The sequence below is a fragment of the Mesorhizobium sp. M0408 genome (assembly GCF_040321495.1).
Taxonomy (GTDB): domain Bacteria; phylum Pseudomonadota; class Alphaproteobacteria; order Rhizobiales; family Rhizobiaceae; genus Mesorhizobium.
Genome location: NZ_JAMYRO010000004.1, coordinates 112,218 through 225,185, shown reverse-complemented (window position 1 = coordinate 225,185; position 112,968 = coordinate 112,218). Strand labels below are relative to the sequence as shown.

The 112,968-nt window shown below is 62.9% G+C and carries 103 protein-coding genes, 1 tRNA gene, 3 pseudogenes and 1 riboswitch (2 of these 108 running past the window's edge); of the genes and pseudogenes, 67 read left to right on the top strand and 40 right to left on the bottom strand.

Annotated elements, in window-relative coordinates; genetic code table 11:
* The 22 genes from NKI67_RS06650 to NKI67_RS06545 form a co-directional block, all read left to right on the top strand.
* A protein-coding gene (locus NKI67_RS06650) for a NuoB/complex I 20 kDa subunit family protein (RefSeq protein ID WP_023670824.1) crosses the window boundary here: on the top strand, positions 1 to 213 show its final stretch. The gene continues 369 nt to the left of window position 1, outside the view; the window shows 213 of its 582 coding nt (coding positions 370-582); its start codon lies beyond the left edge, outside the window; its stop codon occupies positions 211 to 213.
* Between the two features lie 6 nt (positions 214 to 219).
* Positions 220 to 759: a hypothetical protein gene (locus NKI67_RS06645; RefSeq protein WP_352589693.1), complete on the top strand. Its 540-nt coding sequence runs from the start codon at positions 220 to 222 to the stop codon at positions 757 to 759.
* Positions 756 to 1,361, top strand: a complete 606-nt coding sequence (locus NKI67_RS06640) for an NADH-quinone oxidoreductase subunit C (RefSeq protein ID WP_352570385.1) — start codon at positions 756 to 758, stop codon at positions 1,359 to 1,361. Before NKI67_RS06645 ends, NKI67_RS06640 begins: the two co-directional genes overlap by 4 nt.
* A gap of 9 nt (positions 1,362 to 1,370) precedes the next feature.
* On the top strand, positions 1,371 to 2,561 hold the full coding sequence (locus NKI67_RS06635; protein ID WP_352570384.1) for an NADH-quinone oxidoreductase subunit D: 1,191 nt from the start codon (positions 1,371 to 1,373) through the stop codon (positions 2,559 to 2,561).
* Positions 2,562 to 3,629, top strand: coding sequence for an NADH-quinone oxidoreductase subunit NuoE (gene nuoE / locus NKI67_RS06630; RefSeq protein WP_352570383.1), 1,068 nt, complete (start codon positions 2,562 to 2,564; stop codon positions 3,627 to 3,629).
* Between the two features lie 10 nt (positions 3,630 to 3,639).
* Positions 3,640 to 4,944 carry an NADH-quinone oxidoreductase subunit NuoF gene (gene nuoF / locus NKI67_RS06625; protein ID WP_023676626.1) on the top strand — a complete coding sequence of 435 codons (1,305 nt, stop codon included), beginning with the start codon at positions 3,640 to 3,642 and terminating at the stop codon, positions 4,942 to 4,944.
* 77 nt (positions 4,945 to 5,021) lie between these two features.
* Complete coding sequence (locus NKI67_RS06620) at positions 5,022 to 5,717, top strand: helix-hairpin-helix domain-containing protein (protein ID WP_352458243.1); 696 nt, start codon at positions 5,022 to 5,024, stop codon at positions 5,715 to 5,717.
* A 74-nt stretch (positions 5,718 to 5,791) separates the two neighbouring features.
* Positions 5,792 to 7,873: an NADH-quinone oxidoreductase subunit NuoG gene (gene nuoG, locus NKI67_RS06615; RefSeq protein ID WP_352644823.1), complete on the top strand. Its 2,082-nt coding sequence runs from the start codon at positions 5,792 to 5,794 to the stop codon at positions 7,871 to 7,873.
* 2 nt (positions 7,874 to 7,875) lie between these two features.
* The gene (gene nuoH / locus NKI67_RS06610) at positions 7,876 to 8,919 is read left to right on the top strand and encodes an NADH-quinone oxidoreductase subunit NuoH (protein WP_352450011.1); all 1,044 of its coding nucleotides are present in this window, start codon (positions 7,876 to 7,878) and stop codon (positions 8,917 to 8,919) included.
* On the top strand, positions 8,919 to 9,410 hold the full coding sequence (gene nuoI, locus NKI67_RS06605) for an NADH-quinone oxidoreductase subunit NuoI (RefSeq protein ID WP_023676622.1): 492 nt from the start codon (positions 8,919 to 8,921) through the stop codon (positions 9,408 to 9,410). The genes nuoH and nuoI overlap by 1 nt, the downstream gene beginning before the upstream one ends.
* A gap of 118 nt (positions 9,411 to 9,528) precedes the next feature.
* Positions 9,529 to 10,149, top strand: a complete 621-nt coding sequence (locus NKI67_RS06600; protein WP_023676621.1) for an NADH-quinone oxidoreductase subunit J — start codon at positions 9,529 to 9,531, stop codon at positions 10,147 to 10,149.
* A 1-nt stretch (position 10,150) separates the two neighbouring features.
* On the top strand, positions 10,151 to 10,459 hold the full coding sequence (gene nuoK, locus NKI67_RS06595; protein ID WP_023676620.1) for an NADH-quinone oxidoreductase subunit NuoK: 309 nt from the start codon (positions 10,151 to 10,153) through the stop codon (positions 10,457 to 10,459).
* Between the two features lie 10 nt (positions 10,460 to 10,469).
* A complete protein-coding gene (gene nuoL / locus NKI67_RS06590; protein WP_023676619.1) occupies positions 10,470 to 12,443 on the top strand; it encodes an NADH-quinone oxidoreductase subunit L in 1,974 nt (657 codons plus the stop codon).
* Entirely contained in the window at positions 12,443 to 13,948 is a 1,506-nt protein-coding gene (locus NKI67_RS06585) for an NADH-quinone oxidoreductase subunit M (RefSeq protein WP_352450009.1), read from the top strand. The genes nuoL and NKI67_RS06585 overlap by 1 nt, the downstream gene beginning before the upstream one ends.
* Positions 13,949 to 13,966: 18 nt before the next feature.
* Positions 13,967 to 15,403 carry an NADH-quinone oxidoreductase subunit NuoN gene (gene nuoN, locus NKI67_RS06580; protein WP_352589712.1) on the top strand — a complete coding sequence of 479 codons (1,437 nt, stop codon included), beginning with the start codon at positions 13,967 to 13,969 and terminating at the stop codon, positions 15,401 to 15,403.
* A 4-nt stretch (positions 15,404 to 15,407) separates the two neighbouring features.
* A complete protein-coding gene (locus tag NKI67_RS06575; protein WP_352589715.1) occupies positions 15,408 to 16,229 on the top strand; it encodes a biotin--[acetyl-CoA-carboxylase] ligase in 822 nt (273 codons plus the stop codon).
* Positions 16,230 to 16,348: 119 nt separating this feature from the next.
* The gene (locus tag NKI67_RS06570) at positions 16,349 to 18,019 is read left to right on the top strand and encodes a ribonuclease J (RefSeq protein WP_352589718.1); all 1,671 of its coding nucleotides are present in this window, start codon (positions 16,349 to 16,351) and stop codon (positions 18,017 to 18,019) included.
* A gap of 140 nt (positions 18,020 to 18,159) precedes the next feature.
* Complete coding sequence (gene mce / locus NKI67_RS06565; protein WP_023676614.1) at positions 18,160 to 18,564, top strand: methylmalonyl-CoA epimerase; 405 nt, start codon at positions 18,160 to 18,162, stop codon at positions 18,562 to 18,564.
* The gene (locus tag NKI67_RS06560) at positions 18,561 to 18,845 is read left to right on the top strand and encodes a DUF1467 family protein (RefSeq protein ID WP_023676613.1); all 285 of its coding nucleotides are present in this window, start codon (positions 18,561 to 18,563) and stop codon (positions 18,843 to 18,845) included. Before mce ends, NKI67_RS06560 begins: the two co-directional genes overlap by 4 nt.
* A gap of 560 nt (positions 18,846 to 19,405) precedes the next feature.
* Positions 19,406 to 20,734, top strand: a complete 1,329-nt coding sequence (proS, locus tag NKI67_RS06555) for a proline--tRNA ligase (RefSeq protein WP_352570374.1) — start codon at positions 19,406 to 19,408, stop codon at positions 20,732 to 20,734.
* Positions 20,731 to 22,017 (top strand): lipoprotein-releasing ABC transporter permease subunit, encoded by a 1,287-nt coding sequence (locus NKI67_RS06550; protein ID WP_352458234.1) that lies wholly within the window; start codon positions 20,731 to 20,733, stop codon positions 22,015 to 22,017. Before proS ends, NKI67_RS06550 begins: the two co-directional genes overlap by 4 nt.
* Positions 22,014 to 22,697, top strand: coding sequence for an ABC transporter ATP-binding protein (locus tag NKI67_RS06545; RefSeq protein ID WP_023676610.1), 684 nt, complete (start codon positions 22,014 to 22,016; stop codon positions 22,695 to 22,697). Before NKI67_RS06550 ends, NKI67_RS06545 begins: the two co-directional genes overlap by 4 nt.
* A 387-nt stretch (positions 22,698 to 23,084) precedes the next feature.
* On the opposite strand, the gene lipB is transcribed toward NKI67_RS06545, so the two are convergent.
* A complete protein-coding gene (gene lipB / locus NKI67_RS06540) occupies positions 23,085 to 23,828 on the bottom strand; it encodes a lipoyl(octanoyl) transferase LipB (RefSeq protein ID WP_023676608.1) in 744 nt (247 codons plus the stop codon).
* A 175-nt stretch (positions 23,829 to 24,003) separates the two neighbouring features.
* Between lipB and NKI67_RS06535 the strand changes: the two genes are divergently transcribed.
* A tRNA-Leu gene (locus tag NKI67_RS06535) sits at positions 24,004 to 24,088 on the top strand.
* Positions 24,089 to 24,562: 474 nt separating this feature from the next.
* Positions 24,563 to 25,618 (top strand): cyclic nucleotide-gated potassium channel, encoded by a 1,056-nt coding sequence (locus tag NKI67_RS06525; protein ID WP_352644822.1) that lies wholly within the window; start codon positions 24,563 to 24,565, stop codon positions 25,616 to 25,618.
* A gap of 356 nt (positions 25,619 to 25,974) precedes the next feature.
* On the opposite strand, the gene NKI67_RS06520 is transcribed toward NKI67_RS06525, so the two are convergent.
* Complete coding sequence (locus NKI67_RS06520; RefSeq protein ID WP_352644891.1) at positions 25,975 to 26,886, bottom strand: phosphatase PAP2 family protein; 912 nt, start codon at positions 26,884 to 26,886, stop codon at positions 25,975 to 25,977.
* 340 nt (positions 26,887 to 27,226) lie between these two features.
* Between NKI67_RS06520 and NKI67_RS06515 the strand changes: the two genes are divergently transcribed.
* From NKI67_RS06515 to NKI67_RS06500, 4 genes are all read left to right on the top strand, one after another.
* Positions 27,227 to 27,544 (top strand): ArsR/SmtB family transcription factor, encoded by a 318-nt coding sequence (locus NKI67_RS06515; protein ID WP_023720727.1) that lies wholly within the window; start codon positions 27,227 to 27,229, stop codon positions 27,542 to 27,544.
* Entirely contained in the window at positions 27,541 to 28,023 is a 483-nt protein-coding gene (locus NKI67_RS06510) for an SRPBCC family protein (RefSeq protein WP_254818127.1), read from the top strand. Before NKI67_RS06515 ends, NKI67_RS06510 begins: the two co-directional genes overlap by 4 nt.
* A gap of 346 nt (positions 28,024 to 28,369) precedes the next feature.
* Positions 28,370 to 29,767, top strand: coding sequence for a magnesium transporter (gene mgtE / locus NKI67_RS06505; protein ID WP_502903556.1), 1,398 nt, complete (start codon positions 28,370 to 28,372; stop codon positions 29,765 to 29,767).
* Positions 29,768 to 29,906: 139 nt separating this feature from the next.
* Positions 29,907 to 30,293, top strand: a complete 387-nt coding sequence (locus NKI67_RS06500; RefSeq protein ID WP_023676566.1) for a MerR family transcriptional regulator — start codon at positions 29,907 to 29,909, stop codon at positions 30,291 to 30,293.
* 19 nt (positions 30,294 to 30,312) lie between these two features.
* Here NKI67_RS06500 and NKI67_RS06495 read toward each other — a convergent pair whose 3' ends face one another.
* The 3 genes from NKI67_RS06495 to NKI67_RS06485 all read right to left on the bottom strand — a co-directional run bounded on the left by NKI67_RS06495 (position 30,313) and on the right by NKI67_RS06485 (position 33,271).
* On the bottom strand, positions 30,313 to 30,819 hold the full coding sequence (locus NKI67_RS06495) for a methyltransferase family protein (RefSeq protein ID WP_352644820.1): 507 nt from the start codon (positions 30,817 to 30,819) through the stop codon (positions 30,313 to 30,315).
* 16 nt (positions 30,820 to 30,835) lie between these two features.
* Positions 30,836 to 31,834 carry a heparan-alpha-glucosaminide N-acetyltransferase gene (locus tag NKI67_RS06490; protein WP_352644818.1) on the bottom strand — a complete coding sequence of 333 codons (999 nt, stop codon included), beginning with the start codon at positions 31,832 to 31,834 and terminating at the stop codon, positions 30,836 to 30,838.
* A 270-nt stretch (positions 31,835 to 32,104) separates the two neighbouring features.
* The gene (locus NKI67_RS06485; protein WP_502909325.1) at positions 32,105 to 33,271 is read right to left on the bottom strand and encodes an aromatic ring-hydroxylating oxygenase subunit alpha; all 1,167 of its coding nucleotides are present in this window, start codon (positions 33,269 to 33,271) and stop codon (positions 32,105 to 32,107) included.
* Between the two features lie 117 nt (positions 33,272 to 33,388).
* Positions 33,389 to 33,585, top strand: a riboswitch (cobalamin riboswitch).
* A 36-nt stretch (positions 33,586 to 33,621) separates the two neighbouring features.
* On the opposite strand from NKI67_RS06485, the gene NKI67_RS06480 reads away from it, so the two are divergent.
* From NKI67_RS06480 to cobO, 4 genes are read left to right on the top strand one after another with little or no spacing between them, the layout of a single operon-like run.
* Entirely contained in the window at positions 33,622 to 33,801 is a 180-nt protein-coding gene (locus NKI67_RS06480) for a CbtB domain-containing protein (protein WP_023676561.1), read from the top strand.
* A gap of 15 nt (positions 33,802 to 33,816) precedes the next feature.
* On the top strand, positions 33,817 to 34,599 hold the full coding sequence (locus NKI67_RS06475; RefSeq protein ID WP_352644814.1) for a CbtA family protein: 783 nt from the start codon (positions 33,817 to 33,819) through the stop codon (positions 34,597 to 34,599).
* Positions 34,592 to 35,113 carry a bifunctional adenosylcobinamide kinase/adenosylcobinamide-phosphate guanylyltransferase gene (gene cobU, locus NKI67_RS06470; protein ID WP_352644812.1) on the top strand — a complete coding sequence of 174 codons (522 nt, stop codon included), beginning with the start codon at positions 34,592 to 34,594 and terminating at the stop codon, positions 35,111 to 35,113. Before NKI67_RS06475 ends, cobU begins: the two co-directional genes overlap by 8 nt.
* Position 35,114: 1 nt before the next feature.
* Positions 35,115 to 35,732, top strand: a complete 618-nt coding sequence (gene cobO / locus NKI67_RS06465) for a cob(I)yrinic acid a,c-diamide adenosyltransferase (RefSeq protein WP_352568974.1) — start codon at positions 35,115 to 35,117, stop codon at positions 35,730 to 35,732.
* A gap of 366 nt (positions 35,733 to 36,098) precedes the next feature.
* On the opposite strand, the gene cbiB is transcribed toward cobO, so the two are convergent.
* A complete protein-coding gene (gene cbiB, locus NKI67_RS06460) occupies positions 36,099 to 37,070 on the bottom strand; it encodes an adenosylcobinamide-phosphate synthase CbiB (protein WP_352644810.1) in 972 nt (323 codons plus the stop codon).
* Between cbiB and cobD the strand changes: the two genes are divergently transcribed.
* The 3 genes and pseudogenes from cobD (at position 37,069) to NKI67_RS06445 (ending at position 39,899) form a co-directional block, all read left to right on the top strand.
* Positions 37,069 to 38,127 (top strand): threonine-phosphate decarboxylase CobD, encoded by a 1,059-nt coding sequence (cobD, locus tag NKI67_RS06455; protein WP_352644808.1) that lies wholly within the window; start codon positions 37,069 to 37,071, stop codon positions 38,125 to 38,127. The genes cbiB and cobD overlap by 2 nt on opposite strands.
* A complete protein-coding gene (locus NKI67_RS06450; protein ID WP_352644806.1) occupies positions 38,124 to 38,627 on the top strand; it encodes a tyrosine phosphatase family protein in 504 nt (167 codons plus the stop codon). Before cobD ends, NKI67_RS06450 begins: the two co-directional genes overlap by 4 nt.
* A gap of 58 nt (positions 38,628 to 38,685) precedes the next feature.
* Positions 38,686 to 39,899: pseudogene (locus NKI67_RS06445) on the top strand (serine hydrolase domain-containing protein).
* Between the two features lie 63 nt (positions 39,900 to 39,962).
* Here the strand turns inward: NKI67_RS06445 and NKI67_RS06440 are convergent.
* Positions 39,963 to 40,766, bottom strand: coding sequence for a creatininase family protein (locus NKI67_RS06440; protein ID WP_352644804.1), 804 nt, complete (start codon positions 40,764 to 40,766; stop codon positions 39,963 to 39,965).
* Positions 40,767 to 40,822: 56 nt separating this feature from the next.
* Positions 40,823 to 41,206, bottom strand: a complete 384-nt coding sequence (locus tag NKI67_RS06435; protein WP_352644802.1) for a RidA family protein — start codon at positions 41,204 to 41,206, stop codon at positions 40,823 to 40,825.
* Between the two features lie 278 nt (positions 41,207 to 41,484).
* On the opposite strand from NKI67_RS06435, the gene NKI67_RS06430 reads away from it, so the two are divergent.
* The 6 genes from NKI67_RS06430 (at position 41,485) to NKI67_RS06405 (ending at position 47,854) form a co-directional block, all read left to right on the top strand.
* On the top strand, positions 41,485 to 42,489 hold the full coding sequence (locus NKI67_RS06430) for an ABC transporter substrate-binding protein (RefSeq protein WP_352617544.1): 1,005 nt from the start codon (positions 41,485 to 41,487) through the stop codon (positions 42,487 to 42,489).
* 3 nt (positions 42,490 to 42,492) lie between these two features.
* Positions 42,493 to 43,335: an ABC transporter ATP-binding protein gene (locus NKI67_RS06425; RefSeq protein WP_352617546.1), complete on the top strand. Its 843-nt coding sequence runs from the start codon at positions 42,493 to 42,495 to the stop codon at positions 43,333 to 43,335.
* A complete protein-coding gene (locus tag NKI67_RS06420) occupies positions 43,322 to 44,173 on the top strand; it encodes an ABC transporter permease (RefSeq protein WP_352644799.1) in 852 nt (283 codons plus the stop codon). The genes NKI67_RS06425 and NKI67_RS06420 overlap by 14 nt, the downstream gene beginning before the upstream one ends.
* 193 nt (positions 44,174 to 44,366) lie before the next feature.
* On the top strand, positions 44,367 to 45,668 hold the full coding sequence (locus tag NKI67_RS06415; RefSeq protein ID WP_352644797.1) for a cytosine deaminase: 1,302 nt from the start codon (positions 44,367 to 44,369) through the stop codon (positions 45,666 to 45,668).
* The gene (locus tag NKI67_RS06410) at positions 45,668 to 47,065 is read left to right on the top strand and encodes an FAD-binding oxidoreductase (RefSeq protein WP_352617684.1); all 1,398 of its coding nucleotides are present in this window, start codon (positions 45,668 to 45,670) and stop codon (positions 47,063 to 47,065) included. The genes NKI67_RS06415 and NKI67_RS06410 overlap by 1 nt, the downstream gene beginning before the upstream one ends.
* A 207-nt stretch (positions 47,066 to 47,272) precedes the next feature.
* On the top strand, positions 47,273 to 47,854 hold the full coding sequence (locus tag NKI67_RS06405) for an NAD(P)H-dependent oxidoreductase (RefSeq protein WP_023676544.1): 582 nt from the start codon (positions 47,273 to 47,275) through the stop codon (positions 47,852 to 47,854).
* Positions 47,855 to 48,068: 214 nt separating this feature from the next.
* Here NKI67_RS06405 and NKI67_RS06400 read toward each other — a convergent pair whose 3' ends face one another.
* The 5 genes from NKI67_RS06400 to NKI67_RS06380 form a co-directional block, all read right to left on the bottom strand.
* Positions 48,069 to 50,543 (bottom strand): GcvT family protein, encoded by a 2,475-nt coding sequence (locus tag NKI67_RS06400; protein WP_352644795.1) that lies wholly within the window; start codon positions 50,541 to 50,543, stop codon positions 48,069 to 48,071.
* Positions 50,540 to 51,721 (bottom strand): pyridoxal phosphate-dependent aminotransferase, encoded by a 1,182-nt coding sequence (locus NKI67_RS06395; protein ID WP_352644793.1) that lies wholly within the window; start codon positions 51,719 to 51,721, stop codon positions 50,540 to 50,542. Before NKI67_RS06395 ends, NKI67_RS06400 begins: the two co-directional genes overlap by 4 nt.
* A complete protein-coding gene (locus tag NKI67_RS06390) occupies positions 51,721 to 52,620 on the bottom strand; it encodes a homocysteine S-methyltransferase family protein (protein ID WP_352644791.1) in 900 nt (299 codons plus the stop codon). Before NKI67_RS06390 ends, NKI67_RS06395 begins: the two co-directional genes overlap by 1 nt.
* Positions 52,617 to 55,070, bottom strand: a complete 2,454-nt coding sequence (locus NKI67_RS06385; protein ID WP_352568960.1) for a GcvT family protein — start codon at positions 55,068 to 55,070, stop codon at positions 52,617 to 52,619. Before NKI67_RS06385 ends, NKI67_RS06390 begins: the two co-directional genes overlap by 4 nt.
* A gap of 77 nt (positions 55,071 to 55,147) precedes the next feature.
* Positions 55,148 to 55,741: a helix-turn-helix domain-containing protein gene (locus NKI67_RS06380; protein ID WP_031211731.1), complete on the bottom strand. Its 594-nt coding sequence runs from the start codon at positions 55,739 to 55,741 to the stop codon at positions 55,148 to 55,150.
* A gap of 269 nt (positions 55,742 to 56,010) precedes the next feature.
* Here NKI67_RS06380 and NKI67_RS06375 point away from each other — a divergent pair, with 269 nt between their 5' ends.
* Positions 56,011 to 56,709 carry a nitroreductase gene (locus NKI67_RS06375; RefSeq protein WP_352623286.1) on the top strand — a complete coding sequence of 233 codons (699 nt, stop codon included), beginning with the start codon at positions 56,011 to 56,013 and terminating at the stop codon, positions 56,707 to 56,709.
* A 19-nt stretch (positions 56,710 to 56,728) separates the two neighbouring features.
* Here NKI67_RS06375 and NKI67_RS06370 read toward each other — a convergent pair whose 3' ends face one another.
* Genes NKI67_RS06370 through NKI67_RS06355 form a run of 4 tightly spaced genes read right to left on the bottom strand, consistent with a single transcriptional unit; the run spans position 56,729 to position 61,869 of the window.
* A complete protein-coding gene (locus tag NKI67_RS06370; protein WP_023676538.1) occupies positions 56,729 to 57,316 on the bottom strand; it encodes a sarcosine oxidase subunit gamma in 588 nt (195 codons plus the stop codon).
* On the bottom strand, positions 57,309 to 60,305 hold the full coding sequence (locus NKI67_RS06365; RefSeq protein WP_352568958.1) for a sarcosine oxidase subunit alpha: 2,997 nt from the start codon (positions 60,303 to 60,305) through the stop codon (positions 57,309 to 57,311). The genes NKI67_RS06370 and NKI67_RS06365 overlap by 8 nt, the downstream gene beginning before the upstream one ends.
* Positions 60,302 to 60,598, bottom strand: a complete 297-nt coding sequence (locus tag NKI67_RS06360; RefSeq protein WP_023676536.1) for a sarcosine oxidase subunit delta — start codon at positions 60,596 to 60,598, stop codon at positions 60,302 to 60,304. The genes NKI67_RS06365 and NKI67_RS06360 overlap by 4 nt, the downstream gene beginning before the upstream one ends.
* Before the next feature lie 11 nt (positions 60,599 to 60,609).
* Positions 60,610 to 61,869: a sarcosine oxidase subunit beta gene (locus NKI67_RS06355; RefSeq protein WP_352568999.1), complete on the bottom strand. Its 1,260-nt coding sequence runs from the start codon at positions 61,867 to 61,869 to the stop codon at positions 60,610 to 60,612.
* A gap of 250 nt (positions 61,870 to 62,119) precedes the next feature.
* On the opposite strand from NKI67_RS06355, the gene NKI67_RS06350 reads away from it, so the two are divergent.
* The 9 genes from NKI67_RS06350 (at position 62,120) to NKI67_RS06310 (ending at position 72,463) form a co-directional block, all read left to right on the top strand.
* Positions 62,120 to 64,609 (top strand): mechanosensitive ion channel family protein, encoded by a 2,490-nt coding sequence (locus NKI67_RS06350; protein ID WP_352568957.1) that lies wholly within the window; start codon positions 62,120 to 62,122, stop codon positions 64,607 to 64,609.
* Between the two features lie 156 nt (positions 64,610 to 64,765).
* Complete coding sequence (locus tag NKI67_RS06345; RefSeq protein ID WP_023676533.1) at positions 64,766 to 65,029, top strand: hypothetical protein; 264 nt, start codon at positions 64,766 to 64,768, stop codon at positions 65,027 to 65,029.
* A 268-nt stretch (positions 65,030 to 65,297) separates the two neighbouring features.
* Positions 65,298 to 67,859, top strand: a complete 2,562-nt coding sequence (locus tag NKI67_RS06340) for a GcvT family protein (protein ID WP_352568956.1) — start codon at positions 65,298 to 65,300, stop codon at positions 67,857 to 67,859.
* 7 nt (positions 67,860 to 67,866) lie between these two features.
* Complete coding sequence (locus NKI67_RS06335) at positions 67,867 to 68,319, top strand: zinc metalloprotease (protein ID WP_352644788.1); 453 nt, start codon at positions 67,867 to 67,869, stop codon at positions 68,317 to 68,319.
* A 173-nt stretch (positions 68,320 to 68,492) separates the two neighbouring features.
* A complete protein-coding gene (locus tag NKI67_RS06330) occupies positions 68,493 to 68,828 on the top strand; it encodes a zinc metalloprotease (RefSeq protein ID WP_352644786.1) in 336 nt (111 codons plus the stop codon).
* A gap of 100 nt (positions 68,829 to 68,928) precedes the next feature.
* Positions 68,929 to 69,771: a DUF1194 domain-containing protein gene (locus NKI67_RS06325; RefSeq protein WP_352644784.1), complete on the top strand. Its 843-nt coding sequence runs from the start codon at positions 68,929 to 68,931 to the stop codon at positions 69,769 to 69,771.
* 114 nt (positions 69,772 to 69,885) lie between these two features.
* The gene (locus NKI67_RS06320) at positions 69,886 to 70,836 is read left to right on the top strand and encodes an ABC transporter substrate-binding protein (RefSeq protein ID WP_352452114.1); all 951 of its coding nucleotides are present in this window, start codon (positions 69,886 to 69,888) and stop codon (positions 70,834 to 70,836) included.
* A gap of 71 nt (positions 70,837 to 70,907) precedes the next feature.
* Positions 70,908 to 71,684, top strand: a complete 777-nt coding sequence (locus NKI67_RS06315) for an ABC transporter permease (protein WP_352644782.1) — start codon at positions 70,908 to 70,910, stop codon at positions 71,682 to 71,684.
* On the top strand, positions 71,681 to 72,463 hold the full coding sequence (locus NKI67_RS06310; RefSeq protein WP_352454622.1) for an ABC transporter ATP-binding protein: 783 nt from the start codon (positions 71,681 to 71,683) through the stop codon (positions 72,461 to 72,463). The genes NKI67_RS06315 and NKI67_RS06310 overlap by 4 nt, the downstream gene beginning before the upstream one ends.
* 26 nt (positions 72,464 to 72,489) lie before the next feature.
* On the opposite strand, the gene NKI67_RS06305 is transcribed toward NKI67_RS06310, so the two are convergent.
* The 5 genes from NKI67_RS06305 to NKI67_RS06285 form a co-directional block, all read right to left on the bottom strand.
* Positions 72,490 to 72,981, bottom strand: a complete 492-nt coding sequence (locus NKI67_RS06305) for a GNAT family N-acetyltransferase (protein ID WP_352454621.1) — start codon at positions 72,979 to 72,981, stop codon at positions 72,490 to 72,492.
* Positions 72,978 to 73,268: a type II toxin-antitoxin system TacA family antitoxin gene (locus NKI67_RS06300; RefSeq protein WP_352454620.1), complete on the bottom strand. Its 291-nt coding sequence runs from the start codon at positions 73,266 to 73,268 to the stop codon at positions 72,978 to 72,980. Before NKI67_RS06300 ends, NKI67_RS06305 begins: the two co-directional genes overlap by 4 nt.
* An 81-nt stretch (positions 73,269 to 73,349) precedes the next feature.
* Entirely contained in the window at positions 73,350 to 74,288 is a 939-nt protein-coding gene (locus NKI67_RS06295) for a GlxA family transcriptional regulator (RefSeq protein ID WP_348625928.1), read from the bottom strand.
* A gap of 350 nt (positions 74,289 to 74,638) precedes the next feature.
* Positions 74,639 to 74,773, bottom strand: coding sequence for a hypothetical protein (locus NKI67_RS06290; protein ID WP_013894968.1), 135 nt, complete (start codon positions 74,771 to 74,773; stop codon positions 74,639 to 74,641).
* A gap of 335 nt (positions 74,774 to 75,108) precedes the next feature.
* Positions 75,109 to 75,294, bottom strand: a complete 186-nt coding sequence (locus NKI67_RS06285) for a hypothetical protein (protein ID WP_352452109.1) — start codon at positions 75,292 to 75,294, stop codon at positions 75,109 to 75,111.
* A gap of 229 nt (positions 75,295 to 75,523) precedes the next feature.
* Here NKI67_RS06285 and NKI67_RS06280 point away from each other — a divergent pair, with 229 nt between their 5' ends.
* Positions 75,524 to 76,423: a LysR substrate-binding domain-containing protein gene (locus NKI67_RS06280; protein ID WP_023676521.1), complete on the top strand. Its 900-nt coding sequence runs from the start codon at positions 75,524 to 75,526 to the stop codon at positions 76,421 to 76,423.
* A gap of 6 nt (positions 76,424 to 76,429) precedes the next feature.
* On the opposite strand, the gene NKI67_RS06275 is transcribed toward NKI67_RS06280, so the two are convergent.
* The 10 genes from NKI67_RS06275 to NKI67_RS06230 form a co-directional block, all read right to left on the bottom strand.
* Positions 76,430 to 77,413 (bottom strand): alpha/beta hydrolase, encoded by a 984-nt coding sequence (locus NKI67_RS06275; protein ID WP_352454619.1) that lies wholly within the window; start codon positions 77,411 to 77,413, stop codon positions 76,430 to 76,432.
* A gap of 268 nt (positions 77,414 to 77,681) precedes the next feature.
* Positions 77,682 to 77,864: a hypothetical protein gene (locus NKI67_RS06270; RefSeq protein WP_352454618.1), complete on the bottom strand. Its 183-nt coding sequence runs from the start codon at positions 77,862 to 77,864 to the stop codon at positions 77,682 to 77,684.
* A 186-nt stretch (positions 77,865 to 78,050) separates the two neighbouring features.
* Positions 78,051 to 80,120 carry an ASKHA domain-containing protein gene (locus tag NKI67_RS06265; protein WP_352452107.1) on the bottom strand — a complete coding sequence of 690 codons (2,070 nt, stop codon included), beginning with the start codon at positions 80,118 to 80,120 and terminating at the stop codon, positions 78,051 to 78,053.
* A 113-nt stretch (positions 80,121 to 80,233) separates the two neighbouring features.
* Positions 80,234 to 81,208, bottom strand: coding sequence for a methyltetrahydrofolate cobalamin methyltransferase (locus tag NKI67_RS06260; protein WP_352568951.1), 975 nt, complete (start codon positions 81,206 to 81,208; stop codon positions 80,234 to 80,236).
* Positions 81,209 to 81,288: 80 nt separating this feature from the next.
* Positions 81,289 to 82,380, bottom strand: a complete 1,092-nt coding sequence (locus NKI67_RS06255; RefSeq protein ID WP_023676515.1) for a methylenetetrahydrofolate reductase — start codon at positions 82,378 to 82,380, stop codon at positions 81,289 to 81,291.
* Entirely contained in the window at positions 82,377 to 83,000 is a 624-nt protein-coding gene (locus tag NKI67_RS06250; RefSeq protein ID WP_352568950.1) for a methylenetetrahydrofolate reductase C-terminal domain-containing protein, read from the bottom strand. Before NKI67_RS06250 ends, NKI67_RS06255 begins: the two co-directional genes overlap by 4 nt.
* A complete protein-coding gene (locus tag NKI67_RS06245; protein WP_352452105.1) occupies positions 82,993 to 83,295 on the bottom strand; it encodes a virulence factor in 303 nt (100 codons plus the stop codon). The genes NKI67_RS06250 and NKI67_RS06245 overlap by 8 nt, the downstream gene beginning before the upstream one ends.
* 235 nt (positions 83,296 to 83,530) lie before the next feature.
* Entirely contained in the window at positions 83,531 to 84,442 is a 912-nt protein-coding gene (locus tag NKI67_RS06240) for a fatty acid desaturase (RefSeq protein WP_352587653.1), read from the bottom strand.
* Between the two features lie 43 nt (positions 84,443 to 84,485).
* Positions 84,486 to 85,268, bottom strand: coding sequence for a formyl transferase (locus NKI67_RS06235; RefSeq protein WP_352587656.1), 783 nt, complete (start codon positions 85,266 to 85,268; stop codon positions 84,486 to 84,488).
* 80 nt (positions 85,269 to 85,348) lie between these two features.
* Positions 85,349 to 85,924 (bottom strand): DUF4893 domain-containing protein, encoded by a 576-nt coding sequence (locus tag NKI67_RS06230; RefSeq protein ID WP_023676510.1) that lies wholly within the window; start codon positions 85,922 to 85,924, stop codon positions 85,349 to 85,351.
* Positions 85,925 to 86,046: 122 nt separating this feature from the next.
* Here NKI67_RS06230 and NKI67_RS06225 point away from each other — a divergent pair, with 122 nt between their 5' ends.
* Positions 86,047 to 86,970 (top strand): NAD-dependent epimerase/dehydratase family protein, encoded by a 924-nt coding sequence (locus NKI67_RS06225; protein ID WP_352644778.1) that lies wholly within the window; start codon positions 86,047 to 86,049, stop codon positions 86,968 to 86,970.
* 8 nt (positions 86,971 to 86,978) lie between these two features.
* On the opposite strand, the gene NKI67_RS06220 is transcribed toward NKI67_RS06225, so the two are convergent.
* The gene (locus tag NKI67_RS06220; RefSeq protein WP_352644777.1) at positions 86,979 to 87,608 is read right to left on the bottom strand and encodes a DUF1638 domain-containing protein; all 630 of its coding nucleotides are present in this window, start codon (positions 87,606 to 87,608) and stop codon (positions 86,979 to 86,981) included.
* 63 nt (positions 87,609 to 87,671) lie between these two features.
* Here NKI67_RS06220 and NKI67_RS06215 point away from each other — a divergent pair, with 63 nt between their 5' ends.
* Positions 87,672 to 87,812, top strand: a complete 141-nt coding sequence (locus tag NKI67_RS06215; RefSeq protein ID WP_023676507.1) for an entericidin A/B family lipoprotein — start codon at positions 87,672 to 87,674, stop codon at positions 87,810 to 87,812.
* A gap of 81 nt (positions 87,813 to 87,893) precedes the next feature.
* On the opposite strand, the gene NKI67_RS06210 is transcribed toward NKI67_RS06215, so the two are convergent.
* Positions 87,894 to 88,592 (bottom strand): cobalamin B12-binding domain-containing protein, encoded by a 699-nt coding sequence (locus tag NKI67_RS06210; protein ID WP_023676506.1) that lies wholly within the window; start codon positions 88,590 to 88,592, stop codon positions 87,894 to 87,896.
* Between the two features lie 308 nt (positions 88,593 to 88,900).
* Here NKI67_RS06210 and NKI67_RS06205 point away from each other — a divergent pair, with 308 nt between their 5' ends.
* From NKI67_RS06205 to NKI67_RS06185, 5 genes are all read left to right on the top strand, one after another.
* Positions 88,901 to 90,475 carry a trimethylamine methyltransferase family protein gene (locus NKI67_RS06205; protein WP_352587662.1) on the top strand — a complete coding sequence of 525 codons (1,575 nt, stop codon included), beginning with the start codon at positions 88,901 to 88,903 and terminating at the stop codon, positions 90,473 to 90,475.
* A 106-nt stretch (positions 90,476 to 90,581) separates the two neighbouring features.
* Entirely contained in the window at positions 90,582 to 91,253 is a 672-nt protein-coding gene (locus NKI67_RS06200; RefSeq protein WP_023676504.1) for a ferredoxin, read from the top strand.
* A 104-nt stretch (positions 91,254 to 91,357) separates the two neighbouring features.
* Complete coding sequence (locus NKI67_RS06195) at positions 91,358 to 92,113, top strand: dienelactone hydrolase family protein (RefSeq protein WP_023676503.1); 756 nt, start codon at positions 91,358 to 91,360, stop codon at positions 92,111 to 92,113.
* Between the two features lie 68 nt (positions 92,114 to 92,181).
* On the top strand, positions 92,182 to 92,742 hold the full coding sequence (locus tag NKI67_RS06190) for an RNA polymerase sigma factor (protein WP_023676502.1): 561 nt from the start codon (positions 92,182 to 92,184) through the stop codon (positions 92,740 to 92,742).
* 2 nt (positions 92,743 to 92,744) lie between these two features.
* A complete protein-coding gene (locus NKI67_RS06185; protein WP_023676501.1) occupies positions 92,745 to 94,862 on the top strand; it encodes a vWA domain-containing protein in 2,118 nt (705 codons plus the stop codon).
* Between the two features lie 148 nt (positions 94,863 to 95,010).
* Here the strand turns inward: NKI67_RS06185 and bmt are convergent, their stop codons facing one another.
* Positions 95,011 to 96,027, bottom strand: coding sequence for a betaine--homocysteine S-methyltransferase (gene bmt, locus NKI67_RS06180; RefSeq protein WP_352454606.1), 1,017 nt, complete (start codon positions 96,025 to 96,027; stop codon positions 95,011 to 95,013).
* An 89-nt stretch (positions 96,028 to 96,116) separates the two neighbouring features.
* Positions 96,117 to 96,959 carry a helix-turn-helix domain-containing protein gene (locus NKI67_RS06175; protein WP_023676499.1) on the bottom strand — a complete coding sequence of 281 codons (843 nt, stop codon included), beginning with the start codon at positions 96,957 to 96,959 and terminating at the stop codon, positions 96,117 to 96,119.
* Positions 96,960 to 97,187: 228 nt separating this feature from the next.
* Here NKI67_RS06175 and NKI67_RS06170 point away from each other — a divergent pair, with 228 nt between their 5' ends.
* A complete protein-coding gene (locus NKI67_RS06170; RefSeq protein ID WP_352644776.1) occupies positions 97,188 to 98,198 on the top strand; it encodes a fatty acid desaturase in 1,011 nt (336 codons plus the stop codon).
* 83 nt (positions 98,199 to 98,281) lie between these two features.
* Positions 98,282 to 99,082: a phosphate/phosphite/phosphonate ABC transporter substrate-binding protein gene (locus tag NKI67_RS06165; RefSeq protein ID WP_352644774.1), complete on the top strand. Its 801-nt coding sequence runs from the start codon at positions 98,282 to 98,284 to the stop codon at positions 99,080 to 99,082.
* 108 nt (positions 99,083 to 99,190) lie between these two features.
* Here the strand turns inward: NKI67_RS06165 and NKI67_RS06160 are convergent.
* The 4 genes and pseudogenes from NKI67_RS06160 to NKI67_RS06145 form a co-directional block, all read right to left on the bottom strand.
* Positions 99,191 to 100,503 (bottom strand): annotated as a pseudogene (locus tag NKI67_RS06160) (M24 family metallopeptidase).
* A gap of 25 nt (positions 100,504 to 100,528) precedes the next feature.
* Positions 100,529 to 102,106: an ArnT family glycosyltransferase gene (locus NKI67_RS06155; protein WP_352644772.1), complete on the bottom strand. Its 1,578-nt coding sequence runs from the start codon at positions 102,104 to 102,106 to the stop codon at positions 100,529 to 100,531.
* 88 nt (positions 102,107 to 102,194) lie between these two features.
* On the bottom strand, positions 102,195 to 104,792 hold the full coding sequence (locus NKI67_RS06150) for a GcvT family protein (RefSeq protein WP_352644770.1): 2,598 nt from the start codon (positions 104,790 to 104,792) through the stop codon (positions 102,195 to 102,197).
* A 132-nt stretch (positions 104,793 to 104,924) separates the two neighbouring features.
* A complete protein-coding gene (locus tag NKI67_RS06145; RefSeq protein ID WP_023676493.1) occupies positions 104,925 to 106,502 on the bottom strand; it encodes a trimethylamine methyltransferase family protein in 1,578 nt (525 codons plus the stop codon).
* 208 nt (positions 106,503 to 106,710) lie between these two features.
* Between NKI67_RS06145 and NKI67_RS06140 the strand changes: the two genes are divergently transcribed.
* The 6 genes and pseudogenes from NKI67_RS06140 to NKI67_RS06115 form a co-directional block, all read left to right on the top strand.
* Complete coding sequence (locus NKI67_RS06140; protein WP_023676492.1) at positions 106,711 to 107,871, top strand: MFS transporter; 1,161 nt, start codon at positions 106,711 to 106,713, stop codon at positions 107,869 to 107,871.
* Between the two features lie 95 nt (positions 107,872 to 107,966).
* Positions 107,967 to 110,036: a prolyl oligopeptidase family serine peptidase gene (locus tag NKI67_RS06135; RefSeq protein ID WP_352644768.1), complete on the top strand. Its 2,070-nt coding sequence runs from the start codon at positions 107,967 to 107,969 to the stop codon at positions 110,034 to 110,036.
* 240 nt (positions 110,037 to 110,276) lie between these two features.
* Positions 110,277 to 111,656: an aspartate aminotransferase family protein gene (locus NKI67_RS06130; protein WP_023676490.1), complete on the top strand. Its 1,380-nt coding sequence runs from the start codon at positions 110,277 to 110,279 to the stop codon at positions 111,654 to 111,656.
* A gap of 57 nt (positions 111,657 to 111,713) precedes the next feature.
* Positions 111,714 to 111,980 (top strand): annotated as a pseudogene (locus NKI67_RS06125) (DUF6422 family protein); the annotation flags it as partial.
* Between the two features lie 84 nt (positions 111,981 to 112,064).
* Positions 112,065 to 112,427, top strand: a complete 363-nt coding sequence (locus NKI67_RS06120; protein ID WP_352644895.1) for a hypothetical protein — start codon at positions 112,065 to 112,067, stop codon at positions 112,425 to 112,427.
* Between the two features lie 48 nt (positions 112,428 to 112,475).
* Positions 112,476 to 112,968, top strand: the 5' portion of a protein-coding gene (locus tag NKI67_RS06115; RefSeq protein WP_352587688.1) for a class I SAM-dependent methyltransferase. Its footprint extends 332 nt past the window's final position; only the first 493 of its 825 coding nucleotides appear in the window; it begins with the start codon at positions 112,476 to 112,478; its stop codon lies off the right edge, out of view.

Below are 112,968 nucleotides of genomic sequence, written 5' to 3'. Positions count from 1 at the left end.
CAGATGCCGGAGCCGCGCTACGTCATCTCGATGGGCTCATGCGCCAATGGCGGCGGCTATTATCATTATTCCTATTCGGTGGTGCGCGGCTGCGACCGCATCGTGCCGGTCGACATCTACGTGCCCGGCTGCCCGCCGAGCGCCGAAGCGCTGCTTTACGGCATCCTTCTGCTGCAGAAGAAGATCCGCCGCACCGGCACGATCGAGCGGTAAATCGCCGTGGATGAAGATGGGATTATTCATGGCAACCCTAAGCCTTGGCTGGATTTGATGTTCAAGACGTCTGAACAGCGATTTGTAAAAACGGACGCCGGTTCGACGTTTTATTCTTCTGCGCTTTTAGCAGATACGAAATTTGGTGCTGCTGGTCTCGGTGTCGACATTCGACTAAATGATTGGGAGGCTGAGCCGACAAGCGACCCACGAATAGTCTTTTATCATGGCGACGTGAGACTGCGTTCGCTTGGCGATCGAACCAAGAACCTGATTGCTGAAATGTCGGCCAAGCTTTCCTCTTCGGCGCCGGGCCAGGGAGCAGTTACCGAAAAGTTGTTTGTGGAGTGCGTTGCCCTGAACGGGGACCCGGCAAACCTCGAAACCCGGCAGTTTGTCGGAAAGCTGTTTTTTGGCGAGCTGGGTGACGATGATGAATGCCAGGTTTTTTTGACCATTGACGCGGCCACGGAGAGCGGTTGGTTCGGTGAGAAAGATCCGGAAGACTCACGCAAGATTCTGGACTGGTTGGCGAGGCTGTCATGACCCAGGCGTTGAATGATCTCTCGACCTATCTCGGCGAGAAACTGGTCGGCCGGATCGGCGAGGCGGTATTCGCCTATGGCGAACTCACCATCCCAGTCGAGCCGCGCGACCTGATCGAGGTGGTCACCTTCCTGCGCGACGATCCGAAATGCCAGTTCATCTCGATCATCGACGTTTGCGGCGCCGATTATCCGTCGCGGGCAAAGCGCTTCGACGTGGTCTATCATTTGCTGTCGCCGAGACAGAATATCCGCGTCCGCATCAAGGTCCAGGCCGACGAAGAGACGCTCGTGCCGTCGATCACCGGGATTTATCCCGGCGCCGACTGGTTCGAGCGCGAGACCTACGATCTCTACGGCGTGCTGTTTTCAGGCCATCCGGATCTGCGGCGGATTCTGACCGATTACGGCTTTGAAGGCCATCCGCTGCGCAAGGACTTTCCGCTGACCGGCTTCGTCGAGGTGCGTTACGACGACGAAGCCAAGCGCGTCATCTACGAGCCGGTCGAGCTCAAACAGGAATTCCGCAATTTCGATTTTCTCAGCCCTTGGGAGGGGACGGATTACGTCCTTCCAGGCGACGAAAAAGCCAAGACGAATTGAGACGCCAAAATGGCTGAGACTTCCGTTCGCAACTTCAATATCAACTTTGGGCCTCAGCACCCTGCTGCCCATGGTGTTTTGCGGTTGGTTCTAGAACTCGACGGCGAAGTCGTCGATCGCGTCGATCCGCATATCGGGCTGTTGCATCGCGGCACGGAAAAGCTGATCGAGCATAAGACTTACCTGCAGGCCGTGCCCTATCTCGACCGGCTCGACTATTGCGCGCCGATGAACCAGGAGCATGCCTTCGCGCTTGCCGCGGAGCGGCTGCTCGGTATCGAGGTGCCGAAGCGGGGGCAGTTGATCCGAGTTCTCTACTCCGAGATCGGCCGCATCATGTCGCACATCCTCAATGTGACGACGCAGGCGATGGATGTCGGCGCGCTGACGCCGCCGCTGTGGGGCTTTGTCGAGCGCGAAAAGCTAATGGTGTTCTATGAGCGCGCCTCGGGCTCGCGCATGCATGCTGCCTATTTCCGCCCCGGGGGCGTGCATCAGGATCTGCCGCAGAAGCTGATCGAGGACATCGGCAAGTGGATCGACCCATTCCTGAAATCGGTCGACGATCTCGACGCGCTTTTGACCGGCAACCGTATCTTCAAGCAGCGCAATGTCGACATTGCCACCGTCTCCTTGGCGGACGCCTGGGCCTGGGGTTTTTCCGGCGTCATGGTGCGCGGCTCGGGCGCGCCGTGGGACCTGCGCAAATCGCAGCCTTACGAATGCTATGCCGAGCTGGATTTCGACATTCCGATCGGCAAGAACGGCGACTGTTTCGACCGTTATCTGGTGCGCATGGAAGAGATGCGGCAGTCGGCAAAAATCATGCGCCAGTGCGTCGACCTGTTGCTCGGCAAGGAAGGCAGCGGACCGGTGTCTAACCTCGACGGCAAGGTGGTGCCGCCAAAGCGCCAGGCGATGAAGCGCTCGATGGAAGCGCTGATCCATCACTTCAAACTCTATACCGAAGGCTACCGCGTGCCGGCCGGCGAGGTCTATGCGGCCGTCGAGGCGCCGAAAGGCGAGTTCGGCGTCTATCTGGTCTCGGACGGCACCAACAAGCCCTACCGCTGCAAGCTGCGCGCGCCAGGCTTTGCACATCTGCAAGCCATGGATTTCCTCTGCCGCGGCCACATGTTGGCCGACGTTACCGCCGTTCTCGGCTCCCTCGACATCGTGTTTGGTGAGGTCGATCGCTAAATGTCAGTCCGCCGTCTCGCAGAAGCCAGCCTCCAGCCAGCCTCCTTCGCCTTCAACCGGGCGAATGCGGCGGCGGCGAAGCAGTGGATCAAGAAATATCCGAAGGGGCGCGAACAGTCCGCGATCATTCCCTTGCTGATGCTGGCGCAGGAACAGGAAGGCTGGGTGACCAAGGCGGCGATCGAGACGATCTCCGACATGCTCGGCATGCCCCGTATCCGTGGGCTCGAAGTCGCGACCTTCTATACGCAGTACCAGCTCAATCCGGTCGGTACCCGCGCGCATATCCAGGTCTGCGGCACCACGCCCTGCATGCTGCGCGGCTCGGAAGCGCTGATGGATGTGTGCCGCTCGAAAATCCATCACGACCAATTCCACACCAACGACAAGGGCACGCTGTCGTGGGAGGAGGTCGAGTGCCTCGGCGCCTGCGTCAACGCACCGATGGTGATGATATTCAAGGACACCTATGAGGATTTGACGCCGGAGCGGCTTGCCGAGATCATCGACCTCTATGACGCCGGCAAAGGTGCTTCGGTGACGCCAGGACCGCAAAACGGCCGCATCACCTCGGAGCCGGCCAGCGGCCTGACGACCCTCAAGAGCGAAAAGGCGATCCTCAAGGCGACCCGCGACCGGGAAACCAGGGCGGCGACCAAGGCCGCCAAGGATGCAGAGCCGGCGGCTGCCGCCGCAGCACCAGTTCCGCCAGCGGCTTCGGCCGCGCCTGCACCGGCGCCGGTTGCGCCCTCGAATGCCAGCAAGCCGAAAACCGATGCGGTCGAGACCAGCCCGGCGCTGAAATCGCCGTCGGCGACGAAAGTCGCGCCTGCGGCGGAAAGGGCGGCGAGCGTCGCAGCGCCTCTGCATTCGGCCGCCAATGCCAACAAGGCCGAACCGCAGGTCGAGGACGTCTCGAAACAGCGCAAGGGCCCAAAGAACAAGGCCGAGCCGGCGTCTGCTTTCAAGGCGCCGGAGGCCAAGGTCAAACCGGCGAAGGCTGCCGCCAAGGCGGCCAAGCCGTCGCCCGGAAACAGGAGCCGGCCGACCGGCAAGAAGCCGGTCTGAGGAACGAGCAATGCTTCAGGACAGAGACCGCATCTTCAACAACATCTACGGCCGCTTCGACAAGTCGCTGGCCGGCGCCATGGCGCGCGGCGCCTGGGACAACACGCCCGGCATCGTTGCCAAGGGTCGCGAGTGGATCGTCAACGAGATGAAGGCATCGGGCCTGCGCGGCCGCGGCGGTGCCGGTTTCCCGACCGGGCTGAAATGGTCGTTCATGCCCAAACAAAGCGACGGCCGGCCGAGCTATCTCGTCGTCAATGCCGACGAGTCCGAGCCCGGTACCTGCAAGGACCGCGACATACTGCGCCACGACCCGCACACGCTGGTCGAAGGCTGCCTGCTTGCCGGCTTCGCCATGGGCGCGGTCGCCGCCTACATCTATGTGCGCGGCGAGTTCATCCGCGAGCGCGAGGCGCTGCAACGCGCCATAGACGAGGCCTATGCGGCCAAGCTGATCGGCAAGAACAACACCTCCGGCTACGATTTCGACATCTACATGCATCATGGCGCCGGCGCCTATATCTGCGGCGAGGAAACGGCGCTGCTCGAAAGCCTCGAGGGCAAGAAGGGCCAGCCGCGGCTGAAGCCGCCATTTCCGGCCAATGTAGGCCTCTATGGCTGCCCGACGACGGTCAACAATGTCGAGTCCATCGCTGTCGCGCCGACCATCCTGCGCCGCGGTGCCGCCTGGTTCTCGTCCTTCGGTCGGCCCAACAATGTCGGCACCAAGCTGTTCTGCATCTCCGGCCACGTCAACAATCCGTGCACCGTCGAAGAGGCGATGTCGATCCCGTTCCGCGAACTGATCGAGACGCATTGCGGCGGCATTCGCGGCGGCTGGGACAACCTGCTGGCGGTCATTCCGGGCGGCGCCTCGGTGCCGCTGGTGCCGGCCGAGCAGATCATCGACGCGCCGATGGATTTCGACGCGCTGCGCGACCTGAAATCGGGCCTCGGCACGGCGGCTGTCATCGTCATGGACAAATCGACCGATATCGTGAAAGCGATCGCGCGGCTGTCCTATTTCTACAAGCACGAGAGCTGCGGCCAGTGCACGCCCTGCCGTGAGGGCACCGGCTGGATGTGGCGGGTGATGGAACGGCTGGTGCGCGGTGAGGCGCAGAAGCGCGAGATCGACATGCTGCTCGACGTGACGAAGCAGGTCGAGGGCCACACGATCTGTGCGCTGGGCGATGCGGCAGCATGGCCGATCCAGGGCCTGATGCGGCATTTCCGCGGCGAGGTGGAGCGGCGCATCGACGAGTTTTCGCGCAACGCACATCGCGCCGAACCGGTGCTGGCGGCGGCGGAATAGAAGAATTCAAAATGCGGACGAATGTCCGATACGAGGAAACGAGCGCGGGGCAGACGGAAACGACCAGGAGACCACCTATGTCGCTGTTTTCGACACCCGACGATTTTACGCCCGATATGGACCCGTTGTTGAAGATGAACCAGGATCTGACCAGGATGATGCCGAAGGAGATGGCCAATGCCGTCAATCTCCTGGCGCATCCTGTCGCGGGCGCGGCGGCGATGACGGCACTCGGCATCGGTCTTGCCAACCACGCCTTTGGCATCTGGATGGGCGTGCTTTCGGGCGCGGCCGAAACCTCGCAGCGGCTTTGGCAGCCGGTCGCCGAGGATTTCGAGGCCCGGACGGAACGCTTTTCCGCGACCGGCAAAAGCTCCTCGACAAAGGCGCGCGCAGCGACCAAAACCCTGATTGCCGAGGCGCAGTCCTTCGCCAACGATGTGACCGACATTGCGACGAGCACCGCTGCGCGGAGCTTGGCGAATGCCAGCACCGTTGCAGCGGATGCGTCGGCCGGGCTGATGCCGGAGGATTTCAAGCAGCCCAAGCCGATGGATCGGCCAGCCGAGCCGGCTGACCTCAAGGCGATATCGGGCATCGGGCCGAAACTGGAAAAGGTGCTGAACGGCCTTGGCATCTGGACATACGCCCAGATCGCCGCGTGGACGCCGCAAGAGATCGCCTGGGTCGAAGATTACCTGTCGTTGAAGGGCCGCATCGGCCGTGACGGCTGGATCGGTCAGGCGGCCGCGTTGGCCGGGGCCAAAAAGTGAATTCAACATCGTGCGCGGTCTCGGCTGCGCCCGGAAGGAAAGATTGCGGAACGTCCGCAGGGGTTTGAGGCGAAATGGCAAAGCTCAAGGTCGACGGGAAAGAGATCACTGTACCCGACCATTACACGCTGCTGCAGGCGGCCGAGGACGCCGGCGCGGAAGTGCCGCGCTTCTGCTTCCATGAGCGGCTGTCGATCGCCGGCAATTGCCGCATGTGCCTAATTGAGGTGAAAGGCGGCCCGCCCAAGCCGCAGGCGTCCTGCGCCATGGGCGTGCGCGACCTGCGCCCCGGCCCGAACGGCGAGCCGCCGGAAATCTTCACCAACACGCCGATGGTCAAGAAGGCGCGCGAAGGCGTGATGGAATTCCTGCTGATCAACCATCCGCTGGACTGCCCGATCTGCGACCAGGGCGGCGAGTGCGACCTGCAGGACCAGGCGATGGCGTTCGGAGTCGATTCCTCGCGCTACCATGAGAACAAGCGGGCGGTCGAAGACAAGTATATCGGGCCGCTGGTCAAGACGATCATGAACCGCTGCATCCATTGCACGCGCTGCGTCCGCTTCACCACCGAGATTGCCGGCATATCCGAGCTCGGCCTGATCGGCCGCGGCGAGGATGCCGAGATCACCACCTATCTCGAAAGCGCGATGACTTCGGAACTGCAGGGCAATGTCATCGACCTTTGCCCGGTCGGTGCGCTGACCTCCAAACCCTATGCCTTCCAGGCACGGCCGTGGGAACTGACCAAGACCGAATCCATCGACGTGATGGACGCCGTCGGCTCCGCGATCCGCGTCGATAGCCGGGGCCGCGAAGTGATGCGCATCCTGCCGCGTACCAACGAGGCGGTGAACGAGGAGTGGATTTCCGACAAGACCCGCTTCATCTGGGACGGTTTGCGCACGCAGCGCCTCGACCGCCCCTATGTGCGCAAGGACGGCAGACTGGCCCCGGCAAGCTGGGCCGAGGCTTTTGCCGCGATCAAGGAAGCGGTGTCGAACGCCGCACCCGAAAAGATCGGCGCCATATCAGGCGATCTCGCCGCCGTCGAGGAGATCTACGCGCTGAAGCTGTTGATGGCTTCGCTCGGCTCGAAGAACACGGACTGCCGCCAGGACGGTGCCGCGCTCGATCCGTCGCTCGGCCGGGCGAGCTATGTCTTCAACCCAACCATAGAAGGCATCGAACAGGCCGATGCAGTGCTGATCATCGGCGCCAATCCGCGCTTCGAGGCCTCCTTGCTCAACGCCCGCATCCGCAAGCGCTGGCGGGCCGGCAATCTGCCGGTCGGCGTCATCGGCGATGTCGGCGATACGCGCTATGATTACGAGCAGCTCGGCGCCGGGCCGGAATCGCTGAAGGATCTGGCCGACGGCAACGGCAAGTTTTTCCAGCTGCTGAAGAAGGCGACGCATCCGCTGATCATCGTCGGCCAGGGTGCGTTGGCGCGTCCGGACGGCGCGGCCGTGCTTGGCCAGGCGGCGAAGCTCGCCGTCGCCGTCAATGCCGCAAGGGCCGACTGGAACGGCTTTGCCGTACTGCACACCGCCGCGGCACGGGTCGGCGGCCTCGATGTCGGCTTCGTGCCGGGCGAGGGCGGCAGGAATGTCGCCGGCATGCTCGGCGAGACCGATGTGCTGTTCCTGCTCGGTGCCGACGAAATCGACATGGCCAAGACCGGCGGCGCTTTCGTCGTCTATATCGGCACGCATGGCGACAAGGGCGCGCATCGCGCCAACGTCATCCTGCCGGGTGCCGCCTATACCGAGAAGTCGGGCACCTTCGTCAACACCGAGGGCCGCGTGCAGCAGACCAACCGTGCCGGCTTTGCGCCCGGCGAAGCGCGCGAAGACTGGGCGATCCTTCGGGCACTGTCGGATGTGCTCGGCAAGAAGCTACCGTTCGATTCGCTGCCGCAGCTGCGCGCAAAGCTCTATGGCGAATACCCGCATCTCGCCCGCATCGACCATGTCGCTGCCGGCGACCCGGCCGACATCGCCAGGGTGGCCAAGCTCGGCGGAAGGCTGAACAAGGGCACCTTCACCTCGCCGGTCAAGGATTTCTACCTGACCAATCCGATCGCGCGGGCGTCAGCGGTGATGGCGGAGTGTTCGGCCTTGGCGAAGAACGGCTTCAGGCAGGCGGCGGAGTAGACATGGACACCTTCTTCTCCTTCTACGTGCTGCCGGCGCTGCTGATTCTTCTGAAATCGGTCGTGCTGATCGTCGTGCTTCTGATCTTCGTCGCCTATGTGCTTTACGCCGACCGCAAGATCTGGGCGGCGGTGCAATTGCGCCGCGGCCCGAACGTCGTCGGCCCGTGGGGCACGCTGCAGGCCTTCGCCGATCTGCTGAAATTCGTCTTCAAGGAACCGGTGATCCCGTCCGGCGCCAACAAGGGCGTTTTCCTGCTGGCGCCCTTGGTGTCGGCGGTGCTTGCGATCTCTGCCTGGGCGGTGATCCCGGTCAATGAAGGCTGGGCGATCGCCAACGTCAATGTCGGCATCCTCTATGTCTTCGCCATCTCCTCGCTCGAGGTCTATGGCGTCATCATGGGCGGCTGGGCCTCCAATTCGAAATACCCGTTCCTTGGCGCGCTGCGCTCGGCGGCGCAGATGGTGTCCTACGAAGTCTCGATCGGTTTCGTCATCGTCACCGTGCTGCTTTGCGTCGGCTCGCTCAACCTGTCCGACATCGTCTTGTCGCAACAGGACGGGCTGGGCACGCGGCTCGGCCTGCCCAACACCTTCCTCGACTGGCATTGGCTGTCGCTGTTCCCGATGTTCATCGTCTTCTTCATCTCGGCGTTGGCCGAGACCAACCGGCCGCCCTTCGACCTTGTGGAAGCCGAATCGGAACTTGTCGCCGGCCATATGGTTGAATATTCCTCGACGCCGTTCCTGTTGTTTTTCCTCGGCGAATATGTCGCCGTCGTCCTGATGTGCGCGCTGGCCACCATCCTGTTCCTTGGCGGCTGGCTGCCGCCCTTCAACTTCGCGCCGTTCACCTGGGTGCCGGGGCTCATCTGGTTCGTGCTCAAGGTCTGCCTGGTGTTCTTCATGTTCTCCATGGTGAAGGCGTTCGTGCCGCGCTATCGCTACGACCAGCTGATGCGGCTCGGCTGGAAGGTCTTCCTGCCGATCTCGCTGTTCATGGTGGTCGCCACCGCCGCCTTTCTCAAACTCACCGGGTTTGCCTGATGTCAGCATTATCCCAGGCCGCCAAGTCACTGCTTTTGCAGGATTTCGTCAGCGCTTTCTTCCTGTCGATGCGCCAGTTCTTCGCGCCGAAGGAGACGATCAACTATCCGCATGAAAAGGGGCCGGTCAGCCCGCGCTTCCGCGGCGAACATGCGCTGCGCCGCTATCCGAACGGCGAGGAACGCTGCATCGCCTGCAAACTGTGCGAGGCGATCTGCCCGGCACAGGCCATCACCATCGAAGCCGGCCCACGCCGCAACGACGGCACACGGCGCACCGTGCGCTACGACATCGATATGGTGAAATGCATTTATTGCGGCTTCTGCCAGGAAGCCTGCCCGGTCGACGCCATTGTCGAGGGGCCGAATTTCGAATTCGCGACGGAAACGCGCGAGGAGCTTTATTACGACAAGGACAGGCTCCTGGCCAATGGCGACCGCTGGGAGCGTGAGCTGGCGCGCAACATCTCGCTGGATGCGCCTTACCGCTGATATTTGACGCATGGACGGGGCGAGGGGCCTGGTTTAAGGAACACGCAACTTGCCGACCGGAGGCGGTGGCAAAAAACAGGACGAACGTCCTGTTCTGACAGGAAACCCGGGGGAACCCATGCTGAGTGGACTAGAGGCGGCCTTTTTCTACCTCTTCGCCTTTGTCGCGGTGGCATCGGCGTTCATGGTCATTTCGGCGCGCAATCCCGTGCATTCGGTGCTGTTCCTGATCCTGACCTTCTTCAACGCCGCCGGCCTGTTCATGCTGACCGGCGCCGAGTTCCTGGCGATGATCCTGCTCGTCGTCTATGTCGGCGCGGTGCTGGTGCTGTTCCTGTTCGTCGTCATGATGCTCGACGTCGACTTCGCCGAAATGAAGGAAGGCGCCCTGCAATATGCACCGATCGGCGCGCTGGTCGGGCTGATCCTGGCGGCGGAGCTGATCGTGGTGCTCGGCGGCTATACATTCGCGCCGAAACTGGCGGCGACGGTCGCGAAACCCATTCCGGACCTGGCCGCGCGGTCGAACACGGCAGCGCTCGGCGACATCCTCTATACGGATTACCTCTATTACTTCCAGGTAGCGGGGCTGGTGCTGCTGGTCGCCATGATCGGCGCCATCGTGCTGACGCTGCGCCACAAGCCGGGCGTCAAGCGGCAGTCGATCGCCGCCCAGGTCGGCCGCACGGCGGCAACCGGAGTGGAAATCCGCAAGGTCAAGACGGGCGAAGGAGTCTGAGATGGTCGTCGGCATCGCGCACTACCTGACCGTATCGGCGATCCTGTTCACGCTCGGCGTGTTCGGCATCTTCCTGAACCGCAGGAACGTCATCGTCATCCTGATGTCGATCGAGCTGATCCTGCTTGCGGTCAACATCAATTTCGTCGCCTTTTCGGCGGCGCTCGGCGATTTGGTCGGCCAGGTGTTCGCACTGTTCGTGCTGACGGTCGCGGCGGCCGAAGCGGCGATCGGCCTTGCCATTCTCGTCGTCTTCTTCCGCAACCGCGGCTCGATCGCGGTCGAAGACGTGAACATGATGAAGGGTTGACGGAACCACCATGTATCAGGCCATCGTCTTCCTTCCGCTGCTCGGCTTTCTGATCGTCGGCCTGTTCGGCACCTCGCTCGGGGCCAAGGCTTCCGAATACATCACCTCGGGCTTCCTGGTGATCGCGGCCGTGCTGTCGTGGGTCGCCTTCTTCTCGGTTGGCTTCGGCGGCGGAGAGGTGTTCACCGTGCCGGTGATGCGCTGGATCCAGTCGGGCGGGCTGGAGGCGTCCTGGGCGCTCAGGATCGACACGCTGACGGTGGTGATGCTGGTAGTTGTCAACACGGTGTCGTCGCTGGTCCATATCTACTCGATCGGCTACATGCATCACGATCCGGACCGGCCGCGCTTCTTCGCCTATCTGTCGCTGTTTACCTTCGCCATGCTGATGCTGGTGACGGCCGACAACCTCGTGCAGATGTTCTTCGGCTGGGAAGGCGTCGGCCTTGCCTCCTATCTGCTGATCGGCTTCTGGTACAAGAAGCCGTCGGCCAATGCGGCTGCGATCAAGGCCTTCGTCGTCAACCGCGTCGGCGATTTCGGCTTTGCGCTCGGCATATTCGGCGTGTTCGTGCTGTTCGGCTCGGTCAATCTCGGCACCATCTTCGCCAATGCGGCGACGTTCATTCCGGCGGAAGGCGCGCCGCAAGGCCCGGCCGTGCTGACCTTCCTCGGCTATGCGCTCGACAAGCAGGCTGCGATGACGGTTGTCTGCCTGCTCCTGTTCATGGGCGCCATGGGCAAGTCGGCGCAGGTGCCGCTTCACACCTGGCTGCCGGATGCCATGGAAGGCCCGACGCCGGTCTCGGCACTGATCCATGCCGCGACCATGGTGACGGCAGGCGTGTTCATGCTGGCGCGGTTGTCGCCGCTGTTCGAGCTGTCGCATTCGGCATTGACCGTGGTCACTTTCATCGGCGCCTTCACCGCCTTCTTCGCGGCGACAGTCGGTCTCGTCCAGAACGACATCAAGCGCGTCATCGCCTATTCGACCTGTTCGCAGCTCGGCTACATGTTCGTGGCGCTCGGCGTCGGCGCCTATGGCGCGGCGATCTTCCATCTGTTCACGCACGCCTTCTTCAAGGCGCTGCTGTTCCTCGGCTCGGGCTCGGTCATCCACGCCGTCTCCGACGAGCAGGACATGCGCAAGATGGGCGGCCTGAGGACGCTCATTCCGAAAACGTACTGGATGATGGTGATCGGCACGCTGGCGCTGACCGGTGTCGGCATCCCGGTAACGATCATCGGCACGGCCGGCTTCTTTTCCAAGGACGCCATCATCGAAGCGGCCTTCGCCGGCCACAATGCGGTCGCCGCGTTTGCCTTCATATTGCTGGTCATTGCTGCCTGCTTCACCTCCTTCTACTCCTGGCGGCTGATCTTCATGACCTTCCACGGCGAGCCGCGGGCCAGCCACGAGGTCATGCACCATGTCCATGAATCGCCGCCGGTCATGCTGGTGCCGCTGTTCATCCTGGCGGCGGGCGCGCTGTTTGCCGGCGTGATCTTCCACGGCGCCTTCTTCGGCGAGGGCTATGCCGAATTCTGGAAGGCGTCGCTGTTCACGCTGCCGGACAACCACATCCTGCACGAAATCCACGAAGTGCCGTTGTGGGTCGAGCTGTCACCGTTCATCGCCATGCTGATCGGCTTTGCGATTGCCTGGCAGTTCTATATTCGCGCGCCGGAAATGCCTCGGAGCGTCGCCGCCAACCATCGCCTGCTCTACGCCTTCCTGCTCAACAAATGGTATTTCGACGAGCTCTACGACTTCCTGTTCGTGCGGCCGGCAAAGCGCCTCGGCAGCTTCCTGTGGAAGACCGGCGACGGCACCGTCATCGACGGGCTCGGGCCGGACGGCATTTCGGCGCGCGTCGTCGACGTCACCAACCGGGTCGTCAAGCTGCAGACCGGCTATCTTTACCACTATGCCTTCGCCATGCTGATCGGCGTTGCCGCACTCGTCACCTGGATGATGCTCTGATGACCGCCTGGCCGATCCTATCGCTGGTCACCTTCCTGCCGCTGGTTGGTGTGCTGCTCATCCTTTTCGTGCGTGACGACAGCGAGAACGCGCGCCGCAACATCCGCGCCATAGCACTGTTCACGACCGCGTTCACGTTTGTGATTTCGCTGTTCATCTGGACCGGCTTCGACAATTCGCAGCCCGGCTTCCAGTTCGTCGAGAAGTTTGCCTGGCTGGATTCCGGCATCTCCTATCATATGGGCGTAGACGGCATCTCCATGCTGTTCGTCATCCTGACCACCTTCCTGATGCCGCTCTGCATCCTCGCCTCGTGGGAATCGATCGAGAAGCGCGTCAAGGCCTATATGATTGCCTTCCTGCTGCTCGAGACGCTGATGATCGGCGTGTTCTGCGCGCTCGACATCGTCTTGTTCTATGTCTTCTTCGAAGCCGGCCTGATCCCGATGTTCATCATCATCGGCGTGTGGGGCGGCAAGCGGCGCGTCTATGCCTCGTTCAAGTTCTTCCTCTATACGCTGGCCGGCTCGGTGCTGATGCTGCTCGCCATCATGGCGATGTTCTTCCAGTCCGGCACCACCGACATCCCGACGCTTCTGACCCACAACTTCCCGGCCAATATGCAGACTTGGCTATGGCTTGCCTTCTTCGCGTCCTTCGCGGTGAAGATGCCGATGTGGCCGGTGCACACCTGGCTGCCGGACGCGCATGTCGAGGCGCCGACGGCCGGCTCGGTGATCCTGGCCGCCATCCTGCTCAAGATGGGTGGGTACGGCTTCCTGCGCTTTTCGCTGCCGATGTTTCCGATCGCATCCGAAATGTTCGCGCCGCTGATCTTCACGCTCTCCGTTGTCGCCATCATCTACACCTCGCTGGTGGCGCTGATGCAGGAGGACATGAAGAAGCTGATCGCCTATTCGTCGGTCGCTCACATGGGCTTCGTTACCATGGGCATCTTCGCGATGAACCAGGAAGGCGTCCAGGGTTCGATCTTTCAGATGCTGTCGCACGGCCTGGTCTCCGGCGCGCTGTTCCTCTGCGTCGGCGTCGTCTACGACCGCATGCATACGCGTGACATCGACGCCTATGGCGGGTTGGTCAACAACATGCCGAAATATGCAACCGTGTTCATGATCTTCACCATGGCCAATGTCGGCCTGCCCGGCACCAGCGGCTTCGTCGGCGAGTTCCTGACCATGCTCGGCGTGTTCCGGGTCAACACCTGGGTAGCGTTCTTCGCCGCCACCGGCGTCATCCTTTCGGCGGCCTATGCGCTCTGGCTCTACCGCAAGGTGATCTTCGGCGCGCTGACCAAGGAAAGCCTGAAAGGCCTGCTCGACCTGTCGACGCGCGAGAAGGTGATCATCTATCCGCTGGTCGCGCTGGTCATCTTCTTCGGCGTCTATCCGGCGCCGATCTTCGACGCGACCGCCGAATCGGTCAAGGCGCTCGTTACCAATGTCACCGCATCCATCGGCGCCGCGCAGACCGCGGCGGCGAACTGACTGGGGGTTTTGCGAACCATGACGCCGGACCTTCTCTCAAGCCTGTCGCTCTCGACGCCAGAGCTGATCCTCGCCATCGGCGCCTTGGCGCTGTTGATGCTCGGCGCCTATTCGCGCGCCAACACCACGGTCACGGTGAGCGGCCTTGCCGTCGCCGTGCTGGTGATCGCCGGCGCCTGGCTGGTCTTTTCGCCGGGACAGGGCAACGCCTATAGCGAAGCCTTCATCCAGGATCCGTTCGCCCGCTTCATGAAGGTGCTGGCGCTCGTCGGCTCGGCGGTGACGCTGGTCATGTCGGTCCGCTTTGCCCAGGCGGAGCGTTTCGACAAGTTCGAATATCCGGTGCTGATCCTGCTCTGCACGCTCGGCATGATGCTGATGATCTCGGCCAACGGCATGATCGGGCTCTATCTCGGCCTCGAGCTGCAATCGCTGGCGATCTACGTGCTGGCGGCGATCAATCGGGACAATCTGCGCTCGACCGAGGCCGGGCTGAAGTATTTCGTCCTTGGCGCCCTGTCGTCGGGCATGCTGCTTTACGGTATCTCGCTGGTCTACGGCTACACCGGCAACACCGGCTTCCAGGAGATCGCCACGGCGCTGAGCGGCGGTGAGCGCCAGCTTGGGCTCGTCTTCGGCCTGGTTTTCGTGCTGGCCGGCCTTGCCTTCAAGATCTCGGCGGTGCCGTTCCATATGTGGACGCCCGACGTCTATGAAGGCGCGCCGACGCCGGTGACGGCTTTTCTGGCGGCGGCACCGAAGATGGCGGCGATGGCGCTGATGGTGCGCGTCACCATGGGCGCCTTCAAGCCGATCGCCGCCGACTGGCAGCAGATCATCGTCTTCATCTCGATCGCCTCGATGGCGCTTGGTGCCTTTGCGGCCATCGGCCAGACCAACATCAAACGGCTGATGGCCTATTCCTCCATCGGTCATATGGGTTATGCGCTGGTCGGCCTTGCCGCGAACAGCCAGGATGGCGTGCGCGGCGTCGCCATCTACATGCTGATCTATCTGGTGATGACGCTCGGCACCTTCGCCTTCATCCTCGCCATGCGGCGCAAGGAGGGCAATGTCGAGCAGATCAGCGATCTCGCCGGCCTGTCGGCGACCAATCCGATCATGGCGACGATCCTCACCATCCTGATGTTCTCGCTGGCCGGCATCCCGCCGCTCGCCGGCTTCTGGGGGAAATGGTACGTGTTCCTCGCCGCCATCAATGCCAACCTCTACGCGCTGGCGATCATCGGCGTGCTCGCCTCTGTGGTGGGCGCCTACTATTATCTGCGTATCATCAAGATCATGTGGTTCGACGAACCGGTCGGCGGCTTCGTGCCGATGGCGTCCGAACTGCGCGTCGTGCTCGGTGTCTGTGGCGCCTTCGTGCTGTTCTACGTGCTGATCGGCGGCCCGATCGGAACCTACGCCGCAGCCGCGGCCAAGACCTTCTTCTGACGGAATGACTTTCAGGCTGGCTCCAACCGCGGCTTCGGACGGGTTCCGGCTCGAGGCGCACGACACGGTCGGCTCCACCAACGCGCTGGCGCTGGAGCATGCACGGGCCGGCGATCCGGGCAAACTCTGGGTCGTCTCCAAAAAGCAGGAAGCCGGGCGTGGCCGCCGTGGCCGCGCCTGGGCGACGCCCGAGGGCAATCTGGCAGCGACGTTGCTGGTGATCACCAACACCGAGCTTCGGCTTGCCGCGACGCTCGGCTTCGTTGCCGGACTGGCGCTGGCCGACGCGCTCGACGCTGTCGTGCCGAAGGGCAGGATCGCGATCGGCCTCGATGGTGCGAGCCAAGGCAAGAACCGTTTCGAACTGAAATGGCCCAACGATGTGCTTGCCTCGGGCGCCAAGCTCGCCGGCATCCTGCTGGAATCGGCGATGCTGGATGGTGGCCGTTCCGCGGTGGCTGTCGGTGTCGGCGTCAACGTGGTGGCATACCCTGAGGATTTGCCTTATCCAGCGACGTCGCTCAGCGCGCTGGGGTCTGCTTGCGATGCCGAGACGCTGTTCCTGGCGCTGTCGGATACATGGAGCGAGAATGCGCGGCTGTGGAACGAAGGGCGCGGGCTTGCCGCCGTCAGGCGGCGGTGGCTGGCGCGTGCGGCGGGGCTTGGCGGGCAGGTTGCTGTCAGAATTGACGGTAATGTGGTGCGCGGCACCTTCGAGACCATTGACGAGGACTGCCGTTTCGTGATCCGCGACGATCAAGGTTCGGTTCTGACGATCGCCGCCGGCGACGTGCATTTCGGCGCGGTTGCCTCGGCCGGCGTTTGACTGGCCAATACGTTTGACTGGCCAGGTATTTGACCAGCTTGAATTTGACCGGCCGACAATTTTGACCGGCCGACAATTTTGACCGGCCCACAATTTTGACCGGCAAGGAAGGAAAGACCATGGCGATAGCGGAAAACGCCGAACTTGTCTTCGTGCCGCTCGGCGGTGTCGGCGAGATCGGCATGAACTTCGCCCTCTACGGCTATGGGCCGGCCAATGCGCGCGAATGGATCGTGGTCGACGTCGGCGTCACTTTTCCCGATGCAACCCTGCCCGGCGTCGACCTGGTTCTGCCCGACACGCGTTTCATCGAGGAGAATGTCGCCAATCTGCGCGGCATCGTCATCACCCATGCGCATGAGGACCATTACGGCGCGCTCCACGACATCTGGCCGAAGCTCAAGGCGCCGGTGTGGATGACGCCGTTCAGCGCCGGCCTGCTGGAAGCCAAGCGGCAGGGCGAGCAAGGGGCGCCGAAGATCCCGGTGACGATCTACCGGGCCGGCGAGAAATTCACCGTCGGCCCGTTCGAGATCGAGGCCATCCCTGTTGCGCACTCCATTCCCGAACCGATGTCGCTGGCGATCACGACGCCGGCCGGCGTCGTCATCCATACCGGCGACTGGAAGATCGATCCGGCGCCGACGGTCGGGCCGATGACCGACGAGGCGCGCTTCCGAGCCTATGGCGACAAGGGTGTGCTGGCGCTGGTCTGCGATTCCACCAATGCGATGCGGGAAGGGGAATCGCCGTCCGAAGTGGCGGTGGGCGAGGGCCTCAAGAGCGTCATCCAGAACGCCAAGGGCCGGGTCGCCGTCACCAGCTTCTCCTCCAATGTCGGGCGTATCGTCTCCATCGCCAAGGCGGCGCGGGATGCCGGCCGCCAGTGCCTGGTGATTGGCCGCTCGATGAAGCGCGTCATCGATGTGGCTGATGAACTCGGCTATATGGACGGGTTGCCGGAATTCATCGCCGAGGAGGATTACGGCTTCATCCCGCGCGAAAACCTCGTCATCATCTGCACCGGCAGCCAGGGCGAGCCGCTTGCCGCACTTGCCAAGCTGTCGCGCGACGAGATGAAGTCGGTGGCGCTGACGGCCGGCGACACGGTGGTGTTTTCCTCGCGCACCATTCCCGGCAACGAGAAGGCGATCCTCGAAATCAAGAACCGCCTGATCGATCTCGGCATCAAGATCATCGAGGACGGCGATGCGCTGGTGCATGTCTCCGGCCATCCACGCCGCAGCGAATTGCGCAAGATGTATGAATGGGTGCGGCCGCAGATCGGCGTTCCCGTGCATGGCGAAGCGGCGCATCTGGTGGCGCAGGGCTCGCTGATGTCGACGTCCGGCATCGGCCAGGTCGCGCAGGTGCGCGACGGCGACATGCTCAGGCTGTATCCGGGTGCCGCCGCCATCATCGACCAGGTGCCGTTCGGCCGCATCTACAAGGACGGAAGGCTGATCGGCACCGACCAGGCGATGGGCATTCGCGACCGCCGCAAGCTGTCCTTTGCCGGCCATGTCGCCGTCAATGTCGTGCTCGACGACAAATACGAGCTTGCCGGCGATCCCGATCTCGTCGCCATCGGCGTCGCCGAGGCCGACGGCAGCGGCGAGAGCCTGGAAGACCTGATGATCGATGCGGCAATCGGCGCCGTGGACTCCATCCCCCGCCAGCGCCGAAAAGACCTCGACCTGGTCCAGGAGGCAGTGCGGCGCGCGGTGCGCGGCGCGGCCAACGAAGCCTGGGGCAAGAAGCCGCTGGTGACGGTGTTCGTCACGAGGTGACGAACAAGGGAGTAGGGGAGTAGGGCAGTAAGGGAGTAGGGAAGTAGGAGGTAGGAGCGCAAACAGATGCACTTCTAGATCCTTTTTTCCCTACTCCCCTACTGCCTTACTCCCCTACTCCCCTAACCCGGGAGTACGCTATGCTCGGACGCCTCAACCATGTCGCGCTTGCGGTGCCGGATCTGGCCGCGGCTGCGGCGGTCTATCGCGATACGCTTGGCGCTCGCGTGACCGCGCCGCAGGCGCTGCCGGAGCATGGCGTTACGGTGGTGTTCGTCGACGTCGGCAACACCAGGATCGAGTTGCTCGAGCCTCTCGGCGAAGCCTCGCCGATCGCCGCATTCCTCGCGAAGAATCCGTCCGGCGGCATGCACCATGTCTGCTATGAGGTGGACGACATTGTTGCGGCGCACGACCGTCTCAAGGCCAGCGGCGCGCGCGTGCTGGGCGACGGCAATCCGAAGATCGGCGCACATGGCAAGCCGGTATTGTTTCTGCACCCCAAGGATTTCTTCGGCACGCTGGTCGAACTGGAGCAAGCATGAGTTGGGTTTCGTTTGTCGCCCTGTTCTTCGCCACATGGTGGGTGGTGTTGTTCGCCGTCCTGCCGTTCAGCATGCGGACGCAGGACGAGGATCGGGACGTGACGCTTGGCACGGTTCCGAGCGCACCGCGCGGACCGCACATGCTGCGCGCGGCGCTGCGCACGACGATCGTCACGCTGGTCCTCATGGGTATCTTCTACGGCATCACGAGAGGGCTTGGCCTCGGTATCGACGACATCCCGCACATCGTGCCGGATTTCAACCAGAGCCCAGCGCATTAGCCGGCTACCTACCGTGTCCGACTATCCCAGCCTAGCCGAGGCTCTGAAATCAAGCTGAGCCAGCAAGGTCAATCCAAAGTAAAGGCCGGGGCGGGTTTGGGCTGACGCAACGTCATGTAGTTTGGTAATCTGTCGTTCTAACCAGATGATTGCACAAAAAAAATGCAAGGCGCGAGGCCTTGCAATTTAAACGCGTCCGATCTGTTTCCGGTGTCCGGCGGCAGCGAGTTACCGCGCCTAGATCGCATCCTCCCAAGACTTTGACCGCGTAGGAGGGCAGATTTTTCTCTACCCTCTCGGTTATGGGGGCACACTAGCCTAAGGCGGGTGAAAATGTCACGAAGAATTTTGCCCGGAAACAGGCAATCTCGTGCTGCAGTGCACAATAGTACGGCAGGCGTTGCTTGCGAAACGCCCAGCAAGCCGCGTGCGGCAATTGCGGCGCCTGTGCAGCGCTTGGGCCGGGTTTCCATTCCGCCATGAAATGGCTATGAAGCCGGGGCAAGCAAGCCTGCGCTGCGCCGATTCCGGCGCCGCCATCCTCTCTCACGGACCAGTCCATGCGTTTGTCGCGCTATTTCCTGCCCATTCTCAAAGAAAATCCGCGCGAGGCCGAGATCGTCTCGCATCGGCTGATGCTGCGCGCCGGCATGATCCGCCAGCAGGGGCAGGGCAGCTTTTCCTGGCTGCCGCTCGGCAAGCGGGTGCTGGACAAGGTCTGCCGGATCATTCGCGAGGAGCAGAATCGCGCCGGCGCACTCGAAATCCTGATGCCGACCATCCAATCGGCCGAGCTGTGGCGCGAAAGCGGCCGCTATGAAGACTACGGCAAGGAGATGCTGCGCATCAAGGACCGGCAAGACCGCGATATGCTCTACGGGCCGACCAACGAGGAGATGGTCACCGAGATATTCCGCTCCTATGTCAAGTCCTACAAGGACCTGCCGCTCAACCTCTATCATATCCAGTGGAAGTTTCGCGACGAGGTGCGCCCGCGCTTCGGCGTCATGCGTTCGCGCGAGTTCCTGATGAAGGACGCCTATTCCTTCGACCTCGATTATGAAGGCGCCAAGGCCGCTTATAACCGCATGTTCGTGTCCTATCTCAGGACGTTTACGCGCCTGGGGCTGCAGGCCATTCCGATGCGCGCCGACACCGGGCCGATCGGCGGCGACCTCAGCCATGAGTTCATCATCCTGGCCGACACCGGCGAGAGCCAGGTGTTTTGCCATCGCGACTATCTCTCGCTTGAGGTGCCGGGGGCGGATACCGATTTTTCGAACGACGCCGAGATCGGCGGCATCGTCAAGACGTGGACGACGCCCTATGCCGCCACCGACGAAATGCATGACGAGGCGGCATGGGAAAAGCTCTCCGAAGGCGACAGGGTCTCGGCGCGCGGCATCGAGGTTGGGCATATCTTCCATTTCGGCGACAAATATTCCAAGCCGATGGGCGCCAAGGTGACCGGGCCGGACGGCAAGGATCATTTCGTTTCTGGCGGTTCCTACGGCATCGGCCCGTCCAGGCTGGTCGCGGCGATCATCGAGGCCAGCCATGACGATAACGGCATCATCTGGCCGGAGGCGGTGGCACCGTTCGATGTCGGCCTGATCAACATGAAGGCTGGCGATGCCGAATGCGACCGCGTCTGCCGCGAGCTGAATGCCGCCTTTGCCGCCGCCGGCAAGGAGGTGCTCTACGACGACACCGACCAGCGGCCGGGCGGCAAGTTCGCCACCGCCGACCTGATCGGGCTCCCGTGGCAGGTGATCGTCGGGCCGCGTGGTGTCGCCGCCGGCGAGGTCGAAATCAAGAACCGCAGGACCGGCGAGCGCGAGACGCTGCCGATCGGCGATGTGAAAAAGCGTTTCGGTGCCGCCGTATGAGTGAAGCGGCAGCAGCCAAACCTTCGGCGGCAGGACCCTTTTCCGGCTTCGAGCGCATGGTGGCGTGGCGCTATCTGCGCTCGCGCCGCAAGGAGACGGTGATCTCGGTGATCGCCTCGATCTCCTTCCTCGGCATCATGCTGGGCGTTGCCACGCTGATCGTCGTCATGGCGGTCATGAACGGCTTTCGCGCCGAACTGCTGACGCGCATCCTTGGCGTCAACGGGCACCTGATCGTGCAGCCGCTCGACATGCCGCTGGAGGACTATGACCAGGTCGCCGGCCGCATCAACGGCGTGCCCGGCGTCAAATATGCCATTCCGCTGATCGACGGGCAGGTGCTGGCGCAAGGCAATGTCGGCGGCGGCACCGGCGCGCTGGTGCGCGGTATACGCGGCGAGGATCTCGGCAAGATCACGATCGTCGCCAACAACATCAAGGCGGGCTCGATCGTCGGCTTCGACACCGGCGAGGGAGTCGCCATCGGCAGCCGCATGGCCGAGAATCTCGGCCTTGTGCTCGGCGATACCATCACGCTGATCTCGCCCGAGGGCGACGTCACGCCGCTCGGCACGACGCCGCGCATGAAAGGCTATCCGATAACCGCGATCTTCGAGGTCGGCATGTCGGAATATGACAGCTCCATCGTCTACATGCCGTTTTCGGAAGCGCAGCTTTATTTCAACATGGACGGCAGGGCGCAGACGATCGAGATCTACGCCGACAATCCCGACAATATCGACGCGCTGAAGCCGAAGGTCGAAGAGGCGGCGCAACGGCCGATCACCCTCGTCGATTGGCGGGAGCGTAACAAGACGTTTTTCGACGCGCTGCAGGTCGAGCGCAACGTCATGTTCATGATCCTGACGCTGATCGTGCTGGTGGCGGCGCTCAACATCATTTCGGGCCTGATCATGCTGGTGAAGGACAAGGGCCACGACATCGCCATCCTGCGCACCATGGGCGCCACGCGCGGCGCGATCCTGCGCATCTTCCTGATGACCGGGGCTGCGATCGGCGTTGTCGGCACCATCGCCGGCGTGCTGCTCGGCATCGTGATCTGCCTCAACGTCGAGCGCATCCGCCAGTTCTTCTCCTGGCTGGCCAACGAGCGGCTGTTCAATCCCGAGCTTTATTTCCTGAGCCAGCTGCCGGCGCGCATGGATGCCAGCGAGACGATCTCGGTCGTTCTCATGGCTTTGGCGCTGTCGTTCCTGGCGACACTGTTTCCGGCGTGGCGCGCTGCCAGGCTCGATCCGGTCGAAGCGCTGAGGTACGAATGATGGCCGAGGCCATTATCGAGCTGAAGAGCGTCGAACGCCATTATGTACAGGGGCCGCGCAAGCTGACCATCCTGAACGGCGCCGATTTTTCGCTGAAGCGTGGCGAGATGGTGGCGCTTGTGGCGCCGTCGGGCACCGGCAAGTCGACGCTGCTCCACACGGCCGGGCTGCTGGAGCGACCGGACGCCGGCGACGTGATCCTGGCGGGGCGCGCCTGCGGCCGGCTTTCCGACGACGAGCGCACGGCGATCCGCCGCAACGATGTCGGCTTCGTCTACCAGTTCCATCATTTGTTGCCTGAGTTTTCTGCGCTGGAAAACATCATGATGCCGCAGCTGATAAAAGGGCTGCCGCGCAAGGAGGCGGCCGAGCGGGCGGCGCAATTGCTCGACTATATGCAGATCGGCAAGCGGGCACAGCATCGCCCCTCCGAGCTCTCCGGCGGCGAGCAGCAGCGGGTCGCCATTGCGCGTGCCGTCGCCAATGCGCCGCTGGTGCTTTTGGCCGACGAGCCGACCGGCAATCTCGACCCGGTGACCGCTTCCTATGTGTTCGAGGCGCTGGCAGCACTGGTCCGGCAATCGGGCCTGGCGGCGCTCATCGCCACCCACAATCACGAGCTCGCCTCGCGCATGGACCGCCGCGTGACGCTGTCCGACGGCAAGGTTGTGCCGCTTTAGGGTGCGCTGCAATTGAGGCGATGACGGCCCGCGAGCTGCCGTGCGCCGTCCCGCCGCTTTCGCGCGCCTGTCGGCCCCGAAACGCTCGGCATCTCCTTCTCAACCCTTTCTTAACCCTGTCGAAATGACCGAGCGCAATTCGGGTGACGCCCGGACTGCGATCGTTGACATTCGAACAAAATTAGAACAAAATACGAACACACTAACAACAGGAGAGAGTCATGACCGATCTTGTTCAGGATGTCGTCTCGCTGGTGTGCATGAGCACGTTCCTCATTTCCATGGCAATCTGGATCGGCGCGATGTGAGGATTGAGCTCAAGGGCGGGCTCGATGCTGATGAGCGAGGGCCGCCTTCGCATATTGGCGCAGGCATTGGGCGAGTGTTTCAGCCGGCCTTGCGGGACACTTCGACAGGCGACACCGCGGCGGGCCCGAACACGTCCTCGAAAGCGGATTTCAGCGCCAGGTCGAGGTCGGCCATGGTCACGGGAAGGCCGAGGTCGACAAGGCTGGTGACGCCGTGATGCTGGACGCCGCACGGCACGATGCCGCTGAAATGGCTAAGGTCCGGCTCGACATTGATGGCGATGCCGTGAAAGCTCACCCAGCGCCTCAGCCTGATGCCGATGGCGGCGATCTTGTCCTCGGCCGCCGAGCCGTCGGGCAAAGCGGGGCGGTCCGGCCGAACCACCCAGACGCCGACGCGGTCCTCGCGGCGTTCGCCGCGTACGTTGAAGGCGGCCAGCGAGCCGATGATCCATTGTTCGAGTGCGGCGACGAAGGCGCGGACATCCTCGCGCCGCCGCTTCAGGTCGAGCATGACGTAGGCGACTCGCTGGCCCGGCCCATGATAGGTGTATTCGCCGCCACGCCCGGCGGCAAAGACCGGGAAACGGTCCGGCTCGATCAGGTCCTCGATGCGGGCGCTGGTGCCGGCGGTGTAGAGCGGCGGGTGCTCGACCAGCCAGACCATCTCGCCGGCGGCGCCGCTGCGGATTGCCTCGGCGCGCGCCTCCATCACGGCGAGCGCATCGGGATAGGCGGTGAGCCCGGGCTCGATGCGCCATTCGACCGGCGCCGAGCCGGGCAAGGGCAGGAACGACGTGGCGATCTGGCTGCGTTCTGTCATGATATCTCGTCTCGCCACTCATATGGCGGCAATCGGTACAAACGTCCAGTTCCGGCACGTTCGGCCCTTGAAGAGTTATGCCGATGTCCGGCCGATTATTGCTGGCCGCGCACTTGTTTCACCGGAAACGATTTGCTACACGCCGCGGGCCGGTTGGTTCCGGCTCCTACCACGTGCGGTCGTGGCGGAATTGGTAGACGCGCAGCGTTGAGGTCGCTGTGGGGCAACCCGTGGAAGTTCGAGTCTTCTCGACCGCACCATCAAATTCGAAAGCGGAATCTCTTACACGTTGAACTTCGAGCACGGCGGGGAGCGTCCTTGTCGGGGCACGTGCCCTTTGCCTGATTACGATCGCGAGTTTTGCCCATGCGAAGAGGCCATCGGCGGGCATGGCCATCTATCGATAGGCGCACATGATTATTCGCGCACCAGGCGTCCGGTCGCCCACCAGATCACCGACACAACAATGATTGATGCGTAGCCGTCCACGGCATAGTGCCAGCCAGTGAACACCGATCCGTACAGGATCAGGGCTGCAAAGGTCCAACCGAGAACGAGCCGGCGCTGGGTGTGGTTCGAGGGGCAGCTCGATCTCGACCCTGATCGGATGGCTCATGGCCTATGGTCCAGCGACGACCAAGGGTGGCCCGGTAATCTCCATATCGAATTAGCACCTTTGCGCTTGCCTTGAAGGCATTCTATCCTGGACGGTAGTATCCGCTCGTGGGCATAGAATGTCGGTACTGCCTTCCTTAAGAATTTACGCGCCGCTCAACGCGGTGCTGGCTGCGACTGGGCTTGTGGCGGTGGCTACGCTCACGACACCGGACCTGTCCGGACGAAGCAGACTGGCTTTGGCTGCCGTGCTCGCAGTCATTTGGGGCGTCTATCTCCTGGAATTGGCCGAGAAACTGCTCAAGCGCCGGGCGGGAGACGTTCGGGACAGGACGCCGGCAATCGCCATTGATGTGCTCGCGGTTTTGGTTCCACTCGCCGCATTTCTGCTCGTCGGCACGCCCGACCGGAGCCTCTACTGTGCTGTCTGGCTGCTGAAACCGCTGCGCGATTCAACTTTCTTCCCGCTGCTGGGCAGAATCCTGACCAACGAAGCGCGCAACCTGATCGGCGTCGCCACGGTCTTCGGCATCGTTCTTTTCGGTTTTGCGCTCGCAGCCTATGTCATCGAGCGCGACGTCCAACCGCAACAGTTCGGCAGCATCCCCCAGGCAATGTGGTGGGCCGTGGTCACGCTGTCCACCACCGGCTATGGCGACGCTATTCCGGAAAGCTTCGCCGGCCGCGTCCTTGCCGGGGCGGTCATGATGAGTGGCATCGGCATCTTCGCGCTCTGGGCTGGCATTCTTGCCACCGGCTTTTATCAAGAAGTCCGTCGCGAGGATTTCGTCCGCAATTGGCAATTGGTCGCCGCCGTGCCGTTGTTTCAGAAGCTCGGCCCGGCCACGCTAGTCGAGATCGTGCGCGCATTACGACCTCGCATCGTGCCGGCGGGCGCTGTGATCTGCCGCAATGGCGAGACCGGTGACCAGATGTTCTTCGTCGTGGAGGGGCGCGTCAGCGTCGCGACGCCGAACCCGGTGGAGCTGGGCCCTGGCGCCTTCTTCGGCGAGATGGCGCTGATCACCGGCGAACCGCGCTCGGCGACCGTCAGCGCCACAACGGTGGTCTCACTCCTGTCGCTACACTCGGCGGATTTCCAGATGCTGTGCAGCAGCAGCCCGGAGATCGCAGAAATCATCCGCAAGACCGCGCTCGAGCGGCGCGGCGCCTAACGGTTGACCGTATTAGACTAGGTGTTCGTCAGGAGGAGGATGCGATGCCAAGGCGGCCAATTGCCTGCCGATGGTGGCTGGCTGGAACTGCATGCTCTGCCGCTGCCGAACCACCCTCAATACAAATCGCCACGGAATCGTAGAAAAATGCTTTAAAATCAACGCGGGAGGCGTTGCGGCGCTGCATCTCGACCGCACCATTAAATTCGAAAGCGGAATCTCTTACACGTTGAATTCGAGCACGGCAGGGAGCGTCCTTGTCGGGGCACGTGCTTTTTGCCTGATTGCGGTCGCGAGTTTGGCTTATGCGAAGTGGCCATCGGCGGGCATGGCCATCTATCGATAGGCGCACATGATTATTCGCGCACCAGGCGTCCGGTCGCCCACCAGATCACCGATACAACAACGATCGATGCGTAGCCGTCCACGGCATAGTGCCAGCCAGTGAACACCGATCCGTACAGGATCAGGGCTGCAAAGGTCCAACCCAGAACGCCAAGCCAGCGATTGATCGATGACAGCAAATAGGCGTTCAATGCGGCAAAGGCGACATGCATGCTTGGCATGGCCGAGATGCCGCCGCCAAGACTTGGCCGGCCGCTTTGGTAAGCCATCAGGAGATATGCCGCGGGTTCCCGCACCATGTAACTATGGTCCAGCCTGTCCAAGGCCGCATTCAATCCGTGGAAGCGATCCACGCCGACAAAGTGGTGGTAGTAAACCGGTCCGACCGATGCCAGCGCCAGGGCCAAGACCGTTCCGAGGACGGACAACGTCAGCGCTGCTGCGCAGAGATAGCGGATGCGGGCAATCTCGTCCGACCAGAGCGACACGAAAAGGATGGTGCCGAACCACTGGTAAAACCAAATGACTTCATAGCTGTTGAAGACGACGAACGACCAATTGTTGCTGTCGAGCTTATGGACGATCTCCCATGGCGGCATCCCGTGCAGCCATTCATCAGCATCGGCCAACCAGTTGTCGGCATAGTATGGGACGACGGACGGGATGGCGATCTTGTAGGTAGAGAACGCGGTCAAGCTGGCAAAGAAGAACAACAGCACCAGCAGACAACCGCGCCAGCGCCCTTGAACCAAATCCAGTGCGTAGCGAACCGGTTGCCGCCGGCCATGGATTAGCGCGGTACAGCAGACGCCCCCGATAAACAACACCGGAATGCCAACAAGAAACTTGTGAGAATAGATTAAAGCTGACGTATAGAATACTTCTGGATATAGTGCAGATGCGCCTAAAACGTATGTCGCCATGAACAAGGAGAGGCGCAATTGCCATATGGCGGAGGGCCTGTAGCGAGAGGCTTCCGTGGTTAGGGCCAAACCAATTTACCCGTTCTTAACGTTTCGCCGGAGAGACACATACACCGATAAGGTAAAAACCTTGCCGCCAGGTTTACTTTTCCCCGGTGGTCGACATTTGCCGGCTGGCCCGCATGCGGTGGATTGATTCCCTGAGCAATCTTGCATCCGCATTGCTGTCCATGCCCCCGCGTCAAGGAATTGCCCCAGAGCCTCGAGCCGGCCGGTTGCTTAAACACGGGCCCGCCACGCCTTCGGTTGACATATCATAAGTTTTAGCTTATCATAAGTTATGGTTTATGATTACGCAGGAATGGTGGCCTTGGCCGATCCGACGCGCCGCAAGGTGTTCGAGCTCATCGCCGATCGGCCACGCTCGGTCATCGATCTGACGCGAGTGCTTCCGGTCTCGCAGCCGGCGGTATCGCAGCACCTCAAGGTCTTGAAGGAAGCCCGGCTGGTCCGCGCAGAGCCGAAGGGTGCCAGCAACATCTATCATCTCGACCCGCATGGGCTCGGCGAGATGCGCGCCTGGCTCGACCGCATGTGGGGCGATGCGCTCGACGCCTTCAAACGGGAAGTCGACAACAGCAAGGAGAAGAGGAAATGACGACCATGATCAAGCCCGCGCCGGTCAGGAAGTCGGTGACGGTGGAGGTGCCGCTCGACAAGGCATTCGATGTGTTCACCACAGGATTCGGGCGCTGGTGGCCGGCTTCGCACTCGATCGGCAAATCCGCCCTGACGACCGCGGTGATCGAACCGAAAGCCGGCGGCCGCTGGTACGAGATCGGCGAGGATGGGTCACAATGCGATTGGGGCGAGGTTCTCGCCTGGGATCCGCCGTCCAGGCTGACGCTCGCCTGGCGCATTGGAGCCGGCTGGCGCTACGATCCGGCATTGCTGACCGAAGTCGAGATCCGCTTTGTCGCGCTCGGCGAGAACGCGACGCGTGTGGAACTCGAGCACAGGCTTCTGGAGAACATGGGCGAAACCGCAGAGGCGATGCGCGAGGCCTTCGAATCCGAGGGTGGCTGGAGCGGTCTCCTGGACCGCTATGCGGCTGAGGCCAAGCGCCACGCCGCCTGATCGGGAAGCCTTCCAGTCCAATACCAGCGAGGCCCTCGCACTGTCGGCCTCGCCGTTTTTGAATCAGTGTCGATCTGCCCATCTGGTTGACCGGGGGGGATACGCTGCCCTTTACCTGCCGCCGCGAAGGTTTGCAGCGCCGCAGGTTTGTAGAACGTCCTCTCCTCCTACCATCCGGTATGCGCCGCGTCGTTTGGACGCGCGAACGGCGCTGTAGCAATTTGTCGTTGTGCATGGTCCTTTCGCAAAATCGATTCCGATTGTCAGGGTCATGCGTTAGACCTGACAGGCACCTTATCCGGAAATCCGATGGCGGGAGGCGCTGGTGGAAGGCCAGGACGAACAGATGACCGGCGCCAGGGCCGCCGAGGAGCGCCGCGCCGACATCTATGACGAGGACGGCGTCATCCTGTCGTCGTTCCTCGCCCAGATCGGTGCCGCGATCGCCGATCGCGATACGCTGACGCTGAAGCGTGAAGTCGACGATCTGCACCAGTCGGAACTCGGCCACCTGCTCGAGGCCCTGCACCCGGAACAGCGACGCGCGCTGGTCGAATTGCTGGGCAAGGATTTCGATTTTTCCGCGCTGACCGAGGTTGACGAGGCGATTCGCCGCGACATCGTCGACAGTCTGCCCAATGCGCAGATCGCCCAAGCGGTGCAGGATCTCGATTCCGACGACGCGGTCTACATTCTCGAAGACCTAGACCAGGAGGACCAGGACGAGATCCTGTCGCAGCTGCCGTTCACCGAGCGGATCAGGCTGCGGCGTTCGCTTGACTATCCCGAAGAGACCGCCGGCCGCCGCATGCAGACGGAGTTCGTCGCGGTGCCGCCCTTCTGGACGATCGGCCAGACCATCGACTACATGCGCGAGGACAACAATCTTCCCGACCGTTTCAGCCAGATCTTCGTCATCGATCCGAGCTTCAAGCTGCTCGGCGCCATCGACCTCGACCAGATCCTGCGTACCAAGCGCTCGGTCAAGGTCGAAGAGGTCATGCATGAGACCAGGCATGCCATCCCGGCCACCATGGACCAGGAGGAGGCGGCACGCGAATTCGAACAATACGATCTTCTGTCCGCCGCCGTCGTCGACGAGAACGAGCGGCTGGTGGGCGTGCTGACCATCGACGACGTCGTCGACGTCATCCAGCAGGAGGCCGAGGAAGATCTGCTGCGCATGGGCGGCGTCGGCGACGAAGAACTCTCGGACAGCATCTTTTCGACCTCGCGCTCGCGCGTGCCCTGGCTGCTGGTCAATCTTTTGACGGCTTTCCTGGCGGCCTCGGTGATCGGCCTGTTCGACCGCACCATCGAGCATATCGTGGCGCTGGCGGTGCTGATGCCGATCGTCGCCGGCATGGGCGGCAATGCCGGCTCGCAGACCATGACGATCACGGTGCGGGCGCTGGCGACCAGGGACCTCGACATCTACAATGCCGGCCGCATCATCCGCCGCGAAATCGGGGTGGGCTTCATCAACGGCATCATCTTTGCCATCCTGATCGGCCTCGTCGCTGCTGCCTGGTTCCACGATCGCAATCTCGGCGGCATCATTGCGGCTGCGATGATCATCAATATGTTCGTGGCGGCTCTGGCGGGCATCCTTATCCCGCTGCTGCTCGACCGCTTCAAGATCGATCCGGCTGTGGCTTCGGCGGTTTTCGTCACCACGGTCACCGATGTCGTCGGTTTCTTTGCCTTTCTCGGGCTCGCCACATGGTGGTTCGGCGTGCGCTGAACGTCACCTCAATTGACTTTTACGTAAATGCCATGCGAGGCTTTGAAAGGTGCCTTGTCCGCCGATTCTGGTACGCGCCTGGGCGCCGGCGGCGCCGGCCAGTTGGAACTCGCGGCGTGGCCGGGGCATTGGAGTGACGATGCGGGAATATTATTCGATCACGGAGCTGACCCGCGAATTCGACGTGTCGACGCGGACGTTGCGCTTCTATGAGGACGAAGGGCTGGTGCAGCCAGTGAGACGCGGCCGCACTCGGCTGTTCCGTCCGTCGGACCGGCATCTCATCCGCCAGATCATGCGCGGCAAGAGGCTCGGCTTCTCGATCAACGAGATCCGCGAAATCATCCAGATGTACAGGGAACCGCCCGGCGAGGTCGGCCAACTCAAATTGATGATCAAGCGCATCGAGGAAAAGCGCGAGGATTTGCGCCAGAAACGCCGCGACCTCGAAGAGACCTTGGCCGAGCTCGACCAGGCAGAGGAATCCTGCGTCGAGCGGCTGGTGGAACTCGGCGTCACCACATGAGCGTGGCGTCAGCGCCGGCTCAAATCCAGCGCCGCACCCTTTTGGCGTAGTCCCGGTATTTCTTGCCGAATTTGGCCGTCAGCACCTTCTCCTCGCTCTCGATCGTCAGCTTCTGCGTCAGGAACGCCGCGATGACCGCCAGCGGCAGGAACCAGGCGATCCCAGTGACAAAGGCGAGGCTGACCAGCAGCAGCGTGTTGGCGAGGTAGATCGGGTTGCGGCTGACGGCGAAGGGTCCGGTAGTCACCAGATGGTCAGGCACGCCGTTCGGGTTGAGCGTCGTCTTGGCGCGGATCATGGTGCGGATTGCCGTGAACCAGAGCGCGACAACCGCCACCAACCCCACAAGGCCGGCGGCGAACAGGATGTCGCCGAGAAGATCGCCGATCCACGGTAGCGGATAGAACAGCCCTAGCGCGACGCTGACGATGATGGCGGCGATATAGATCAGCGGCGGCCATGGGATGTGCCCCAGCTTCGGCTGCCCAGGATTTTGCTGCACGGGTTTCGGGTGACTGTCGCTCATTATTGTCCTCCCTCGATTAGCGCGTTCCCGGTTCCGCCGCCTCGGTTTGGGCGGTGCAGGTGCCGGCGAGCTCGCCAATATGCGCCTTCCACTCCGGGGACTGGTCGTTGCTGTAGAGCCGGTCAAGCGAGGCTTCGCCCTGGAGAGTGTCCAGCATGCAGGCACAATAGCTGGAGCAGAACTCGGTGTCGCGTGCCTGCTCGCAGGATATCTGGCAGGATTTCAGAAAACGCATCTCCCTGGTTTCGGCCTGCGCCGGCATGAATTGCGAAAACAGCCAGACCGAGCCGATCAGCACCGGCTGATGGATCAAATAGAAGGCAAGGCTGTGCCGGCCGATGAAGACCAGCGGATTTGCCCAGCGGCCGGGCGCCAATGCCGACAGCCGCGTCAGCGCGCCGGAGGTGGCGGCGAGCTTGGTAACCGCGATGCCGGCAAGTACGGCGCCGAACCAGGGCAGCAGTGGAACGTAGTCGTTGGAGCGCGGGTTGGTCGCCGACAGGCCGACCCACCACAAAGCCGGATGATCGAAAAGCTCAGATCGCAGGTAGAAAGGCGCGGCAATAGCGAGGGCCGCCACGGCAAGCGTCAGTAGCGTCGGGAGGCGCAGGAACGCCAGGCCGAGCAGGCTGGCGAGCGCGATCTCGTGCAATATGCCGAAGAAGATGAAGCCGTCGGGCGTGGCGATGCGGGTGACCAGCGATATTGCGAGCGCTGCCCCGGCAACCATGGCGAAGCGCTTCCAGAAGCCGGTCCAGCGGATTTTCTTGCCATGGGCGAGATAGAGGCTGATGCCGACCAGGAACAGGAAGCTCGAGGCGATGCAGCGCGCGTAGATTTTCCACCAGCCGAAGGCGGTGAGGCCGGGATCGGTGTAGCCGAAGAATTCGAGGTCCCAGGTGAAATGATAGCTCGCCATGGCAAGCAAAGCGATGCCGCGTGCAATGTCGATAGCGGCGATGCGCTTCGACTTCGGTTGATCCTGAACGGCTGCGCTCGGCGTGTCGATGCTCATGGTCTCGCTGTCTTGGTTCAGCCCCGGCAAGACGACTATCACGGTTGCCACCGTCAACAGAAGCAGGGCCTTGCGTCGCGTTGGGTACCGGTCGGCATCAGAGCTGCTTTGGGCCAAAGCCGGAAAGCCTTTGGCCGGCGTGCTGGCGTTTTTCGGACTGGGCGCGGTTTTCGCGACACTCGGCCTGCTGGCGGCGGCCTGCGGCTTCGTCACCTGGCGCTATCTGCCCAAATCGCTTTGATGTTCGAGCGCCGCATGGCGCTCGCGCACTCAGTTGTGGAAGCGGTGCAAGTCGTATTCCTCGGGCATCAGTACGCCGGCCTTGTGGCGCATCGAGCGCAGGCCCATCTGGTTGACCTCGCAGATATCAGCATCCTCCTCCAGCACCTGGGTACCGAAGGCGACGATGTTGTCGATATCGGCGGCCGGATCGGCGAGCGCTTCGGGCGAAAAAAGCCATTCGGCAGTAAGTTCGGTCTGCTCCGGCCCAAGCGGCACCAGCCGCACGGTCCTGACATAGTCGACATGGCCGACGACGAACATCGACGGCATGCTGGTGGCATAGGTCTGCCCGGCGGCACGCTCGCCCGGCGTCAGGCCGGAAAAGACCGAGCCGTGGACGCGCCCGTCGCGCGACCAAGTTTCGGCCCCGGCCCGCAAGCCGCCGGCAAATTCCGGCGCGTCATTGTCGGCCTGGCGCGCCCATTCGGGGTCGTCGTGCCGGCCCATCAGGCCGCGGCCATAGATCGGCACCAGCCGCGACAGATCCTTGTGGACGCCGGGGCAGTGCAGGCACTCGTTGAAATTTTCCCAAAATACCTTCCAGTTGCAGTTTATCACCTTGCGCAGCACATGGCCGCTCAGCAGCGTTTCCAACGGCCAGTTGGCGAGGTTGCCGGATGCCGGATCGAAGGATGTTTCAGCCGAGCCGGCAGCGTCTTCCGCCAGATTGACGAAGACGAAACCGCGCCACACCGAAAGCGCGACCCGGTAGAGCGGATGATCGGCCTTGTCGAAGCCGTCCGGCAGCGATTTCGACGGCACGCGCACCAGATCGCCGTGCAGCGAATAGGACCAGGCATGGTATGGGCAGGTGATGAGCCGCGCCTTCAGCCGTCCTTCGCTCTGCTGGCAAAGCTGCGAGCCGCGATGCCGGCAGGTGTTGTGGAAGGCGCGCAACTCGCCGGTCTCGTCGCGCAGCACGACGACCTCCTGCGTGCCTATGCGGAACGTCCTGAAAGCCAGCGGCTGGGCAAGGTCGGCCTCGCGGCAGACGAGCAGCCAGTTGCGATACCAGATGGCCTCGAGATCGCGCTGATAGGCCGCGATGTCCCAATAGGCTGATGACGGCAGCGTCGGCTCGGCCCGCGTCAGGCCGTTGTAGGGACCGCGCTCATTCGGGCTGGGTTGCGTGCCGGCTTCCTCCCCATCCGCCAGCCGACACCCGGCTGCGAAAATTGTCAATCGCGGCGCCGGCCGACCGGCCTTGGCGAGGCGGCGCATTCGCCACACGATCCGGCGGAATTTGGTTTGCCGGGCACGGCGATTCTGCCTATAGTCGCTGATGTCGTCGGTTCCGTTTGGAACCAAGAGGGAATGCGGTGAGGGCAAGTTGTTTGCCCAATGCCGTGGCTGCCCCCGCAACTGTGTGCGGTAGTCCTCTCCATATGCCACTGAAGGTTCGCCTTCGGGAAGGTGGGGAAGGGCGCTGATCCGCGAGCCAGGAGACCTGCCGGCGACAGGAAACTGACTTCTATGCCCTCGGGTGGAGGGCGAAAGGACAAGACATGAATACCGCTTCCGTTTCGCTCGGCGCTTCCGCCTCCTCGCAGTCGCGTCTCATGCAGCTGGCGCTTGCTGCATTCCTCGGCATTTTCGTCATGGGCTTTGTCGGCTTCTCGCATATCGATGCGGTCCACAATGCCGCGCACGACTATCGCCATTCGATGGGCTTTCCCTGCCACTAACAAGGGGCTGACATCATGACACTGTTTCGCAACGTCGTGTTCATCGCGGCGATCGCAGGGCTTGTGGCCGGCGTGGCTCTCGCCTGCATGCAAGCCTATGCCACGGTGCCGCTCATCCTAAAGGCGGAAGTCTACGAACAGGCCGGCGGCGGCCATGACCATGCCGCGGCACCTGCGACACCGGCTGAAAACGCCGCAGGCACGACGGCTATGAGCAGCGCTGCGCCGGCACCGGCTAAAGCAATGGCTCCGGCGGAAGACGAAGACTGGGCGCCGGCCGACGGTTTCGAACGCTTTGCCTTCAGCGTCGTTGCCAATATCGTCACTGGCATCGGCTTCGCGCTGGTCCTGGTCGCGGTTTCGGAATTCGCCGGCGGCATCGGCAATTGGCGCCAGGGCCTGTTCTGGGGGCTGGCCGGCTTTGCCGTGTTCACGCTGGCGCCCGGCCTCGGCCTGGCGCCGGAACTGCCGGCGATGCCGGCGGCCGACCTTGTCCAACGCCAGATCTGGTGGTGGGCAACAGTGGTGGCGACAGCGGCCGGTCTCGGCCTTATCGTCTTCCGCAGATCGCTGCCGCTGGTGGCTCTTGCCGTGGCGTTGATCGTTGCGCCGCATATCGTCGGCGCGCCGCAGCCCGATAGCTTCGAGACGGCGATCCCGGAAGGCCTGCACCACCAGTTCGTGGTGGCGGTGACGCTGACCAATCTGGTGTTCTGGCTGGTGCTCGGCGCGGTCGTCGGCGTGGTGCGCGGACGCTTCACGGGCACGGCGACCAGCCTGCGCGACAGCTTTGCCTGACCGCGCTGCGGGGCCACTTCCCCTGGTCATCGGCGGGCCGGGCCCCGGCATGCGCGCGCATGCCGAGAGCCTGGTGACGGTCGGCCCGCCGCCTTGGAGCTATATCGCCACGGCGCAAGCCTATGACGATGAGATGCGCCAGCGCATCGCGCTGCACCGCTCGCGCCGCGGCGCCGGCTGGACGACCATCGATGCGCCGCTCGACCTTGCCGGCGCGATCGGAGCGCTGCCTGACGGCCAGCCGGTGCTGATCGACTGCCTGACGCTGTGGCTGACCAATCACATGCTGGCCGAACATGATGTCGAGGCCGAATGCCAAAAACTGGCGGACGTGCTGTCGCGGCCGCGCGGACCGTGGTTCGTGGTGTCCAACGAGGTCGGCCAGGGCATCGTGCCGGACAATGCGCTGGCAAGACGGTTTCGCGACGCCGCCGGCCGGCTGAACCAGGACGTCGCGGCTGTTGCCGGCACCGTGCTTTTGATGGTGGCGGGGCTGCCGCTCAAGGTGAAATGACATGGCTGATACTATCGATCCCAAGGACGAGGAACGCCACCGCGCCAAGATGGCCAAGCGCAAGGCGGTGCAGGACGCCGAGGTCGCGGCCAAGACGGTCGAGAAGGGGCTGCTGATCGTCAACACCGGACCGGGCAAGGGCAAGACCACGGCCGCCTTTGGGCTGGCGCTCAGGATGCTCGGCTATGGCAAGCGCGTCGGCGTCGTTCAGTTCATCAAGGGCAAATGGCACACCGGCGAGAAAGATGCCTTTGCCGCCTTCGGCGACCGTGTCGTCTGGCACGCCATGGGCGAGGGCTTTACCTGGGAGACACAGGACCTGAAGCGCGACATCGCGGCGGCCGAGGCTGCCTGGGCGAAAGCGCTGGAGCTGATGGCCGAGCCGTCGATCAGCCTCGTGGTGCTCGACGAGCTGAACATCGCGCTGCGCTACGACTATCTCGATCTCGAAAAGGTGGTCGCGGCGCTGAAGGCGCGTCGCGAAGGCCTGCATGTCGTCGTCACCGGCCGCAACGCCAAACCGGTATTGGTCGAGGCGGCCGATCTGGTCACCGAGATGGGCGTGACCAAGCACCACTTCTCCGCCGGCGTGAAGGCGCAGCAGGGGATCGAGTTCTGAGGGGTGTTGCTGGCGCCTCTTCTTCCTTCTCCCCTTGTGGGAGAAGGTGGATTGGCGCGCAGCGCCAAGACGGTTGAGGGGTGCTGGCCGGAGCGCTGTTGGTGCCAAGCTGGAACACCCCTCATCCGGCCGCTTCGCGGCCACCTTCTCCCACAAGGGGAGAAGGGAAAGCCGCACGAAGCGGCTCGCCCCTGGAATGGTAAGGGTGAGGGGCGGCGCCGACCTGACGCGATTATTTGAGGCGTAGCCCTATTTTGTTCTTGCTTTGTGCCGGCAGCTATGCTACTAATTTCGGTATGGTGCTAATTGGCTCCAACGACCCGCCGCATGGTGGGTTTTTTGTTTCCGCTCGATCTCGAGCGCAGATCACGCCAAGATAACAACCACCGCGACCACGCCGAACAGCGCGATCAGCAGTAAGTCGGCGACGCGGTAGAGTTTCAGCGCCCGTCGGATGTCGGTGCTCTCGACATCATCGCGCCGGCCGCCTTCGCCCATCAATGCGTCTTCGACCATGACGCCGTCATAGGAACGGGGGCCGGCGAGCGCCAGGCCGAGCGCGCCGGCCATCGCTGCTTCCGGCCAGCCGGCATTGGGCGAGCGGTGTTTTTTCGCATCGCGCCGCACGGCGTGCCAGGCGCCCTTGGCGTCGGCGCCCTTGACCAGGAAAGCGGCGAGTACGATCAGCAGCGCCGTCAGCCGCGACGCCGGCAGATTTATCCAATCGTCGAAGCGCGCAGCCGCCCAGCCGAAGGCTTCGTGGCGCGGGGTGCGATGGCCGATCATCGAATCGGCGGTGTTGGCGGCCTTGTAGGCGACGCCGCCGGCGAGCCCGCCGATACCGAGCCAGAAGGCCGGAGCGACGACGCCGTCGGAGAAATTCTCGGCCAGGCTTTCGATCGCGGCGCGGCAGACAGCGGCCCTGTCGAGCTTTTCCGGGTCGCGACCGACGATCCGCGAGACGGCAATGCGGCCCATATCCAGTCCGCCGCTGTCGAGTGCGTCGGCGACCGCTTCGACATGCTCGGCCAGGCTCTTCTGCGACAGCAGCGACGTCGCCAGGATTGCGGTGACCAACAAGCCGAGGGGAATGCTCCAAAGCAAGGTTTCGAGCCAGAGGGCGAGGGCGGCCGGCACCAGCACGATCACCAGCAGCGCGAAGACGCCCCAGCCGCGACGGTGGGCGTCGGAATCAGTGGCGCGGTTGAGCCTGCGGTCGAGAAAGGATATCAGCCTGCCGAACCAGGTGACGGGATGGCCAATGGCATCGAAGAGCCGGGCCGGGTAGCCGAGTACAAGTTCGATGGCCAGCGACAGGAAAGTGATCAGGATCGGCATGAAGTCTCTTGATGGAGTGACGGCGGCAGTGGACCACGGCGGAAGCCTTGGCCGGGCGAGGGCGCTTTTCCCTCAGGCGCCGCTGCCTTTCGTCGACCTCTCGACCGGGATCAATCCGCACTCCTACCCGCTTTTCGATTTGCCCGCCACCGCCCTGTCGCGATTGCCGGAAACAGCGCGCAGCCGCGACTTGGCTGAACGCGCGGCAAGCGCCTATGGCGCCCCGTCGGCGGCGAATGTCGCAGCGGCGCCCGGCACGCAGATCCTGTTGCCGCGCGTCGCTTCCCTGGTCAGCCCGGGCACGGCGCTGGTGCTCGGGCCGACTTATGCCGAGCATCGGCGGGCAGCGGCGATCGCCGGCCATGCGGCGGCTGAAGTCGATGATTTCGAAGCCCTGGCGGCGGCCGACCTTGCCGTCGTCGTCAATCCCAACAACCCGGACGGGCGCGTCGTCGAGCGCGAAAGATTGCTTCGACTTGCCGGGACATTACGCGCCAGAGGCGGGCTGCTGGTCGTGGACGAGGCCTTCATGGATGTCGGCCCGCGCAGCGAAAGCCTGGCCGGCGACATCGACCAGGGCGGCATCGTCGTGCTGCGTTCGTTCGGCAAGTTCTTCGGCCTGGCCGGCCTGCGGCTTGGCTTTGCACTGGCCGATGCGCTGACGGTCGAGCGGCTGGAGGCGCAATTCGGGCCATGGGCGGTTGCCGGGCCGGCGCTCGAATATGGCATAAGGGCGCTTGCAGATACCGGCTGGCAGGCCGGGATGCGGCGCCGTCTGGCCGAGGATGCCGCACGGCTCGATACGCTGTTCGGCCGCTTCGGCGTGCCTGTCGCCGGTGGCACCGCGCTGTTCCGCTATATCAGGGTGGCGAACGCTGCCGGCCTGTTTTCGGCGCTTGGCCAGCGCGGCATCCTGCTTCGGCATTTCGCCGATCGTCCGGATGTGCTGCGCGCCGGCCTGCCGGGAGCCGACGAAGAATGGCGGCGGCTCGAATCCGCACTTGCCGGCTGGGCCTCGCGGCGCGACGATGATGCCAAGGGAGAAACGATCCAATGATCCATGTCTGCTCGCTGTCCAAAGTCGAGGAAACGGTAACGAAGACCGGGGCCGAGCGGCTGCTTTCGCTGCTTGCCGCCGGAACGGAGGTGATGCGACCGGCCTCGATCACCAGGGAAAACCATCTGCATCTGGTCATGCACGACATTGCGGTAGCGCAGGAGGGCATGACCATGCCGGGCGAGGAGCATGTCTTGAATCTGCTCGATTTCGCACGCCAATGGGATCGCTCGCGGCCGCTGGTGGTGCATTGCTATGCCGGCATCAGCCGCTCGACCGCCTCGGCCTACATCATCGCGGCAGCCTTGGCGCCGAAGCGCGACGAGGCCGAACTGGCCGACACGCTGCGCGCGCTGTCGCCCACGGCGACACCCAATCCGCGGCTGATCGCAATTGCCGACGTGCTGCTCGATCGCAGGGGTCGGATGATCGAAGCGATCCAGGCGATCGGGCGCGGCGCGGATGCTTTCGAAGGCACGCCGTTCGAATTGAAAATCTGAGCTTAAAAACAAATTCCAGGAAAATGCGCAGGAGTTCTAGGACACGGCCAAGGGGCGAATGATGATCGGCAGAATTTTGGCCATCGTTGTTGGCGTGGTCTGCGCGACAGGCAGCGCCATGGCCGCGTCCATGCCGGCTCTCAAGTCGATCGACCTGGCAGCGCTCCAAGCCACTGTCGAGGGTTTGGCCAAGGAACTTATGCTGCCCGGTGCCATGGTTTTGCTCAAGACTCCGCGGGGCAACCTCGTCTTCGGCTACGGTACGACTGAACTGGGTGCCACGAACCCGCCGCGCGCCGATACCCACTTCCGTGCGGCCTCGAACACCAAGACGATGACCGCCGCTGTCATCGTGCAACTGGTGCAGGAAGGGAACTGAGCTTCGCCGATCTGATCTCGAAATACGTCCAGCGCGTTCCCAACGGCGACGAGATAACCATTCGGCAGCTCATAACAATGCGGAGCGGCCTCCCTAACTTCACCAATGCGCCGGAACTTGCCGAAAGCCTGGACAAGTATCCTTACAAGGTATGGACCGCTGATGAAGTACTCGGCATGGCGTTCAAACGGCCGCCGGACTTCGCGCCGGGTGCCGAATTCGAGTACAACAACACCAACTACTATCTGCTCGGCCTTGTTGCCGAGAAGATCGACGGCAAGCCGCTCTCGACCATCTTCCGGGACCGCCTGTTCGGGCCGCTCGGCATGAAGAACACGGCGTTGCCGCCGAGCACGTCGAACGCCATCCCCGAGCCATACTCAAACGGATATCTCTACGGCAGTACTTCGTACGCCCTGGCTGATGCGCCCTATCCGGACGACCTCCAGGCTGCGGCCAGGGCGGGAACGCTCAAGCCCAACGACGACACATGGCAGAACCCGTCCGCCTACTTTGCGGCTGGCGGAGTCATCTCCACCGCGGATGACCTTGCGACCTGGATGCGCGCGCTGGTCGGGGGCAAGCTCTTCAATGCCGACTTCCAGCGGCAGTGGCTTGCAAGCCCTGAGGCGCCGGAGCCGGGCGAACCCGCCATGCAAAAATACGGCTATGGCATCCTAACGCTGACCTTCGGGCCTAACGAAATCTACTATCACGAAGGCGAGATGCCCGGTTACCAGTCCTTCATGGGCTACGATCCGGCCAATGACGTCACCCTGGTCATATGGACCAACCTGACTCTCGCGCTCGACGGCCAGGCGACCGCCAACACCTTGATGGTGAAGATACTGGACGAAATCTACACGGTGTCGCCGCTTCAAGAGGTGAAGTGAGGATCCTCGCGCGCGAATGGAATCGCCCTCGTGAGCGAGGCCTGAGTTGGTGGGATCAAACACCTACGCCAGCCAATCCGCCAGCTTTGCCTTGCCCACGTCCCTCAGCAGGCCGATGAAGCCGTCGGCCTGATGCTCGGCGGTGAGCCGGCCTTTTTCAGCGGTGGCAATGCTGGCGTCGCCGACGACGCCATTCGGGTTGAGATCGCTGGCGATCCAGGCGAAGGCGTGCGTTCCGGTGTGGCGCAGCAGCGCAAATTCCTTTTCGGCGCTGGCGACCTTGGACACGAAATTGTCGGCCTTCCCCATATCGACGAGGTCGGGCCGGAAGTGCAGCATCAGCGAGGTCTCGACGTCGCCGCCATGGATGCCGTGGCGGTCCTCGAGCTCGGTGTACATGCCGGCCGGCCGGCCAAAGCGCTGCCAGCTGGTCTTTACCGCCAGCATCTTTGCCCGCACACGCAATTCGCGGGTGACGATGCCCATGATCTCCTCATTGCCGCCATGCGAGTTGACGACAATCAGTTTTCGGACGCCGGCGCGCGCGACCGACAGGCCAAGTTCGGTCCACGCCTCGACCAAGGTCGTCGCCGGCAAAGTGAGGGTGCCCGGTGCGTGCAAATGCTCGTTCGACTTGCCCACCGCCTGGACCGGCAGGATGCGGATGTCGAGATCGCCGGGCAGGCGCGCGATCACCGTTTCCAGCATGCCGTTCATGATCGAGGTGTCGGTCGAGACCGGCAGATGCGGGCCGTGCTGCTCAATCGCCGCCAGCGGCAGAACGGCAATGGTCGCTTCAGGATCGACGGTCGCGTATTCGGTGGTCCGGTAGTCACCCCACCATACGCGTTTTTTTGCAGCGGTCATGTCATGCCTCTTGAACCGACAAGCCCAGACCTAACGCGGGAACGATCGGCTGTCGATCATCGCGCCGCAATGACCTCGATCTCGACCTTGAATTCCGGCCGGGCAAAACCGGACACGATCATCAGCGTCGAGGCCGGCGCCGGGCTGGCGAACAGCCGGTCGCGAACCTCCATATAGGGCCGCAGGAAGGCGCGGTCGGTGACGTAGGCGTTGATGCGGACGATGTCGGAGAGGCCGAGCCCGGCCTCGCCGAGAATCGCCGCTATGTTCCGGAAACAAAGCTCGGCCTGTGCGCCGGCCTCCTCGGGGATCTGGTCGTCCGGGGTGATTGCGACCTGGCCCGAACACAGCACCAGCCGCTTGCCGGGCGGCAGTTCGACGCCATGGCTGTAGCGGGCGAAGGGCGGCTTGATCGACTTCGGCGTGAGAAATTTGAACATGGCAATCTCCGTTCACGGCAGCCTAAAGCGGGATCGATGCGGGCATCAAGATGGCGGTGCATGTCACGAGGGCGATTGTGGACAGGCGATCAAAAAATAGGCACGATGCCTTTCGTACAGCATGACCCGTCCGGCCTTCGCGCCGCCATTGCTCAGGCGGGCATTGCACAAGCGGGCGGTCCCGGCGCAACGCGCCGGTGGCATGTGTCTTGCTTCTTGAAACAATGGTGTCGAGCCCGGCGCGTGACGCGCCGGAGCGAACAAAGGGTGGTGTGTGGATGTACGGAAAACTCAAGATTTCGGCGGGCGTGATCGTGCTGCTTGGCGCAGGCACGCTTGCCGCGGCAGCGAACGAAAAAGTCACCTTCGGCACCAACTGGCTGGCTGAGCCGGAGCATGGCGGTTACTACCAGGCCGTGGCGGACGGCACCTATGCGGCCTGCGGCATCGACGTGACGATCATGCAGGGCGGCCCACAGGTCAGCGGCCGGCCGCTGCTGCTGGCCGGCAAGATCGATTTTTACATGGGCGGCAATCTGCTGTCGGCCTTCGATGCCGTGCAGCAAGGCATACCGATGCGCGTCGTGGCGGCCGACTTCCAGAAGGACCCGCAGGTCATCATGTCCCATCCCGGGCAGGGGCTGGACAAATGGGAAGACCTGAAGAACGCCGACCAGTACATCCTCGGCGACGAAGGTGCGCAGACCTTCTTCCAGTGGATGGTCACCGACCTCGGCTTCGACGCCGCCAAGCGCGCGCCCTACACCTTCAACCCGGCGCCGTTCATCGCCAACAAGAAGTCGATCCAGCAGGGTTACGTCACCTCGGAGCCATTCGCCGTCCAGAAGCAGGGCGGTTTCACGCCGAACCAGTTCCTGCTGGCCGACTATGGCTGGGACACATATGCAACGACGGTCGAGACCATGCAGGAGACGGTCGACAAGCGGCCCGAGGTGGTCCAGTGCTTCGTCGATGGCTCGGCCAAGGGCTGGTACAATTATCTCTACGGCGACAACAAGGCCGCCAACGAGATGATCAAGAAGGAAAATCCGGACATGACGGATGAGCAGATCGCCTTCTCGATCGAGCAGCTGAAGAAGTTCGGCGTGGTCGATTCCGGCGACAGCGAAAAGCTCGGCATCGGCGCCATGACCGATGCGCGCATCCAGAGTTTTTACGACAAGATGGTCAAGGCCAAGGTCACACCGGCGGGCATCGACATCAAGAAGGCCTACACGCTGGCCTTCGTCAACAAGAGCGTCGGGCTCGACCTGAAGAAGTAGGCCGTGAAGCTGGAGAAAGTGGCGCAACAGCCAGGAAGCGTATCGGGGCCGACGCTGTTGGCGCTGCGTGGCGTCGGCAAGGTTTTTTCCAACGGCGTCACCGCGCTCAGCAATGTCGAGCTGACGATCCGGGAGGGCGATTTCCTCAGCCTGCTCGGGCCGTCGGGCTGCGGCAAATCGACGGCGCTGCGGCTGATTGCCGGCCTGTCGACGCCGACCTCGGGCGTGCTCGACTGGCGCGGCAGCGGCGCCCTCGAGCGTTCGACTATCGGCGACCGTTCAAATATCGGCTTCGTCTTCCAGGAGCCGACGCTGCTGCCCTGGGCCGACGTCTTCGACAATGTCTGGCTGCCGCTGCGGCTGAAGGGCGTGTCGCGTGCCAAGGCGGCGCCGGCGGTGATGGAGATGCTGGCGCGGGTTCACCTGACCGGCTTCGAGAATGCCGTGCCGCGCGAACTGTCCGGCGGCATGAAGATGCGCGTCTCTATCGCCCGCGCCATGGTAACCAAGCCGCGCATTCTGTTGATGGACGAGCCGTTCGCCGCACTCGACGAGATCACCCGCTTCAAGCTCAACAACGACCTTCTCGAGCTATGGCAGGATGAGCGTTTTACCGTCGTTTTCGTCACCCACAGCGTCTTCGAAAGCGTATTCCTCTCCAACCGCATCGTCGTCATGGCGGCGCGGCCGGGCCGGGTGTTTGCCGAGCTTGCCGTCGATGCATCCTATCCGCGCGACGAGGCGTTTCGCACCTCGCCCGACTATGCCGCGCTCTGCCGCCAGGCATCCGACGTGCTGATCGGCGCTATCAACTCAACTGCCGGACCGCATCATGACGGCCATTGAAGAACCAGTCCTGGCGCTCGACCCGGAGGAGGCGCGCCGCGTCCGCCAGGAGCGCTTCGAGCGCATCGGCAGATGGCTGCTGCCGCTGGCGATCATGATCCTGGCCATCTGGCTGTGGGACCGCGTCTGTGTCTGGAACGACATTCCGAAATACATCCTGCCGCGCCCCGGCGTGGTGCTGCAGACGCTGCACGACGATGCCGGGCTGCTGTTCTCCTCGCTGCTGGTGACACTCAGGATCACCTTCTTGAGCCTGCTTCTCGCCGTGGTCGGCGGTGTCGGGCTGGCAGTGCTGTTCGCTCAGTCGAAATGGGTGGAGATGTCGTTCTTTCCGTTCGCCATCGTGCTGCAGGTGACGCCGATCGTCGCGATCTTTCCGCTGATCAATATCTATGTCGACAACCAGACGACGAAGCTTTTGCTTTGCGCCTGGATCGTCGCCTTCTTTCCGATCCTCTCCAACACCACACTCGGCCTCAATTCCGTCGATCGCAATTTGCGCGACATGTTCAAGCTCAACGGCGCGACCCGCTGGCAGCAATTGCGCTATCTGCGGCTGCCGGCGGCGATGCCTTATTTCCTCGGCGGGCTGAAGATCGCCGGCGGCCTGTCGCTGATCGGCTCGGTGGTGGCCGAGTTCGTCGCCGGCGCCACCGGCCAGTCGTCCGGCCTCGCCTCGCGCATCATCGAGGCCGGCTACCGGCTCAACGCACCAAGACTGTTCGCGGCGCTGATCCTGATCTCGCTCACCGGCATCCTGATCTTCCTGGTGCTGTCGCTGATTTCGCATCTCATTTTGCGGCGCTGGCACGAGAGCGCGCTGAGGCAGGAGCGGTGATGGTGAGCAGCGCCAGCACCCCCCTCTGTCCTGCCGGACATCTCCCCCTCAAGGGGGGAGATTGGATGCTATCCAGGATTTCGCTAATCGCCAACGTTGCAAGACGAGCGCCATGGGCGAGGCTGCCAATCTCCCCCCTTGAGGGGGAGATGCCAAGTAGTGGTAAAGAGGGCAGGACAGAGGGGGGTACGCCTTGATACCGGCTTCTGGTTCCTACTATCTCTCCAAGGTCCGGCTTCATGCCTCCCTGACGCTCGGCCTTGCCGCTCCTTCCGACGCCGACGGTTTTGCACTCGCCGACATCGCCGTCGCCGACGGCAGGATTTCCAGCATTGCGGCGCATCGGCGATCGGCAGCACCGGCAGCCGCCCTCGACCTCGGCGGCCGCATCGTGCTGCCGTGCTTTGTCGACTGCCACACCCATATCGACAAGGGCCATATCTGGCCCCGAAAGCCCAACCCGGACGGCACCTTCATGGCCGCTTTGAACGCCACCGGCGCCGACCGCGCGGCGCGCTGGAGCGCCGACGACGTTGCCCGCCGCATGGATTTTTCGCTGCGCTGCGCCTACGCGCACGGCACCAGGGCGCTGCGCACGCATCTCGACAGCGTCGCGCCGCAGGAAGAGATCTCCTGGCCGGTGTTCGAGGCGATGCGGGAGAAATGGCGCGGCCGCATCGAGCTGCAGGCGGCCTGCCTGCTCGGCATCGAAGGCGTGCGCGACAGGAAATGGTTCGAGAGGCTGGCCAAACGGGTGGCTGCCGCCAAGGGTGTCCTCGGCGTCGTCACCTACATGGTGCCGGATCTCGAAGAACTGCTCGACCAGGTGTTTGCGCAGGCGATCAAGCATGGCCTCGACCTCGATTTCCACGCCGACGAGACCGACGATGTCTCGGCGATCTCGCTGAAGAAAATCGCCGAAGCAGCCCTTTGGAACGGTTTTGACGGGAACATCCTGGTCGGCCATTGCTGCTCGCTGGCGCGCCAGCCCGACCTCGACGTGCTCGACACGCTGGATAAGGTCGCCAAGGCCGGCTTGGCGGTGGTGTCGCTGCCGATGTGCAATCTCTATCTGCAGGACCGGCGAGGCGACAGGACAACGCCGCGCTGGCGCGGGGTGACGCTGCTGCACGAGATGAAGGCGCGCGGCATTGCCGTCGCCGTCGCCTCCGACAATACGCGCGACCCGTTCTATGCCTATGGCGATCTCGATATGCTGGAGGTCTATCGCATGGCGACGCGCATCCTGCATCTCGACCATCCCGTCGCGGACTGGCCGCAAGCTGTCACCGCAACGCCGGCCAAGGTGATGCGGCTCGATAATTTCGGCACGCTTGCCGCCGGAGCGCCGGCCGATTTCGTCGTCTTCAGGGGGCGAAGCTGGACGGAATTGCTGTCGCGGCCCGAATCGGATCGCATCGTCGTGCGCGACGGGCATGCGATCGAGCGCCAGCTGCCCGATTATGCCGAACTCGATGATCTGATGGTGGAATGATGGATATTGCGGCGCTCAAGCGCGACCTGGACGGCCTCAAGGTCGATGACCATCCGGCCATCGTCCAGCAGAAGAGCCGCGACTTCTACTGGTACAGCCCGGTGCTGAAGCAGCAGCTCGAGCACGTCACCGGTGACCTGATCGTGACGCCGAAAACCGAAGACGAGGTCGTCCGCATTCTCGCCGCCTGCCACCGGCACGGCGTCCCGGTGACGCCGCGCGGCAGTGGCACCGGCAATTACGGGCAGGCGATGCCACTGTCCGGCGGCGTGGTGCTCAATCTCGCCGAGATGAACGCGGTCAAGATGATCGCGCCGGGCCGTGTCGTCACCGGCCCCGGCGCCGTGCTCGCCGACATCGACAGAGCGACGCGGGCGCATTCCGGCCAGGAGCTCCGCATGTCGCCGTCGACCTACAACACCGCATCGATCGGCGGCTTCGTCGCCGGCGGCTCCGGCGGCATCGGTTCGATCCGCTGGGGCGGACTGCGCGACCTCGGCAACGTCATCCGGCTGAGGACCGTGACGATGGAGGCTGAGCCGCGGGTCATGGAGCTCACCGGCGAGGACGTGCTGAAGGTGATGCACGCCTACGGCACCAACGGCATCATCACCGAAGTCGAGATGCCTCTGACCGCCAGCTATGACTGGATCGACGTCATCGTCGGCTTCGACGATTTCATGGATGCGGCTGGCTTCGGCAACGATCTCGCCATCCAGGACGGCATATTGGCGAAACTGATCACGCCGATCGCAGCACCCATCCCCTACGATTACTTCAAGCGCCACCAGCGGTTTTTCCGGCGCGGCCAAAGCATCGTCGTCTTGATGATCGCGCCGCATGCGATGGATGCCTTCCTCGCCTTCACGGCGCGCAGCAAGGGCGAGATCGTCTTTCGCGCCGACAAGGAGGCCGATCTCAAAGGGCTGCCGCCGGCCTATGAGCTGACCTGGAACCACACGACGCTGCGTGCCATCCGGGTCGATCCGACGATCACCTATCTGCAGACCCGCTATCCGTCGCCGGACCACCTCGGCCACGTCAAGGCGATGGTCGACCGCTTCGGCGACGAGGTGCCGGCGCATCTCGAGTTCATCCGCTTCGACGGCGCCATCGGCATCGCCGGGCTGCCGCTGGTCCGCTTCACCACGGCGGAGCGGCTCGACGAGATCATCCGCATCCACGAGGACAATGGCTGCTGGATCTTCAACCCGCACCGCTACACGCTGGAAGAAGGCGGCATGAAGCGCACCGACGAGGTGCAGCTCGCCTTCAAGCGCGAAACCGACCCGCAAGGGCTGCTCAATCCAGGCAAGATGATCGCCTGGGAAAACCCGGACTATGATTATCGCTCCGGCAAGTCGTTCCTGTTCAAGGGGCTGGAGAAGGCGGGTTGAGACGATGACGGGCGAGTGGCGCTGTACCCCCCTCTGGCCTGCCGGCCATCTCCTCAAGGGGGGAGATTGGCAGTTCCATCGTCTCGACCATCTTCCAACGTCGTCAACTGGCGAAAGCGATACTGACAGCCGATCTCCCCACTTGGGGGGGAGATGCCCGGCAGGGCAGAGGGGGGTGCTTGGTGCCGACTTGCGAGATGTTCTCCTGTGAACGTCTTCGTCCTCTACGCTCATCCTGTGGAGACCAGCTTCAACGCCGATCTGCACCGGACGATCATCGAGCGGCTGAAGGCCGCCGGCCATGTCGTCGACGACTGCGATCTCTATGCGGAGGGTTTCGATCCCAGGCTGACGCGGGCCGAACGGCTGTCCTATCACGACGAACGCAGCGACGGCGATCCGGCGTCAGCCTATGTCGAGCGCTTACTGCGGGCCGAGGCGCTGGTGCTGTCGTTTCCGGTGTGGAACTTCGGCTATCCGGCCATTTTGAAAGGCTTTTTCGATCGCGTCTTCCTGCCCGGCGTGTCGTTCAAGCTGGTCAACGGCAAGGTGCAGCCGTCGCTGCACAACATTCACAAGGTCGCGGCGGTCACCACCTATGGCGGCAGCCGGTTCCGCGCCATGCTGATGGGCGACCCGCCGCGCAAGCTGGTCAATCGGGTGCTGCGCGCCACCATCAAGCCTGGCGGGTCGGTCTCCTATCTCGCGCATTACTCGATGAACCTGTCGACGAACGAGACGCGGACGAAATTCATCGCGAAGGTCGCTGCCAAGATGGACGCGTTCTGACGCGGGAGGGGACTTTTCCTTCTCCCCTTGTGGGAGAAGGTGGATCGGCGCGTAGCGCCGAGCCGGATGAGGGGTGCTGGAAGAAACGCGGCGTGGGAAGATTGGGACGGGAGCGCTAAACGCTAATTCCGTTGAGGTAGCGATCCTTCCAACACCCCTCATCCGACCGAGCTTCGCTCGGCCACCTTCTCCCACAAGGGGAGAAAGAAAAGAGTTACATCCGCACCCGTTCCGATTTCGGATCGTACATCGGCTTGAGCGAGGCCTCGGCGGCAAAGCGCTCGCCGGCGATCTCGATTTCGTAGGACGACGCCAGGACGTCCGCCTCGCTCTCGCCCTTGCAAGTCACGTAGCCAAGCCCGATCGCGCCGCCGAGATGATGGCCGTAATTGCCCGAGGTGATCGGGCCGACGATCGTGCCGTCGCGCAGGATCGCCTCATTGTGGAAGAGCAGCGGCTCGGGGTCGTTCAGGCGGAACTGCACCAGCCGGCGTGACAGGCCGGTTTCTTTCTTCGTCAGCACCGCATCGCGGCCAAGGAATTCGCCCTTGGCCGTTTTCACCGCGAAACCCAGCCCGGCCTCCAGCACATTGTCCTCGTCGGTGATGTCGTGGCCGAAATGCCTGAAGGCCTTTTCGATGCGGCAGGAATCCAGCGTATGCAGGCCGCATAGCTTCAGGCCGGCGTCAGTGCCGGCTTCCGCGATCGCTTCGAAGACATGGGCAGCCTGGTCGGTCGAGACATAAAGCTCCCAGCCGAGTTCGCCGACATAGGTGACGCGGTGAGCGCGGGCCAGGCCCATCCCGATCTCGATCTCCTGAAACGTCCCGAACGGGTTGTTCTCGTTGGAGAAATCGTTCGGGCTCACCTTTTGGATCAGCTTTCTCGAATCCGGGCCCATCAGGCAAAGCACGGCTTCGGCCGCCGTCACATCGGTGATGACGACGAACTCGTCGGCAAGGTGTTTTCTCAGCCAGGCCAGGTCGCGTTGCAGCGTCGCACCGGGCACGACGAGCAAGAAGGTCGTTTCGGACAGTCGCGAGACGGTGAGATCGCTCTCGATGCCGCCGCGCTGGTTGAGCATCTGGGTATAGACGATCTTGCCCGGCGCCACGTCCACGTCGTTGGCGCAGAGCCTTTGCAGGAAGGCGCAGGCATCGCGGCCTTCGACACGGATCTTGCCGAACGAAGTCATGTCGAACAGGCCGACGCCGTTCCTGATCGCAAGATGTTCCTCGCGCTGGTTGTCGAACCAGTTCTGCCGCTTCCAGGAATAGCGGTATTCGCGCTCCTGGCCGGGCCTAGCGAACCAGTTGGCGCGCTCCCAGCCGGCGACCTCGCCGAACACGGCGCCGCGCGCCTTCAGATGTTCGTGCAGCGGCGAGCGCCTTATGTTCCGCGAGGTCGCCATCTGCCGGTAGGGGAAATGATCGGCGTAGAGCAGGCCGAGCGTTTCGGAGACGCGCTCTTTGAGATAGCGGCGGTTCTTCTGGAACGGCTGGGCGCGGCGGATGTCGACCTCCCAGAGGTCGAAAGGCGCTTCGCCATCATTGATCCATTGCGCCAGCGCCATGCCGGCGCCGCCGGAGGAGACGATGCCGATCGAATTGTAGCCGGTCGCCATCCAGTAGCCGGAAAGCTCCGGCGCCTCGCCGAGATAGTAGCGGTCGTCGGGCGTAAAACTCTCGGGACCGTTGAAGAAGGTGTGAATACCGGCGGTGGCCAGCATCGGCATGCGGTTGACGCCCATTTCGAGGATCGGCTCGAAATGGTCCATGTCCTCCGGCAACTGGTCGAAGCAGAAATCCTCGCTTATGCCGTTCATGCCCCAAGGCTTGGCCACTGGCTCGAAAGCGCCGAGCATCATCTTGCCGGCATCTTCCTTGTAGTAGGCACACTCGTCCGGCACGCGCAGCACCGGCAGGCGGGAGAGCCCGGGGATCGGCTCGGTGACGAGATAGAAATGTTCGCAGGCGTGCAACGGGATGGTGACGCCGTTCTGCGTGCCAAGTTCGCGTGCCCACATGCCGGCGCAGTTGACGACGATATCGGCTTCGATCAGGCCTTGCTCGTCGCCCTGCGCCCAGGAAATGCCGGCGACGCGGCCGGCCCTGGTATGCACCTTGGTCACCTTGACGTTCTCGACGATCGTTGCACCGCGCTGGCGCGCGCCCTTGGCCAACGCCATGGCGATATTGGCCGGATCGCACTGGCCGTCGAGCGGCAGGTGCACGGCGCCGACCACATCTGATACATTGAGATGCGGGTACATCTGCTTGACTTCGTTTGGCGAAATCTCGCGCACGTCGACATCGAAGGCGCGGGCGAGAGATGCCTGCCGATAGATCTCGTGCTTGCGCTCCTCGGTAAGCGCCACCGTGATCGAGCCGACCTGGCGCATGCCGGTGCCGACATCGGTCTCGGCCTCCAGCTTGACGTAGAGGTCGGCCGAGTACTTCGCCAGCCGCGTCATGTTCTGCGAGCCGCGCAATTGGCCGATCAGGCCGGCGGCGTGCCATGTCGTGCCCGACGTCAGCTGCTTGCGCTCGAGCAGCACGATATCGGTCCAGCCGAGCTTGGCCAGATGATAGGCGACCGAGCAACCGGAGACGCCGCCACCGATGATGACCGCCCTCGCTTTGGGAGGAATGGCCTTGGTCGGAATGGTTTTGGTGGGCGAGGCGCTCATGCGGCCTCACAGCGATAGAAGGAGGCGAAGCGGCGCAGGCGTGTGGCAGCCTCCATCAGCACCGGCTCAGGCTGGCAGAGGCTGAAGCGGATGTGGCCGGCTGCAGCCTCGCCGAAGCTCGAGCCGGGCATGACGCCGACCTTCTCCTGGTCGAGGAAAGCCCAGGCGAATTTTTCGTCGTCCGGCTCGATCGCCGATATGTCGAGCATGACGTACATGCCGCCTTCGGAGCCGCGCACGGTGATGTTGTTCATACCGCGCATGGCATCGAGGACGACGGCGCGCCTTGCGGCATAGCGCTCGGCGATCTCCTTGACGCCGTAACCATTTTCGAGCGCCTCAGCGCAGGCGAGGCTGATGAAGGCCGGTAGGCCGTAGGTCATCACCAGATTGAGGTCGGTCAACAGCGAGACCATTGATTCCGGCCCGGTCAGCCAGCCCATGCGCCAGCCGGTCATGCCGTGGCTCTTCGACATCGAATTGATGACCAGCGTGCGTTCCGCCATGCCGGGCAGCGAGCGTGGTGAGACGTGCTCGCCGCCGCCCAGCGTCCAGTAGACCTCGTCCGACAGCAGCCATAGGTCATGCTCGCGGCAGATCTGCGCCAGATCCTCCAGGCGCTCTCGCGAATAGACGGCGCCCGTGGGGTTGTTGGGCGTGTTGATCAGGATGGCGCGGGTGTTCGGCCGAAGGGCGGCGCGAATGTCGGCGGCGCGCGGCTGAAAGCCATCCTCGGCGGGGGTCTCGACGACGCTGAACTCGGCGCCCGCCGCACTGAAGGTGTTGGGATAGGTGGCGTAATACGGCGCGACGACGATAGCATGGTCGCCCTGGTCGAGAACCGCTTGAATGGCCGCGTAAAGCGCGGCCTGCCCGCCCGGCGTGGCGATGACCTGGTCGGGATTTGTCGCAACGCCGGTGCACCGCATCGAGGCCGCCGCCATCGCCTTGCGCAGGCGTGGAACGCCGGCAAGCGGCGTGTAGTGGTGATTGCTGGCGCGGACGGCCGTCACGCAGGCTTCGATCGTCTCGCTCGGCGTGTCGAAATCATGGTCGCCGACCGACAGCATGATGATGTCCTCGCCGGCCTGCTTGCGCGCCCAGGCAGCGGAATGAACCTCCCAGCCATCCTTGCCCGAAGGCACGATGCCGGAAATGCGCGATGATGGCCTAGGCATTATGCTGCTCCCGAAATTTCATAACCGGCCTGTTCGAGCCGGTAGCGCAGCGCGGCGATGTGGGCCGGTCCGACTTCGCAGCAGCCGCCGACGATGCCGGCGCCGGCCTCGACCCAACCGACCGCCTGGCCGGCATAGGCATCCGGATCAAGGTCGTGGCGGGCGTGCAGCACTTCCACGGTACCGCCATGCTTGAGCGCCTCAATCGAGGTGAAGCCGTTGGCATAAGCGCCGACCGGACCGCCGAGAGCGATCAGTTCGGGCAGCGCTGCAGCGATCGCTTCGGGCCGGCAGCAATTGATCAGCCGGGCCGCGACGGGCAGGCCGGCAAGAGCGCCCGACGCCGCCGCAATGGCTTCGCCGCTGCGCAGGCGCGGCGTGCCGTGGTCGGCAAGCGTCCACGACACCCATACGGGCTTGCCGCTTTCCGACGCCGCGGTGACGGCGGCGCGCGCCTCTTCGGCCGACGCCATGGTTTCGCACAGAAACAGATCGACGCCGTCCGCCTGCTCGGCAACGATACGGCGATAGATGTCGAGCGTATCCTGGAAGGATATCGTCAGCGCCGGCGCATAGCTGCCGAACAGCGGCGACAGGCAGCCGGCGATCGCCGCGTCGCCGGCCTGGTCGCGGGCTTGCCTTGCCAGTTCGATGCCGCGCTTCTGCAGCGGCTTGAACAGCTCTTGCGCGCCTTCGCGTGCCAGCCGCTCCGGCGTGGCTGAATAGGTGTTGATGGTGATGACGCGGGCGCCGGCGCGGATGAATTCCGCATGCAGGTCGCGCACCAGATCCGGTTCGTCGATCAGCACCCTGGCCGACCACAGCGGCGTCGGCTCGGAACTGCTACGGCGGACCAGCTCCTGGCCCATGCCGCCATCGGTGAGGATCACTTTCTTCATGCTCTGAGCCTCTCGTTCTTTGGATCCCATAACGGCTCATCCTTCTGCACGACCGCCCGAAAACGTTCGCCGAAGATCTCGATCTCGACCGCGGTTCCCGGCTCGGTGAGGTCGGCGCGCAGCATGCCGAGCGCGATCGACCTGTCGATGCGATGACCCCAGCCGCCGGATGTCGTCTCGCCGACGATCCGGCCGTCATGCCACAGCGTCGACATGGTGGGCGCATCGCAGTCGCCGGGGTTTTCGACAACCAGCGTGACGAAGCGCTTCTTGATGCCCTGCTGCTTCTCGTTTTGCAGCGCCGTCTTGCCGCGGAAGTCGGGCTTATCCCATCTGACGAATCGCTCCAGCCCGCCCTGCAGGATCGAGTAGTCGGTCGACAGGTCGCCCTTCCAGGTACGGTAGCCTTTTTCGAGCCGCAGCGAATCCAGCGCGTACATGCCGAACGGTTTTAGTCTATGCCTCTTCCCGGCCGCCCAGACGGCGTCGAAGATGGCTGCGGTATCGTCGACCTTGCTGTGGATTTCCCAGCCGAGCTCGCCGGCGAAGGACACGCGCACCAGCTTTGCCCAACGTCCGGCGATACTGGTTTCCTGATGCGTCAGCCAGGGCAGGGTGAGGTCGGCTGCGCAGAGTTCGGCGAGGATTTTTCGCGAGTTGGGGCCGGCGAGGATCTGGGTGGAGTATTCCTCCGTCCTGTCGATCAGCTTGAATGTGGCGTCCTTCGGGATGCGCGACTTCAGCCATTCGAAATCATGCCACTGAGCCACAGCGGCGGTGATCAGCGTCATCAGGTTCTCGTCGTGGCGGACCACCGACATTTCGGTGACGATGCGGCCCTTGTCGTCGGCAAAATAGACGAGGCCGATGCGGCCGGGTTTCGGCACCAGGCCGGTCACCTGGAGGCTCAGCCATTCGGCGGCACCCGGACCGTCGAGATTGAAACGGGAGAACCCCGGCAGGTCCAGAATGCCGGCGGCATCGCGGACGGCGAGGCATTCCTCGCGCACACGATGCTGCCACGGCCCGTCGCGGCGGAAGGTCAGCGTGGATTCTTCGGAGATGTCGTCGCCTGCGTTCGTATACCAGGTGGCGCGTTCCCAGCCATTATAAGCATCGAACCGGGCGCCGAGTGCCTTGATGCGGTCGTGGAGCGGCGACAGCTTGCGGTCGCGCCCGGCCGGCCAGGCATGGCGCGGGAACTGGATGGCATATTCGTTGCCGTAGATCTCCATGCCCTTGGCGACGCAATAATCCGGGGCCGAGGCAAAGGCGGTGAAACGGCGTGGATCGCAGGACCACATGTCCCATTCGGTCTGGCCTTCGGTCACCCACTCGGCCAGCACCTTGCCGGCGCCGCCGCCCTGGGCGATGCCGAAGGTGAAGACGCAGGCCTCGAAGGCGTTGGGCACGCCGGGCATCGGCCCGATCAGAGGGTTGCCGTCCGGCGCATAGGGGATCGGCCCGTTGATGACCTTTGAAAGGCCGGCGGTGCCGAGGATCGGCACGCGGGCGACAGCATCGGCCAGGTAATGTTCCAGCCGATCGAGATCGTCGGGAAACAGCTGGAAGGAAAAGTCGTCGGGCATCGGGTCGTTGTGGCCGACCCAGTGGGCGCGGCAATTGCGCTCATAGGGGCCGAGATTCATGCCGTTCTTTTCCTGGCGCAGATAATAGGACGTATCGACGTCGCGCAGCAGCGGCAGCTTCTTGCCCTGTTCCTTCGACCACGCCGCCAGTTCGGGGATTTCCTCGAACAGGATATATTGATGGCTCATCACCATCATCGGCACCTCGCGGCCGAACATCCTGCCGACTTCGGCGGCGCGGTAGCCGGCGGCGTTGACGACGATCTCGCAGCGGATCTCGCCTTGCGCCGTCTCGACCACCCACTCGTGATTGTCTCGGCTCACGCCGGTGACCGGACAGAAGCGGATGATCTTCGCGCCCATGTCGCGCGCGCCCTTGGCCAGTGCCTGGGTCAGCTGCGCGGGGTCGATATCGCCATCATTCGGATCGTAGAGCGCGCCTTTCAGCTCATGCGTCTCGATGAAGGGGTAACGGCGCTTAATCTCGTCGAGCCCGACCACGTCGATATCCATGCCCTGGTAGCGGCCCATGCCCTTGGCGCGCTGGAATTCCTGCATGCGCTCCGCGCTATGGGCCAGCCTGAGCGAGCCGGTGACGTGGTAGTTCATGGGATAGCGGACCTCGTCGGCCAGCCGGCGATAGAGCTCGGTCGAATAACGCTGCATGTTCATCAGCGACCATGACGAGGAGAAAGTCGGCACGTTGCCGGCGGCATGCCAGGTCGAGCCGGAGGTCAGCTCGTTCTTCTCCAGAAGCACGCAGTCGGTCCAGCCCGCCTTGGCGAGATGGTAGAGCGAGGAGGCGCCGACGGCACCACCTCCGATGATCACAACGCGTGCCGTGGTCGGCAAACCGGCCATGTTCTTCTCCGACTATTTGTTTTGATGCATGTCGTTGTCCCAAAACCGCCACGCACTTTTGGGCGACATGCATTCGTTCAATAGACAGGCGGCGAAACCACCCAGATGACGACAGCCGGCTCGGCTCCAGGATTGCGCCATCGGAACGGCTTGCCGTCGAAGCGGAAGGAGTCGCCTTCGCCAAGCCGGTGCCAGATGCCAGCAATTTCGATGTCGAAACTGCCCGAAGCGACGTAGCCGGCTTCCTCGGTCGGCCGGCGCGCCTCGGCCTTCATCTCGGCACCCGGAGCGAAGACCGAACGCAGCATCTCGAAGCTACCGCCGAGATCGGGCGACAGAAGCTCCTCCACCAGGCCGGAATCGCTTGTGCCAAGCGTGCGCCGGTTGCCGGCGCGCACGACCACGCCGCGCTCGGTCTCGACAGGCACGTCATGGCTGAAGAACAGGCTGACCGGCACGCCGAACAATTCGGCGAAGGCCCTGAGATCGCCGAGCGACGGGACCGACAGACCGCGCTCGACCTGGCTGACCCAGCCGACGGAACGGCCGAGCTTCAGTGCGATTTCAGCAAGCGTCAAGCCGCGCGCCTTGCGCAACGCGCGAATGTCGCCGGCCAGCAGCCGTTCGCCGCTGTCCTGTTCCGATCTGGCGGCGGTTGAGGGCAAAGCCATCCCTGTCTTGGTGAAAAATTCTCAGCAAATTTCATTTGATGGCGGGTTCATGAAAAAATCAAGAGGATTTTCACGCAACCACAAGATTTACTTGCGCCATTTTGACGGTTCGGGCAAAGGCTCGGCGCACGAGCGGCGAGTGGGGCGTCCGGTCGAGGCGGGTAGGCTATCGGGCGTTCAAAAAGACGCGCAAGGATGCTCCATCACTTCTAGTCGGCGCATGATCCTTCCGGAAAATCGGTTCGGGATCATACGCAAAAGGACGGCCCATGCTGGAAAACAACTCCCGGATTGCGGCGGCGATCGTCGATGACGCGATCACCTCGCGGCGGTCGGTACGCGCCTTCTTGCCCGATATGGTCGACGACGAGATCATCCGCGATATTCTCGCCGTTGCCGCGCGCGCGCCCTCAGGCACCAATATGCAACCCTGGAAAGTCTATGTGACCAAGGGCGAGGTCAAGCAGCGCATCACCGACGCCATCCTCAGCTCGGGCATCCGCGCCGAAAAGGCCGAGTGGGACGAGTATCGCTACTATCCCGACCAGTTCTTCGAACCCTATCTGACGCGACGGCGGGCCAACGGTTTCGGCCTCTACGGCGTGCTCGGCATCGGCCGGCGCGAGGTCGACAGGATGCGTGCGCAGCACGACCGCAACTTCGTCTTCTTCGACGCGCCGGTCGGCATGATCTTCACCGTCGACCGGCGGCTGAACAAGGGGTCGTGGATCGACTACGGCATGTTCCTGCAAAACATCATGGTCGCCGCGCGGGGCAGGAGCCTGCACACCTGTCCGCAAGCCGCCTTCGCGCCCTATCACCGGCAGATCAGGCCGGTGCTCAACATTCCCGACGAGGAGATCATCGTCTGCGGCATGGCGCTCGGCCACGAGGATACGTCCAAGCCCGAAAATGCCTTCCGCACCGACCGCGCGCCGCTGGAAGAGTGGGTGACGTTCGCGGAGTGACGTGAAGCGCCGTCCGGCTCTACTGCACTTCGTAGCCGACTTCCTCGCTCGCATGGCAGAGCGCTTTCCAGAACGAGCGGGCAAACGAGCGGAACACATAGATGTCGAACTGATCGGCGCCGGTGCGCTGGATCTGCGCGAAGATGTCGTGATGCATGGTCGAGCGGCCGGCGCCGATCGGGAAGGCCGGCAGCGCGAAGTCGATGGCGAAGAATTTCGCCAGCACCCACTCGGCCTTCGGCCCGGCGATACGGATCGCGGTGCGGCCGTGCGAAAGGTCGGTCACCGTACCGATGGCCGAAGTGACGACACTGGCAAAGGCCGGCGCCAATCCCTCGGCTTCATCGACCACAGTGAACTTTCCCGGCGCAAAGCCGAACACCGACCTGGCGCCGTTCGTCACACCGCCACCGGCGCCGTCGGGCAAAGCCAGGCCGGTGACCGCATGGATGCCGGCCATCAACTTCTTCTCCTCGCCGGGCCAGGCGGCGAGCTGCAGGATCGAACCCGGCCTGGTTTCGGAGAGGATGATTTCGACACCATGCTCGAAATTGCCATGCGAGCCCGGATGCAGCACCGGCTCAAGCGGCGATTGGCGTTCAACCATGCATGCGGCTCCCGTCCGGATCGAAGAAATGGTTGGAGACGATCTCGACCGGCCCGAACCGGTTGCGCAGCGGGTCGGAGACATAAGCGCGCGTGCCGCGCCGCGCCTTGCCGCCCTTGACCAGGGCAAGCGCGATATATTTACCCAGCGCCGGCGAATAGCAGCAAGCGGTGATGTGGCCAAGCGAGCCGTGCGGATTGGCTTCGTCAAGCTCCTCGACGATGTGTGCGCCGCCATTGAGCGGCTGGTTGTCGAGCGAAACAATACCGACGAGTTCCAGGCGGTCGGGCGCGATCAGCCCCTCGCGGTCCATCATCGCCGAACCGATGAACGGCTTCTTCTTCGACAGCATCCAGTCGAGATGCAGGTCGCGTGCCGTGGTACGGCCGTCGATCTCGGCACCGGTGACGTGGCCTTTCTCGATGCGCATGGTGCCCAGCGCCTCCAGCCCGTAGGTCACCAGCCCGAACGGCTTGCCGGCTTCGATCAGCGCCTCCCAGACATGGGTGCCGTAGCCGGCGCCGGAATAGACCTCGAAGGCCATTTCGCCGGAGAAGGACAGCCGGCAGATCATCACCGGCACGCCGGCGATTTCGCCGTGGACGATGCCCATGAAGGGCAGGGCGGCATTGTCGACGGCAGTGCCGCTGACGCAAGCAGCCAGTATCTGCCTTGCCTTCGGCCCGCCGATGGCGGCACCGGCCCATTGGTCGGTCACCGAGGTGACGTGGACCTTCAGCGCCGGCCAGATCACGTCGAGGAAATATTCCAGATGCTGCATCACCTTGCCGGCATTGGCGGTGGTGGTGGTCATCAGGAAATCCTGCTCGCCGAGGCGCCACGTGGTGCCGTCGTCAAAGGCGAGACCGTCCTCGCGCAGCATCAGCCCGTAGCGCGCCTTGCCGACGGCCAGCGTCGAAAACATGTTGGTGTATAGGCGGTCGAGGAATTCCGCCGCGTCGGGGCCTTGCACCGCGATCTTGCCCAGTGTCGAGACATCGACGATGCCGGCGCTCTCGCGCGTGCCTCTCGCTTCGCGGACATAGGCCTGCTCGATCGTCTCGCCGGGATGGCCGTAGATCATCGGCCGATACCACAGGCCGGCGGAATACATGGTGGCGCCGTTGGCGACGTGCCAGTCATGCATCGGCGTCAGCCGCTCGGGCTTCAGATCGCCGAAGCGTTCGGCGGCTAGCGAGCCGATCGACACCGCCGAAAAGGGCGGGCGAAAGCGCGTCGTGCCGACCTGCGGGATCGGCTTGCCCAGCGCCTCGGCCATTATGGCCAGGCCGGGTATGTTGGAGCTCTTGCCCTGGTCGGTTGCCATGCCGAGCGTGGTGTAGCGCTTCAGATGCTCGACCGAGACGAAGCCTTCGCGATGCGCCAGCCGCACGTCATCCGCCGTCACGTCATGCTGGAAGTCGACGAAGCTTTTTCCTTCGGCCTTGATCTCGAACACCGGCGCCGGATCGGGATCGCCAGGTGCTGCTTCGACGGCAGGCAAGGCCGCCGGCGTGGCGGTTGCGCCCGCAGCGGAAAGACCGGCGGCGCGACCTTCGGCGATCGCCTCGGCGGTGGAGAAACTGCCGGTGAAGGCGCCGGCGCCGATCCATTGCTGTGTCGTCGGCTTGGGCGGCAGGAACGCTTGCAATGCTTCGTTCCATTCCGCTTTGGCTCCGGCCTGGCTGGCCAGATGAATGGTCGGCGACCAGCCGCCCGACATCAATAGGCAATCGGCGTGGATGCTGCGCGCATCGCCGGAAAGCGCGCCGTTGACCATGTCGAAGCGCTGCACCTTGAAGCCGGAAAGCGCCTTGCCGCCCTCGGTGGCGATCACCGCGTGGCCAGAAAGGATCTCGGCCTCGGTCTCGCCGGCCAGCTTGCGCATTTCGCTCGAAAGCTCAGGGCGCACGTCGATGATGGCGACGACCACGGCGCCGGCCTTCTTCAGCGCCAGGGCCGCGCGATAGGCGCTGTCATTGTTGGTGAACAGCCCGATCCTGTCGCCGGGCAGCACGCCATATTCAATGGCATAACGCTCGGCAGCATGCGCCAGCATTACGCCTGGCCGATCATTGCCTGGAAAGACCAGCGGACGCTCCAGGGATCCGGTGGCCAGCACCACCGACCTGGCGCGGATCGTCCAGTAGCGATGGCGCGATTCGCCCTTGCCGGGCGTTTCCTTGTGGTCGGTGACACGTTCGAGCGCGGCAAGCGTGTTGCCGTCATAATAGCCCCAGACGGTGGTGCGCGGCAGCAGGCGGATATTGTCACGGCCTTCGAGCTGGCCAGCGGCGCGCGCTGCCCAGTCGGCGGCCGGCATGCCATCGATCGTCTCGCCCGACCAATTGGCCGAGCCGCCGAAATGCGGCTCGAGCTCGGCCAGGATGACGCGTGCACCCTGATCGGCAGCCGCCCTGGCGGCCATCAGCCCCGCCGGGCCGGAGCCGACTACCAGCACATCGCAAAACGCGTTCATGCGTTCGTAGCGCGCCGTATCGGGAGCCGTGCCTGCCTTGCCCAGGCCGGCGGCACGGCGGATGAAATGCTCACAGAACATCCAGAAGCGAGTGCCCTTCAGCGGACCGATCACCGGTCCCATGAAGGTCTTGTAGTAGAAGCCGGCCGACAAAAGCTTGCCGCCGAGCTGGTTCACGGCACTGACGTCCCAGGCAAGCGAAGGGAAGCGGTTCTGGCTGATCGCGGCCAGCCCGTCATAAATCTCGACCATTGTGGCGGGGATGTTCGGCTCGCGAACCTCGCCCCTCAACACTGTGACCAGCGCGTTCGGTTCCTCGACGCTGGCGGTCAGCACGCCGCGCGGGCGGTGATATTTGAACGAACGCCCAAACAGGGTGATGCCGTTGGCCAGCAGCGCCGAAGCCAGCGTGTCGCCGGCATGGCCGGTATAAGGCGCGTCGTCGAAGGTGAAACGGATGGTCCGCAGCCGGTCGATGCGGCCCCCGGCCTCTGTACGGCGCGGGCTCATGGCTTGTCCTCGGCCCGGTGCCGCGCAACCGAGTTGTGGTCGCCGCGCGCGAACGCGGTGCTGGAGATCTCGTGCGTCAGCGTGTTGCGCACGACCCTGAGATGGGCGCGGCAGCCGCCGGAATGCTGCCAGATCTCATTGTGGTCGCCGGCTGGATTAAGCCGGTCGTAGACATAGGCGTTCCAGGCGTCGAGGTTCTGCGAGGCGGGCTGTGGGCGCTGGCGATTGCCGTCGCCCTGATAGGTGAATTCGATCACGTCGCGCGGGCCGCAATAGGGGCAGGTGATGAGCATGGATCTCTAACCTAATGCAGCCGGGGCGTGGCGCCCTGGCCCTTGTCGTCGATCACCAGGCCACGGTAGAAGCGGTCGAGCGTGAAGGCCGAGTTGAGACCGTGCGGCTCGTCCTTGGCAATGGTCCAGGCAAAGCACCAGCCGGAAGCCGGCGTCGCCTTGAAGCCGCCATAGCACCAGCCGCAGTTGAGATACATGCCCGGCAGCGGACCGGTGGTGATGATTGGCGAGCCGTCCATCGACATGTCGCAGACGCCGCCCCATGAGCGCAGCATGCGGACACGGGCCAGCCCAGGGAACAGCGCCAGCATCTCGCTCATCACCTCATCGACGATCGGCAGGCTGCCGCGTTGGGCGTAGCTGTTGTAGCCGTCGAGATCGCCGCCATAGACAAGGCCGCCCTTGTCCGATTGCGACATGTAGAAATGGCCCATGCCGAAGGTCAGGACCGTATCGATGAACGGTTTTAGCGATTCCGTGACGAAGGCCTGCAGCACGTGGCTCTCGATCGGCATCGTCTCGATGCCGGCAAGCCGCATGACCCGCCCGGTGCTGCCGGCAACCGCGACCGCTACCTTTTTTGCGCGGATTTCGCCGCGCGTTGTCGTGACGCCGGTGATGCGGTCGCCGTCGCGCAGGAAGCCGGTGACCTCGCAATTTTCGATGATGTCGACGCCGCGGCGATCTGCGCCGCGCGCATAGCCCCAGGCGACGGCGTCGTGGCGGGCGGTGCCGGCGCGCCGCTGCATCAGGCCGCCGACGATCGGGAAACGCGCGGTGGCTGAGACGTCGAGCGCCGGCACCAGGCGCGCGATTTCGGCCGTGGTCATCAGTTCGGCGTCAACGCCGAGATGGCGCATGGCGTTGCCGCGCCGGGCATAGTCGTCGAGCTGAGCAGGTGTGTGGGCGAGGTTCAGGCAGCCGCGCTGCGAGAACATGACGTTGTAGTTGAGGTCATGGGCCAGGTTCTCCCACAGCTTCATCGAATGCTCGTAAAAGCGCGTGTTGGCCGGCAGGAGATAGTTGGAACGGACCGCCGTGGTGTTGCGGCCGACATTGCCGGAACCGAGCCAGCCCTTCTCCAGCACCGCGACATTGGTGATGCCGTGCTCCTTGGCTAGGTAGTAGGCGGTCGACAGGCCATGGCCGCCGCCGCCGATGACGATCACGTCGTAGGACGCCTTCGGGTCGGGCTTGCGCCAGGCCGGCCTCCAGTCCTTGTTTCCGGTCAGCGCGTTCTTGAGAAGCGAAAAGGCCGAATATTCCGCCATTCTTATTGTCATCCATTTCAGGCTTTGCGGCAGACTATAGAGCAGGCCGCCAACGCAAAGCCAAGATTGCGCCATCGCTTTTCGACTCCCCGACTTCGACTGGATTGGCCGACTTCGATTGGATTGGCCGACTTCGATTGGCGGACTTCGAAAACGAGCCGCCTGGCATGACTTGCCCCGTGATATGAGCGTCTTTATCAAGGACGTGCTTCAAAACTGCCGCTGCCGTCCGCGAGTCGCCAGAAAAATCATGTTCTTTCGTTTACTCCGCCTGGTCCTGATCGTTGCGCTTGTTGTCTTGGCGCCGCCGTCGTTCGACGCGATGGCGCAGGCGCTCGGGCAGGGTGCCGCCGGGCTGGTTACAGACCAGCAGAAGGTCATCCAGAGCCTGACGGCCAAAACCGACGATCTCGAGAAGAAGATACAGCAGGACGGCCAAGACGATGCCACCCTGGTGGAAATCCGCCTGCAATTGGAGGATCTGTCGCGGGCGGCGCTCACCAGCGCGCTGGCGTTCCGCTCGCGTCTCGGCGATATCAACGATCGGATCGAGACGCTGGGACCTCCGCCGGCCGCGGGCCAGCCGGCCGAGCCCGACATCGTGACCGGTGAACGCCAGGCGCTGGCTTCCGAAAAAGCCGAGATTAACGCCGTCATTGCCAGCGCGCAGAACCTGTCGATCCGTGTCAGCGGGCTGATCGAGAAGATCGGCAACATGCGCAGCGAGCTGTTCCGCAATCAGCTCACCAAGCGCTACGTGCTGTCCGATGCATTGAGCCCGGAGGTCATTTCCAACGCCAATGACGAATTTACCAGTTTCTACAAAGCGGTGTCGTCCTGGCTGAGCTTCGCCTTCAAGTTCAAGTTCCAGGCAATTCTTGCCGCGACGTTGATGGCGCTTGCGCTGGCCGCCGTGCTTTTTGTCGGCGGGCGGCGCCTGTTCGGCCGCGTCTTCGAAGCCGATCCTTCCGTCGAGGATCCATCCTATCTCAGCCGCCTGTCGGTGGCGTTCTGGTCGACATTGCTGCCGTCGCTGGCGGTTGGCGCCTTCCTTATCTCGACGGTCTTCTTCTTCAATTATTACAATGTCTTGCGCGGCGACATCGGCATCTTCCTGAATTCGCTGGTTGCCGTTATCGCGGTGGTGTTCTGCGTCAACCGGCTGACCAATGCGGCGCTGGAACCGCGGTTGCCGAACTGGCGTCTGATCCCTGTCGAAACCGGCCCGGCGCGCTGGCTGGTGCGGCTGACGACTGCCATGGCCGTCGCCATCGGCATCAATTATTTCCTGTCGGTCGTCAACGACAAGATGGGCTCGCCGCTATCGCTGACCATCGCCAGAAGCTTTGTCGCCACCATCAGCGTCGGCGTCATCCTGATCCTGATGGGGCTGCTGAAGCCGTTCAAGGCTGCCGACGGGAGCTGGCGCCCGTGGCCGGCATGGCTGCGCTACACCGCCGTCGCGCTAGGGCTATTCACCATAGCGTCGGCGCTGCTCGGCTTTATCGGCCTTGCTATTTTCGTCTCGGTGCAGGTCGTGGTTACCGGCACTATCCTGGTCACCGCCTATATCGGCTTCCTGTCGGCGCGGGCGATCGGCGAGGAAGGTGGTTTCGCCAACACTTCGATCGGGCGCTGGCTAGCGGCCAATTCAAGCTACGAAGAGACCGCGCTCGACCAGCTCGGGCTTGTCGTCAGCGCCGCCATAAACATCATGATCGTGCTGGTGTTCCTGCCGCTGATCCTGTTGATGTGGGGCTTCCAGCCCGGCGACATCCAGGCCTGGGCCTACAAGCTGGCGACGGGCCTCACCATAGGCTCGGTGACGATCTCGGTCACCGGCATCCTCACTGGCGTCGTCGTCTTCATCATCGGCTATTTCCTGACGCGCTGGTTCCAGGGCTGGCTCGACGGTTCGGTGATGGCGCGCGGCCGGGTCGACACCGGTGTGCGCAATTCGATCCGGCTGGCGGTCGGCTATGCCGGCGTCGCGGTCGCGGCACTGGTCGGCATCTCGGCGGCCGGTATCGACCTCTCCAATCTCGCGTTGGTCGCCGGCGCCCTGTCTCTCGGCATCGGCTTTGGCCTGCAGAATGTCGTCTCCAACTTCGTCTCGGGCCTGATCCTTTTGGCCGAGCGGCCGTTCAAGGTCGGCGACTGGATCGTTGCCGGTGACATCAGCGGCACGGTCAAGAAGATCAGCGTGCGCGCCACCGAGATCGAAACGTTCCAGCGGCAGTCGGTGATCCTGCCCAATTCAAACCTGATCAACAATGCGGTCGGGAACTGGACGCACCGCAACAAGCTCGGCCGCATCGATATCAAGGTCGGCGTCGCCTATGGCAGCGACATCAAGCACGTGCATGGCGTCCTGTTGGAGATCGCGCGCAGTCATCCGCTGGTGCTGAAAAACCCCGAACCCTTTGTGCTGTTTTCCAATTTCGGCCCGGCCGCGCTCGAATTCGAGATCCGCGTATTCCTGGCAGACGTTCTTAGTGGCAATATCGTCCAGAACGACATCCGCTTTGCCATCTTCGATGTGTTCGCCGACCAGCATATCGAAATTCCGTCGACACCGCGCGCCGTCGTCGAGACCAAAAAGCACGAGGCGTGGCCGATCGACGACGACAAGATCGAAGTCGAATTCGCCGAGCGGGAACAAGCAAAAGCCCTAGCGGCGGTCGAGGCGAAACGTCTCGCCAAGTCGGGACGCAAGGTACGGAAGCCCGATCCTGACTAGCTGATTGGAGCTTGCCTTCAAGCCTTCGGAAACCAATTGCGGCATGAATGCGGCATTCAGTTGCCGTTCAGCTTGCATTGCATATAAGCTCACCTGCAAACGGCGAGAATGCCTTGCGAAATGCAACAGAGGCGGTGGCAACACCGATACTGCAAAATGTGGAAGTCTCTCGTCGCCGCCATCGCTTTTCTGGCCGTGGGCGGTTCGGCCCATGCCGCCAGCGCGGTCAACAAGGACGCCGAGACCCGCACGCTGATCGTGACGGAAGGCGGCGGCAAGACCGAGCTGGCGCTGGCCGCTGGCGAAACCGTGGAATTTTGCCCGAGCGGCTGTTTTGTTACCTTGCCGAATGGCGACCTCGAGGCGCTGACCGGTTCGGAGACGATTGAGATCTCGGGCGGCGTCGCGCGCATCAAATAAAGTCGACGCCATGATTTTTGAAGGCCGGGCAAACGCCCGGCCTTTTGTTTGCTTCCGGTAATCGGCGATGAAGGTATGCACTTTTCTTCGAAGCTGCGCAGGGCGGGCTCTAGCAGCGCCTTCGTACCGAGCAGGGCGAAGGCGTAGGTCTAACTGCATTCGACGGGCTGGTGGCGCGGGCTTTTTTGGCGATGTCGCAAACAGGCTGCAAGCGCGGCGCCGCGCCGCCCTATAGTCTGCTCGCAATAGCATCTTGGAGTCGCGGGCAATGGCAGGGTTTCCGGAAAAGGCGAAGGTCGTCATCGTCGGGCTGGGCGGCATCGTCGGCGCATCGGTCGCCCATCACCTGATCGAGCGCGGATGGGACGATATTGTCGGCATCGACAAATCGGGCATCCCGACGGATATCGGCTCGACGGCGCATGCCTCCGACTTCTGCTACACGACCAGCCATGATTTCCTGTCGTGCTGGACGACGCTCTATTCCATCGATTTCTACGAAAAGATGGGTCACTACGCGCGCATCGGCGGCCTCGAGGTCGCCCGCGTCGGCGACGACGCTCGCATGGCGGAGATCAAGCGCAAGATCGCCTCGGCGAAGGCCTTCGGCACACGCGCCCGCCTGATCGATCCCGCCGAGATCAAGGAAAAATTCCCGCTGATCGAAGAACAGATGGTACAGGGCGGCCTGTGGGATCCCGACGCCGGCCTCGTCATCCCGCGCTCGCAGACCGTCGCCGGCAAGCTTGTCGACCAGGCGGAAGCTTCCGGCAAACTCAGGGCGTTTGCCAATACGTCGGCCAGGTCGCTCGTCATCGAGAACGGCCGCATCAAGGGCGTGGTGACCGACCGCGGCACCATCGAGGCCGACTATGTCGTGGTCTGCACCGGCATCTGGGGACGGCTGATCGCGGAAATGGCGGGCGAGGACCTGCCGGTCATGCCGATTGACCATCCGCTTACCTTCTTCGGGCCGTACACTGAGTTCGCCGGCACCGGCAAGGAGATCGGCTGGCCGCTGCTGCGCGATCAGGGCAACTCGGCTTACATGCGCGATACCGGCGACCCCAAGACCGCCGAAGGCGGGCAGATCGAATGGGGTTATTACGAAGAGACCAATCCGCGCCTTTGCCATCCGCGCGATATTCTCGAGAAAAACCAGGCGCGGCTTTCGCCGTCGCAACGCGATCTCGACATGGAACAAATCCTGGCGCCGCTCGAGCGCGCCATGGAACTGACGCCGATCCTGGGCGAGCTGGGCTACAATGAGAGCCATTCCTTCAACGGCCTGCTGCAGGTGACGGCGGACGGCGGCCCCTCGATGGGCGAAAGCCAGAAGGTCAGGGGCCTATGGTATGCCGTTGCGATCTGGGTCAAGGACGGCCCCGGCATGGGCAAGCTCATCGCCGACTGGATGACGGACGGCCGCACGGCGATCGACCACCACGCCATCGACTATTCGCGCTTCTATCCGCACCAGACGAAAGAGCAGTTCATCTGGGACCGCTGCACCGAAACGGCGATGAAGGTCTACAACCCGGCTGTCCATCCGCGCGAACCCTTCTCCAAGGCCCGCAATGTCCGCCGCTCGCCCTTCTGGGAGCGCGAAAAGGAACTCGGCGGCTATTTCATGGAGCTCGGCGGCTGGGAGCGCGCCCACGGCTACGCCGCCAACGAGCATCTGCTCGAGAAATACGGCAACCGGGTGCCGGTGCGCCAAAACGAATGGGATAACCGCCACTTCTGGCGCGTCTCGAACGCCGAGCATCTCGCGATGAGCGAGGATTGCGGCATCGTCAACCTGTCGCATTTCGCCATGTACGACGTGGAAGGCCCGGACCATGTCGCGCTGATGGAATGGCTGTGCGCGGCAAAGATCGGCGGTGACGGCAATATCGGCAAGGGCATCTATACCCATTTCCTCGACGAGGAAGGCATGGTGCGCGCCGACCTGACCGTCATCCGCATGGCCGACCGCTGCCGCGTCATCGACGGCGCTGATGCCGGGCCGCGCGACTTCCAGTACATGCGCCGGACGGCAGAGGACAAAGGCTTCGACGTTACCGTCACCGATGTGACCGAGAGATATGTGACCGTCGGCATCTGGGGTCCGAACGCGCGGGCAACATTGGGCAAGGTCGTGGAAAACCCCGACGGACTGACGCCTGAGAATTTTCCCTTTGCCGCGATCAAGCCCGTCAGGATCGCCGGCAAGGACGTGACCGCCTTCCGCATCTCCTATGTCGGCGAGCAAGGCTGGGAACTGCATATGCGCTACGAGGACGGCCTGGCTGTCTGGGACGCGCTGCGGTCGACCGGCGTGATGGCCTTTGGCGTCGAGACCTATGCCAACAGCCGCCGCATGGAGAAGAGCCTGCGCCTGCAAAACGCGGACCTCTTGACCGAATACAATCTGCTGGAAGCCGACCTTGCCCGTCCGAAAGTCAAGGAGGCCGATTTCTGCGGCAAGGCAAAGCATCTGCAATATCGCGCCCGGGTGCATCAGCCGGCCATGCTTTGCACGCTTATCATGACGGACAATACAGATTCGAATGGTGTTCCCCGCTATCCGGTTGGCACGATGCCGGTGATGGACCCGCAAACCGGTGAGACGCTCGTCGACGAGCTCGGCCGCCGCTCCTTCACGACCTCGGTGGCCTATGGTCCGACCCTCGGCAAGAACATCGCGCTCGCCCACCTGCCCTGGGCGTATTGCCAGGAGGGCCGCAAGCTGAGCGTCGAATATTTCGGCGAGAAGTACCCGGTCGAAGTGGCCGCCGTCGGCTACAGGCCGCTCTACGACCCGGAGAACCTCAATCCGCGCAGCTAAGCGTTGCTTGCCTGCCGATTCTCCACACAGGCAAGCCGAGCAGTGCCAGCAGGACCTGAATGCAGAAGCCCGATTCATCGTCGGGCTTTTCGCTTTGTGGAGCGATGATTCTCGCTTACCGTCGCGCTGCGATTGGGGGGTGCCTTTGCGGCGGATCGGCTGGGACAGAAAAAACGATGCGCTTGTGTTTCAGCTGAACCGGAATATCCCGGTTCGCGTCAGCTGGACCTTCGCAATTCCCATTGTGCTGCCCTTCCTGAACGAGTGGGCGAGCCGACCCAAGGATGCACTGATCCATACCTCTATCTTTGCAGCGCTTCTGTTTGCGTCGATATTTCTGCACGAACTGGCACACGCCTGGATCGGACGCCGACAAGGCGTCGCCACTGACAGGATAGAATTAAATCTCTTCGGCGGGCTCACGCGTTTCAAACGCGCCGCAGCGCCATCGCCTGCCTAGGCGCGGATTGCGATAGCGGGTCCCCTGGCGAACGTCGCGCTCGCCGCGTTTTTCGATGCGGCCTATTATCTGGTTTTTGGAGAACTCATCCAGTTGCGCCCGAAAGGCCATTCGGGTGGCTGCCGTCAAGGTCGGCCGGTCCTCTGGAATGGACGCTTTGGATTGGCGCATTGTTGAACGTATCACTTATCATTCTCAACATCCTGCCCGCCTACGATCTGGATGACGGCGTGCTTGCAAGACATTTGTTCCTGAGACGCTTCGGCGTCCGCCGGGCCGCGCAGATCGTCGGCATCTGCGGCATCGTACTTTCAATTCTGCGTTTTGCGATTATCTTGCCTGCCGCGGTTGCAGGTATTCTGTTGTGGCTTCCGCCGTCATTTAAGCCGAACTGGAGGGCAGCGCGCGGGGTCGGTGCTAGAAAACCGAAGCCGGACCCATCCTCCGAGACGGATGTCGAGAAGGCCGTGGAGTGGCGGGGACGGGGCGGGCACCGCATCCACAAATGAAATTCGTTTTCCGGCGGTTCGCAAAAATGTGACCGAATGAGCCCGGCTCTCCACCGGGCTTTTCTCTTTGTCGATCGGCAATTTTCGCTTACCGTGCGGCATGTCTGGTTTTGCAAGACATCTCGTCTCGGGTGCCGCCGCGCTGGCGTCGGTGCTATGGCTGACTGCAAACTCCCGCGCCGCCGAGCCGGTCGACGTCGAACTGGTGCTGGCAGTCGACGTTTCGTTGTCCATGTCGCCGGACGAGCTCGAAATCCAGCGTCATGGCTATGCGGCGGCGCTGACGCATGACGATGTCCTGCAGGCAATCGGCGAAGGCGCTCATGGCAAGATTGCCGTCACCTATGTCGAATGGGCTGGCGCGACCTGGCAGCAGGTCGTCGTGCCGTGGACGGTGATCGCCAATCGTGCCGACGCCGAGCGGCTGGCAGCGCAGCTTTCCGCTCATCCGCCGGCCAGTGCCAGGCGCACCTCGATCTCCGGCGCGCTGGAATTCGCCAGCGATCTCTTTGCTGAAAGCGGCTTCCAGGGCGTCAAGCGGGTGATCGACATTTCGGGTGACGGCCCCAACAACCAGGGCGCACCTGTCGATATCACCCGCGACGCCGTGATCAAGCAAGGCATCACCGTCAACGGCCTGCCGCTGATGACCAGGGGCGGGTTCAGCAGCGCTTACGATGTCAACAATCTCGACCGCTACTACAGCGACTGCGTCATCGGCGGGCCGGGCTCCTTCATGATCCCGGTCAATGACTGGACGCAGTTTCCGGAGGCCATCCGCCGCAAGCTGGTGCTGGAGCTTGCCGGTCCGGCCTCGCCGCAGCGAGCGGCGGAAGAGGCGGCGCATCCGCCATTGGTGCTGGCACAGGACATCCCCGTCACCGACTGCCTGGTCGGCGAAAAAATGTGGCGCGACCGCAGCTGGATGTACGACAGCCGCTGATGGCGGAGTTTGCTGTCGATAGTGACATACCGCAGTGCAGCATCTGCTTCATTGACAAGCCTGCGGGCGTCTGTGACACAATTCCCCATCCGAACACATAAAAGGGGAACCGACATGAACAGGATCGGAATTCTTGCCGCAAGCTTGACGCTTGCCGTCGGATTGTCCGCGCCGGCGATGGCCGCCACATCGGTCAGCATCGGCATCAGTGGATGGACCGGCTTTGCGCCGCTGACGCTCGCCAAGCAGGCCGGCATCTTCGAAAAGCACGGCCTCGACGTCACCTTGAAGAAGGTGCCGCAAGCCAGCCGGCCGCTCGCCATCGCCAGCGGCGACCTGCAATGCGCCGCCACCACGGTCGAGACCTGGCTGGTCTGGAACGCCAATGGCGTGACGACCAAGCAGATATTCCAGCTCGACAAATCCTACGGCGCGGACGGCATCGTCGCCCGCAACGACATCAAGACCGTCGCCGATCTCAAAGGTAAGTCGGTCGCGTCTTCGGCGCCGGGCACCTCGCCCTATTTCATGCTGGCCTGGGTGCTCAACAAGAACGGCATGTCGACCAAGGACGTGACGGTCGTCAACCTGGAGCCGGATGCGGCGGCGCAGGCGTTTCTCGCCGGCCAGAACGATGCGGCGGTCACCTATGAGCCGTTCATCTCGGCGGTGCGCGAAAAGTCCGACCAGGGCCATATCCTTGTGACCACTCTCGACTATCCGATGGTGCTCGATACCGTCGGCTGCACGCCGGAGTTCCTCAAGGCCAATCCGGATGCGGGCAAGGCGCTTGCCGACAGCTATTTCGAGGCACTCGACCTGATCAAGAGCGATCCGGCGAAATCCTATGAGACGATGGGTGCCGACGTGAAGCAGTCGGCCAAGGAATTCGAAGAATCGGCCAAATACCTGAAATGGGCCGACAAGGCTGAAAACAAGCAGTTCTTCACCAAGGAATTCCAGGACTTTTCCAAGACCGCCGGCGAGCTTCTGCTGCAGATGGGTTTGATCAAGGAAGCGCCTGACGTCTCGACATTGGCCGACACCAGCGCCGTCGCCGACTAACCGGCAGGATTGTCGCCCGGCGGCGGCGCGTGCGCCGCCGCTTTTTCATTCAGATCAGAGGACGGTCGAAGATGCCGCGCCCCTTGCATCCGGTCTCGCCGGGCATTCGAACCGTGCTCGGCATTTCGTTCTTCGTGCTGTTCGTGGCGTTCTGGGCGTGGATCACGCTTGGCGGCCATGTCAATCGCATTTTCCTTGCCGATCCGCTGTCGATGGTGAGAGACGGTTGGCGGCTGCTGGTCGAGGACCGCTTCTGGCTCGACGTCCTTATCACCATCTGGCGCGTCTTCGGCGGGTTCCTGATGGCGGCCATCGTTGCCGTGCCGCTCGGCATCGTGATGGGTGCCTGGAAGCCCGTGGAGGCGTTTCTGGAGCCGTTCGTCTCCTTCGCCCGCTATCTGCCGGCATCGGCCTTCATCCCGCTGCTCATCCTGTGGGCGGGCGTTGGCGAGCTCGAAAAACTGCTGGTGATCTTCGTCGGCTCGGTGTTCCAGATCATCCTGATCATCGCGGTCAAGGTCGGCGGCACACGGCGCGACCTGGTCGAGGCGGCCTACACGCTTGGCTCGTCCGACAACGGCATCGTGCGGCGCGTGATCATGCCGGCCAATGCGCCGGAGATTGCCGAGACCCTGCGGCTGGTGCTCGGCTGGGCCTGGACCTATGTCATCGTCGCCGAGCTGATCGGCTCGTCGTCGGGCATCGGCTACATGATCATCAACAGCCAGTCGCGGCTGGCGACAGGGCAGATCATCTTCGGCATCATCGTCATCGGCCTGATCGGGCTGTTGTCCGATTTCGCCTTCAAGGCGCTCAACCGTTGGCTGTTTCCATGGAGCCTGGCGTGAGCAAGCTGCTCATCGAAGGCGTCTCGCGCACCTTCGCCGGTGTCGGCGGTGGGCAGCCGGTCAAGGCGCTGATGCCGATCGATCTGGCGGTTGCCGCCAACGACTTCATCACCATCCTGGGGCCATCCGGCTGTGGAAAGTCGACGCTGCTCAGGATCGTCGCCGGCCTCGAAGCGCCGAGTGGGGGACGTGTTCTGCTCGACGGTAGGGTGGTGGACCGGCCCGGTCCAGACCGCGGCATGGTTTTCCAGTCCTATACGCTGTTTCCGTGGCTGACGGTCGCCGAGAACATCGCCTTCGGCCTGCGCGAACGTGGAATGGCCGAGCACGAGCGCAGCGAAATCGTCGCTTCTTACGTCGATCTCGTCGGGCTGAGAGGTTTTGAAAACCATTGGCCGAACCAGCTTTCCGGCGGCATGCAGCAGCGCACCGCGATTGCCCGGGCACTGGCCAACGATCCGGAGATCCTGCTGCTCGACGAGCCGTTCGGCGCGCTCGACAACCAGACCCGCGGGCTGATGCAGGAACTGCTTCTCGGTATCTGGGAGCGCCGGCAAAAAACGGTGCTGTTCGTCACCCACGACATCGAGGAGGCGATCTTCATGGCGTCGCGCGTGGTCGTGATGACGGCACGGCCGGGCCGCATCAAATCGGACGTTGCCGTCGACCTGCCGCATCCGCGCCACTACACGCTGAAGACCAGCCCGGAGTTTTCGGCACTGAAGGCGCGGCTGACGGAAGATATCCGCGTCGAGGCGATGCGCACGGCGCAGATATAGTCGGGTCAGCAAGGCGCCTGAACGGCTCAGAGACTTCGTAAGTCCTTGATAAGCACGTAAAGATGCAGCGGGTCCGTCGGCGATTGCGCGAATCCGTAGTGCTCGTAAAACGTGCGGGCGCCGTCGTTCTTGGCGTGGACGACGACCGCGCGGATACCTGCAATATCGGCCGCCTGCAAACTGCGCAGGACGGCATCGCGCAACAGTCCGCCGCCGACGCCTTTGCCTTGCCAGTCCAGACTGACCGCAAGACGCGCCAGCAGCATTACAGGCACCGGATGGCGTGCGAGACCTTTCGTCAATCGCTCGGGCGCACCCTCATATTTAACTTCACCAACGACCAGGGTATAAAAGCCGATTACATCTTCGCCAGAGAGACCAATGTAGGTCAGCGAAGCATTGGCTTGCTGGTTTTGGAATGCATAGCGTACGAGAAAGCGATTGAGCGGTTCTTCACCGCAGTCGAACATGTCCACCAAATGCTTGCGGGCCAGTTTCTCGATCTGGAATTCGCTCACGCTGGATCGCGACCGGAAAAGATGCTTGGTTCGTTCAATAGGCGCTTGAGGCGGGGGAGATCACGCGTTGGCGCGTCGAGCGCTGCCATGAACGCGACCCATTTTTCGGCATCGAGATGGAGGCTGCGCCGGTCGGCTAATGTTTCTTCGGCTCGCGCAAGCGCGCTTTCAAGCACGAAATCGCTGAGCGAACGGCGTTCAGTCGCGGCGGCGGTTGCGAGTGTACGCTTTGCCTGGGGGGTAAGGCGCAAGTCCAGTTTTTCCGATCTGGTGGTTCTGGTCGTCATTGGTACCTCTCGATTGAAGGATACCACATTTCGCCAGACAATGTCATGACAATTTCGGCCGCGCCCGCGAAACGTGCTGGATCAGGCCGCCAGAAGCTGCTTGCGGTCGACGCGTTCCTGTTGCGGCGAGCGGGCGTACAACTCGCGATAGCATTTGGAGAAATGCGAGGCGGAAACAAAGCCGCAGGCGACCGCGACTTCGACCACCGGCAACGACGACTGGATCAGCAGGTGCCGGGCGCGGTCGAGGCGGATCTCCAGATAGTAACGGGCAGGGGAGCGCCCCATCTCGGTGCGGAACAGGCGCTCAATCTGCCGGCGCGACAGGTCGACATGGTCAGCGACCTCGATCAGCGAGAGCGGCTCGGAGAGATTGGCTTCCATCAGCTCGATAATGGTCAGAACCTTGGAATTCTGCACGCCAAGGCGGGCGCGCAGCGGCAGGCGCTGGCGGTCGGTCGGGCTGCGCACACGATCAGTCAGCACCTGCTCGCAGACGCGGTTGACGAGGCTTTCGTCGAAATCGTCGCCGATCAGCTTCAGCATCATGTCGAGCGCCGCGGTGCCGCCGGCGCAGGTGTAGATGTTCTGGTCGATCTCGAAGAGGTCGGCGAACACGTTGGCCTTGGGGAACGCCTCGGAAAAGCCCGGCAGGTTCTCCCAATGGATGGCGCAGCGCTTGTTGGACAGCAGGCCTGCGGCGGCCAGGATATGCGCGCCGGTGCACAGGCCGCCGACGGCAACGCCCCGATTGTACTCCTCGCGCAACCAGGCGAAGGCCGATTTGTTCTGGTAGCGCTCGACATTGATGCCGCTGCAGACGATGGCCATGTTCGGCCGGTCCGGTCCGGACATTTTCTTGCGCTCTTCCTCTAGCGAGGTGTTGACGGCGCATTCGACGCCGTTCGAGGCGCGCACCGGCTTGCCGTCGATGCTGGCGAGCCGCCAGCGATAGGCTTCATAGCCGAGCATGCGGTTGGCCGAACGCAACGGGTCGAGCGCCGTCGCGAAGGCAATCATGGTGAAATCGGGGACCAGGAAGAATACGAACGATCGCCGGATCGGGTGCTTTACGACGTTCACGGGTAGATCCTCACGCTGCAATGGCGCGAACAGGATGTCGCGATTAGCATAGCGACATCAGGAAAGACGTTTCCTGTCAATTGGCTAGATGGCAACGGAGCGACTTTATTTGCGACACGGGTCGCAAATGGGCAATCGCTATGCGGCGAAGGACGCGACATGCCGCCGGATCGAGCAAACGAGCCTACGCAGTCTGCGCACACGAAAACGCCGCCTCGGCAAAACCGAAGCGGCGCTGGATCGACTTCGAAGCAGCGCTAGGCTGCTTCCGCCGGGATTGCCGCGTCTCAGGCGACGAAGCCGAGGCGCGCGGCAGCCATGGCACCGGTCTGGCCAGGCATGGTGTTGGCCAGGCGCTGGCGCTCGAGCGCGGTCGTCAGGTTCATTTCGCGACGGGCAAAGAGGCGGGCAAAAAGCTTCATGATCATCTCCATTCGGTTGCTCAGACGGGTCGCCTTCGCTTGATGGAGTGGGGCAGCTCGTTTGTTGATGATGGTATAGGCTTACGTGAGGGGAAACTAAATCGCAAAAGCGAAGCACTTGATATGAAAAGCGACACGGAATGCGACAAATTTGGGCATTCTGCCCCGGATTTTCGATTATTTACAATGTGTTGATTGCCAGTGCGGGCTGCTATGCGACTTGCTCATATGCGGCATGCGACGGCGACATGGCTCGGGAAAATCATTGGAGTACAAACAAAAAGGCCTGCCGGGCTGATCTGCGCGGCAGGCCTTCAGCTGTTGATACACACGGTTTACTTTGCTCCAGCCCAGGATCCCACACCATGGCGAGTGCCGGCCTTAGCATCGGCAGCTTCGGGCCAGCCGATATCCTTCTGCAGTTCAATCGGCAGCGCGCGGATGGCGCGTTCCGTCTGGTAGCGGGCACGGGCCTCGCTGAACTCGGTCGCGATCCGACCGATGGATGACAGGATAGACATCTCATTCTCCTTCGCGTTGGGCCAGGTTGTCCCGGCGCTTGCAGCGTCAGGCGGTACACCGGGTTTGTTTCAGCTTCATTTCGTGTCGATTGCAGGTCCGTGTCATGGTTGTTTCGGGACCACTTCGATGCGTCCTGCCTTCGATGGAGTTGACTATCCTCCCAAACTGATGTTCAATCAAACGAAATGGAATGATGGTTTGCATCAGAAAAATTGAAGGTCGCTTGCCATGAACGCCCCACTCAATCATCCGCTGCCGCTGCTCGATCTGGATGTTCTGCGCACTTTCGTCGCGATCGCCGAGACCGGCAGCTTCACCACTGCGGCCAATGCGGTTTTCCGCACGCCGTCGGCCGTCTCCATGCAGATCAAGAAGCTGGAGGACATTCTCGGCCGCTCGGTGTTCGCGCGCGACGCCCGTTCGGTGACGCTGACCACCGATGGCGAGATGCTGCTCGGCTATGCGCGCCGGCTGCTGTCGATCAATCGCGAGGTGGTGTCGAAGTTCATCATTCCAGACATTGTCGGGGTGGTGCGGCTCGGCTCGCCGGACGATTACGGCGAACGTGTGCTGCCGCATGTGCTGAAGCGGTTCGCACAGTCGCATCCATCGATCGCGGTCGACGTCACCATCGACCAGAGCGTCAATCTGCGCCGGCGCATGGACGACCGGGCGCTCGACATCACGCTGCTCACCAACTCCTACAAGACCAGCGCGATCGGCGCCGAAGTGCTGCTCACAGAGCCGATCGTCTGGGCCGGTGCCAAGGGCGGTTGCGCGCATCTGCGCGAGCCGCTGCCGGTCTCATTGTGGGAAGAGGGCTGTGCCTGGCGGGCAGGGGCATTGGAGGCGCTTGGCCGCGAGGGCCGCAACTACCGTATCGCCTATATGAGCGCGCACACGGCCGGCCAGCGCGCCGCGATCATGGCGGATCTTGCGGTGGCGCCGCTGCCGAAATCCTTCCTCGGCAGCGACATGGTCGAGCTGTGCCCGAAGGACGGCATGCCTGACATCGGCACCTACAACCTCGCCATGGTGGTGACGCCGGACGCCAGCGCGCCGGTGAAGGCAGTCGCCGACCATATCCGCGCGACGTTTGAGATGTTCAGGGAAACTGGGAAGTTCTGAGCCAAACTACGACCTGAGCGGCGCAACCAGATCGCGAGGGGTTCCGTCGCGGTCTGTCCTCTGCAGCCACAACTCTCCTGCCTTGGCATGATAACTGTCAGTTTCGTTGGTCAAGAAGGCCACTATGCTGTCCCGCGCGCGTCGCGCCTCCGGCATGTCGATCAACGGCCAGACATGGAACATGCCTTGCTCGTGGACGACCTCAATTTCGACGCCGGCCGCGCGTGCCTTTTCCGCGAAGATCAGATTGTCGGGGGTGAGCAGATCGCGTGAACCGGTCAGCAGCAGCGTTTTGGGCAGCACCGACAGGTCGCCGTAAACCGGGCTGATGCGCCAGTCGGTGGGATCTATGCCGGCGCTGTAAAGCCGGATCGCCTCGCGGCCGCCGGCAATGCCCAGCCACGGATCGTTGCGTTCGGCCTCATACATTTCTGGGTTGGCGAGCGACACGTCGAGACCGGGCGAAATCAGCACGTGGCGTGATGGCAAGGGCAAGCCATTTTGCGCAGCCATCATCGTCAGCACGACGGCCATGTTTCCGCCGGCGGAATCGCCCATGAAGATGATATCAGTCGCCCTGGTTTCGCCGAACATCTGGCAGTAGACGGCGCCGACCATGCCGAACATGGCGTGAAAGTCGTGTTCGGGAGCAATGGGATAGATCGGCACGGTGATACCGAACCCGAGGCGGTCGGCCATGTCGGCGATCAGCCGCCAATGATAGGGTGTGATTTCAAAGACATAAGCGCCGCCGTGCAGGTAGAGAATCCGCCTCCGCTCACCAGCCTGGGGAGCGATCTCGTAGACGGGAAAGCCGTTGATCGTGCGGGTTGTGATCTCCAGGCGCGACCGCAGCGACGCAGGCGGCTGATGGTTTTCCGTCTTGCGCGCATAGGCGATCCAGCGCTGCAGGTTCTCGGGGCTGGAAAACGCCTTCTTGCGGCTGTACCTGAGGACGAACGACACGACGTGGCTTTTGAGACTGGGCATGCAGATACACGGACTTCGGCTGAGCCGACTAAGAGAACCCCCGACTATTTCGAAGATTGTGTCGCCACCAAAAAAGTCAAGATTGATGCAATCTCAACACGGTCGTTTGATCCCAGCTGTCGACAAAGCATCCGGCCATGAAGTCTCTGGCCTACCGGCGCAGCTCAACGCCGCGGCAGCAACGCGGCGCGCAGCCAATTGCTGGGTGCAGCCGGAGCCGCATTGCGGCTCCGGCGAATACCGAACAGCTTGCATTTGTCGATGAATTTCATCCGCGCTGCGTGCCCCATCCGACCGACGGCTGCCCTTCGCTCGAACGCGGCGACACCGGCCAGCCAATGTCCTTCTGGATCTCAGGCGGCAAGCTGTTGAGGATGCGCAGCGACTTGCGCGCTTCGCGTGTTTTCTTGAAGGCCGCACCATAGCGGCCGAAGCTTTCGAACATCGACATCTTGATCTCCTTGGAGCGTTGCGGTGGCCGAAAACTGTTTCCGCCTGCCGTTCGATGCCGGTTAAATGCTCCGCCTATGTATCTGGCGGATTTCACGAAAACGCGATTTCGTTTCCAGATCGGCGCGATCTGGAAACATTTGCATACAAATGAAAATGGAAGGTCTGACGGCCTATCGGAGGCGAGTCATCCCCGCCCGCGCCGCGCGGCGTGGCCTTCGCGCGAACGCCGCCGCGGGGCAGCGTCGCCGGCAATGCCGTCTTCGCTCACCGTCTTGCGCGGCGGCAGTTTCACCGCCGCCGACAGCTTGGGAAACGGGTCGATCTTGTTCGGGAGCGCCATGGCATAAACGAAATGTTCCTGGAATTTCGGCTCCAGCGCCGTCTCGATCTTCTCGATCTTGCTAACGGTTTCCTCGATCTCGCGGCGATAGCCACGGTTCAACAGCGCCATGCGGGCACCGGCACCGGCCGCATTGCCAACGGCCGAGACCTTGTCGAGGTCGCAATCCGGAATCAGGCCCAGCACCATTGCGTATTTCGGGTCGATGAACGAGCCGAATGCGCCGGCGAAGTGGATGCGGTCGACATGATCGGTGTGCTGCTTTTCCATCAAAAGCTTGGTGCCGGCATAAAGGGCGGCCTTGGCAAGCTGGATAGCGCGCACATCAGTCTGGGTGATGGTGATCTTGGGCTCGCCTTCCTTCAGCACATAGGAGAAGGTGCGGCCATTGGCGACGACGCGAGGCGAGTGGCCGCTCAGCGATCCATCGACGACGCCGTCCTCGGAGATGATGCCGGCGAGATACATCTCGGCGACCACCTCGATGATGCCGGAGCCGCAAATACCGGTGACGCCGGTCGCCTGCACGCTGTCGAGGAAGCCCGGCTCGTCGGACCAGAGTTCCGAGCCGATGACGCGGTATTTCGGTTCCAGCGTTTCAGGATCGATGCGGACGCGCTCGATGGCACCCGGTGCGGCGCGCTGGCCACCGGAGATTTCCGCACCTTCGAAGGCCGGGCCAGTTGGCGATGAGGCCGCCACGACCCGGTGGCGATTGCCGAGCACGATCTCGGCATTGGTGCCGACATCGACGATCAGCATCATCTCGTCCTGGCGGTGCGGCCCTTCCGACAGCGTCACTGCGGCAGCGTCCGCGCCGACATGGCCGGCAATGCAAGGAAGCATATAGAGCCTGGCGCCCTGGTTGAGCTTCAAACCGATATCCGATGCCTTGATGTGCACGGCGCCGGAGACGGCTAGCGCGAAGGGGGCGCCGCCGAGCTCGGTCGGATCGATGCCGAGGAACAGATGGTGCATGATCGGATTGCCGACGAACACGGAATCCAGGATGTCGTTGCGTTGGACGTTGCCTTCGGTGCAGACCTTGTCCACAAGCCCCGAAATGGCCTCGCGCACGGCGACCGTCATGCCTTCGCGGCCGTCCGGGTTCATCATCACGTACGAGACACGGCTCATCAGATCCTCGCCGAAGCGGATCTGCGGATTGGATGTGCCCGACGAGGCGGCGACGCGGCCCGACAGCAACGACACCAGATGCATGGCGATCGTGGTCGAGCCGATATCGCAGGCAAGTCCGTACGCCTCGTTCTTGAGGCCGGGCCACAAAGCGATGACCCGTGCGGTCTCGCTGTCGGTGTCCTTGTGGATGGCGGCGGTCGCGGTCCAGTTGCCTTTGCGCAAAATGCCTTGCACCTGCGGCAACAGATGGAAATCGAAATCGAGGCTCTTGAGGCCCCAGTCCTTCATCAGCGCGATCTTCAGACGGTCGAGGTCGCCGAGCGGCTTGTGCATGTCGGGTTCTTCGATCTCGACATAGCACATGCGGATTGCCGCATCGCGGGCGATGACCCTGGTGTCGGCGTCCTTGCGGATGGTCTGCGCGTTGATGACGGTGTCCTGCGGCACGTCGACGACGAGATCGCCGAGAATCTGCGCCGAGCAGGACAGCCGGCGGCGCTCGGGCAGGCCGCGTACGCGCTCGTAGCGCTCTTCCTTGGCGCCCTTGGGCGAGAGGTGATCGTTGGAGGAAACGATCTTGTGCTTGGCGAAATTGCCTTCCTGCACCTCGATCTGGCAACGCCCGCAAGTGGCACGCCCTCCGCACACGCTCTCGACATAGACACCGAGCTGGCGCGCGGCATCCAGAACCGGCGTGCCGACCGGAAACCGCCCGCGCTTGCCCGACGGCATGAACAGCACGAGCGGATCGGTGATGTTGACGGGAGAGTTCATACGTTCCAGACTTTACTTTCTACGCAGCTCGGGTCTTGGCCACGGCAGCGATGCCGCTGTGTCTCGGTTCCTCCTCAGTCCTAGGCCCCATATCGTGTCGGCCAAGACCTGGCTCAACCCCGGGCCATACGCGCTTCGCGGCCGCCGCGCCTGCGTCCGCCATTGCCATTGCCATCGCCCGGCGCGTTGACCTGCGTCCGGGCGGCAACGGCCTGGCCGCCTTCAGCAGGCTTGTAGTCCTTGTAGGTCCTGATCCAGTTGGTGCAGTTCTCGTCGGTGCCGTTCAGCACGTCGGCGCCGCGCACCGCTTCCATTTCCTGCGGCCGCACCGGGTTCATGATCGCCGAGGTCATGCCGGCGCCGATCACCATCGGGATGAAGGCGGCGTTGATGCCATGACGGTGCGGCAGGCCGAACGAGATGTTGGAGAGGCCGCAGGTGGTGTTGACCTTGAGCTCCTCGCGCAGCCGGCGTAGCAGGGCAAATACCTGGCGGCCGGCATCGCCCAGCGCGCCGATCGGCATGACCAGCGGGTCGACGACCACATCATGCGCCGGAATGCCGAAGTCGGCACAGCGCTGAACGATCTTCTTGGCGACGGCGAAGCGCACATCGGGGTCCATCGAAATACCGGTCTCGTCGTTGGAAATGGCGACGACGGGAACGTTGTATTTCTTGATCAACGGCAGGATGGCTTCGAGCTTTTCCTCCTCGCCGGTGACGGAATTGACCAGCGGCCGGCCCTTGGCGACCTTCAGCGCCGCTTCGATTGCCGCAGTCACGGAGGAGTCGATCGACAACGGCAGGTCGACCAGGCCCTGCACGATCTCCAGCGTCTGCACCAGCAGCGCCGGCTCGGTGGCGTTGGGGTCGACTGCGGTGACGCCGGCATTGACGTCGAGCATGGTCGCCCCGCAGGCGGCCTGCTCCAGCGCATCCTTGATGACGGTCTCAAAATTGCCGGCGATCATTTCGGCGGCCAGCTTTTTGCGGCCGGTCGGATTGATGCGCTCGCCGATCACGCAGAAGGGCTGATCGAAGCCGATGATGATTTCTCGTGTCGCCGAGGCGACGATGGTGCGGGTCATGAAATCTCTCCATCGTGATATAAAGAGTTCTTTATATCGTTATCTGTTTCTGATCAAGCGAATGCTGACGATTCGCGCTGTCAATGCGCGGTCTTGACCATGTCGACCTGGGTTTCAGTGAGGTCGTCATGCAGTATGTGGTCGAGCCGGTCGGCAACGAGCTGGTCGTCGCGGCGGATTTCGCGTTTCCACGGCCGGCGACCCTTCAGCACGCCGGATTCGTCGACGATCTCGGCGACGTATTCTTCCTGGCGGTAGGCCATCACATGGACGCCGGATACACCGGGAATTTCCTTCACCTCATTGATGATGTCGATGCAGAGCTGCTTGCCTTCCTTCTTCTGATCCTGGGCGCCTTCCAGGCGCTTGACGATCTGATCGGGAATGTGAATGCCCGGTACGTTGGAGCGGATCCATTTGGCCGTCTTGGCCGAGGCCAGCGGCCCGACGCCGCACAGGATGAAACATTTCTCGGTATAGCCGAGATCGCGGACCTTCTGCATGTAGGTGCGGAACATCGGTACGTCGAAGCAGTACTGGCTCTGCACGAACTGTGCCCCGGCGGCGATCTTCTTGCCCAGCCGATAGGGCCGGAAATCGATCGGCGGCGCGAACGGGTTGATGGCCGCGCCAAGGAAAAGCTGCGGCGGCGTCGTGAGTTTTCGGCCGGACAGGAATTTGCCGTTATCGCGCATAACGCGGCAGGTTTCGAGCAGCGACATGCAGTCGAGATCGAACACCGGCTTGGCGCCGGGCTGGTCGCCGGCCTGCACGCCGTCGCCGGTCAGGCACAGCATGTTGGCGACGCCCATCGCAGCACCCCCAAGCACGTCGCCCTGGATGGCGATGCGGTTCCGGTCGCGGCAGGCGATCTGCATGATCGGGGCATAGCCCATGCGGGTCAGCAGCGCGCAGATGCCGACCGACGACATGTGGCAGTTGGCGCCGGAAGCGTCGACGGCATTGATGGCGTCGACCCAACCGTCGAAAATCCTGGCGCGGTTGTAGACGTCTTCCGGATCGGCGCTGTCAGGCGGATTGAGCTCGGTCGTCACTGCGAACTCGCCGCGCCTGAGGACGCGTTCCAGCCGGCCACGCGAGGTGTGGCCGGGCAGGGGATCGAGCGGCAAATGGATGCCGGCCGGATTCTCGTCTGGCTGACGGCCGATCATGCCGACGCTCCGGTCTTCGTAGTATTCCGGGCCGCATTGCGGGCGGCCGCGGCCTGCGCGGTGACCCGCAGCCAGGCGGAGGTTTCGCGCAAGGACTGATCCACCGGCTTCTGCACTTCCAAAATCTTGTCGCCATGCACCATGTTCCGCGAGCCTTCCCAGGCTTTGACCCAGACGCAAGGCATGTCAGGCTCGACCTCGCAATTGCCGTTGGCGCGGACACCGCCGCAAGGGCCGTTGCGCAATTGCTTGGGGCAGTTCATTGGGCACGACATGCCGGTCGAGGAAAGGATGCACTGGCCGCACATGCGGCAGTCGAACATGAATCCCTTGACGCGCTTTTCGACGAATTTCACCGGCCCTTCGACCCGGCTGTAGCCGATGCCCTTCCATAGCGGGTGGAGAGCCAGGAATATGTCGGCGAACCTGGCGTAGAACCATTCGAGCAGCCGCGAATGCCGCACCGACCAAAGCCGCACCGCAAACGACCGCTGCACACGCCGCTGTGGCGACACGTCGGCCGGCTTGTAGTCGGATTTCGGCGCCGCCTTCTTGACGATGGTCGCCTGGGTCACGCCGGCTTGAGCCGTCGTCGCCGGCATTGATTGGGGATCAGACATTTTCTTTGCCCCCCGCCTTGACCAGAGCGACCAGCCGCTCACGGTCGTATTTCGCATCAAGTTCCTGAAGAGCCTTCTCGGCCTCGGCTTCAAGATCGTCACTGACCGGGAGGGGTTCTGCCTTGCGCCATTCGGCAAGATAGTCGTCGGTGCCGCCAGCGCCGGTGCGCATGGCGCACATGTCGATCGCCTCGGTGAAGCGCAGCGGCAGTTCGCGCTTGGCGTTCTGCCGGCCCTTCTTGACGATGACCTGGGCGGGGATGTCGCGCCAGTAGACGACGATCAGATCGGCCATAATTTCCTGCTCCTGCAGAGCGCCGTGCGTCCAATCGGACGCACAAACGATGCTCTACCATTTAACTCCGCTGCATCGTGCTCTCCGAAGATCGATTCCGATCTTTTGGCCAATGCAGTGGTTTCGAGCATTGCCGGAAGCGCTGTTGGGCTGCTTGTTATGGGACGACGCGGGGGCCTTCAAAAGCGACGCAATCGACGGCCGCGGTTGAAAGCGGAGTTTCTTCCAGCACTGGTCAGCCGGCGCGGCCATCGTAGCTGCCGACCAGCTTCCTGTGGAAGCGCACGTAACCTCGTTCGGTCGTGCGTAAATGCTCCGCGACGATGTCATGGAAGCGCGGCAGGCGGTGGAAGGGAACGGCCGGATAGGAATGGTGCTCGGAATGGTACGGCATGTTCCAAGCCACGAAGCGCACCAGCCTTGTGGTGAAGGTGGTGCGGGTGTTCTCGAGCATGTTGGCGACATGCGGGCACAACGCGTGCTCGGCCAGCAGGTAGGCACGCAAAAACGGCTGTCCGACCAGCACCGGCAAGATCCAGACCCACAACAGCAGCGCCGACTGCGCGGCGAGCGATGCGGCCAGCAATGCCGCATGGCCGATCAGGAACAGCCGTGCTTCGGCAACCACCTTGCCGCGGCCCTTTTCCGGCACAAAGCCGTCGCGGTTGCGGCCCGCCGCATTGGTTGCGATCACACGGCCCATGGCGATCCAATAGGGGCCGCCTGACAGATAGCGCAGATATTGGCTGATGGTCTCCGGCTTCGGGGCCATCAGTTCGGGGTCGTTGTCCGGGTCGTGCGTATGGCGGTGATGGGCGAAATGGAAATAGCGGAACCATTCCGGCGGCAGCAGGATCAGGAAGCCGGCCACGGCGGCAACAGCGCGATTGAGCCACGCCGTCCTGAACGCCGTTTCATGGATGGTCTCGTGCAACAGCGTGAAGAAGAAGACGATCAGGATTCCCTGCGGCAAGACGAGCAGCGGCCAGAACGGGATGCGGGCGGCGATCAGCGCGCCTAGCAGGATAACCAGCCCGGCATGGACCGCCAGCCGGACAATGCCTGGCCGGTCAACCCTGGCGGTGAGGTCGCGACGGTCCTCGACCGAAAGGCCGGCAATGATGGTGCGGTGGTCGATGTCGCTCATGATGCAATGTTAGTGGCGGGTGGCTGTCCGGTAAATCGGCGCGTCACCAGACGCCGTTCCTTATCCCCGTCCAGAGATAAAACCATACCGTCGGATGATACCATTGTTTCGAAGGCAGGCCGGGATCCACCGTGCCGACCTTGCCGGCCAGCGCATCCCTGACCGCTTCGACGCAGATGTCGCGCGAGAAGGCCGCCTGCCGCAACGCGTAGCTTGAAATTGTGTCGCCCGGCTGCGGTTTGCCACGCGTCTGCCGCAGCACGCCGCCAGTGTCGACGCCGGCGTCGACCAGATGTACGGTGGTGCCGAAGTTCTCCGCATCGCCTGAAGCCAGCGCCCAGTAGCCGCCGTTCATGCCGCGATATTTCGGGGCGATGCCGGCGTGGTAGTTGAGGACCGGGCAAGGGATTTTCGCCAGCGTCTGCCGCGACAGCAAGCGGCAGCCGGCGAGCAGCACCACACCCGGCTGGATTTCCGCGATCGCCTGCAGGCACTCCGGCGCGTTGGCCGACGAGACATAAATGATCTTTTGCCCAGGCTTCGGTTCGGTTTGCAGCTTCTGCCCGGCGGCAAGCCGTGCTGCGTGGCCGGCGAAGAAGCGCTTGCCGAGGCGCGTCAGCACCATCGTGCCGAGTTGACCGATGGCCGAGGTCCAGCCTTGCCGCCGCGCCCGCGCGAGAAGCAATTGCTTTTTGGATTCAGGAGCTTCGAGGATGACGCTGACCGGGCCGAGTTGATCGGCGACGGCGTTGACGATCGCCCAGATATGCGGGCCGCCTTCGGTGACGACGACGATCGGCCGTTGGTTTGTTTTCGACAGTGCCATGCTCTGCGACCCCCCCGCAAAGAACCTGTTCTTTGCGCGCGAATGCTAGGCTGACCGGGTTAACCCCTGGTGATCGGGGCTCAGCGCTTGAATTCGAGGATATCGAGCTTCGATTCGTAATAGGGCGCCGGGAACTCGATGCGCCATTCACTGGCGCTGTTGCGGAAGGCATAGCCGACCTGATCGCTTTCCGGGCCGCTGCCGTAGGGCTTTGCCGGATCGTCGTTGACGTGGAAGGAACCGAGATAGATCGCGCGTTTCTCGCCATCGTCGAAGAAGCGGCCCTTGGTGCGCTGCGAGCCGGTGATCTTTTCCAGTCTCCAGCCGGAGCCGTCGTCACTCACCTTGCATTTGAACCAGCCATAGATGACGAGCGGGCTCAATCCGCCGGCCTTGATGGTGCGGCATTGCCATTTGCCGGTCAGGTCCCTGTCAGAGAAGGGAACCAGCGGCTTTGCCAGCAAAGCGTCGAGCTGCTTGACCTCGGCGGGATCGCCGGCCTTCGCCTCGTCAAGCGCTGCCTTGCGCGTCTCGCCATATTTGTTGAGCCGCGCCTTGTCGGCAGCCGTTATCAGCTTCTGCACCTCGCCATCGGCCAACGCGGGCATGGTCAAGCAGAGGACAGTTGCTGCGGCAAACATGAGGCGAGCGATCATCGGTGGCGTTTCCCTTTTGTTGGCTGGAGCAGGCTGTTTTCTTGTCTGGCGCATACCTTAATGTTTCGCCGCGTTCTGTCATCCGTGCCTGAGCATCGACAGCAGAAACGAGGTGCAAAAGAATGCGGATCTTGCTGACGGGATCGTCCGGTTGGCTGGGCAGCGCCTTGGCGCCGCGCCTGCGGGCTCTTGGTCATGACGTCACCGGCCTCGATCCCGTCCCATCCTCGGAAACGCGAATCGTCGGCTCAGTCGCCGATCGCGACCTGGTCATGAGGGCGGTCGAGGAGAACCGCGTCGAGGCCATCATCCATAGCGGCGCGCTGCACAAGCCTGACATCGAACGTCATCGCAACGAGGATTTCGTCGAGACGAATGTGCGCGGCACGCTCAACCTGCTCGACGCGGCGGCAGCATTCGGCGTTCAGCGCTTCGTGTTCACGTCGACGACGTCGCTGATGATTTCCCAAACCATTCGCGCCGGCTTCACCGGCGGGACGCGCAAGGCGGCATGGCTGACGGAAGACATTTCGCCCGAACCGCGCAACATCTACGGCGTCACCAAGCTTTCAGCCGAACAGCTCTGCCGGCTCTATCATTTGCAGTTCGGCCTGCCGGTGATCGTGTTGCGCACCGCCCGGTTTTTTCCCGAGGCGGACGACATGGCGCACGTGATCGAACAGTCGGATGCCAACACCAAGGCCAATGAGCTGTTGTTCCGCCGGCTGACGGTGGAGGACGCAGCCGACGCCCACATCGCTGCCCTGGAGAAAGCGCCGCAATTGGGCTTCGACACTTTCATCATCTCGGCACCGACGCCTTTCCAGCCCGAAGATTGCGCGGCCTTGATCGCCGACGCGCCGTCGGTCGTCGCGCGCTATTTTCCGGATTATCCGGCACTCTACACGAAGAAAGGCTGGACGATGTTTTCGTCGATCGACCGGGTCTATGATGCGTCGCGGGCGAGGGACCGGCTGGGTTTCGTCTGCAAGACGAGCTTTGCAGACGTGCTCGCCGGGCTCGAAGCTGAAGAAGGCCTTGCCTAGAAGTATCGTCAAGCCAGGATTGCAGCGCTGGCCAGTTCCTTCGTCAGGTCGCCATAGCCGGTCGAGCGGCGCTCATAGGCGAGGCCGAGCATTTTCGCCGCCTTTTCAGCAACCTTGTCGAGTTCCGGGTCGTTGGTCTGAGCGATATAGATCAGCTTCTCGTAGTTGCCGAAATAGTCCTTGATCAGCTCCGGGTGCTTGTCCAGGCCGAGCGGCTTCATGAAGAAGGCATCGAATTGCCGGCAGAGGAAATCGGTCATGTAGAACGACATCATGTCGTCATCGGCGACCTTCGCATAGGCATCCACGCCCTGGTAGAAGGCAAAGCAATGCGGCCCGGCCATACGCTCGACGCCGTGCTTCTCGCAGATCCGGTCGAGCAGGCCACCCGTGCCGCAATCGGCATAGCCGACGAAGATGTGTCTGTAGCCGTCGGTCTTGGCCTTCTCGATAGCCTTGTCCATGGCCGGCGCGATGCGGTCCGGATAGAAATGGAACTCCGCCGGCAGGCAAGTCAGGTCGAGGTGGTCGAGCCTGAGCTGCTCCTTGACCGCCAAAACTTCGCGCGCAATCATTCCGCAGGCGATGACGAGCAGCCTGTCGCCTTGATCGGATTGTCGTTTTCGCGCGGTAGTCATGGAACCAGTCTAATCCATCTTCGTTGCTGCCAGCGAATTTATATGCTGAGGGAGACACCAATCATGAAATTGTTCCGCGTCGCGCCAATCGCTATTCTCGCCTGCGCCTTGGCTGTTTCGGCCTGCGCCAACACGGTGCGCGGCGTCGGTAAGGATATCAAATCCACTGCGAAGGCAGTTGACGATACCGTCAAGAAACCCTGATCCGCACGGCCCTAAACATTTGGGAATAAAAAAGCCGCACTGCAAGGCGCGGCTTTTCTCGTCGGTGCCGGACTTATTGGCTCAGGCCGAAGCGCGGACGTTGTGCTTGCGCTTCATGAAGTCCTTGGCGGTCTCGACCGCCACCGCGGCGTCGCGGCAATACGCGTCGGCGCCGACGGCTTTGCCGAATTCCTCGTTGAGCGGTGCGCCGCCGACCAGCACGACATAGTCATCGCGAATGCCCTTTTCCTTCATCGTATCGATGACGACTTTCATGTAAGGCATGGTCGTCGTCAGCAGCGCCGACATGCCGATGATGTCGGGCTGGTGCTTTTCGATGGCATCGAGATATTTTTCGACCGCATTGTTGATGCCGAGGTCAATGACATCGAAGCCGGCGCCTTCCATCATCATGCCGACCAGATTCTTGCCGATGTCATGGATGTCGCCCTTGACGGTGCCGATCACCATCTTGCCCTGCTTCGGCGCGCCGGTGGCGACAAGCAGCGGACGCAGGATGAACATGCCGGCCTTCATCGCGTTGGCCGACAGCAGCACTTCGGGAACGAACAGGATGCCGTCGCGGAAGTCCTCGCCGACGATGCGCATGCCCTCGACCAGAGCCTCGGTTAACACCTTGTAAGGCGCCCAGCCGCGCTCGAGAAGGATATTGGTGCCTTCCTCGATTTCTTCCTTCAACCCGTCATAAAGATCGTCGTGCATCTGCTGCACCAACTCGTCGTCGGAGAGTTCCGAAAGGATGATCTCGTCGTCGGCCATTTTTTCTCAGGCTCCTTGCCGGCTACAACTGTTGCGGCAGCTTAAAAATATCGCGTCAATACCTAACCCGCACGGGCCGGTTGTCCATAGCTGATTTGCGACTTCCCGCAAAACGAAAGCGACCGTAAATCTCTTGGAATTCTTGTCGATTTTGCGACAGGCGTTGGCGCTGGCGGGCCGTTTCGAATAGGGTGCATGGCTACGATCCGGCCAGAGACCGCAATATGCGGCCGCAAACGGATTTCAGGCCGGTTCAAGAGCCCGGCCGGAGTAAATCAGGCCAGAACGAAAGCCAGGGAAGAACGATTATGAGTGAGAACGCGCCGGTCGATCAGGAAGCGTCAAACGCACGGCGCGGGCGCGCTGCCAGCGGTGGCGCCGCAGCCCGACGGGCTGCGCGTTCGGGCGGCGGCCCCGGCACACAGCTCACCTATATCAAGCGCAAGATCAACGTCTATGAAGTGCTGGACGAGGAAGGGCTGGCGCTGATCGAAAAGAACACCGACACCGTGCTGGAGGAGATCGGCATCATCTTCCGCGACGACGCCGAGGCGCTGCAGCTTTGGAAAGAGGCGGGCGCCGACGTCAAGGGCGAGCGGGTGCATTTCCCCAAGGGCCTCTGCCGCTCGCTGTTGAAGACCGCTCCGTCCGTCTATACCCAGCACGCCCGCAACGGCGAGCGCTCGGTGCAGATCGGCGGCAACGCGACAGTGTTCGCGCCGGTCTATGGACCGCCCTTCGTGCGCGATCTCGACGGCGTCAGGCGCTATGCGACGATCGAGGATTTCCGGAATTTCGTGAAACTCGCCTATATGGCGCCGTCGATCCATCATTCGGGCGGCACGGTTTGCGAGCCGGTCGACGTGCCGGTCAACAAACGGCATCTCGACATGGTCTACAGCCATATCAAATATTCGGACAAGCCGTTCATGGGCTCGGTGACCGCGCCCGAGCGCGCTGAAGATACGGTGGCGATGGCCAAGATCGTGTTTGGTGACGATTTCGTCGAGAACAACACGGTGCTGACCAGCCTGATCAATGCCAACTCGCCGATGGTCTTCGACGAGACCATGCTGGGAGCGCTGAAGGTCTATTCGCGCCACAATCAGGCCTGCATCGTCACGCCGTTCATCCTTGCCGGTGCGATGAGCCCGGTGACGGTCGCCGGCACGCTGACCCAGGTTTTGGCCGAGGTTCTGGCCGGGGCGTCGTTCACACAGCTGATCCGGCCGGGTGCGCCGGTGCTGTTCGGCACCTTCGCCTCGTCGATCTCAATGCAGTCTGGCGCGCCGACCTTCGGCACGCCGGAGCCGTCGCTTGTCTCGTATGGCGCCGCACAGCTTGCCCGTCGGCTCGGCCTGCCGTTTCGCACCGGCGGTTCGCTCTGTGCTTCAAAAATCCCCGATGCGCAGGCCGCCTACGAGAGCGCCAACACGCTCAACTCGACGATCCTCGCCGGCACCAACTTCGTGCTGCATTCGGCCGGCTGGCTCGAGGGCGGTCTCGCCTCCTGCTACGAAAAATTCATGATGGACATCGACCAGCTCGGCATGACGCAGAAGTTCTCCGAGGGTGTCGACCTGTCGGAAAACGGCCAGGCGATGGATGCCATCCGCCAGGTCGGCCCAGGCAGCCACTATCTCGGCTGCGATCACACCCAGGCCAATTTCCAGACCGCGTTCTACCGCTCCAACATCGCCGATAACAATTCCTACGAGCAGTGGCTGGCCGAAGGCGAAAAAACCGCGCCGCAGCGCGCCAACGAGCTCGCGCGCCGCTGGCTCGAAAGCTACGAGGCGCCGTATCTCGATCCGGGCATCGACGATGGGCTGAAGGACTTCATCGCCAGGAAGAAGTCGTCGATGGCCGACGCCTTCACCTGAAAGGAGCCCGAATCAGGCGGGGCTAAAGTCGCCAACATCATCCACAAGGAAGTCTGGCGGAGTGCCTTCTCCGACCCGGACAAGAAGGGGTGATCCCGAGCGCGGCATGACTGAAACCATCGCGGCAGCGCTTTCCGCCTCCGGCCTCATGCTTCGCGGCGGCTTCAATTTTGCAGGTGGTGAAGAAACACCCTCCGGTCTCTCCGGCGTCGCCGCCAAATCCGTGCTGCTGGTGGGGCAGGCGGGTGCCGCACCTTGGCCGCACTTCCTGCGCTGGTTGGAGAAACAGTCACAGCCGATCGACGATCCGCTCGACAGATGGTCGCGCGAAGTGATCGGCGCGGTGGCCGGAAAATTCGGGGCGCGCGCCGTGTCACCGTCCGACAGGCCTTATCTGCCGTTCCAGCAATGGGCGATGCGTGCGGAGGGGCTGAAGCCGTCGCCGCTCGGCATTCTCATGCATCCGAAATACGGGCTCTGGCATGCCTATCGCGGCGCGCTGCTGTTCGAAAATGAGATTGCGCTCCAAGAACCCCACGACGTGATTCACCTTTGCGATACATGTTTGGAAAAACCTTGCCTGAAATCCTGTCCGGTCGAGGCTTATTCTGCGAATGGTTTTGCACATGAAACCTGTCTGGCCCATGTGCGCGGGCAAAACGGCGCGCCCTGCCGGACCGGCGGCTGCCTCGAACGCAACGCCTGTCCTTACGCTACCGATTATCGCTATCCGGCCGAGGTTCAGGCCTTTCACATGGCAGCATTCGCGCGTCTGTAGCGTCGCCGAATGCCGCACGAAATCTTGAAGCAGATCGCCTCATTACAGCTTGCCGCGACGGTCACCGCGGGTATCTATCGCACGTCAGATCAACGGAGCGGATGATGGCCACGCAAGCGATGCAGATCAAGACAAGCGACGGCATTGCCAAGGCCCGGCTGTACCGTTCGGCGGCCCCAGCCAAGGCAGCGATCATCCTCTACATGGACGTTTTCGGTCCGCGACCGGCGCTTGATCAGATGGCGGAGCGGCTTACGGGCGAGGGCTATGCGGTGCTTGTGCCGGACCTTTTTTACCGCAATGCGCCCTACGGTCCGTTCGATCCCAAGACTGCGTTCGGCGACGAGAGGAGCAAGGCCGCCATCACAGGTCTCCTGGGCGGCACGACCCAGGAGATGACGATCCGCGACAGCGGCGCTTTCCTCGATGTGCTCGCTGCCCAGGGCCTAACCGGGCCGGTCGGCATTGTCGGCTATTGCATGGGCGGAGCGCGGGCGCTGAACGCGGCGGCCAGCTATCCCGATCGCATCGCCGCCGCGGCCACTTTTCACGGCGGCAATCTGGCTGGTGACGCAGCCGACAGTCCGCATCGGAAGGCCGCCTCGGTCAAGGCAAGGGTCTATATCGGCACTGCCGGTGTGGACCGCAGCTTTCCGCCGGAGCAATCGGCGCGGCTGGCCGAAACACTGCGCGCCGCCGAGGTCGATCATGTCATAGAGAACTATGCCGGCATGGCGCATGGCTGGTGCATGCCGGACCATAGTGCCTTCGATGCAGCCGGCGCCGAACGCCACTGGAAGCGGCTGACGACGCTGTTTGCGGAGACGCTCGGCCAAGGCACGCCAACCATTACGACGTGACCGCCCGCCAAAAAATTCTTTCCATCGCCCCAAGGAACCGCCATTAGCCTTCGTCCAACAGGCAAATGATGGCGATGATGCTGGACGAAAGCGAAGCCTCCGACGCCGAACTGATCGGACGGGCGAAGGGCGGAGACCGGGGTGCTTTCGGCAAGTTGCTCGAAAGGCACTATGGTTTCGTCTATCGCGCCGCCTATCGTTGGTGCGGGAAAAAGGCCGACGCCGAGGACATCGCCCAGGAAGTCTGCGTCCGGCTCGGGCGGGCGATCCGCGACTATCACGGCAGCGGTGCCTTCACGACGTGGCTCTACACCATGACGCTGAATGCGGCGCGCGACATGATGCGCAAGACCGCCCGCGAGACGGTCAAGACCGAGGCCTATGGCGCCTATGCGCTGATTTCGGGGGAAATCTCGGCTGAGCCGGAAGACCCGGCCGAGACGCTCTGGGCAGCGGTGCGCAAGCTGCCGGACAAGCAGCGCGATGCGGTGCTGCTGGTTTATGGCGAAGGGCTGAGCCACGCCGCCGCCGCCGAGGCGATGGCGATCTCGGAGACGACGGTTTCCTGGCACATCCATGAAGCGAAGAAACGGCTGAAGACGCTGATGCGTTCAGCCGGGGAAGTGTGACCATGGTCGACGACAACGAACTGAACAGACTGCGCGACATCGCAGCACCGGCGCCGGACGCGGACGCAAAGGCGCGTGCCCTCCAGGCCGCGCTGCGCGCCTATGACATGGAAGAAAAAACTTTGCCGGGCGCCCAAGGATCGGTGAGCGGGCTTCGTCTCACAGAGCGAGCACAAAGGCTCTGGAGCGAAATCATGCAAAAGAAACTCTTCGCCACGCCGGCCATTGCCGGGCTCGTTGCCCTGCCGATCGCCGGATACGCTACCATTTATATGCTGGGGGAATCCAAATTCGGCGGGCCCGAATTCGGCGGGGATAAGATCACCGAAACGCTGGCTGACAAACCGGCGACCGTCAAACCGCCGGTCGTTGCCGAAGCGGACAAGCAGAAGAAGGCGGACGCCGACAGTGAAAGCCGCGACACCGGCGAGGCGCTTGTGGCGCCGACATCGCCGCCGAAGGCGGAATCGACCGCGGTCGGCGGGCTGACGCAGCAGGATGTGCTCAGCCGCAATGCACCCGAACCGGCGCAGAGCGGCGAGTTCGCGTTGGATGGGGGTGCAAGCTCCGCGGCTCCGGCAGTCGATGGCGGCGCGCGGGTCGGACGCGTGCCTGGCACGGTTGCCGAGCCCAAGCTGATGGCACAGCAGCCCGCCGCTGCGCCGGCCGACCAGATGCTGCCGCAAGAGGAAAACCGCGACCGCGTCGAGAATTTCAAGACCAACCCGGTGCATGCCGCACTTGAAGACCCGGTCTCGACCTTCTCGATCGATGTCGACACCGCTTCCTATTCCTTCGTCCGGCGCTCGCTGAAGGAAGGCTTTATCCCGCAGGCCGACACGGTTCGCGTCGAGGAGATGATCAACTACTTCCCTTATGCCTGGAAGGGACCGGACTCCGCCTCGACGCCGTTCCACTCGACCGTCAGCGTCATGCCGACGCCGTGGAACGAGCACACCAGGCTGATGCATGTCGCAATCAAGGGTTTCGACGTGAAGCCGGCCGAGCAGCCCAGGGCCAATCTGGTCTTCCTGATCGATGTGTCGGGCTCGATGAACGAGCAGGACAAGCTGCCGCTCCTGCAGTCGGCCTTCCGGCTGCTTGTCAACAAGCTGAGACCTGACGACACCGTCTCGATCGTCACCTATGCGGGCGATGCCGGTACCGTGCTGGAGCCCACCAAGGCTTCGGAAAAGGACAAGATCCTCGCTGCCATCGACAATCTGACATCCGGCGGCTCGACGGCAGGCGAGGCCGGCATCAAGGAAGCCTACAGGCTGGCGCAGAAATCCTTCGTCAAGGACGGCATCAATCGGGTGATGCTCGCCACCGATGGCGACTTCAATGTCGGCCAGACCGACGACGACGACCTGAAGCGGCTGATCGAAAAGGAGCGCAAGACAGGCGTATTCCTGTCGGTGTTCGGCTTCGGCCGCGACAATCTGAACGACCAGATGATGCAGACCATCGCCCAGAACGGCAATGGCACTGCTGCCTACATCGATACGTTGGCGGAGGCCGAGAAGGTGCTGGTCGAGGATGCCTCCTCGACACTGTTCACCATCGCCAAGGACGTGAAGATCCAGGTCGAGTTCAACCCGAACAAGGTCTCGGAGTACCGGCTGATTGGCTACGAAACCCGCGCCTTGAACCGAGAGGATTTCAACAATGACCGGGTCGATGCCGGCGAGATCGGCTCAGGTCATTCAGTCACCGCGATCTACGAGATCACGCCTAAGGGCAGCGGCGGCGAACAGATCGACCAGCTGCGCTACGGCCAGGCCTCGGTGAACAATGGCGGTGTCGCCAATGCCGACGAATATGCTTTCGTCAAGATCCGTTACAAGCTGCCGAACGAGGACACCTCGAAGCTGATCACCACGCCGGTAACGTCAACCAACGAGGTGGCGTCGTTCGACCAGGCCAGCACCGACCAGCGTTTCTCCGTTGCCGTTGCTGCCTTCGGCCAGAAGCTGCGCGACGAGGATGCGACCGCGAAGTTCGGCTACGACAAGATCATGCAGATTGCCACCGCCGCCAGAGGAGCCGACCCGTTTGGATACCGGTCCGAGTTCCTCTCGCTTGTGCGCCTTGCCTCGGCGCTCGGCGGTAACCGGTAGTGGCAATGACGGCCGGTTTCTTCAGATGGGATCGTTCTGATAGGGGGAGCCGGCCTACGGGCGGGTGAGGCAGGCCGGCGAGGGAAACCTTGCCGGCCTTTTTTCGCGGCCGCACTGCTTCGCGCGGACCATGTCGCAGACGAAAGCGTCAGGCGCGTCCGCGGCGCCGCTCGCGGCGGGCTTCGCTGGTCTCGGCGACGTTGACCGTAGCCTGCTTGTTGCGCATCGGGCCGATGCGTTCGACGATCTGCTCGACGGTCGGGCGATCCGACTTGGTGTGCGCATCGAGCGCCTTGCGCATGGCGGCGAGGTGCTGGAACGAGGTGCCGCAGCAGCCGCCGACGATTTTGGCGCCGGCATCGACGGCGAGGCGCACATAGTCGGCCATCAGCTCGGGTGTGCCGGAATAGTAGATCTCGGCACCGCGAAATTCGGGAATGCCGCAATTGCCCTTGACGATCACCGTTGCTTCCGGCTTCGCCTCGGTCATGTCGAGCAGCGAAGCGAGAATGTCGGAGGCGCCGACACCGCAATTGGCGCCGACACCGAGCGGTGTCTGCGACAGGCCGTCGACGACGCCGTGGATGTCCTTCGGCAGCAGTCCCATCATGGTGCGGCCGGCGGTGTCGAAGGAGCCGGTATAGGTATAGGGCAGGCCGACGCGGATGGCGGCTTCGGCGGCGGCGCGGATTTCGTCAGGCGCCGACATGGTTTCGATCCAGGCGACTTCGGCGCCGCCGGCCTTCAGCCCCTCAATCTGCTCGGCAAAGGCTTCGACCGCCTCGTCATAGGTCATGGCGCCGAGCGGCACCAGCAGCTCGCCGGTCGGGCCAACGGAGCCGGCCACGATCACCTTGCGGCCAGCGTTGCCGGCGACGGCGCTTGCGATCTCGGCCGCGCGCTTGTTCAGCGCATAGACGCGGTCCTGCGCGTGGTGCAGCTTGAGCCGATGGCGGGTGCCGCCAAAAGAGTTGGTCAGGATGATGTCGGCGCCGGCATCGACAAAGTTCTGGTGCAGGCTGGTGATGGTGTCGGGCGCGGTCTCGTTCAAGAGCTCGGGAGCCTCTCCGGCCTCAAGGCCCATGGCGAACAGATTGGTGCCGGTGGCGCCATCGGCGAGCAGGACGCCCTTTTCGGCAAGCAGAGCGTCGATCGGATTGGTCATGTGAAAATACGCCTTCCCGGAAGAATAACTGAGATAAGGATATAAAGAATTCTTTATGTGCCGTCAATGTCGGCACGTAGAGCAACCGGTCAAAATTGCATCTCCGCCAGCTTTCGTGTGAAGCTGGCCGCTTCATGCGCGTTGACGTCCGCGGCACGGATCAGATTGTCGAAATGGCTGGTCAGGGTGCGGATCGGCTGCGTGGCGTTCAGCACCAGATACATGTCGCCGACGTAAATGGCGGCGCGATAGGGCCCGAAGATGGTGTAGGGGATCGAATAGCGCATCCGCCCGTCATAGAGAAACAGGCGGAAGGTGGGATAGAGGTCGTCGAGCAGCGTCGCCATATGGAGGAGCTGCTGGTGGCGGTCGGCCTCCGGAAAGCGGTCCCACACGCCCAGCCCACGCGCGAAGATCTCCAGCGTGTGGCGCGGCATACAGACTTCCATGTCGGTTTCGGGCCGTCGGTTGTAGTCGATGCGGTACTGCGTTTCGCCGGCCTGTGCCTCGCGGCTCTTGTTGGCGATGACGGCTTCGTAGTCGACAAGCGCCTCGGTGCGCAGAAGATCGGGAATGCCGGCCGGCACGTAGCGGATTTTCGTTCCCGCCGCCTCGGCATGCCAGCGAGCCAGCAGCGTGCGGTCGAAGCCGTCCGGCGCCTCCTCGATCTCAAGGCTCTCGCGGATTTCGCCGGTAACACCCTCGTCGTGGCTGAGGCCGAGCAACCAGTCGAGCGAGACTTTGAATTCGGCGGCGATGTTGAGCAGCGTTTCGGCGCGGGGAAGGCGGGTCGAGGCGCCGGAGAGCAGCTGCGACAGTGCCGAACGGTCGATGCCAACCGCGGCGGCGAAGGCCGACTGGTTCAAATCGGACCTTGTCAAGAGCATTTTCAGGCGCTCGCGAAAGATCGTCGACAGGTCGCGCTTGTCCAAATCTCTACTCTCCCTGACGTGAGCAAAATTTTGCGCCGAAGCGCTCTACATGGCGTTTCGAGCGCAAATGAATCTACGAGCTTGTTTACAATAGATAACATCTGCAGCTGAAAATGCGCAATCGCAACAGTTTGTGCGCTTTATCGCGTTGCAGCGATGCAACGCTCCTGACACAATGCTGTCAGGAATCAAACGGGTTCCGGCGACTGGAAGGCAGTGGTCGATAGCATGACGAGCATGGGCAACAGGCGACACGGCGCAGCGGGCATCGAATGGCCGACCGTATTTCTCGCACTTCTCTGCTACGGCGGCTGGCTCGCTACCGGCTTCCTGCTCTGGCCATCCTACCCGCTGCTGGCACTCGCCTTTCTGACCCTGATTGCGGCGCTGCAATCCTCGCTGATGCACGAGGTCCTGCACGGCCACCCAACCCGGAATGCGCGGCTCAACGAAGCCTTTGTGTTCCTGCCGATTGGCCTTGTCTGGCCGTTTCGCCGATTCAAGACCATTCATCTGCGCCACCATGCAGACGAGCGCCTGACCGATCCGCTCGACGATCCCGAAAGCTATTACAAGGCTCTCTGGCAGCACGAGGAGCTGCCGTCGGCGATGAAATTCCTGCTGAAGGTCAACAACACGATGATCGGGCGTTTGGTGCTAGGCCCGTGGCTTTCCTGCATCGGCTTTTTCATCGACGACGCCAGGCAGGTTGCCGCGGGCGACAATTCCATCCGCAAGGCATGGCTGCTGCATGCGATCGGCCTCGTCGTGGTGCTGCCCATCGTGCAGTTCGGCTTCGGCATGCCGTTGTGGCTTTACGTTCTGGTGCCGGTATGGCTGGGACAATCGCTGATTTCGATCCGCACCTACGCCGAGCACCAATGGTCTGAACATCCGGAAGGCCGCACGATCATCGTCGAGCGCTCGCCGCTGTCCTTCCTGTTCCTCAACAACAATCTGCATTTCGTCCATCACAAGAGCCCGACGGTGGCCTGGTACAGGCTGCCGAAGGTGTTTCGCGACCGCCGTGACGAATGGCTGCGGATGAACAATGGCTACGCCTATCCGAACTATTTCGTGCTGCTCAAGGCCTATGCCTTCAAGGCGAAGGAGCCGGTCGTCCATCCCGTGCTGCGGCGCATGCCGGAACCAGGACGCGCATTCAAGCCGCGCGTCAGGGCACGCAGCCTCAATGGGCTTGGCAGCGCACCGGTACCCGCCGAGCCGCCGAAAGAATGATTCTTGCGTTGTTGCAGGCGGTGCCGCGCGGACGACGCTTTCCTGACCTTGTCAATTTCCCCGCATAACGGTCAAATCCCGGCATGAGCGAATTCATTGCGGCTTTGCCGATGTACGACTGGCCGGAAGCGCGGGACGATGTCGACGCGCAATGGGCGCGGCTGCGCGATGCTTTCAGACAAAAAGGCATCGATGCGCCGGAGACGATCATCCGCCGCACCGGCGATTTGCCCCCCGTGCCTGGCGGTATTCGCGATGATCAGGGAAAACCCATCGCGCCCGATCCGGCGACATTGCCGCCGGACGAACTGGATTTTCACCAGCTCTGGCTGCATCCGGCGCTGCTCTTTGCGCAAACCTGCTGGGGACCGATGGAACTCGGCCTGTCGCAGCGTGTCCAGCTCGTCGGCCAGCCGCGTTACGACGCCTTCGAGGGTGGACAGGGCGAACTCTATTCGAGCGCCATCGTCATGAGGGCGGGCGAGGCACCGCCGGCAAGGGCGCCGGCCGACGGCGGTGCCGTCATTCCGCTCGATCAGCTTCGCAGCAAGCGCTTCACCTTCAACAGCCTCGATTCCATGTCGGGCATCATCGCGCCAGCCCGCGACCTGCAAGCATTGGGCGAGAGTTTGGATATCTTTTCCGCGCTGAGCGAAAGGTGTGGGCACCGTGCTTCGATCGTTGCCGTTGCCGAGGGCAGGGCGGACGTCGCGGCGATCGATTGCGAGAGCTGGGCGCTGGCGCAGCGTTTCGAGCCGGCGGCGCAGAAGGTGACGGTCGTCGGCTGGACAAGGCGGCGCAAAGGCTTGCCGTTCATCACCGCCAGGACGACGCCGGAAACGATCGTCGCCGCGATGCGCGAGGCGATCGCAGCGCTCACGTAAAGCGCGTCGCGTTCGGTCGGCCTCATGCGACGCGCTTTAGATTCTTGTTTTATGCATGTCGTTATCGCAAAGCCGCTGCACACTTTGCGCGACATGCATTAGCGTCGCTCAGCCGCCAAGTAGCCGATTGTCGAGCGGGTAGGTCGAAAGCTTCTCGTTGCCGGTTTCAGTGATCAGGATCTGTTCTTCGATCTTGACGCCTTCGTAGCCGCCAAGCCGACCGATATAGCTCTCGACGCACAGCACCATGCCAGGTTCGAGCACTCCGTCCGGTGTGTCGTCGGTCCAGTCGCTAGCATGCGGCAAAGTCGGGTATTCGTCGGCAAGGCCGACGCCGTGATAGAGCACCCCGTAACGGGCCGGGAAGCAGTCTCCCGGTGGCACTGACGAGCCCTCGACGAGGTCGCGGAACGATATGCCCGGCCGCATCAGCTCCGTGTTGTGGGCGATCTGGTCGGCGGCGATGCGGAACAGGTCGCGCTGCTCCTGCGACGGCGGCGCGTCACCGCAAAGCCAGGTGCGCGAAAGGTCGGCGCAGAAGCCGTAAGGACCGATCAGGTCGGTGTCGAAAGCGACGAGCTCGCCGGCCTCGATCGCCCGCGACGAACACTCCTGGAACCATGGATTGGTGCGCGGACCCGACGACAGGAGCCGGGTTTCGATCCATTCGCCGCCGCGCGCGATGTTGCCGCGATGGAGTTCGGCCCACAATTCGTTCTCGGAGATGCCAGGCCTCAGCGCCTTCTCCATCTCGCCCATCGCCGCCTCGCAAGCGGCGATCGCCCGGCGCATGGCAAGGATCTCGTCGGGTGATTTTATCAGCCGCGCATTTTCCATCACCGCCTCGCCATTGCCGGTCGAGATGCCGAGGCGGGCGAGCTCTTCGATGCCCTCGGGATTGATATGGTCGACGGCGATACGGCGATTGTCGCCACCATGTTCCAATACCAGCTCGGCGATGCCGGCTGCCCAGCGGCGGACTTTTGACCGGTCAGCTCGCCGCTGTACAGATAAGCCCACGACACCGCCGGCCGCACCTCGTCGACGACGCCGGAATGATCGGAAAGGTGCTCGCAGGAGAAATAGTCGAACAGCACCACCGGGCCATCGGTGGCAACGAAACAATGCCTGGTCCGATTGTGTGAGACCCAGAGCTGCATGTTGGTCGCATCCGTTGCGTAGCGGATGTTGACCGGATCGTAGAGCAGGGCTCCCGCATAGTCGCGGCGCTTCAGCTCGGCGCGGATGCGCTCGAGCCGGTATCGGCGCATGGCGGGCAGGTCAGGAGCAGCAATGCCCGCCGCCTGCCATTCGGCTTCCGCCAGCGCTCCATAGCCCAGCGCATGCTGGTTGAGTTCAGCGGCCTTCAGCCGCGATTTTTTGTGCAGCACATCATTCGAGCCGTCGGGCTCGAACGGCATGATCTTGCGGTGATGACGGGGCCGGTCAGTCGGGTTCCTGTCCACCCTCGGCTCCTCCGCTAACGCCTTCCTTGGGCGCCGTGGCTTCTCCCACCGCCATTCTCTTCAATCTTACATAGGCGCCGGCCCGGGCGGACTTGCCGGTGCCGCGCAACAGCGGAACCATCATTTGCCGTGGTTGGCCGTCCGGCTCATAGCCGGCCGCTTTGAGCTGCTCCAAAATGACCGGACGCGGATCGTCTCGGTCAAGCCAGACGAGTACGGCTGGCTCCTGCATCAGCGTTTCGAAATTAGGCACTTCCTGGTCAAGTGCGACCAGTTTTTCGTCGACCAACCGCAGGTTTCCGACCCATGCACCATCAGATATTGCGGTTTTGACCGGTCCGTCCGCAGTCAGTTGGCGATAGAGGGCGGGGTAATCCACGCGGATCATCCGCGAGAGGCCACTGGTCCCGTTTATCTGGACGTACCAGGTGGCGGGCGCGAGCAGCACGGCGATGATCGCTCCAGCCGCGATCACCAGGAGCTGCGCATTCCTGCCCCGCGGCGCCAGCCGTTCCATAGTGGCGACGATGGCCAGCGGCAACATGAACAGGACCGGCAGCAGCCAGCGGTCCTTGACCACCGTCACGCCGGTGGCAAGTACAAGTATTGCCAGCATGGCCAAGCCGAGCGCCAAGGTACGCCACAACAGAATTTCCCTTGCCGGACCTTTCGGGAGCCGCTCGGAGAAACGGAACTTCGCCAGCCAGAAAGCCAGGGCGGAAACGAGCACCGGCAAGACCGCGAAATTGAAGGTGCCCATGATAAACTTGCCGGCGCCGACAAAGGCCGCCGCCACGCGCCCTTGTTGCGCGTCTATTCCGAACTTCTCGCCTCTCGACAATAAATCGGCGGGATGCATGAGGCTCCAATAGGTGGTCGGCGCCAGCACCAATATCGCGACCGCTATGCTGATGGCGAACTTCGGATCGAGGATCGCGCTGCGCCATTCGCGCAGCGACAGCACGGCCGCAACAAGGGCCACCACGAGGAAGACATCATTATATTTGGCAAGAATTGCCGCCGCGGTGGCCAGGCCAAACGCCGCATAGGCGATCATGCTTCGCCGCTCGAGAAGATAGGCCATGGCCAGCAGGAGCAGCGAGCAGAAGCCGACGACGGCGACGGAATGCGACAAGGCGCGCTGCGATTCCCAGACGATCTGCGGGATCGTAAACAGGCCGAACATGGCCGCCGCCGCTGTCGCTTTGGTGTAGCCGAACCGCCGCATGGCGGCGAACACGCTGCAGGCGGCAAGGAACAGCACGGAGTATTTGACGAGCTTCAGCGTGAAGATACTGGTGCCGAAAACATGCGCGGCCAGCCAGTTGATCCAGGTGTAGAGAGGTGGTTGCGAGCCGCCATATCCAGCCCAGAGATACGGAACATAGATCAGTTGCTCCGCATCATCGATGCCGACGCCGGTTCCCGCCCAAGAGCTCAACAGGGACAGTATGATGGTCTGCAAGGCAAAATAAGCCGCGACCATGACGATCGCCGCCGGGAAGGGGCCGATCCGTCCCTCGGCCAGCCACTCGGCCCATCTCAGATTGTACTTCAATGAAATCTCATCGCCCTTGCCAGCAGAGTGTTGCCGGCTGCGCTAGCATGAAGAGTATGCTCCGCACAATGCGACCGGCTGGCTGCGCCTACGTCCTCATCTTTTCGCCGCTCGGGTCGAAGGGCGGCTCGACATTGATGCGTGCGGGACGCCGGTGCCCGAGGATTTCGATCTCGAACAGCCCGGCGCTCTCGTTCTCGGCAAGCGCTGCCGGTACATAGCCTTGCGCCATCGACTTCTCGACATAATGCGCATAGCCGCCGGAGGTGACCCAGCCGACCACGCGCCAGTCGCCGTCGACAATGCCGCGCACGGCAGACGCGCCTTCGGCGGCGTTCGAGCCGCGCACTTCCTTGCCGCCCGCGTCGAAGCGCGGCGCGCCATAGCCATGCGGCTTTTCCACGGTGCCGTAATCCTTGCCGCCGACCTTGGCCCAGATCGGCTCGTCGCCCATGACGTCTGCATCCGCGGCATCGACGATGAAGGAGACACGGCGCAGTTTCGGCCCTTCTGCCTGTTCCTTGGCCGCTGCTTCCCGGCCGATGAAGTCGTTCTTCTCTAGCTTGATGAAGCGGTCCATCGAGCCTTCGAACGGTCCGTAGATCGGACGTAACTCGCGGAACCAGGTCGGGAAGTTCTTCTCAAGGCGCATCGAGAGCAAAGCCCGCATGCCGAAATCGACAAGGCCAAACTCTTCGCCAGCCTCCTTGATTGCCTTGTAGACCAGGCGCTGGTAGGCAGGCGCCATCCAGATCTCATAGCCGAGGTCGCCGGTGTAGGTGATCCGGTTGACCATGCAGGGCGCTCCGCCGACCGCCATCTCGCGGAAATCCATGAAGCGGAAGGCCTTGGTCGAGATGTCGACATCGACCAGTTTCTGCAGCAGGTCGCGGGATTTCGGCCCGGCGATCGACAACCCGACCAGCGTCTGGTCGAAGCGGTGGATGCGCACCTCTGACGCCCTTGGACCGTCCTTCGGCAGATGCTTCTCGAACCAGCGCATGTGGTATTTTTGCGCTGCCGAAGAACCCCATATCATGAAGCGGTCTTCCCCACCCCTTGGGCCCGCCTTGGCAATGGTGAAGTCCCCGATCAGCCGGCCGAACTCGTTCAGCATGGGCGTCAGCACGATGCGGCCGGTCTTCGGCATGCGATTGGTCATCAGACGGTTGAGGAAGTCCTCGGCCCCTGGCCCGGAGACTTCGTATTTGGCGAAGTTGGCGATCTCGGTGACGCCGACCCTCTCGCGGGTGGCGCGCACTTCCTCGCCGATCGGGCGGAAATCATTGGAGCGGTGGAAGGACACGACCTCCTTCGGCTCCGAGCCTTTCGGCGCGAACCAGAGCGGGGTTTCGAGACCCCAGCTGTCGCCCATGACGGCGTTGTTGGCGAGCATGGTGTCGTAAAGCGGGGTCGTCTGCGCTGGTCTTGCCGCCGGTAATTCCTCGTTGGGAAAGCGGATGGAGAAGCGGCGCGAATAATTTTCGCGGACCTTTGCGTTGGTATAGCGCAGCGTTGCCCATTCGCCGAAGCGCGCAACGTCCATGCCCCAGACGTCGAAGCCGGGGTCGCCATGGACCATCCAGTTCGACAGCGCCAGGCCGACGCCGCCGCCCTGGCTGAAGCCGGCCATGACGGCGCAGGCGCACCAGAAATTGGTCAGGCCCTGCACCGGGCCGACCAGCGGGTTGCCGTCCAGCGCGAAGGTGAAGGGGCCGTTGATGATCTGCTTGATGCCGGCCTTCTCGATGCCGGGGAAATGCTTGAAGCCGATCTCGAGCGACGGCGCGATGCGGTCGATGTCTGGCTGCAGCAGCTCGTGGCCGAAATCCCAGGGCGTGCTGACCGGCGACCACGGCTTGCAGGCCTTTTCATAGGTGCCGAGCAGGATGCCGTTGCGCTCCTGGCGGGTATAGATCTCGCCCTTGAAATCGAGCACGCCAATCATCTCGCGGCCGGTCGACTTGTTGAATTCCTCGACCTCCGGCATCGGCTCGGTCAGGAGATACATGTGCTCCATGGCCAGCACCGGCAGTTCGACGCCGACCATGCGACCGATCTCGCGCGCCCACAGGCCGCCGCAGTTAACCACATGCTCGGCTTTGACTGTGCCTTGCTCAGTGACGACGTTCCAGGTGCCGTCGACCTCCTGCGTCAGTTCCACGACGCGGTTGCGCAGTACGATCTCGGCGCCTAGCTTCCTGGCGGCCTTGGCATAGGCATGGGTGGTGCCGGAAGGGTCGAGATGACCCTCGACTGGATCCCACATGGCGCCGACGAAATTCGTCTCGTCCATCAGCGGGAACATCGCCTTGGCTTCGGACGGCGTGATCAGTTCGGTGTCCATGCCGAGATAGCGGCCCTTGGCGTGGGCGAGCCGCAAGAAGTCCATGCGCTCGGGCGTGTCAGCCATCATCACGCCGCCGGTCAGGTGCAGCGAGCAGGATTGGCCGGAAATCTCCTCGATCTCCTTGTAAAGCTGCACCGTGTAGGCCTGCAGCTTGGCGACGTTGGGATCGCCGTTCAGCGTATGGAAGCCGCCCGCCGCATGCCAGGACGAGCCGGAAGTGAGCTCCGAACGCTCGATCAGCATGATGTCGTTCCAGCCAGCCTTGGCCAGATGATAGAGCACCGAGCAGCCAACGACCCCGCCGCCGATGACAACCGCTTTTGCATGAGATTTCATGAAGATAATTCCGTTTTTGAAGAGATTGAATCGAGTGAGCGGGGCGCGAAAACAAAGCGGAGATCGGATACAGCGATGTTTCCGGCCAGCCTGCCATCAAGACGGAGTGGGGGTCGACTACTCATCAGATGATCAGAAATCGGTCGGCGCGCCGCCTTCGGCCCGGCGCTTGTCGACGAAAGCGTTGAGCTCCTCCCTGATTGCCGGATCCATGTAAGGCTCTTCATAGGAGGCCAGCCGTTCCTTCCAGACGCGATTGGCCTTTTCGAGCGCCGTCGGCGACCCGGCCTCCGCCCAACTCTCGAAATTGCGCCAGTCCGAGATAATAGGCGCATAGAACGCGGTCTTGTAGCGGTCCTGCGTGTGCTGGGTGCCGAAGAAATGGCCGCCGGGGCCGACGGACTGTATGGCGTCGAAACCGAGTGCTTCCTCGGAAAGATCGAGCGGCGTCAGGAACTCGGCGACCATCTGCAACAGGTCTATGTCGAGGATGGTCTTCTCGTAGGAGCAGCGCAGGCCGCCTTCCAGCCAGCCGGCCGCATGCATCATCAGATTGCCGCCGCCCTGGATGGCGCCCCACAGTGAGAACACGCTTTCATAGGCGGCCTGCGCATCGACCGTGTTGGCGGCGCAGGTGTTGGAGGTGCGGTAGGGGATGTTGTAGCGGCGGGCGAGCTGCCCGCCGACCAGCTGCGCCTTCATATATTCCGGCGTGCCGAAGGCCGGCGCGCCGGACTTCATATCGACGTTCGAGGTGAAGCCGCCGTAGCCGACAGGCGCGCCCTTGCGCACCATCTGCGCAAAGGCGATGCCGGACAGCGCCTCGGCATTCTGCTGCACCAGCGCGCCGGCAATCGTCACCGGCGCCATGGCGCCGGACAGGGTGAACGGCGTCACGATGACCACCTGGCCCTTGCTCGACATCTGGATGATGCCTTCCATCATCGGCACGTCGAGCTTGAGCGGCGAATTGGTGTTGATGATGGTGAATACCGACGGCTCTGCAAGCAACTGCTCATGGCTGATGCCACGTGCGATCCTGGTGATCTCGATGCCGTCGACGTTGCGCTCCTTGCCGAGCGAATAGATGTGGAACATCTTGTCGGTCAGCGTGGCGAGGTCACGGATGCATTCAAGGTGGCGGACGGACGGATGGATGTCGATCGGCTCGACCGGATAGCCGCCCGTGCAGTTCAATATGTTGTGCATCTGCGCAAGCTTGAGGAAGTTGCGGTAGTCCTGCTGGTTGCCCGGCCGGCGGCCGCGGTCGACGTCGGAGCAATTGGGCGCCGACGCCATCATCGAGATGATCAGATTATCGCCGCCGAAGCGCACGTTGTGCGCCGGGTTGCGGGCGTGGATGGTGAATTCCGGCGGGCAGTGCGCAACCAGTTCCAGGATCATGTCACTGTCGAAGCGCACCCGCTCGCTGCCTTCGCGGACATCGGCGCCATGCGCCTTCATGATGCGCCGGGCTTCGTCATGCAGCACGTCGACGCCGATTTCCCGCAGCACGCGCAGAGAGGCGAGGTGGATAGATTCCAGCTCGTCGTCGGAAACCAGCCGGGTCGGCGCCAGCGGGTTCTTCAACTGCCGAAACGGCGGCTGCTCGAACGCCGCCGATCCGCCGGCACGCTTTCCCGCGCGGCCGCCGCGACGGGCGCGGTCGTTTGCCAATGCAGGTTCGGCGGGCTGAAGGGCGGCGGTCATGATAGTCCTCGTACGCTGCGGCAATGCGGCGGCATAATGGACTGCCGGCCGGCCAGCCATTGCGGAGGCGGCGACCACTAGGACGAGGGAAGCGACATGCCTGAAGGGCAGCCGGAGGGATCGTCAGGCTCTTATCTCTTCCGGCTGGCGCAAGCGGTTTTCGTTGCCGGTGCTTACCGCGATGAAAGCGAAACGCTAGTCCTGCATCATGGACCGGGCGAAACAGGACAGCGGCGAGACAGTGCAATGGGCGGCGATCACCGGCGTGATCGCCACCGTCTCGGTGTTCGCCATCGCGCAAGGGCTGAGCTATCCGCTGTTGAGCTTCATCCTGCAGCGCCAGGGCGTTTCGCCGGCCATGATCGGCCTGTCGGCGGCAATGACGCCGATCGGCTTCATCGTCTCGTCGCCGCTGGTTCCGGCGCTGGCGCGGCGTTTCGGGGCAGGGCGCACCGCGCTTACTTGCGCGGCACTTTCCGCGCTGGTGCTGGCGCTGATCGGCTGGACGCAAAATGTCTATCTGTGGTTTCCTCTGCGCTTTTTGATCGGCGCCGTCACCAACCCGCTCTACGTGCTGAGCGAAGTCTGGGTGATCGCACTGGCGCCGCCGACACGCCGCGGCCGCGTCATGGGCATCTATTCGACCATCATTTCGGCGGGCTTTGCGGCGGGGCCGCTGTGCCTGCTTGCGGTCGGCACCGAGGGATGGCCGCCGTTCCTCGTCGGCATCGCCGCATTTCTGTTTTGCGGCGCCTGCCTCGCCTCGGTGCTGGCACGGCTGCCCAAGGTCGACGAGAGCGGGCACCGCGTTTCGGTGCTGGGGTTCGTGCCGCAGGCGTGGCTGCTGTTATCGGCAGTGATCGTGGCCGCCGGTTTCGAACAGGCGGTGCTCGCCTTGCTGCCGGTCTACGGAACACATTATGGCATCGCCGAAGCGCGCATGTCGGCGCTGCTGTCGGTGATGATCGCCGGCAACATCGCTATGCAGGTGCCGCTCGGCCTGCTGGCGGAACGACTGACGGCGCGGCTGGTGCGGTTCATCTGTGTTTCGATGACGGTGCTGGGATGCGTTCTGTTGCCGGTTCTCATCGAGACGCCGCTGATCTGGCCGTGCGTCTTCATCTGGGGCGCGGTTTCCTACGGCATTTACACGATGTCGATCATTGAACTCGGCGAGCGGTTCACCGGCTCGGCACTGGTCGCCGGCAACGCCGCCTTCTCGCTGATGTGGGGCGTCGGCGGCATCGCCGTGCCGCCGCTGGCGGGCAGCGCCATGGATGTTGTTGGCGCCGGCGGCCTGCCAATGACGCTCGGTGCCATTTGCCTGGCGCTGGCAGTTGTAACGGTCATTCGAAGACGGATGGTGTGAATGCCAGAAAGCCGCCGTTTCTGACGAATGGCTTGAATGTAAGCGGCCCCATGTCGATCTTGGCTATGTCGCCACCCGACTCAACCGGAGACCTCATGACCAAATCGAATACCAAGGGCCAGCCGGGTTCGGCGGCCGAAGACCCGTTTCTCTGGCTTGAGGACAGGAGGGGCAAGCAGGCGCTCGACTGGGTGCATCACCAAAATGCAGTTACGGTCGGGGAGCTGCAGGGTGATCCGTCCTATCAGACGTCGTTCGAGACGGCGCTCGACCTGATGACAGCCGAGGATAACATCGCCGTCGGGGCCGCTATCAACGGCTATGTCTATAATTTCTGGCAGGACCGGACGAACGTACTCGGCCTCTGGCGGCGCACCACCGTCGCCTCCTACAAGACCGACAAGCCGGAATGGCAGACGATCATCGACTTCGACAGTCTGGCGGCGAAAGAGGGGGTGAAATGGGTGTTCAGCGGCGCCAGCCGGCTCTACCCCGACTTCAGCCGCTGCCTGCTCAACCTGTCGCCGGATGGCGGCGATGCCAGCGAGATGCGCGAATTCGATATCGAAAGCAGATCGTTCGCCGATGGCGGCTTTCGCGCTCCTGCCTCGAAATCGAGCTTTAGCTGGCTGGACGAGGACACGGTTATCGTTTCCGCCGCCTTCGAGGAGGACGACAAGACCCAGTCCGGTTATCCGCGCGTGGTCAAGCTTTGGCGGCGCGGCACGCCACTGGAAGCGGCGATGCCGATCTTCGAGGCGCTGAAGCAGGATCTTGCCGCCGGCGGGTCCGTCGAATTCGACGGCGACAAGCGTCATGTCTTCCTCGCCCGGACCATCGACTTCTTCGCCTCGCACAGCTTCCTGCGGCTGCCTTCCGGCGGAAACAGGCGCATCCCGTTGCCGGACGACGTCACCGATACGGCGCTGTTCAAAGGCCAGCTCGTCTTTGGCGTGCGTACCCCGTGGACTGCGCCGGACGGCACGCTGTGTAAGCCCGACGGACTCTATTCACTCGATTTCGAGCGCTGGATCGAAACCGGGCTATTCGGATCCCTCGATACCGTGCTCGAGCCGGCGCACCGCGTCTCGATCGCCGGCATTGCCCGCACGCAGGACCGGCTGTTCATCAATTTGATGGACAATGTGCGCGGCAAGGTCGTCGCCGGCAAGCGCAGCGACAGCGGCTGGGAGTTCAAGCCCGTGGCGTTGCCCGAAAACGGCAATGTCGGCATCAGCCATGCCGAGCATTTCGGTTCCAGCGTCTCCTTCTCCTTCACCGATTTCCTGACGCCGAGCTCGATCATCTGGTCGGACGACAACGCCGCGGGGCTGGCAACGGTGAAGTCGCAGCCGGCGCGTTTCGACGCGTCGTCCCTGCTCTCCGAACAGTTCGAGGCGCGCTCGAAGGATGGCACGATGATCCCGTACTTCGTCGTCAGGAGGCGCGACTTGCATGGACCCGTGCCGACATTGCTTTACGGCTATGGCGGCTTCGAAGTGCCGCTGCTGCCCGGCTATGCCGGCGTACGCGGCAGGCTGTGGCTGGAGAAGGGCAATGCCTATGTGCAGGCCAACATCCGCGGCGGCGGCGAGTTCGGCCCGAACTGGCACCAGGCGGCGCTCAAGGCCAATCGCCAGAATGCCTTCGACGATTTCGCTGCCGTCGCGCAAGATCTGGTCAAACGCGGCATCGCTACGCCCGCCACACTGGGCATCCAGGGCGGATCGAATGGTGGCTTGCTGACCGGCGTCTCGCTGACCCAGCACCCGGAATTGTTCGGTGCAGTGATCATCGACGTGCCGCTGCTCGATATGCTGCGCTACACCGAGCTGCCGCCCGGCGCGTCATGGATGGCCGAGTATGGCGATCCGGCGAAGCCGGAAGAGGCAGCCTGGCTCGCCGCCTATTCGCCCTATCAGCATGTAGACACGGATGCAGCCTATCCGCCGGTGTTGCTGACGACCTCGACCGCCGACGATCGCGTCCATCCCGGGCATGCCCGCAAGATGGCGGCACGGCTGCAGGCGGCCGGCCACGGCAAGACGCTGTTCTTCGAGGAGACCGAGGGCGGCCATGGCGGACGCGGCGACCGGCGGCCGCAGGCCGCACAGGCGGCGATGAAGTACGTCTTCCTGCAGCGGGCCCTGACTGGCACCAATTGACCGGCGTCGCTTGACCGGCACGGCTTGAACTGAGGGCTCGAGGCAGCCTAAGGTGCATGCATGGCTCGGCTGGCGAAATCGGGTTGCGCATTTGGGGTGGCGGTGACGCCGTCGTCGCGCACGCTACGCGCCGAGCTGTTGCGGCTCTGCGCTCGCATCGGCTATTCGCCGCCCGCTGTCCTCTGACGAATCCGCCCCGGCGCGAAAGCTGCCGGATTGGTTCAAGAGGAAAGACCAGACATGACCTACCAGAATTATTCGCTGAAGCAGCTTCAGCAGATCGATGCCGCGCATCACCTTCATCCGTTCACCGACCACAAAGAGATGCGCGAGACCGGCTCGCGCATCATCACCCACGCCAACGGGCCGTTCATCTATGATGCCGAAGGGACGGAAATCCTCGACGGCATGGCTGGGCTGTGGTGCGTCAATGTCGGCTATGGCCGCGACGAGCTGGCCGACGCCGCCTACGCCCAGATGAAGGAATTGCCCTACTACAACTCTTTCTTCAAATGCTCGACGCCGACGCCGGTTCTGCTGTCGAAAAAGCTGGCGGAGATCGCGCCAAGGCACATCAACCAGGTGTTCTACGGCTCGTCCGGTTCGGAGGCCAACGACACGGCGCTGCGCCTGGTCCGTCACTATTGGGTGCTGGAAGGCAGGCCCGAGAAGAACCGCATCATCTCACGCAAGATGGGCTACCACGGCTCGACCATCGCCGGCGCCTCGCTCGGCGGCATGGATTTGATGCACAAGCAGCTCGGCGGCGCCGTGCCCAACATCGTCCATGTGATGATGCCCTATGCCTATGAGCTCGCACTGCCCGGCGAAAGCGACCATGATTTCGGCCTGCGCGCGGCAAAAGCGGTCGAGGACGCGATCCTCGAAGCCGGCGCCGACAAGGTGGCCGCCTTCATCGGCGAGCCGGTGATGGGGGCAGGCGGGGTGAAGATCCCGCCGATGAGCTATTGGCCGGAGGTGCAGCGCATCTGCCGCAAATACGATGTCCTGCTGATGCTGGACGAGGTCATCACCGGATATGGCCGCACAGGCGAGTGGTTCGCCGCACAAGCCTTCGATGTCGAGCCCGACACCATCACCACGGCCAAGGCGCTGACCTCTGGCTATCAGCCGCTGTCGGCGCTGCTGGTCGGCGACCGCATCGCGGCGACGCTGGTCGAAAAGGGCGGCGAATTCTATCACGGCTACACCTATGCCGGGCATCCGGTGGCCTGCGCGGTGGCGCTGAAGAACCTCGAGATCATCGAGCGCGAAGGCCTGGTCGAGCGCGTGAGGAACGACACCGGGCCTTACTTCGCCAGGGCCCTGCAGGAACGTCTCGGTGGGCACGATCTGGTCGGCGAGGTGCGCTCGTTCGGGCTGATGGGGGCGATCGAGATCGTCAAGGACAAGGTGACCAAGGAGCGCTTCCTGCCGGCCGGCAGCGCGGCGGTGATGGTTCGCGACCACGCGATTGTCCAGGGCATGATGCTGCGCGCTACCGGCGACACGATGATCCTGTCGCCGCCGCTGATCTGGACGCGCGAGACGATCGACATGGCCTGCGACCGCATCGCCACGGCGCTCGACCTGGCGCAAGCAGATTTGCGCAAGCGGTAAGATGGAACGTTTGCCGGGCGCCCGGGAATCGGGCGCCCGGAGATTGAATGCCGCTTCATGCGAAGAGTTCGCCAGACGAGGATCTTTAAATATCTGTCTCGGGAAGGTCTCACGCGCGAACAATCGGAAGCCCTGGAAAAGGCCGCGTTCTTGATCATTAGCGCGCGGAAAGAAGCCGCGGCGCTACTGGCGCGGGCGGGAGTAACTTTACCTGATGATGGGTTTGGGTTCGGGAACCCTTGCAACGCGCACATAGAGGCGCACGGCAACTGCCCGTGCAACGATTACACGGGCGATGGTGGGCCATGTTTGACGCAGACTACCCTCGATACGGCCTCCCCCCGTCCCGGAGTTGCGGCCATCCACCATCAAAACATCTCTCCACGTAAGGCGTATTGGAGACAGTTGATGCGCACCATTTCTTTGATCCTAGCCTTGGTTATGCAATCGGTCATCACTGTATGTCTTGCGCAGCACGCCAAAACACCTTTCAAAAGGCCGGTTCCAGAAGAGCACAAGGGCTTCGTGGCAGAAATTGAGAGTGTTTTCAGGAAATATCCAAAGGCAATCGCTCGCTACAAACTCGTGGATATCGGCCTCGTAAATATTGGCGAGATGCCGCGCGTGGAGTGCACAGTGGAATGTGTGTTTGATTCTACTTGGGGCGGATGGTGTAAGACCGTTGTGATACGGAACGAGAAGAATAGCACCCTGCCGGTTTCCATTGCCCGGTTGCTAGTCGACAGACACGCGCTTTATGATGGCTGCTGAAGCGCCGATCGGGCCCGTTGCCCGAGATCGTTGTGCGGGAGGGACACTATGGCCAAACAGGAGCAGTGGCAGCTGGAAGGCAGCGCCGCGGACCTCTACGAGCGCTACCTAGTCCCGGCAATCACAGCCCTGTGGGCTGCGGACCTGATGGATCGTGCTGCGCCTCAATCTGGTGAGCGGATTCTGGACGTAGCTTGCGGCACCGGCGTGGTGGCACGCTCGGCTGCCGAGCGTATGGGAAGTGGGCAGGTCGTCGGCCTCGACATCAATACGGGCATGCTCGCCGTTGCTCGGTCGCTCCCGAGAGGCGCTGGAGCGCGTATCGACTGGCACGAGGGAAGCGCGCTCGAAATGCCGTTCCCTGACTCCGCCTTCGATCTGGTTCTTTGCCAGCTCGGACTGCAGTTTTTTCCGGATCGATCTAGTGCGCTCCGTGAGATGTTCCGGGTTCTGGTGCCTGACGGCCGACTGGCTTTAAACGTTTTCAGCGCTATTGAGCACACTCCTGCGGCGAAGGCGCTGGCGGATGCCTTGGATCGAC

What these genes read in the sequence shown, in the direction of transcription:
- NKI67_RS06640 (WP_352570385.1), top strand. Translation starts at nt 756, where the DNA reads ATGACCCAGGCGTTGAATGATCTCTCGACCTATCTCGGCGAGAAACTG.
- NKI67_RS06635 (WP_352570384.1), top strand. Translation starts at nt 1,371, where the DNA reads ATGGCTGAGACTTCCGTTCGCAACTTCAATATCAACTTTGGGCCTCAG.
- nuoE (WP_352570383.1), top strand. Translation starts at nt 2,562, where the DNA reads ATGTCAGTCCGCCGTCTCGCAGAAGCCAGCCTCCAGCCAGCCTCCTTC.
- nuoF (WP_023676626.1), top strand. Translation starts at nt 3,640, where the DNA reads ATGCTTCAGGACAGAGACCGCATCTTCAACAACATCTACGGCCGCTTC.
- NKI67_RS06620 (WP_352458243.1), top strand. Translation starts at nt 5,022, where the DNA reads ATGTCGCTGTTTTCGACACCCGACGATTTTACGCCCGATATGGACCCG.
- nuoG (WP_352644823.1), top strand. Translation starts at nt 5,792, where the DNA reads ATGGCAAAGCTCAAGGTCGACGGGAAAGAGATCACTGTACCCGACCAT.
- nuoH (WP_352450011.1), top strand. Translation starts at nt 7,876, where the DNA reads ATGGACACCTTCTTCTCCTTCTACGTGCTGCCGGCGCTGCTGATTCTT.
- nuoI (WP_023676622.1), top strand. Translation starts at nt 8,919, where the DNA reads ATGTCAGCATTATCCCAGGCCGCCAAGTCACTGCTTTTGCAGGATTTC.
- NKI67_RS06600 (WP_023676621.1), top strand. Translation starts at nt 9,529, where the DNA reads ATGCTGAGTGGACTAGAGGCGGCCTTTTTCTACCTCTTCGCCTTTGTC.
- nuoK (WP_023676620.1), top strand. Translation starts at nt 10,151, where the DNA reads ATGGTCGTCGGCATCGCGCACTACCTGACCGTATCGGCGATCCTGTTC.
- nuoL (WP_023676619.1), top strand. Translation starts at nt 10,470, where the DNA reads ATGTATCAGGCCATCGTCTTCCTTCCGCTGCTCGGCTTTCTGATCGTC.
- NKI67_RS06585 (WP_352450009.1), top strand. Translation starts at nt 12,443, where the DNA reads ATGACCGCCTGGCCGATCCTATCGCTGGTCACCTTCCTGCCGCTGGTT.
- nuoN (WP_352589712.1), top strand. Translation starts at nt 13,967, where the DNA reads ATGACGCCGGACCTTCTCTCAAGCCTGTCGCTCTCGACGCCAGAGCTG.
- NKI67_RS06575 (WP_352589715.1), top strand. Translation starts at nt 15,408, where the DNA reads ATGACTTTCAGGCTGGCTCCAACCGCGGCTTCGGACGGGTTCCGGCTC.
- NKI67_RS06570 (WP_352589718.1), top strand. Translation starts at nt 16,349, where the DNA reads ATGGCGATAGCGGAAAACGCCGAACTTGTCTTCGTGCCGCTCGGCGGT.
- mce (WP_023676614.1), top strand. Translation starts at nt 18,160, where the DNA reads ATGCTCGGACGCCTCAACCATGTCGCGCTTGCGGTGCCGGATCTGGCC.
- NKI67_RS06560 (WP_023676613.1), top strand. Translation starts at nt 18,561, where the DNA reads ATGAGTTGGGTTTCGTTTGTCGCCCTGTTCTTCGCCACATGGTGGGTG.
- proS (WP_352570374.1), top strand. Translation starts at nt 19,406, where the DNA reads ATGCGTTTGTCGCGCTATTTCCTGCCCATTCTCAAAGAAAATCCGCGC.
- NKI67_RS06550 (WP_352458234.1), top strand. Translation starts at nt 20,731, where the DNA reads ATGAGTGAAGCGGCAGCAGCCAAACCTTCGGCGGCAGGACCCTTTTCC.
- NKI67_RS06545 (WP_023676610.1), top strand. Translation starts at nt 22,014, where the DNA reads ATGATGGCCGAGGCCATTATCGAGCTGAAGAGCGTCGAACGCCATTAT.
- lipB (WP_023676608.1), bottom strand. Translation starts at nt 23,828, where the DNA reads ATGACAGAACGCAGCCAGATCGCCACGTCGTTCCTGCCCTTGCCCGGC.
- NKI67_RS06525 (WP_352644822.1), top strand. Translation starts at nt 24,563, where the DNA reads ATGTCGGTACTGCCTTCCTTAAGAATTTACGCGCCGCTCAACGCGGTG.
- NKI67_RS06520 (WP_352644891.1), bottom strand. Translation starts at nt 26,886, where the DNA reads ATGGCGACATACGTTTTAGGCGCATCTGCACTATATCCAGAAGTATTC.
- NKI67_RS06515 (WP_023720727.1), top strand. Translation starts at nt 27,227, where the DNA reads ATGGTTTATGATTACGCAGGAATGGTGGCCTTGGCCGATCCGACGCGC.
- NKI67_RS06510 (WP_254818127.1), top strand. Translation starts at nt 27,541, where the DNA reads ATGACGACCATGATCAAGCCCGCGCCGGTCAGGAAGTCGGTGACGGTG.
- mgtE (WP_502903556.1), top strand. Translation starts at nt 28,370, where the DNA reads ATGACCGGCGCCAGGGCCGCCGAGGAGCGCCGCGCCGACATCTATGAC.
- NKI67_RS06500 (WP_023676566.1), top strand. Translation starts at nt 29,907, where the DNA reads ATGCGGGAATATTATTCGATCACGGAGCTGACCCGCGAATTCGACGTG.
- NKI67_RS06495 (WP_352644820.1), bottom strand. Translation starts at nt 30,819, where the DNA reads ATGAGCGACAGTCACCCGAAACCCGTGCAGCAAAATCCTGGGCAGCCG.
- NKI67_RS06490 (WP_352644818.1), bottom strand. Translation starts at nt 31,834, where the DNA reads ATGAGCATCGACACGCCGAGCGCAGCCGTTCAGGATCAACCGAAGTCG.
- NKI67_RS06480 (WP_023676561.1), top strand. Translation starts at nt 33,622, where the DNA reads ATGAATACCGCTTCCGTTTCGCTCGGCGCTTCCGCCTCCTCGCAGTCG.
- NKI67_RS06475 (WP_352644814.1), top strand. Translation starts at nt 33,817, where the DNA reads ATGACACTGTTTCGCAACGTCGTGTTCATCGCGGCGATCGCAGGGCTT.
- cobO (WP_352568974.1), top strand. Translation starts at nt 35,115, where the DNA reads ATGGCTGATACTATCGATCCCAAGGACGAGGAACGCCACCGCGCCAAG.
- cobD (WP_352644808.1), top strand. Translation starts at nt 37,069, where the DNA reads ATGAAGTCTCTTGATGGAGTGACGGCGGCAGTGGACCACGGCGGAAGC.
- cbiB (WP_352644810.1), bottom strand. Translation starts at nt 37,070, where the DNA reads ATGCCGATCCTGATCACTTTCCTGTCGCTGGCCATCGAACTTGTACTC.
- NKI67_RS06450 (WP_352644806.1), top strand. Translation starts at nt 38,124, where the DNA reads ATGATCCATGTCTGCTCGCTGTCCAAAGTCGAGGAAACGGTAACGAAG.
- NKI67_RS06440 (WP_352644804.1), bottom strand. Translation starts at nt 40,766, where the DNA reads ATGACCGCTGCAAAAAAACGCGTATGGTGGGGTGACTACCGGACCACC.
- NKI67_RS06435 (WP_352644802.1), bottom strand. Translation starts at nt 41,206, where the DNA reads ATGTTCAAATTTCTCACGCCGAAGTCGATCAAGCCGCCCTTCGCCCGC.
- NKI67_RS06430 (WP_352617544.1), top strand. Translation starts at nt 41,485, where the DNA reads ATGTACGGAAAACTCAAGATTTCGGCGGGCGTGATCGTGCTGCTTGGC.
- NKI67_RS06420 (WP_352644799.1), top strand. Translation starts at nt 43,322, where the DNA reads ATGACGGCCATTGAAGAACCAGTCCTGGCGCTCGACCCGGAGGAGGCG.
- NKI67_RS06410 (WP_352617684.1), top strand. Translation starts at nt 45,668, where the DNA reads ATGGATATTGCGGCGCTCAAGCGCGACCTGGACGGCCTCAAGGTCGAT.
- NKI67_RS06400 (WP_352644795.1), bottom strand. Translation starts at nt 50,543, where the DNA reads ATGAGCGCCTCGCCCACCAAAACCATTCCGACCAAGGCCATTCCTCCC.
- NKI67_RS06395 (WP_352644793.1), bottom strand. Translation starts at nt 51,721, where the DNA reads ATGCCTAGGCCATCATCGCGCATTTCCGGCATCGTGCCTTCGGGCAAG.
- NKI67_RS06390 (WP_352644791.1), bottom strand. Translation starts at nt 52,620, where the DNA reads ATGAAGAAAGTGATCCTCACCGATGGCGGCATGGGCCAGGAGCTGGTC.
- NKI67_RS06385 (WP_352568960.1), bottom strand. Translation starts at nt 55,070, where the DNA reads ATGGCCGGTTTGCCGACCACGGCACGCGTTGTGATCATCGGAGGTGGT.
- NKI67_RS06380 (WP_031211731.1), bottom strand. Translation starts at nt 55,741, where the DNA reads ATGGCTTTGCCCTCAACCGCCGCCAGATCGGAACAGGACAGCGGCGAA.
- NKI67_RS06375 (WP_352623286.1), top strand. Translation starts at nt 56,011, where the DNA reads ATGCTGGAAAACAACTCCCGGATTGCGGCGGCGATCGTCGATGACGCG.
- NKI67_RS06370 (WP_023676538.1), bottom strand. Translation starts at nt 57,316, where the DNA reads ATGGTTGAACGCCAATCGCCGCTTGAGCCGGTGCTGCATCCGGGCTCG.
- NKI67_RS06365 (WP_352568958.1), bottom strand. Translation starts at nt 60,305, where the DNA reads ATGAGCCCGCGCCGTACAGAGGCCGGGGGCCGCATCGACCGGCTGCGG.
- NKI67_RS06360 (WP_023676536.1), bottom strand. Translation starts at nt 60,598, where the DNA reads ATGCTCATCACCTGCCCCTATTGCGGCCCGCGCGACGTGATCGAATTC.
- NKI67_RS06355 (WP_352568999.1), bottom strand. Translation starts at nt 61,869, where the DNA reads ATGGCGGAATATTCGGCCTTTTCGCTTCTCAAGAACGCGCTGACCGGA.
- NKI67_RS06350 (WP_352568957.1), top strand. Translation starts at nt 62,120, where the DNA reads ATGTTCTTTCGTTTACTCCGCCTGGTCCTGATCGTTGCGCTTGTTGTC.
- NKI67_RS06345 (WP_023676533.1), top strand. Translation starts at nt 64,766, where the DNA reads ATGTGGAAGTCTCTCGTCGCCGCCATCGCTTTTCTGGCCGTGGGCGGT.
- NKI67_RS06340 (WP_352568956.1), top strand. Translation starts at nt 65,298, where the DNA reads ATGGCAGGGTTTCCGGAAAAGGCGAAGGTCGTCATCGTCGGGCTGGGC.
- NKI67_RS06325 (WP_352644784.1), top strand. Translation starts at nt 68,929, where the DNA reads ATGTCTGGTTTTGCAAGACATCTCGTCTCGGGTGCCGCCGCGCTGGCG.
- NKI67_RS06320 (WP_352452114.1), top strand. Translation starts at nt 69,886, where the DNA reads ATGAACAGGATCGGAATTCTTGCCGCAAGCTTGACGCTTGCCGTCGGA.
- NKI67_RS06315 (WP_352644782.1), top strand. Translation starts at nt 70,908, where the DNA reads ATGCCGCGCCCCTTGCATCCGGTCTCGCCGGGCATTCGAACCGTGCTC.
- NKI67_RS06300 (WP_352454620.1), bottom strand. Translation starts at nt 73,268, where the DNA reads ATGACGACCAGAACCACCAGATCGGAAAAACTGGACTTGCGCCTTACC.
- NKI67_RS06295 (WP_348625928.1), bottom strand. Translation starts at nt 74,288, where the DNA reads ATGATTGCCTTCGCGACGGCGCTCGACCCGTTGCGTTCGGCCAACCGC.
- NKI67_RS06290 (WP_013894968.1), bottom strand. Translation starts at nt 74,773, where the DNA reads ATGAAGCTTTTTGCCCGCCTCTTTGCCCGTCGCGAAATGAACCTGACG.
- NKI67_RS06285 (WP_352452109.1), bottom strand. Translation starts at nt 75,294, where the DNA reads ATGTCTATCCTGTCATCCATCGGTCGGATCGCGACCGAGTTCAGCGAG.
- NKI67_RS06280 (WP_023676521.1), top strand. Translation starts at nt 75,524, where the DNA reads ATGAACGCCCCACTCAATCATCCGCTGCCGCTGCTCGATCTGGATGTT.
- NKI67_RS06275 (WP_352454619.1), bottom strand. Translation starts at nt 77,413, where the DNA reads ATGCCCAGTCTCAAAAGCCACGTCGTGTCGTTCGTCCTCAGGTACAGC.
- NKI67_RS06270 (WP_352454618.1), bottom strand. Translation starts at nt 77,864, where the DNA reads ATGTCGATGTTCGAAAGCTTCGGCCGCTATGGTGCGGCCTTCAAGAAA.
- NKI67_RS06265 (WP_352452107.1), bottom strand. Translation starts at nt 80,120, where the DNA reads ATGAACTCTCCCGTCAACATCACCGATCCGCTCGTGCTGTTCATGCCG.
- NKI67_RS06260 (WP_352568951.1), bottom strand. Translation starts at nt 81,208, where the DNA reads ATGACCCGCACCATCGTCGCCTCGGCGACACGAGAAATCATCATCGGC.
- NKI67_RS06255 (WP_023676515.1), bottom strand. Translation starts at nt 82,380, where the DNA reads ATGATCGGCCGTCAGCCAGACGAGAATCCGGCCGGCATCCATTTGCCG.
- NKI67_RS06250 (WP_352568950.1), bottom strand. Translation starts at nt 83,000, where the DNA reads ATGTCTGATCCCCAATCAATGCCGGCGACGACGGCTCAAGCCGGCGTG.
- NKI67_RS06245 (WP_352452105.1), bottom strand. Translation starts at nt 83,295, where the DNA reads ATGGCCGATCTGATCGTCGTCTACTGGCGCGACATCCCCGCCCAGGTC.
- NKI67_RS06240 (WP_352587653.1), bottom strand. Translation starts at nt 84,442, where the DNA reads ATGAGCGACATCGACCACCGCACCATCATTGCCGGCCTTTCGGTCGAG.
- NKI67_RS06235 (WP_352587656.1), bottom strand. Translation starts at nt 85,268, where the DNA reads ATGGCACTGTCGAAAACAAACCAACGGCCGATCGTCGTCGTCACCGAA.
- NKI67_RS06230 (WP_023676510.1), bottom strand. Translation starts at nt 85,924, where the DNA reads ATGATCGCTCGCCTCATGTTTGCCGCAGCAACTGTCCTCTGCTTGACC.
- NKI67_RS06225 (WP_352644778.1), top strand. Translation starts at nt 86,047, where the DNA reads ATGCGGATCTTGCTGACGGGATCGTCCGGTTGGCTGGGCAGCGCCTTG.
- NKI67_RS06220 (WP_352644777.1), bottom strand. Translation starts at nt 87,608, where the DNA reads ATGACTACCGCGCGAAAACGACAATCCGATCAAGGCGACAGGCTGCTC.
- NKI67_RS06215 (WP_023676507.1), top strand. Translation starts at nt 87,672, where the DNA reads ATGAAATTGTTCCGCGTCGCGCCAATCGCTATTCTCGCCTGCGCCTTG.
- NKI67_RS06210 (WP_023676506.1), bottom strand. Translation starts at nt 88,592, where the DNA reads ATGGCCGACGACGAGATCATCCTTTCGGAACTCTCCGACGACGAGTTG.
- NKI67_RS06205 (WP_352587662.1), top strand. Translation starts at nt 88,901, where the DNA reads ATGAGTGAGAACGCGCCGGTCGATCAGGAAGCGTCAAACGCACGGCGC.
- NKI67_RS06200 (WP_023676504.1), top strand. Translation starts at nt 90,582, where the DNA reads ATGACTGAAACCATCGCGGCAGCGCTTTCCGCCTCCGGCCTCATGCTT.
- NKI67_RS06195 (WP_023676503.1), top strand. Translation starts at nt 91,358, where the DNA reads ATGGCCACGCAAGCGATGCAGATCAAGACAAGCGACGGCATTGCCAAG.
- NKI67_RS06190 (WP_023676502.1), top strand. Translation starts at nt 92,182, where the DNA reads ATGGCGATGATGCTGGACGAAAGCGAAGCCTCCGACGCCGAACTGATC.
- NKI67_RS06185 (WP_023676501.1), top strand. Translation starts at nt 92,745, where the DNA reads ATGGTCGACGACAACGAACTGAACAGACTGCGCGACATCGCAGCACCG.
- bmt (WP_352454606.1), bottom strand. Translation starts at nt 96,027, where the DNA reads ATGACCAATCCGATCGACGCTCTGCTTGCCGAAAAGGGCGTCCTGCTC.
- NKI67_RS06170 (WP_352644776.1), top strand. Translation starts at nt 97,188, where the DNA reads ATGACGAGCATGGGCAACAGGCGACACGGCGCAGCGGGCATCGAATGG.
- NKI67_RS06165 (WP_352644774.1), top strand. Translation starts at nt 98,282, where the DNA reads ATGAGCGAATTCATTGCGGCTTTGCCGATGTACGACTGGCCGGAAGCG.
- NKI67_RS06150 (WP_352644770.1), bottom strand. Translation starts at nt 104,792, where the DNA reads ATGAAATCTCATGCAAAAGCGGTTGTCATCGGCGGCGGGGTCGTTGGC.
- NKI67_RS06145 (WP_023676493.1), bottom strand. Translation starts at nt 106,502, where the DNA reads ATGACCGCCGCCCTTCAGCCCGCCGAACCTGCATTGGCAAACGACCGC.
- NKI67_RS06140 (WP_023676492.1), top strand. Translation starts at nt 106,711, where the DNA reads ATGGACCGGGCGAAACAGGACAGCGGCGAGACAGTGCAATGGGCGGCG.
- NKI67_RS06135 (WP_352644768.1), top strand. Translation starts at nt 107,967, where the DNA reads ATGACCAAATCGAATACCAAGGGCCAGCCGGGTTCGGCGGCCGAAGAC.
- NKI67_RS06130 (WP_023676490.1), top strand. Translation starts at nt 110,277, where the DNA reads ATGACCTACCAGAATTATTCGCTGAAGCAGCTTCAGCAGATCGATGCC.
- NKI67_RS06120 (WP_352644895.1), top strand. Translation starts at nt 112,065, where the DNA reads ATGCGCACCATTTCTTTGATCCTAGCCTTGGTTATGCAATCGGTCATC.